Below are 112224 nucleotides of genomic sequence, written 5' to 3'. Positions count from 1 at the left end.
CGCCGGTGTGGCTGCTGGGCTCGTCCGGGTTCAGCGCGCAGCTGGCCGGGCGGCTCGGGCTGCCGTTCGCGTTCGCGCACCACTTCAGCGCGGCGAACACCGTGCCCGCCCTCGACCTGTACCGGGAGTCCTTCCGTCCCTCCGCCGCGCTTGCGGAGCCGTACGCGCTGATCGGGGTCGGGGTGGTCGCCGCGGACGAGGAGCGGCAGGCTCGGCGGCTGGCCGGTTCGGGCGCGCTGGCGATGCTGCGCTTGCGCAGCGGCCGCCCGGGGCTGGTGCCGACGCCGGAGGAGGCCGAGGCGCACCCCTACAGCCCGATGGAGCGCGAGTTCGTCGACTCCTGGCTGGCCAATGTCGTCGTCGGCACGCCGGATCAGGTGCGTGAGGGCCTGGCGGAGCTGCGCAAGCGCACGGGCGCGGACGAGCTGATGGTCACCAGCAACATCCACGGCCACGAGGCGCGCCGCCGCTCGTACGAGCTGATCGCGCGGGCGTGGGGACTGACAGGGCACGCCGGGTGAGCTCGCCGCTCCAGCTCCTGGAGGACGAGCGGGCCGAACGCGCCGGCGTGCGGGTGCTGTTGAAGCGGGACGATCTGCTGCACCCGCCGGTCTCCGGTACCAAGTGGCGGAAGCTGCGCCCGAATCTGGAGCGCGCCCGCGCTCTCGGCCACGACACGTTGCTGACGTTCGGCGGCGCCTACTCCAACCACCTGCGCGCGGCGGCGGCCGCCGGACGGGAGGCAGGGCTGCGCACGGTCGGTGTCGTGCGCGGGGACGAGCTGCGCGGGCGGGAGTTGAATCCGGTTTTGCGCCAAGCGGCCTCCGCTGGCATGGAGTTGGACTTCATCAGCCGGAGCGCGTGGCGAACGCGCATGGAGCCGGAGTCGCTGGACGCCTTGCAGGGCCGCCACGGCTCAGCGTGGGTGGTGCCCGAGGGTGGCAGCAATGCCGAGGGGGTGCGCGGCTGCGTGTCCCTCGGTGAGGAGTTGGCCGGTTCCGGCGCCGATGTCGTCTGCTGCTCGGTGGGGACCGGCGGGATGCTGGCCGGGCTGGCGGCCGGGCTGACCGCCGGAGCAGCGGCGATGCAGGTCGTGGGCTACGCGGCGCCCGTCCACGCCGATCTGGAGGCGGAGACGCTGGCGCTGCAGCACGACGCGTTCGGCGGCCGCCGCGGCACCTGGCGCATCGACGCCACCAGCGCGTTCGGCGGCTACGGCCGACGGACACCCGAACTCGACGTGTTCCGTGCCGACTTCGAGCAGCGTCACGGCCTCGCGCTCGACCCCGCCTACGAGGCGAAGGCTCTGTTCGCGGTGTTCGCGGGGCTGGGTGGGCCGGAGTTCCCCGCGGGGACGACCGTGGCCGTGGTCGTCGCCGGCTGACTCAGCATGGCCGATATTGGTCTAGCCCTAGGTCTAGTCCAATCTCTTGACGCGCCATCAACACGTCGACCACTCTGGAGCGGAGCACACCCCCACACCGTGCTCGGTCACGTCCTCGCCCTCCTCCCCACAAGGAGCGTCCAGGTGTTCCGCTTCACCCCCAACCGCGTCGTCGCGACGGTCGGCGCAGCCGCCCTCGCGGCCGGCGGGCTGCTCGCGTCCATGGGCGGCAGCGCCCAGGCCAGTACCACGCCCGCACTCGGCAGCAACTGGTATGCCGCCGCGCCGTATCTGATGCCGCTCGACAACAACCCGCCGAACCCGACGGACGTTATGGCGGCCACCGGCCTCAAGGCCTTCCAGCTCGCCTTCATCCTCGCCCCCAACGGCGGCGGCTGCAGCCCCACTTGGGGCGGCACCGCAGCCGTGTCGAGTGACACCGCCGTCGCCGCCACCATCGCGTCGATCCGGGCGGCGGGCGGCGACGTCTCGGTCTCCATCGGCGGCTACGGCGGCACGAAGCTCGGCCAGACCTGCTCCACGCCGGCCGCGACCGCCGCCGCGTACCAGCAGGTCATCGACAAGTACGGTCTGCACGCGATGGACTTCGACCTCGAGGAGCCGGAGTACGAGAACACCACGGCCGTCACGAACGAGATCGGCGCGGCGCACATCCTGCAGCAGAACAACCCGGGACTCTACATCTCGGTGACCACGCCGGGAACCACCTCCGGCACCGGCTGGTTCGGCCAGCAGATGCTCAACCAGGCGAAGGCGGACGGCTTCACGCCGGACAACTTCTCCATCATGCCGTTCGACGGCGGCTTCAACGGCGCGGCCAGCCAGATCTCGGCGCTGCAGTCGTTCAACACCCTCCTGATGAACACCTTCGGCTGGAGCAGCGCGACGGCGTACGCGCACGAGGGCATCTCGATGATGAACGGCCGCAGTGACAGCGGCGAGTACTTCTACCAGTCCGACTTCCAGACGGTGCTGAACTTCGCCGAGTCCAACCACATGGCCCGGTACACCTTCTGGTCGGTCAACCGCGACGTCCAGTGCACGCCGGCCGACAACGGCGGTCGGACGTCCGGCACGTGCAGCAGCGTGCCGCAGAACTCGTGGGACTTCACCAAGTACGACGTCCAGTTCGCGGGTGCGACGCCGCCCACCAGCACGCCGAGTGCGTCGGCGAGCGCTTCGCCGTCGCAGTCGGCGTCGGCCTCCGCGTCGCCCTCGTCGTCGCCGAGCAGCGGCGGCAGCTGCACCGCGGCCGCATGGAGTGCCACGACTGCCTACAACGGCAACGCGGTGGTGAGCTACAACGGCCACAAGTGGACCGCCAAGTGGTGGACCTACGGTGACATCCCGGGCGGCGCGGCAGGCGTCTGGGTGGACAACGGGGCCTGCTAGTCCCCGCTGGTCGGAGAACCCCTCACCGGACAGGTGGGGGCGGCCCGTCGGCCGCCCCCACCTGTCGCGCGTCGTCAGAAGTGCGTGCCGCCGTCGATGCGGATCTCGGTGCCGGTGATGAACGAGCCGTCCACCGAAGCGAGCATCGCCACGACGCCCGCGACGGCCTCGGGGCCTGCGAAGCCCCGGCCGAGCGCCGGGGCCAGCTTCATGAAGAGCGAGAAGTCGGCGTCCTCGGGCAGGCCGGGGCCGACGTTCTCCTTGCTGGAGCCACTGCCGTCCGTCATGCCGCTGGAGATCGAGCCGGGTGCGACAGCGACGAAGCGCAGGCCCTGCTTGCTGTATTCGGACGCGAGCGCGTGCGTCATCGACTGGATGCCGCCCTTGCTGGCCGCGTAGGCCGACATGTAGGGGTGCGCGAAGCTCGCGGAGGTGGAGCTGAAGTTCACCACGACCGGCCCGTCGCCCTGGAGCAGCGCCGGGATGGTCTCGCGGATCATCAGGAAGGTGCCGGTCAGGTTGACCGCTATGACCTTGTTGAAGAGCTCCAGGCTGGTCTCGTGGGTGTGCGAGGAGCGCAGGATGCCGGCGGCGTTGACCAGCACGTCCAACCCGCCGAGGGCGGCGAGCGCGGTGGCGACGGCGTCGCGGACCGAGGTCTCGTCGGCGATGTTCACCAGGACGGTGTGCAGGCGGGCGTCCGCGCCGGTGCCCGCGGCGGCGGCGAGGTCACGCGTGGCGGCAAGGCCGGCCTCGTTGACGTCGGCGGCGACGACGTGGCCGACCTCCGCCAGCACGCGCAGGACCGTGGCCTGACCGATGCCGGAGCCACCGCCGGTGATCAGGACTCGACGACCTTCATAGCGGTTCATGTGCCGCTCCGTTTCATGCTCAATGTCTTGACGTCGAACTTCTCGCCATCAATAGACACCGTACGCCCGAGTGGCACATTTTGCCACTAATGCAGTACGTGCAGATGCGGCACTTGTCGCATCCGGCGGATTAGGCTGTTCCCGTGAGCAGCAATCTCCAGCCGTCCCTGACCGAGCGCCGCAAGGCCGCGACCCAGCTCGACATCGCCCGCGCGGCGGCCGAGCTCTTCGCCGACCGTGGTCCCGACGGCACCACCGCGGAGGAGATCGCCCAGCGGGCCGGCATCGCGCTGCGCACCTTCTACCGGTACTTCCGGAACAAGGAGGACGCCGTCTCGCCCCTGCTGAGCGCCGGCGGCGCGTACTGGCGAGCGCTGTTGGCGGCGGAGCCGCCGGGCACGGACCTGCGCGAGGCGCTGGCCCACGCGGCGCGGATGTCGCTGACGCCGACGGACGCGGCGGGCGCGGAGGCACTGGAGGGCACGCGCGGCCTGCTGCGGGCGGCAGCGCGGGACGCGGCGCTGCGCGCGGTCTGGTACCGCGTGAACCAGGAGTCCGAGGAACAGCTCACCCCGGTGCTCGCGGGGCTCGCGGACCGGGGTGAGCTGGAACTGAAGATGATCGCGGCGTGCGCGACGGACGCGATCCGCTTGTCACTGGAGGCGTGGGCCACGACGTCCGCTCCCGCGGACGGGCCGGAGGGCCCGGCGGCTCTGGCGGATGCCTGCATGCGCCGACTGCTGCAGTGGCTTTAGCGATAACAGCCAGTTGCAGCTACCCCAGGGGCGCGAGGAACTGCGCGGCAAGCCACCAAAATGGTGTGTCCCCGAACGAGCAGGGCCATCCGCACAGGGTGGTTTCTCGCGCAGTTCCCCGCGCCCCTGATAGCGCAACTACCGCCAGCTGACCGGGTTGCGGTAGCTGCTGACGCGCTCGAGGCGGCGCCAGCGGGCCTGGGGGTGGCGGTTGCCGTGGGCGAAGCGGGGCTCCTCGGCGCTAGCCGCGGCCGCCGCGCGGGCCATCAGGACGGCGGTCAGCGCGGCGAGCTCGTCGTCGGCCAGCTCGCCCTTGACGATCTGGACCATCGGTGCGGTGGTGACGGAGGTCATCGGTGCCTTCCTCGGAAGCTTCGAGCGAACGGTGAGCAGTGATCGGTGAGCAGATCTCAGCGCCGAGACCTACTGCGGGGGGTTGCCGTGCTTGCGGGCGGGGAGGTCCGCGTGCTTGGTGCGGAGCATCTGCAGGGAGCGGATGAGCACCTCGCGGGTGGCGGCCGGGTCGATCACGTCGTCGACCAGACCGCGCTCGGCGGCGTAGTAGGGGTGCATCAGTTCGTCCTTGTACTGCTGCACCATCTCGACCCGCTTCGCCTCGGGGTCGTCAGCCGCGGCGATGTCGCGGCGGAAGATCACGTTGGCGGCGCCCTCGGCGCCCATCACCGCGATCTCGTTCGTCGGCCACGCGAACGCCAGGTCCGCGCCGACCGAGCGGGAGTCCATCACGATGTACGCGCCGCCGTACGCCTTGCGCAGCACCAGCGAGATCCGCGGCACCGTCGCGTTGCAGTACGCGTACAGCAGCTTGGCGCCGTGCCGGATGATGCCGCCGTGCTCCTGGTCGACGCCCGGCAGGAAGCCGGGCACGTCCAGCAGCGTCACCAGCGGGATGTTGAACGCGTCGCACAGCTGCACGAACCGCGCCGCCTTCTCGCTGGCGTGGATGTCCAGCACCCCGGCCAGCGACTGCGGCTGGTTCGCGACGATGCCGACGACCTGGCCGTCCAGGCGGGTCAGCGCGCAGATCACGTTGGTGGCCCAGCGCTCGTGGACCTCCATGAACTGGCCCTCGTCGGCGATCTCCGCGATCACCTTGCGCATGTCGTAGGGGCGGTTGCCGTCAGCCGGGACCAGGTCCAGCAGCGCCTCGCAGCGGCGGTCCATCGGGTCCTCGGTCGGCTCGACCGGCGGGGTCTCCCGGTTGTTCTGCGGCAGCAGCGAGAGCAGGAAGCGGACCTCCTCCAGGCAGGTGCGCTCGTCGTCGTAGGCGAAGTGCGAGACACCCGAGATCTCCGAGTGCACGTCCGCGCCGCCGAGACCGTTCTGGGAGATCTTCTCACCCGTCACCGCCTGGACCACGTCCGGGCCGGTGATGAACATCTGCGAGGTCTCCCGGACCATGAACACGAAGTCCGTCAGCGCCGGCGAGTACGCCGCGCCGCCCGCGCACGGGCCCAGCATCACGCTGATCTGCGGGATCACGCCCGACGCCCGGGTGTTGCGCTGGAAGATGCCGCCGTATCCGGCGAGCGCGGTGACGCCCTCCTGGATGCGGGCGCCCGCGCCGTCGTTCAGCGAGACCAGCGGCGCACCCGCCGCGATGGCCATGTCCATGATCTTGTGGATCTTCTGCGCGTGGGCCTCGCCCAGCGCGCCACCGAAGATCCGGAAGTCGTGCGCGTAGACGAAGACCGTCCGGCCGTGGACCGTGCCCCAACCGGTGATCACACCGTCGGTGTACGGCTTCTTCGCCTCCAGGCCGAACCCGACCGCCCGGTGCCGGCGCAGCGGCTCCACCTCACTGAACGAACCCTCGTCCAGCAGCAGCGCGATCCGCTCCCGCGCGGTCAGCTTGCCCTTGGCATGCTGCGCCTCGGTCGCCGCCACACTCGGACCCGCCAGCACCTGCTCACGAATCGCATGCAGCTCGGCGACGCGACCCTTCGAGTCACTCGCGGCTACGGGGGCTTCACGCAGGACGGTCATGCAGAACACTCCAAGGTCTGTGCGGAACGGCCCGCCGCTGCGAAGGCGAACCAGCTCACCTATACGACCCTACGAGGAGGAGCCAGCCATCCATGGGTGCGACTCTGTACAAGACCTGAGCCCCGTTCCTGGCGAGGGTGGACAGGAGTGGCCTCGGGTCACCTGCGGAGCAGCGGGCTCTCCGTTGGGCGGGAATCCCATGAAGGAGTCAAGAATTCATCCGTTCCTCACAAAGAAGCCCTAAGGTTCCGCGCATGACGACTCCCGGTCCCACCACCCCGAACAGTCCCAGTGGCCTGCCCGGCCTCGGCGGAGTTTCCGCCGTAGAGCCCGCGGACGCACCCACTGTGACGGCAAGCCCCGAGACGGTCACGCTCTCCGTGAACCAGAAGAAGGCCTGGTCACCCCGGCCGAACGAGGTCCTCAGCCCCGAGCAGAAGGAGCTGGACGAGCTCACCGACGAGGAGCTCGAGGCCCTCACCGAGGAGAGCGTCTCCACCGGGGTCCTCGGCGGCGCGGTCGCGATCGTTTCCGGCGCGCTCGGCCTGGTCTCGATCAGCGGCACCTTCCTTGGCACGGTCATCCAGCAGCGCCAGCAGGTGCTGGGTCAGATCTCCGGGGCGAAGACCACCGCGGACATCCTGAAGGCTTCCTACAACACGGCCTGGCACCGGATGGCCGAGTGGAACGGCCTCTTCGCGCTCGTCGCGCTGCTGCTCGGCGCGGTCACCGTGTTCGGCGGCACCTTCCTCTCCTCGAAGCAGCTGCCCACCTGGGTACGGGCGGTGGCCTGGGCGGGCATCGCGCTCGGTCTGATCGGTCTCTTCGTCTCCAGCGCGATCTACTTCGACTGGTTCATGGCCGGTCTGAAGGCGCCGGCGACTGCCAGCACCACGGGCTGATCCCCGGCCCGGCCCAGCGCTGCCGCGACTGCCCTGCTCTGCCCTGCCCTGCCCGATGGATGTCGGGCAGGGCAGCAGCATTTCGGGACGGGTCAGCTCGGCGCCGACGGCGAGCGCTCCAGCCGGAGAGCCCGGTCGACGCCGAGCTCGTCGAGGAAGCGCTGGTCGTGGCTGACCACGATCAGCGCGCCCCGGTAGCCCGCCAGCGCGGTGCCGAGCTGCCGGACCCCGGCCAGGTCCAGATTGTTCGTCGGCTCGTCCAGCAGCAGGAGCTGCGGAGCAGGCTCGGCGAGCAACAGCGCGGCGAGCGTCGCCCGGAAGCGTTCACCTCCCGAGAGCGTGCCCACCAGCTGGTCCGCGCGTCCGCCCCGGAAGAGGAAGCGGGCGAGCCGGGCGCGCAGCGCGTTCTCGGTCGCCTGGGGCGCAAAGCGGGCGGCGTTGGCGAAGACGCTCAGCTCCTCGTCCAGCAGGTCGAGCCGTTGCGGCAGGTAGCGCAGTGGGACCGGCGCGTGGACCTCCCCCGCGAGCGGTGAGAGCTCGCCCACGACGGTGCGCAGCAGGGTGGTCTTGCCGCTGCCGTTGGCGCCGAGCAGGGCGAGGCGCTCGGGGCCGCGCAGCTCCAGGTCGATGCGTGACGCGTCCGCTGCGCCGTCCTGCTGGCAGCGGAGGATCACGCCGGTCAGTGCGAGCACGGTGCGCCCGGCCGGGACCTCGGTCGCGGGCAGGTCGATGCGGATCTCGTCGTCGTCCCGCACGGCGAGCTCGGCGGCGGCCAGCCGCTCGCGCGCGGCCTCGACCTTGTCCTCGTGCTCGCTGTGCAGCCGGCCGGCCGAGACCTGGGCGGTGCGCTTGCGGTCGTTCATAACGATCTTCGGCTCCCGCTTGGTGTCGTACATCTTCTGGCCGAAGCGCTTGCGCCGGGCCAACTTGACCTGGGTGTCGATGAGTTCGCGACGCTGTCGGCGCAGGTCGCTCTCGGCGGCGCGGGCGCAGCGCTCGGCCGCCTGCTGGGTGACGGCGAGCGCGTGCTCGAAGGCGGTGAAGTTCCCGCCGAACCAGGTGACCTCGCCCTCCCGCAGCTCGGCGACCCGGTCGACCAGGTCCAGCAGCGTGCGGTCGTGGCTGACCACGACGAGCGTGCCGCGGAAGCCGGTGACGGCCTCGTAGAGCCGCTCGCGCGCGAGCGAGTCCAGGTTGTTGCTCGGCTCGTCGAGCAACAACACGTTCGGGCGGCGCAGTAGTTGTCCGGCCAGGCCGAGCAGGACGGCCTCGCCGCCCGAGAGCTCGCCGAGACGCCGGTCCAGGTCGAGGTGCCCGAGCCCGAGGCGGTCGAGCTCGGCGCGGGCGCGTTCCTCGACGTCCCAGTCCTCGCCGACTGCGTCGTAGTTCGCCTCCGTCGCCTCGCCGCGCTCGATGGCCCGCAGGGCGCTGCGCGCGGCGGCGATGCCGAGCGCGGCGTCCACGGGCAGCGCCGCGTCGAGCGGCAGGTGCTGCGGCAGGTAGCCGAGCGTCCCCTGCACCCGTACGCGTCCGGCCTCGGGCAACAGGTCGCCGGCGATCAGCCGGATCAGGGTGGACTTGCCGCTGCCGTTCCGGCCGACCAGACCGGTCCGGCCGGGGCCGACGGCGAGGTCGAGGTCGCGCAGGACGGGAACGCCGTCGGGCCAGGTGTAGTCGAGGCCGGTGCAGACGATCGAGGCAGCGGCGGAAGGGTCGTTGTGCGGATGCATGGGGCAGCTCCCGGTGTCGGTGGGTGGTCCAGCGGCACGGTGGGAGACACGGGGATCCGACGAGACGCGCGCGGCGCGGCGCGCGTCAAAGCGCGCGGGCGCGGGCATGCGAAAGCCGCCCAGGAATCAGGGGCGCGGCTGGCTGAGGTCGGGACGTGTCTCCGAGCTCAGCAAAGCAACGGCCTACTCCTGTCGGGCGGCGATGGGTACGCGCTCCACGGTAGGCGCGGCTCAGGAACGCCGCAACGGAATTACGCGCCGTCCGGCGCGGGCGGGGCGGGCGGGGCGGGCGGCGCTGAGGTGGGCGTACAGGCGAAGCACGCCGGAGCGTCCCGGGCGGCGGGGCGAGCCGCGCCGGTGGCCGTAGAGGCGAACCGTCCTTGCCGCGCCGCGCCAGCGGAGCCCGACGGCGAGAATCGCCGGGCGAAGCGCGCCGGAGCGTCCCGCGCGGGGCGGGCGACGCCAAGGTGGCCGTGCAGGCGAACCGCCCCCGCCGCACCGCGCCAGCGGAGCCCGACAGCGGGACCCACCTGGGGAAGCACGCCGGAGCGTCCCGGGCGGGGGCGATGGGGGGTGCAAACGGGAGACAGACGTGGCCCCGTTCGGGCGAAAGCGCGCGGGCGTCGTCGTGTCAGGAGGGTGCGGGCGCGGGCGGCTTGCCATCGTGCCAGCATGCGCGTACTCCTCCGGCTGGCCCTCGCTGCCGCCACCTGCTCCACGCTTCTCGCCGCGGCCCCCGCGCCCGGCGCGCCCGCCGCGGACGTCTCCGCGACGCCGACCGAGGGCACGCAGTACGTCCGGCTCGCACAGCCGGTCAAGACCTCGCCGCGCGAGGTCGTCGAGGTCTTCTGGTACGACTGCCCGCACTCCTACCAGCTTGAGCAGCCGCTCGACGACTGGGCGGCACGGCAGAACCCGCCCGTCGTCGTCCGCCGGATCCCGGCCGCGTGGCCGGACAAGCCGGTGATGATGGCGTATGCCCGGCTCTACTACACGCTCGACAAGCTGGGCGTCGCCCAGCGCGAGGCGCTGCCGGTGTTCCGCGCGGTCCGCGAGCAGGGGCTCGACCTGACCACCGAGACGGCCGTGCTGACCTGGGCCGCGGACGCCGGTCTCGACCCGACCGCCGTCAAGGACGCCTACGAGTCGCAGCAGGTCTGGGACGAGACCCAGGCCGCGCCGGCGCTGCGCGACACGTACCAGACCGACGAGATGCCCAGCGTCGTCGTCGGCGGGACGTACCGCACCTCACCCTTCATGACGCCCAACGGCGTGCCCGGCACCGTCCCGGTCGTGGACTACCTCTACCGCCACGCGCACGCCTGAAGGACCCTTCACCCTCAGCTGTACTCGCGCAGCCGGGGCCTGACCCCGGCCAGGACCAGCAGCAGGGCGGTGCCCAGCAGCGCGGCCGAGGCCGCCGGCCAGACGCCGAGGTCGTCGCGTGCCGCGGCCGCGTGCGCGGAGAAGGCCGCCGCGTGATCGGTGGCCAGTTGGTCCAGGTGCAGCGTGAAGTCGTAGTAGGCGAAGGCCACGTCGTCGCGGCCGACGCCGGTGAGCCGGAGGGCGGCCTGGTTGACGTCGCCGCTCCCGGCGACCTGGCGCAGGTTGCCGTCGGCGCTCAGGTACGCGTCGAAGCGCTGCCGGACGACGGCCGCCGCCGGGTCGGTGTCGGCTGCCAGCAGCCCCCGGACCTGGTCGGCGTCCGCGCGGAACTGGTCGCCGAGCACGATGCGGTAGCTGTCGTCCACGACCCAGCGGCTCTGCCGCGCCTCCGCGTCGGCCGCCGCGACCGACGCCTGCGCGAGCCGGGCGTAGGGGGTGTAGCCGCGCGCCACCGCGGCGTCGACCTGGTCGGCCGCGTCGAGCAGCGTGGAGGTCGCGCCGAGGAGCAGTGCGAGCACGGCGAGGGTAGCGCCCAGCAACGGCAGACTGAAGACCCGGTGGTGGCGCACCGTCAGGTCCCGCTGCCACCAGAGCAGCAGGAGCACGGCGCCCGCGCCGAGCACCGCAAGCAGCAGCGTGTAGCGCAGCGCGGCGGCGTGGGCGGCGTCGCGGTCGTGGGCGACCTGCTGGTCGGCGTCGGCGAGCAGGGCGTGGACCTGGGGCAGCAGCGCCGCCTGGAGCAGCGCGTCGGCCTGGGCGTAGTTGTCGACGGCGGCCGGCAGCGGGTGCCCGACGACGGGGTTGGCCTGGGTGCCGACGAAGTACTCCTCCGTGCCGGTCAGGGCGTCGTAGAGGGAGAGCGTGTCGAGCAGCCCGCGCACCTTCTCCGCGTCGGCGGAGGCGGCGAGCTGCGCGAAGGCCTGGTCGGCGGCCCGCTGGTCCGCCTGCGCGGTCAGCGAGGCGAGGACGCCGTCGTCGACGAGCACGGGCGTGGCGTTGGGGTCGCCGGGCGTGGCGGCGGAGTAGCCGACGACGAGGGACTTGGCGCGCTGCGCGTCCAGGTCGGACAGCGCCTGGTAGAGGCGCCCCGCCGCGGCGGCGCGCGGCTCGGAGACGGCGACGAGCTGGTGCACCCGCGCGGCGGTGTCGGCGAAGCCGAGCAGCGCGACGGCGAGCAGTGCCGCGACCAGGAGCAGTGCGGCGCCCGCCTGTGCGCGCAGGCGCAGCACCGGACCGGCGGCGCGACGCGACGCCTGCCCGGCGACGCCCGGCGCCGGTCCGGTCTGCGGCGGCTGCGGCGCCGTGGAGGGCGCCGCGGCGGGCTGAAGAGTGGCGGTCACAGTGACGAAGGTAGGAAGGGGGCAAGTCGCTGAGCTGACGGGAAGTCAGCCGCAGGATGAACGCGGCGTCACGAAGCGATAGCGGAGGGTCCGGGCTCTGGTTCCGCTTCCGAATTCACAGCGTTTACCCAGGTAAGAAGGGAGTGAGGTGAGTCACCGGGGGCGGCTGTGGGTGTGATCATGTGACCGGCTAGCGTTGGTCATCGATCAGCATCACCGTACCGGGGGGCGAGCCGAGCGGATCTGTAGTGGGACACGAGAGAACTTCGTAGAGGAGCTGGCAGCGTGAGTATGGTGCTTGGCTTCCTGGGATCATGGTGGTTCTTTCTGGCCGCGCTGCTGGCCGTCTTCTCCGACGCGTTCCTGCCCTTCGTACCGAGCGGCACGATCGTCGTCGCCGCCGTGCTGGAGTCCGGCGAGGCCCACACGCCCCTGCCGGCGCTCGTGGGCGGCGTGGCGTTGGCCTCCTTCGCCGCGGACCTGCTGCTGCTGCGCCTCGCCCGCGGGGGCGCCGACCGCGCGCGTCGCTGGCTCGCGCGGCGGGCGGGAACGGCGGACGCGGCAGCCTCCGTGCTGCGGGCGCTGGAGCGGAAGACCGGGCGGACGGTGATCGTGGCCCGCTTTGTGCCTGGCGGCCGCTCAGTGCTTGACCTGGCCGTCGGCACGGCGGCGAACCCGCCGCGGCGGTTCATCCGGTGGTCGGCGGCGTCGGCGGTCGTCTGGGCGACGTACATCGTCGGGATGGGGTGGCTGAACGAGAACGCGTTCAACACCTTCTGGCTGAGCTTCGCGGTCTCCTGCGCGGCGACGACGACCATCAGCGCGCTGGTCGCTCGCAGGGTTGCTCGCGCACGCGCCCGCACCCGCACAGAGCTCGCCGAGGCGGCGTAGGTCTTGCACGGCGGGGCAGCTGCACTATCTGGGGGCGCGGGGAACTGCGCGAACAACCACCCTGAGCGGATGGCCCTGCACGTTCGGATCAGTAGCTTCATGGGTGGCTTGTCGCGCAGTTCCCCGCGCCCCTGGATGTTGCAACTGGCCCTCCGTCGTAACCTGTCGCGCCCACGCCGCGGAGCGGCAGAGCCCCGCGCCCCTGGAGGTGGAACAATCTCAGGTGCCTCAGCTGAGCAGCGCGTCAGCGATACGCGCGGCCGGGCCTCGGGCCGTCAGGATCGTGTAGTGGTTGGTGGCGGGGATCACCGTGAACGGCACGCGGTCGGTGTCCAGGCCGGCGGCCGCCAGGCGCGGGGCGTCGAGCAGGGCTTGGGGTTCGTCGAAGAGGCCGCGTTCGGCGAGGAGGAGGCGCGTCGGGATCGAGACGCGGTGGACGGCCGTGAGGGCCTCGTCCGCGAAGAGGCCCGCGCCGTCCGCGCGGATCGCCTCGACGACGCAGGAGGAGCGGAGCGCCGGCTCAACCCCCACCAGGTCGCGTTGGATGTACGCGTCGACCAGCTCCGACCACGCGCCGCCCACGGCGGGATGCGCCTGCCAGAAGGACCGGTAGACCGCCCTGGACTCGAAGGTCATCGACAGCCGCGTCATCGCCGGCCCGATCACCGCGGTCAGCAGCTCGTCACCGGAGAGCCCCGCCGGAGGCGTGAAGCCGACGCCGCCGTCGAGCAGCAGCACCGAGCTGAACAACCTCGGGTAGCGCGCAGCCGCCAACGCCGCGACGAACGCGCCCATCGAGTGGCCCGCCAACACCACCGGCCCGCCGCCGCCCAGCGCGGCGACGACCGCCGCCACGTCCTCCGCGTGCGCGGCTATGCCCCAGGGGCCGCGTACGCTCGCACTCCCGGCGCGCCCCCGCAGGTCGGGCGCGAGCAGCGTCGCACGGCCCGCCAGGGCCTCGGCGACGGCGCCCCAGGCGAGGCCGTTGGCCGTGATGCCGTGCAGGGCCAGCACCACCGGCGCGTCCGGCACGGACGCACCCCAGCGCAGGACCGCCAGCTCGCCGCCCTCCACCGGGACGGACAGCTCCTCATACCTCGTACCGGTCATGCCTGAGCCCTCCTCAGCCGCGCGGGGAGCCCCGCCACCCCACCCGGCAACGCGTACACGACAATCACGAACAACACTCCCAGCAGGAACAGCGGCTGCGACAGCGGCACCCGCAGTGCCGTCGGCAGGCCGGCGATCGTCCCCGAGCCGGCGAGCCCTGCGAGCCGATGCTGAGCCCAGGTGTACAGCACGCCACCGACAAGCGGGCCCCAGCGCGTGCCGGAGCCGCCGAGGACGACCATTACCAGCAGCGACAACGTGAAGTCCGAGCTCGTCGCCTGCGGCGTCGCGCCACCCGTGAGCAGCAGATAGACGATGCCGCCGAGCGCGGCCAGGGTCCCCGCCAGGACGAAGGCGACCAGCTTGAAGCCGTAGGGGCGCAGCCCCAGTACCTCCACCCGGCGTTCGTTCTCCTTGATGCCCTCCCAGACCCGCCCGATCGGCGAGCGCACCGCCCACTGCACGGCGGCCAGGGTCAGCACCAGGTAGGCGAGCGCGATCCAGTAGAGGTTCGCGGTGTGCTGGATGCCGACCGCCCAGCTCGGCAGTCCGGTCGCGGCCAGGCCCTCCTCGCCGCCGGTGACGCCGCCGGGGTCACGCTGGACCAGGATCGATCCTGCCTGCGCGAAGGCGAGCGTCACCATCGCGAAGCCGATCCCGCTCACCCGCAGGCTGACCGAGCCGAGCAGCGCGGACAGGACCACCCCGGCCAGCAGTCCGACGCCCGCCGCCGCCCAGAAGCCGAGGCCCGCGTGCGTCAGCAGCAGATCCGTGGCGTACGTTCCGGCGGCGAAGTAGAGCGCGTGCCCGAAGGAGAGCAGTCCGGTCCGGCCGAGCAGCAGGTCGTAGCCGGTGGCAAGGGCGCCGAAAACCAGGCAGAGCGCCAGCAGTTGCAGACTGCCGGGGCTGCCGATCGGACCGTCCAACAAGCCGGGCAGCGGCACCGCGCTGTAGGGGACCATCGCCAGCACGACCAGCGCGAGAGCGGGCCACCAGCGGCGACGCAGAGCGAACGCGGTCATGCGAGCCTCCCGGTCAGGCCACTCGGCCGCACCAGCAGCAGCGCGGCGAGCATGACGACCACGGCCAGGTCACCCAGGCCGGAGGTCGTGTAGTAGTTGGCGAACTGCTGGACCAGTCCGACCACGACGCAGGCAAGTGCCGCGCCGCTGACCGAGCCGAGGCCGCCCATCACCACCACGACGAAGCCGAAGATCAGCAGCGAGCTGCCCTGGGTCGGGTCGACGGAGCCGAAGTAGAGCCCGGCCAGCGACCCCGCGAGGGCCGCCGCCGCTCCGCCGATGGCGAAGACGAGGGTGAACGCCTTGCGCACGTCGATGCCGAGCGCCGTCACCATCGCCCGGTCCTCGACGCCCGCCCGGACGACGAGCCCGTGCCTCGTGCGGCCCAGGAAGAGCTTCAGCGCGAGCAGCACCAGCAGCGCCGCGCCGATCAGCACCAGCCGGTTGACCGGCACGGCCGCGCCGAGCACCGTGAAGGTGCCCGCCAGCACACCCGGCACCGGGAACGTGCGGGCGTCGGCGCCCCAGATCGCGGAGAGCAGCGCGGGCACGGCGAGCCCGACCCCGACCGTGGCCAGCACCTGCTCGCGCGGGCGCTGGTAGAGCGGCCGGATCAACCCGAGCTCCAGCGCGACGGCGGCCACGGTGCCGACGCCGGTGCCGAAGAGCAGCGCGAGCGGGTAGCCGAAGCCGTTGCTCGCGCCCCACCAGGCGGCGTAGGCGCCGACGGAGAGCAGCGCGCCGTGGGCGAAGTTGAGCACGTCCATCAGGCCGAAGATGAGCGAGAGCCCGGACGCGACCAGGAAGTAGAGCGCGCCGAGGCCGAGGCCGGTCATGGTGAGCAGGACGACGGTGGACATCAGTGGTCTCCTCCCTTTGGTCCCAGCGGTGTTGTGGCGCGGCGGCCGACGCCGAGCAGGCTCCGGGACGCCTCCGCGTCGGCGAGCAGGTCGGCGGCAGGCCCGGCATGGGCGGTGCGGCCGTCGGCGAGGACGACGCAGTGTTCGGCCAGGCGCCGTACCAGCGCCAGGTTCTGCTCGACCAACAGCACCGGCACGGCCTGCGCGGCGCGCTCCAGCGCGAAGGCGACCTCGGTGACGATGCGCGGGGCCAGGCCCTTGGTGGGCTCGTCGGCGATGATCAGGCGGTTGCTGCGGTTGAGCAGGGCACGGCCGATGGCGACCATCTGCTGCTGACCGCCGGAGAGCGTGCCGGCGGCCTGCCGGGCGCGCTGCTTGAGCTCGGGGAAGAGCTCGTGGACGAGGTCGTAGGCCGGATCGGGATCGCGTTCCGCCAGGCGCAGGTTCTCGGCGACGGTCAGCCCGGCGAAGATGCCGCGGTCCTCGGGGACGTAGCCGATGCCGCGCCGCACGAGTTGATGTGTCGTCATACCAGCGGTTTCGTCACCGTCGTAGCGCACCGAGCCGGTACGCGGCAGTAGGCCGAGCACGCCGCGCACGGTTGTGGTCTTGCCCGCGCCGTTGCGGCCGAGCAGCGCGGTGACGCCGCTCGGGGCGACGTCGAGGTCGACGCCGTGCAGGATGTGGCGGCCGCCGATCACGACCTTGAGGCCACGGACGGCGAGCAGCGGAGCCGAGGTGGTCACAGGCCCTCCCCCAGGTAGGCGAGTTGCACCGTCTCGTCCGCCATCACCGTGTCGGGCACGTCCAGCGCCAGCAGCGTGCCGTGGTGCATCACGGCGAGACGGTCGGCGAGGCCGAGCAGGACCTCCATGTGGTGCTCCACCATCAGCACGGTGCGGCCCTCGTCACGGTGGAGCGAGCGGATCAGCTCGGTCAGCGCGGGGACCTCCTCGGCGCTGACGCCGGCCATCGGTTCGTCGAGCAGCATCAGCCGCGGGTTGCCGACGAGCAGCACGGCCAGCTCCAACTTCCGCTTCTCGCCGTGCGAGAGGGAACCGGCGAATGCGTCGGCGCGGTCGGCGAGGCCGGTCCGCTCCAGCGTCGCGGCGACCTCGGCGTCGAAGCCGCGCGCGGGGCGCCAGAGGGCGAAGGAGCCGCCCTGGGCGGCCTGCGCGGCGAGGCGGACGTGGTCGGCGGCGGTCATGCCGGGCCAGAGGCTGGAGGTCTGGAAGGTGCGGCCGAGCCCGCGCCGGGCGCGGGCGTACGGGGCGAGCCGGGTGATGTCCGCGCCGTCCAGAGCGATGCTGCCGCGCGAGACCGGGTTGAGGCCGCTGATCAGGTTGAACAGCGAGGTCTTGCCCGCCCCGTTGGGGCCGATGAAGGCGAGGAACTCGCCCTCGCGGACCTCCAGCGAGACGTCGTCGAGGATCACCGCACCGCCGACGCTCCACCCCACCTGGGCGAGGGAGAGCACCGGCGACGCCTGGCGTGCCGTCGTCACCTGTCTCAGCCCGCCATCGTCTTGGCCGGGGGCGCGACCTGATCGGCCGTCAGTGTCGCCAGCAGCTTCGGCGCGGCGGCGGCGCCCGAGCCCGTCAGCGTGGCCTGGAACATCGGCTGAAGCAGCGCGTGGTCGGCGGCGCGGACCTGCTCCTGGCCCTGCGGTCCGGCGAAACTCCAGCCCTCCAGGGCCTTGGCCATGGCGTCGGTGTTGCTGTCGCTCGCCTCGATCGCGTGGACCACCATCAGCGCTGCGGTGAAGCCGTCGGGCGAGAAGAGGTCGGGGGTGCCGCCGGCCTGCTTGATTCCGTTGATCATCGCGGTCTCGACGGCGTTGCCGCCGCCCGCGCCGGGGAAGTAGTGGGCCAGGAAGGAGACCTTGGTCCCCGCGTCGCCGAAGATCGGGTACGAGGCGGTGCCGGCCAGGCCGGTGACGACCTTGGTGGAGCCGAGCACACCCTGCTGGTTGAGCGCGGTCCACAGCGCGGGGGCAGTGGCACCGGCCCAGGCGACGTAGACGAGGTCGGCCCCGGCTGCCTTGACCTGCTGCGCGAAGGGAGTCAGGTCGGTCGCACTGGGCGGTGCTAGCACGGAGGAGACATGGGCGCCCTTGGCGCCCAGCACGGCGGTGACGGCCTTGACGTTGGCCTGGCCGAAGGCGCTGTCCTGGGCCAGCACGACGATCTTCTTGCCGCTGGGGTCACCGACGAAGGAACCGGCGGCGGCGATGTCCTGGTAGCTCTCCCGGCCGGAGCGGAAGGTGTACTTGTTGACGCCGGTCAGTGCGTCGGTGGCGGCGGGTCCGGCGATGTAGAGGACCTGGTTCTGCGCGGCCAGCGGGGCGAGTTGGAGGCCGATGCCGGAGTCGACGGTGCCGACCAGGATCTTGGTGCCCTTGCCGATCAGGTCCTTCGCGTCGGCGACGGCGGTGGCCGGGTCGCCGGTGTCGTCCTGCTCGGTCAGCTGGATCTGATGGCCGTTCACTTTGCCAGTGCCGTGGGTGGCGTAGGCGAGTCCGGCCTGGAAGCCCTGCTCGTACTGCTTGCCGTAGGCGGCGAGCAGACCGGTCTTGGAGTAGAGCAGACCGACCTTGACCGGCGCGGAGGACGAACTGCCGCCGCCGGACCGGGCGGTGCCGGCGGAGGCGCAGCCGGCCAGCAGCGCAGTGGCGGCTGCCGCCGCGGCGAGGGCGACGGCGCTTCTGCGGCGGACCGGCGAGTCGGCGACATGAGGACGGTTCGAGATGGTCATGGCTGCGGCTCCCGGGCCCTGCGGTCGGTCACTGGGTGGATGCCGGAACGGTAGGAGCCGCGCAGGGCAGGGGACATGTGACCGGACACCGCATCCCATGGCCGAAGCATGTGGCCGACCGACATGGCCGCCCGCCGCACACGCTGGCGAAGGTGAAGGCTCCCCCGAGAACCCCCCTGGTGGGCAACTGCCGCAGGAGCTGGAGCAAGCATGGACAAAGTGATCGGATCAGCCGCCGAGGCCGTCGCGGACATCCCGGAAGGAGCCGCGCTCGCGGTCGGCGGCTTCGGCCTGTGCGGCATCCCCTCGACGCTGATCGCCGCGCTGGTCGAGGCCGGCACCGGCGGTCTGCGTGTCGCCTCCAACAACTGCGGCGTCGACGACTGGGGGCTCGGGCTGCTGCTGCGGGCCGGTCGGATCGCGCGGATGACCTCGTCGTACGTCGGCGAGAACAAGGAGTTCGCGCGGCAGTACCTGAGCGGCGAGCTGGAGGTGGAGCTGGTCCCGCAGGGCACGCTGGCCGAGCGGCTGCGCGCGGGCGGCTGCGGGATCCCGGCGTTCTACACGCCGGCCGGCGTCGGTACGCAGGTGGCCGAGGGCGGGCTGCCCTGGCGGTACGACGACGAGGGTGCGGTGCTGGTGGCCTCGCCGGCCAAGGAGGCGCGCGAGTTCGGCGGCCGGGCCTGCCTGTTGGAGGAGGCCATCACCGCCGACTTCGCGCTGGTCCGGGCGGAGACGGCCGACCGGCACGGCAATCTGCGCTTCCACGCCGCCGCGCGCAACTTCAACCCGCTGGCGGCGATGGCCGGACGGATCACCGTCGTCGAGGCCGAGCGGATCGTCGAGCCGGGCGAGCTGCCACCGGACGCGGTGCACCTGCCCGGCATCTACGTGGACCGCATCGTCCAGGCCGACCCGGACGACAAGCGCGTCGAACGCCGCACCACCCGCGCCGCCAGTGCTGCCTCCGAGGAGAAGTGACCCGCATGCCGACGACCCTCACCCCGCTCACGCGCGACCAGCTCGCCGCGCGCGCCGCCGCCGAGCTTCGCGACGGGCAGTACGTCAACCTGGGCATCGGGCTGCCCACCCTGGTGCCGAACCACCTCCCGCCCGGCGTCGCGGTGGTGCTGCATTCGGAGAACGGCATTCTGGGCACCGGCCCGTACCCGGTCGCCGGAAGCGAGCACCCGGATCTGATCAACGCCGGCAAGGAGACCGTCACCGTGCTGGACGGCGCGGCGTACTTCGACTCGGCGGCCTCCTTCGGCATGGTCCGCTCGGGCCGCGTCGACGTGACGATCCTGGGCGCGATGCAGGTCTCGACGCAGGGGGATCTCGCGAACTGGATGATCCCGGGAAAGATGGTCAAGGGCATGGGTGGCGCGATGGACCTGGTCCACGGGGCACGCCGGGTCGTCGTCGTGATGGAGCACACCGCCAAGGACGGCAGTCCGAAGCTGCTGGAGCGCTGCACGCTGCCGCTGACCGGCCGTCGGGTGGTGCACCGGATCATCACCGACCTGGCCGTCTTCGACGTGGAGCCGGACGGCGCGGGGCTGCGGCTGGTCGAGACCGCGCCGGGCGTCACGGAGCACCAGGTGCGGGCCGTGACGGAGGCCCGATTCGAATCCTGATTCGGCCATTCCCTCGTTCGCGTTAATCCGACGCGTTCGAGCACGAGCCCGTTGCCACCCGAAGCAGGCTGTGCGTAGTCGTCGGTTCAGGGGAGAGCCGACGCCGCTTCGCATCGCTTTCGGGGGTAGGCCGCACAGCTGCGAGGCAGCGGTGCGGCCTCAGGGGGGTACTGGTCATGACTCAGTTGTCCGCGGCTCCACGTCCGGCCGAGGAGGACGCCCGCGCGCGGCCGTCCGCCGACGTGCCCGATTACGACTACGAGCGGTTCAGCCAACTCGCCGGGCCGGTCGTGGACGCGCCGCCAGGTCCGTACCGAGTGCGGTACCGCAGCCTGCACGCCGACGCGCCGAACCGGCGCAAGGTCCGCACGCTGATGGTCCTCGCGCCGCTGATGGAGCTCGCGCTGCTCGTCTGGATGGCTCTGCCACGCAATTGGACGACCAGGCCGTACGATCCGCGCACCTGGCTGATCGCGCTCGACCGGGTCGTCCTCGGCTGCATCATCGTGATCGAACTGTTCCGCCTGCTGCAGGTCCTGTCGAATGCGCACGGATCCCTCTTCGCCCGCGATCCGATTCCGGTCCGGGCGCAGAGCGGCACCAGGGTCGCCTTCCTCACCACGGCCGTGCCCGGCTCCGAACCGGTCGAGATGCTCCGGCACACGCTGGCGGCGGCCAGGCGGATCCGCCACGTCGGAACGCTCCACGTGTGGCTGCTCGACGAGGGCGACGCCGACGAGATGAAGGCCCTCTGCGCCGAGCTCGGCGTGCAGCACTTCTCCCGGCGCGGCATCGCCGAGTGGAACACCCGCAAGGGTGCGTTCCGGGCCCGCACCAAACACGGCAACTACAACGCCTGGCTCGACGCGCACGGGCCGGACTACGACTTCGTGGCCGCCGTCGATCCCGACCACGTCCCGCACCCCTCCTACCTGGAGCGGACGCTCGGCTGGTTCCGCGACCCTGACATCGCCTTCGTCGTCGGGCCGCAGGTCTACGGCAACTACGACACGCTGATCACCAAGGCTGCCGAGAGCCAGCAGTTCCTCTTCCACTCGGTGGTCCAGCGGGCCGGCAACAGATACCGCGCGCCCATGCTCGTCGGCACCAACAACGTGGTGCGGGTCAGCGCGCTGCGCCAGATCGGCGGATACCACGACTCGATCACCGAGGACATGGCCACCGGCCTGATGCTGCACACCCGCGACAACCCGGAGACGGGCCGACGCTGGAGCTCGGTCTACACCCCCGACGTGCTCGCCGTCGGCGAGGGCCCGTCCTCCTGGACCGACTTCTTCCGCCAGCAGTCACGCTGGAGCCGGGGCACCTACGAGACGCTGCTCAAGCAGTTCTGGTGGCGGGCCTGGCGCCTCTCCCCCGGGCGGATGGTCAACTACACGCTGATGCTGACCTTCTACCCGATGTCCGCGATCTCCTGCATCCTCGGCGGCGTCAGCAGCGTGCTCTACCTGGTGCTCGGCGCCTCCGGGGTCAACGTGCCCACGTCCACGTGGATGATGCTCTACAGCGACGCGGTGCTGCTCCAGATCGGCCTCTACGCGGTCAACCGCCGCCACAACATCAGCCCGCACGAGAAGCCGGGCTCCACCGGCGTCGGCGGCATGGTGATCGGCGCGCTGGCCACACCGATCTACGCCACGTCCTTCCTGGCCGCGCTGCTCCGGCTGCCCAGCGGCTTCCGGGTCACCCCCAAGGGCGACTCCGTCAGCGGCGACCGCCTGCTGACCTTCACCACGCACCTGCTCTGGGCGCTGCTCTTCGGCGGTGCGCTGGTCGCCTCCTTCTCCACCCACAACACCTATCTGGCGATGCGGATCTGGGCCGGCATAGCCATGGCCACCAGCCTGCTGCCGATCGTCATCTGGCGCATCGACGCGGCCCGCAGCGCCCGGAGGAATCCGTGAACACCACATTCTCCAAGCTGCGCACGCGGGGCCGCGCCGCCTCGGTGCGTACCAAGCGTCTCGCCCTCGGCAGCACCCTGATGCTCACCGTCCTCGGCATGAACGCCCCGGCCGCGATCTCCTTCGCCCATCAGCAGTACCACGCGTACGAGATCTCCCGGCCGGCCTACAAGGCCGCCTACGGCTCCTGGAGCACGCTCGTCCTGCCGCAGCAGTTCCGGGTCAACGCCGTCCACGCGAGCCTGCTGCACACCGGCAAGGTGCTCATCGTCGCGGGCTCCGGCAACGACACCGACAACTTCAAGGCCGGCAGCTTCAAGACCCTGCTCTGGGACCCGGTCAACGAGACGTACAAGCTCATCCCCACCCCCGACGACATGTTCTGCGGCGGCCACGCCCAACTGCCGGACGGCAAGCTGCTCGTCGCCGGAGGGACGCTCCGCTACGAGCTGCTCGGTCCGGCCGTCACGCGGGCCGGAGGCACCATGCAGGTCTTCAACGAGGATCCGAACAAGCCCCGGACGGTGCCCAAGGGCACGCTCTTCACCGCGCCCGACGGCCGCCGCTACCAGTCCGACGACGACCTGATCCTCGCCCCGGCGACGAAGGTCAACGTCCTCGACCCCAAGGCTCGCGGCGGCTACCGCACGGTCGTCCGCCATACCCAGCAGGCCGTCTTCGTGCTGGCGCTCAAGGCGGGCAAGGGCGAGAACGTCGCCGTCCGGACCAGGTTCGCCGTCTCCGGGCAGGTCGGCAACGACGCCAACACGCTCTACGGCATGAGCGCCAACATCAACTCCGGTGACCAGAACTTCCAGGGCATCAAGGCCGCCTACGAGTTCGACCCGGTAAGCGAGCAGTACGAGCTGGTCGCCCCGATGCAGTACGCCCGCTGGTATCCGACGCTGGCCCCGCTGCCGGACGGCAAGGTCGTCGCCGTCTCCGGCCTGGACGACACCGGCTCGGTCCTGGACGGCCAGAACGAGATCTTCGACCCGGCGACGAAGACGTGGACGCCCGGGCCCACCCGCTATTTCGCCACCTACCCCGCGCTCTTCCTCACCGCGCAGAACAAGCTCTTCTACTCCGGCTCCAACGCCGGCTACGGCGATGCCAAGAAGGGCCGCACGCCCGGCCTGTGGGATCTGCGGACCAACAGTTTCCAGGTCGTGCCCGGCCTCGGCCGACCGGACCTGACCGAGACCTCCTCCTCGGTGCTGCTGCCGCCCGCCCAGAGTCAGAAGGTGATGTTCCTCGGCGGCGGCGCCCCCGGCGAGTCCGCCGTCTCCACCGACCGGACGGCCGTCGTCGACCTGAACGCGGCAGTCCCGCGCTACGTCGAAGGACCGAAGCTCCCCGGCGGGGCGACCCGCTATCTCAACAGCGTGATCCTGCCCGACGACACCGTCCTCACCACCGGCGGCTCGAGCGACTACCGGGGCAAGCGCGGCAGCGACATCCTCAAGGCCGACATCTACCACCCGACCAGCAACCGCTTCACGCCCGCCGCCGACCCGACCATCGGCCGCGACTACCACAGCGAGGCCCTGCTGCTGCCCGACGGCCGGGTGGTCACCCTCGGCTCCAACCCGCTCTTCGGCAACAAACAGGACGCCGGGCCGCAGGTCTTCGAGCAACGCATCGAGATCTACACGCCTGCCTACCTCTACCAGCGCGGCGAACGCCCGAGCATCAACTCCGGCCCGCAGCAGCTGCGGCTCGGCGAGACGGCGAGCTTGGGCGTCTCCGCGCCGGCCGACATCGACGCGGTCCGGCTGATGCGTCCCTCCTCGGTCACGCATGCCACGGACGTCCAGCAGCGCAGCATCGCCCTGCCGTTCACACGGGCGGCGGACATGGCGGGAGTGCGCGTGACGATGCCCGCGAGCAGCGGCCTGGTGCCGCCCGGCTGGTACATGCTGTTCGTCGTGAACAAGGCCGGCGTACCGTCGATCGCCCGGTGGGTGCAGGTCCGGTGAGCCGCCGCGTGCTCGCCCTCGTCCTCGCGCTGGCCGCGATCGTGGCCGGTGTCGTCGGCTACACCCTCGTGCGGGGGTCACCACCCGCACCGGCGGCTGCTCCGTCGGGCGGCTGGTCCGCGGTCTGGCGCGACGACTTCAACGGTCCTGCCGGGGCCGCGCCGGATCCGGGAGCCTGGCTGGTCGACACCGGCACCGGCTACCCGGGCGGCGCCCCGCATTGGGGCACCGACGAGGTCCAGCGCTACACCGCCGACCCGGCCAACCTCCGGCAGGACGGCAAGGGCCACCTGTTGATCACGCCGCTGCGGGACGCCGACGGCGGCTGGACCTCCGCCAGGATCGAGACCCGCCGCAGGGACTTCCGCCCAGCGGCAGGCTCGGTGCTGCGCATGGAGTCGCGGCTCCAGCTACCGGATGTGACGGGCCGCCAGGCGCTCGGCTACTGGCCGTCCTTCTGGGCGCTGGGTGCGGGCGAGCGCACGGACCCGAACGCCTGGCCCGGCATCGGCGAGTTCGACGTGGTCGAGAACGTCAACGGAGACAACACCGTGCGCGGCACGATGCACTGCGGCGTGGGCCAGGGCGGCCCGTGCAACGAACGCGTCGGCCTCGGCGGCACGGCAGCCTGCCCGGGTGGCAGCTGCCACACCGCCTTCCACACCTACGCGGTGGAATGGGACCGCAGCCTCCCGGTGGAGGAGCTGCGCTGGTACGTGGACCACGTCCGCTACTGGACGGTCAAGGCGACCGACGTCTCTCCCGACGCCTGGGCGGCGGCCACCACAGCGGGCGACTTCCTGCTGCTGAACCTGGCGATCGGCGGCCAGTTCCCCGACGCCCTCGCGCCGGGCGTCACCACCCCGACGCCGGAGACGAAGCCGGGCGTCCCGATGATCGTCGACTACGTCGCCGTGCTCCAACGCGGCGGCGCCGGCTCCGCGTCCTCCCCCTCGGCGGCCACGGCAGCTCGCAGCTTCCCTGCCCTGACCGGCGACAAGGCGTCGGCGAAGCTGGCAGCCTTCGACTTCGGCTCGGAGATCACCGCCGCCACCGCGGTGACCGCGAGCTATCGGTCCGCCTCCGAACAGCTCAAGCTCGAGCTCCGCATCGACTCCCCCACCGGCCCCACCATCGGTGCCCTCGACCTACCGGCGGGCTCCACCACCGTGACGGGCAGGCTCCACATTCCGACCAAGGGGGTCCACGACCTCTATCTGACGCTGATCGCCACGTCCCCGACGGTCGGCCTGACCCTGACCGGCCTCACCGCCGGACGGTGAGGCGCACCCACCGCACCCACCGCACCAGCCTGCGGCCGTCGGTCCAGCCCCAGAGGAGCAGCAACGCCGCGCAGAGCGCCACCCCCGCGCTGCTCGCGAACCAGGCGGGTCCGCCGTCCGCAGGGTAGACAATCCGGCCCTCGGCGAGAGCCGGAACCGATCCACCGCCGACGAGGCAGCCGCCGCCATAGCGGTGGACGGGGACGTCCGACAGTCTCTCGGCGCCGTCGGCGGAGACGAACTCACCTTTGCAGACACAGGAGTGACGCCCGGCGCAGGGGTAGCCGGTCTGCGTCCAGGTGCCCTTGACGCCCTCGCCCAGATGCGCGGACCAGGACGGCCCCACGTTCCGAATCGACACCACGAGCACGACGCAGATCCATACCGGCGCCAGCCAGCGCCACATCTGCCGGAGCGGCCACCCGCGGCTGCCGTTGCCCCTCAACAGCGGGTCAATTCGATCCACTGCCCGGTGTCCGCCAGGGCCCGCCCCAGGTTTCCGCGCCCTCCGGAGCCGCCCGGCCGACAGCTGATCCGGGCGTCGACACCGGGAGCGAGCGTCACAAGGGCGGACTCGCTGGAGCACCAGTCGACTGTCAGCTTGACCGTGTGGGTGCCGGGCTCCACCGCCCACTCCAACTGGCGGCCGCGCCGGATTCGGCCGACCTCGCGGCCGTCGATGAACACGACGTAGGCGCGCAGGCAATCCTGCCAGCCGCCCCTCGCCCGCGAGAGGAGGATCCGCTGGCCGCCGCGCACCACCGCGTTCACTCCCCATCCGTCATGACGTCGACCGGAGGGATCATGCCAGCCGGATCACCGGCTGAACAGCTCTCTCGCCGACCGTTCGCCGCTCACTCCTCGCCGCTACTCGCTCAGCTGCCAGTTGATCGGGGCCTGGCCGACGTCCGCCAGCGCCTTGTCGATCTGCGAGAAGGGCTTCGTGCCCAGGAAGTAGCGCGCGGAGAGCGGCGAGGGGTGGCCGCTCTGGACGACCGTGTGGCGGGAGGTGTCGATCAGCGGGAGCTTCTTCTTCGCGTAGCCGCCCCAGAGGACGAAGACGACCGGCTCGGGGCGGGCGTTGACCGCCTTGATCACCGCGTCGGTGAACTTCTCCCAGCCACGCCCCGCGTGGGAGCCGGCTTCGTGCGCGCGCACCGTCAGCACCGCGTTGAGCAGCAGCACGCCCTGGTCGGCCCACTCCTGGAGGTTGCCGTGCTTGGGGGCCGTGACGCCGATGTCGGAGGCGAGCTCCTTGTAGATATTGCGCAGCGACGGCGGCACCTTGACGCCGCGACGGACCGAGAAGCACATGCCGTGCGCCTGGTTGTCGTCGTGGTACGGATCCTGACCGAGCAGCAGCACCTTGACCCCGCTCAGCGGCGTCGACTCCAGCGCGGCGAAGACCTCGCCCCGGGGCGGGAAGACCTGCCCGGACTCGCGCTCGGCGGCGACGAACTCCGCGAGCTCGCTGAAGTACGGCTGCTCGATCTCGCTCTGCAGAGCGCCGCGCCAGGACTCGGGCAGCACGAACTCGTCGGTGAGAGCGGGAGTGGACATACGGGAACCTCCGGGGCCGGCCAGGGGTGTTCCCTAGCTCGTCGTCGTCCCGGAAACGGTATCGCCCGCCACCGACAAGCCGTCGGGCGAGCCGTCCTCCGCACCGCCACCCCGCCGCGCCAGCGTCAGGGCGACGCCGTCCAGCACCTGGTCCAGGCCGCATTCGAAGGTGGCGTCGACGTCCGGGTGGTCGTCCGCCTCGTCGATGAAGCGGGCCAGCAGCGGGTGCCGACCCTCCGCCATGACCCGCATCAGGTAGGGGCCGACGGCTCTGCGGTAGTCGTCCTCGGTCACGCCGGTGCGGCGGATCGTCTCGGCCTCGGCGAGCTCGCTCATCACGAAGCCGCGCACGTAGGCCATCACGGTCCAGCCGAAGCGCGCCATCTCCTCGATGCTCAGGCCCAGTCCGTCCATCGCGCCGAGCATCCGCTCGGTGTTGTCGAGCACGTTCGGGCCGAACGGCGGGCGGGGCGAGGAGACGCCGAGCACCCACTGGTGCCGCAGCAGCAGCGCGCGGTAGCGCACGGCGATGCCGCGCAGTTCGGCGCGCCAGTCGGGCAGCCGGGCCCGACGCTCACCCGGGTCGCCGCCCATCACCTGATCAATCATCAGATCGATCAGGTCGTCCTTGGTCTCGACGTAGCGGTAGAGCGACATGGTGCCCACCCCGAGCTCGGCGGCGATGCGGCGCATCGACACCGACTCGACGCCCTCGGCGTCGGCGATCGCGATCGCGGCGGCGACGACCGCCTCGACGCTGAGGGACGGCTGGGGCCCCCGCCCGGCGCTGCGCGTCCGGGCCCACACGGGGGTACGGGCTTCCGCCAACGCTGCCTCCTCCACGACTGATGCGTACATTGTACGCACCAGCGTTCAGCGCACGGCGCCGAGGTGGGCGAAGAGGACGACGTTGCCGGTGTACTCGTGCTTCGCCTGGTCGAAGCCCCCGCCGCAGGTGATCACGCGCAGTTGCGCGCCGGGGCTCGGGCCGTAGACCTGGGCGGTGGGGAAGCCGGTCTTGGGGTAGGCCCGGACCTGGTCCACGGTGAAGACGGCGGTGTGGCCGTCGAGCCGGGTGACGTCCACCTCGGCCCCTGGGCGGACGGCGGCGAGGTTCCAGAAGACGGCGGGTCCGCTGGTCGTGTCGACGTGACCGACGATCACGGCGGTGCCGGCCTCTCCCGGCGAGGCGGAGTCACGCAGCCAGCCGGCCGTCCGCGGCAGCGAGAAGGGCGGCAGCTCGGCCGCGCCCTTGCCGTCCATGCCGAGGCCCAGCAGGGGTGCTGTCAGCTGCACGGAGGGGATGGCGAGCGCGAGCGGCGTCGACCGCGGCAGCGTCGCCGGCTGGCCGACCACCCTCACCGGGGCTGCCCCCGAGACGTTGCGCGCCGATTGAACGGCATCCGACCCCGGCCGCGCGGCCACCACGCCGCCTGCCCGCACCTGCTCACCGCCGATCCCACCCAGAGCCCCGCCGAGCGCCACAGCAAGCAGCCCCACCGACACCCCGGCCAGCCCGACCACCAGACGCCCCGTCACGCCCGAAGCACGGCCCTCGCCATCTGCTCCGGCCCCGGCCACTCGCCGCCGCCCCACCGCGGACCCCGCCCCAGCTGTCCCACTCGCCCTGCGCACAGCCCGCACTCCCGTGCCGCCGGCAGCAGCACTCAAGCGCGACCGGACGCCCGCCTCGCCACGAACGCCCGAACCGGCACCTGCCCCATTTCCGCCCGTGTCACGCATCCGCGTCGGCCGTAGCCGCTGCCGCAGCCCTCGCCGCCACCGCCGCCCTGTCCGTCGGACCGATCAGACCCGCCGTGCCGCCGGAACCGGCCGCGCCGGCCGCATGCGCCCGGCCGCGGCGGAGGACGAGGGCGCCGTAAGCGGCGATCGAGGCCAGGGTGAGGCCGACCGCCGCGTCGCGCAGCAGCGGGGACGCGGCCGAGGCCGTGCGTCCCGCCGCGCCCTGGGCGGTGCCCGGAGCCGCGTCCGCGTGCAGGGCCCGCCAGCCGCCGCCCGTCGCCGGGGCGCCCAGCTCTGCGATGGTGAGCTTGCCTGCGGCCACCGGGTGACCCGCGCAGAACTCGTGGACGAGGTAGGTTCCCGGCTTGGTGTTCGGCGCGATCCGCGCTGCCGCGTAGAGCCCGCCGTCCGCAGCCAGCGCCAGGCCGACCGGTGCCGCGAACGCGGCCGAGCGGACCTCGCCGGTGCTGGTCCCGCCGCAGTCGGCGAAGGTGCGCAGATCGACCGAGCCGCCCGCCCGGCTCTCGCCGGGATCGACGTTCAGCGTCTCCAGCACCACGGGCGGCTGGACCTTCGCGCCGCCGACCGCCCCCGGAGCGGGCACCTTCAGCGGGGTGTCCCCACCCACCGTGACCAGCGTCGTGCCCCCCGCGTCACTGCTCCCCGGCTGCTGCCCGGCCGAGGCGACGTCCGCCGAAGCCGCGGCGACCGCAACGCCCGCACAGCTCCCTACCAGGAGCGCGGCGGACGCGAGCGTACTCGCGATCGCCCCACGCAGCTTCGCCATCGGGGTCTTCCTTTCGATCCGTCAGATCCGGACTGACTGACCGTAAGAAATATGACGATCGCCCCACCCCCCAAACGAGAAACAGGGCCGAGCGGGTGAGCTGCGCACAGCAGCAGCACCCGTTCGGCCCAGCCAGATCCCGAAAGCGTTCGATCGATCGACCAGCCGCGATCGATCAGATCAGGTCGATCAGATCGGAAACCGACTTGACCACCTTGGACGGACGGTAGGGGAAGCGCTCGACCTCCGCCTGCGCGGTCAGGCCGGTCAGCACCAGGAAGGTCTTGAGGCCCGCCTCCATGCCCGACTTGATGTCCGTGTCCATCCGGTCACCGATCATCGCCGTCGACTCCGAGTGCGCGTTGAGCGTGTTCAGCGCCTCGCGCATCATCAGCGGGTTGGGCTTGCCGACGAAGTACGGCTCGACCCCCGTCGCCTTGGTGATCAGCGCCGCGACCGAGCCGGTCGCCGGCAGCACGCCCTCCGAGGAGGGGCCGGTCTCGTCCGGGTTGGTGCAGATGAACCGCGCGCCGGCGTTGATCAGGCGAATGGCCTTCGTCAGCGCCTCGAAGCTGTAGGTACGGGTCTCGCCGAGGACGACATAGTCCGGGTTGCTGTCCGTCAGGACGTAGCCGACCTGGTGCAGCGCGGTGGTCAGGCCGGCCTCGCCGATGACGTACGCGGTGCCGCCCGGACGCTGTCCGGCCAGGAACTTGGCGGTGGCCAGCGCGGAGGTCCAAATGCACTCCTCGGGGACGTCCAGGCCCATCCCGGCGAGGCGCGCGTGCAGGTCGCGCGGGGTGTAGATCGAGTTGTTGGTGAGTACCAGGAAGGGCTTGCCCGACTCCCGCAGGTGGCGGATGAAGTCGTCGGCGCCCGGGATGACCGTGCCCTCGTGGACCAGGACGCCGTCCATGTCCGTCAACCACGACTCGATCGGCTTGCCTGTCGGGGCGGGCTTCGCCTCGGCGTTGTTCGGTTCGGCGGCGGACTTGCTCTGGGCCACGACCGTGTCTCCACTCTGCTGAGTCATTGATTGCCCGGACCACGGCCAGCCTAATCCGATCAACGGCCCGTCCGCGCACCATCCCATCAGGCAGGACGGTACGCGGACGCAGCGCCTCGCTTCGACCCGCTTCCGCACCCTCCTACAGCACCAGCGCCGGCAGATCCGCCACGCTCGCCAGGACCTTGGTCGCACCGTCGGCCCGCAGCCGCTCCGCGCCGTGAGCACCGGTCAGCACGCCTGCCACCAGGCCCGCTCCGGACCGCACTCCGCACTGCATGTCGTAGCCGGTGTCACCGACGACGGCCATCTCGGCGACGTCGTCCGCCGCATGCGTGCGCAGGAACGCCGCGAGCGCGAGGTCCGGGTAGGGGCGACCGCGGCCGCCCGCGTCGGCCGGGGAGAGGGCGAGGTCGACCAGGTCCTGCCAGCCCAGCGTCTCGATGATGCGCTGCTGGGTCGGACCGGAGAAGCCGGTGGTGAGCACGACCGTCAGGCCCGCCCCGCGCAGCCGCTCGATCGCCTCGACCGCGCCCGGTATCGGCGCGCAGTGGCCCTCGCCGACCAGTCGGTCGTAGGCCGCCTCGAAACCGATGTTGGCGCGCTGCGCGAGCTCCTCGTCACCGAAGAGCCGACGGAAGACGGAGATCTTGCTCTCCCCCATCGTCGCCCGCACGTCGGCGAGCATCGCCTCGTGCCGCTCGCTGCCCGCCTCGACGCCCAGCTCGCGCGCGGCCGACTCGAAGGCCAGCTCGACCAGTCCGCCGTCCGCGACGGTCGTCCCCGCCATGTCGAGGACGACCAGCTTCACCTGCTTGGCAGGCACGGTCCCAGCAGCCATCACAGCCCCATCTCGTTCGCAGTGTCCTCGCCGATCGCCGGCGAGCAGGTCATGCCACGGCCGCCAGGACCCGTCACCAGCCAGACGCCCTCGCGCACCCGCTCGCGGTGCACGACCCGGGTGGTGTCCACGCACTGCGCGTAGACGCCGGCCCAGCGGCGGCGGATCGCGGGCATCGGCCGGCCCAGCAGCTCCTCGACCACGCCGCGCAGGTAGGCGTAGGGCTCCTCGACGACGTCGAAGCCGAAGGGCTGCTCGTATTCGTGGGTGTCGCCGATCGTCAGGGTGCCGTCACGGCGCTGGACCAGCAGCAGCTGCATCTTGTGTGCGGCGGCGACCGGGTCCTGGGCCTGGCCCTCGTTCAGCCGGTCCAGGGCGGGGCCCTGGTAGGCGGGGTAGTAGCGGAAGCTGTCGCCGTCGGCGACCGAGGTGGTCAGCGGGACGTCCAGCGGCTCGGTCTGCATCATCTGCAGCCGCACCTTGCGCACCGGGAGCTGCGGGGCCAGCTCGCGAACCAGGCCGCCGATCCAGGCGCCGGTGCAGAGCACGACGCGGTCGCCGCTGTGCAGCTCGCCGCGGTCGTCGCGGACGGAGTGCTCGCCGAGGACCTCGCGGACCTCGCGCCCGCCGAGGAAGGTGTAGCGGCCGGTGGTGCGCAGGTGGTCCTGCAGCGCACGCTGGGTGACCCGCGGCTCGACCTGGGCGTCGTGCGGGCTCCACAGCGCGCCGAGCAGCTTGCCGCCGAGGGCGGGGTTCGCGGCGCGGACGGCGTCCTCGTCCAGCAGCTGCCAGCCACGACGCGCGGCGTCCGGCCGGACGGCGACCTCCGCCGCGACCGCGTACTCGGCGTCGGTGCGCGCCACGGTGAGCGAACCGGAGGCGCGGAAGCCGACCCCCGGCACCTCGGCGGCGATGCCCTCCCACAGCTCCCGCGCCCGCAGCGCGGTGTCGAGCTCCGCGCCCTCGGACCGGCCGCCGACCCAGACCAGACCGAAGTTGCGGACGGACGCGCCGCGCGCCTGCTCCTCCCGCTCCAGATGGACGACCTCATGACCGCGCTGGACCGCATGCCAGGCATGCATCGTTCCCAGCGCTCCTGCTCCCACAACGATGACCTTCACGCCGACGACCCTCGGTCTTCTCGATTGCGCGACGGGACCCTCCCGGTGAATCCAGGATGAACAGCGGCGGCATGTTCGGACTAGACCCGTTATCAAGCCGTTATCCACATGCCCACGAGCTCGACCGGAATCCGTCAGTCGAACGCTTCTTCGGCGGCAGCCGTCAGCTCGGTCGAGAAGCTGAACCGGTCGCCCCGGTACAGCGTCCGCACGCGCTCGAAGGGGCGGCCGGTCACGTCCCAACTGCGTCGGTGCAGCAGCAACATGGGCAGGGCCGGCGGCGTGCCGATCAGCAGCGCCTCGCGCGGGGTGGCCAGCACCGTCTCGATCCGCTCCTTGCCGCCGCCGGAGACCAGGCCGCCGGCCGCGCGGGCGTAGGCGTAGAAGGAGCCGGCCGGGTCGAAGTCCTCATCCATCCGGGGCAGCAGCGCGGTCGGCGCATAGGTGCTCTCCAGGCCGACGCGCTCCTCGTCGACCAGCAGCACGCGCTCCAGGTGCCAGACGAAGTCCCCGCGCTCGACGCCGAGTTCGAGCGCCGCCGCAGCGTCGGCGGCGAAGCGCTCCAGCCCGATCAGCCGCCGCCCCGGCACGTGGCCGCGCCGCCGTACGCCCTCGGTGTAGCTGCCGAGCGAGAGCGGCTGCTCGATCTTGGGCCCGGCGACGACAGTGCCGCGCCCCTGACGGCGCACCCTGCCCTCCAGCAGCAGTTCGCGCAGTGCGAGCCGGAGGGTCTCGCGGGCCACCCCGTAGCGCTCGGCCAGCTCGCGCTCGGCGGGCAGCACCTCACCCTCACCCAACTCGTCGAGCAACTCGGCGAGTTGGGCCTTGGCCAGGTAGTACTTGGGCATCCGGCCGTGCTCGGGGATACCGGCGCGGACCGGCGCGCCTGGCGAGTGCGACGCATGCGGCGGGCGCGGCGCCTGGGGAATCGGTGGGCTCACGCTCCCACGGTAGCCGGACGCGGCTGCCGACCGACGAGACGACCCCAGGCCACCATCCGGTAGAGGGAGGTGAACTCCGGGGTGCAGGTGGTCAGCGTGATGTAGCTGCCGGGCGTGCGGTAGCCATACCTGGCCTCCGGATGGAACTCGCTGTACGGCTCGGGCAGGATCACGGCGCCGTCGGCGGGCTCGGTCTGCGGCAGGATCGAGTCGATCCGGTAGACGTAGTCCCAGCCGGAGACCTCGACGACGACGGCGTCCCCGACGCCGAGCCGATCGAGGTGGCGGAAGGGCTCGCCGTGCGTGTTCCGGTGGCCCGCGACGGCGAAGTTGCCGGGCCGGCCGGGCATGGCGGTACCGGGATAGTGGCCGATGTAGCCGTGGTTGAGCACGGCGTACTTGTCGACGCCCTCGGCGACCGGGAAGACCACGCCGAGGGTGGGGATCCTGATCACGGCGAAGGCGGTGAGGTCGCGGGCCATGCTGTCGACACCGGTCCCGCCGCCGGAATCACCGCCTGAGGCGCCACCGGCCCCGCCGCCGCTACCGCTCCCGGCCGGAGCCGACGTCCCGGCGGTCGGGGCGACGGAACCGCTGCCACCGGGGGACGCGCCGGGCGAGGGCGAGGCCGTCGAGGCGTCGGCGCGCGCCTGCGCGTCCCACTGCCGCTCCAGGGTGGCGACGGCCTGCGCGGCGTTGGCGTCGGCCGAGCGGTTGGTCCACCACAGCTCGTAGGTCGCCAGCAGCACCACGACCAGGCCCAGCGTCACCGCCAACTCGCCGAAGAGAATGAGACCGCGGCGCAGTCCCCACAACCACCGCGGTCCCATTCCTGCCCCCCACGCGCCTCGGCCTCAATCCCTGACGCGGCGTCAGATTACGCTCCGGCGCGCCACCCCGCCAGATGCACGTCGATCTCGCCGAGGAGACGGGTCTTGCCCGCCTCGTCCTGGAAGGAGGAGCGGACCGCCTGCCTCGCCAGCTCCGCGACGCCTGCCTCGTCCAGTCCGAGCAGCCCGGCGGCGACCTCATACTCGTGGTTCAGATCGGTGCCGAACATCGGCGGGTCGTCGCTGTTGATCGTGACGACCAGGCCCGCCTCGACCATCTGGCGGATCGGGTGCTCCTCCATCCGCTCGACCACCCGGGTGGCGATGTTGGAGGTCGGGCAGACCTCGAGCGGGATGCGGTGCTCACCGAGGTAGTCGACCAGCGCCGGGTCCTTGACGGACTGGGTGCCGTGGCCGATCCGCTCCGCGCCCAGGTGGCGCAGGGCGTCCCAGACGGTCTCCGGCCCCGTGCTCTCGCCCGCGTGCGGCACGCTGTGCAGGCCGGCCGCACGGGCCCGGTCGAAGTAGGGCTGGAACTGCGGACGCGGCACGCCGATCTCCGGCCCACCGAGGCCGAAACTGACCAGGCCGTCGGGCCGCAGGTCGAGCGCGAGGCGCTCGGTGACCTCGGCGGACTCGAGCCCGGCCTCGCCGGGGATGTCGAAGCACCAGCGCAGCGTGACGCCGAGCTCCTTCTCCGCGGCGTGGCGCGCGTCCTCGATGGCCTCCATGAAGGCCTCACCGGGGATACCGCGCTTGACCGAGCTGTACGGGGTGACCGTCAGCTCCGCGTAGCGGATGTTCTGCCGGGCCATGTCCTCGGCGACGCCGTAGGTCAGCGCGCGGACGTCCTCGGCGTCACGGATCAGATCGACGACGGAGAGGTAGACCTCGATGAAGTGGCCGAAGTCGGTGAACTCGAAGTACTTCGCCAGCGCGTCCGGGTCGGCGGGCACGGCCGTCCGCCCCTCGTAGCGCGCCGCCAGCCCGGCCACGACGTGCGGCGACGCCGAGCCCACGTGGTGCACGTGCAGCTCCGCCTTCGGCAGACCCGCGACGAACGCGCGGAGGCTCCCATCCGCAGCAACCATTCTCTTTCCTCCCACTTCGTCCCGTTGCCCCACAGCCTCTCACGAGGCCCTCAGGCCCAGTTGCAACCCCCTTAGGGGCGCGACAGGTCACGACGTAGGGCCAGTTGCACCATCAGGGGCGCGGGGAACTGCGCGACAAGCCACCCTGGGTGGTGGGTCCCCGAACGCGCAGGGCCATCCGCACGCGGGTGGTTTCTCGCGCAGTTCCCCGCGCCCCCAGATAGTGCAACTCAAACAAGTGTCGACACTGTGTGGATCAGCAGACCCGCGATCGCGCCGACCACCGTGCCGTTGATGCGGATGAACTGGAGGTCACGGCCCACGTTCGCCTCGATCTTGCGGGAGGCGTCGTCCGCGTCCCAGCCCGCCACCGTCTCGGAGATCAGCGAAGTGATCTCGCCGCGATAGGTGTCGACCACGTACTCCGCCGCGTCCTCCAGCCAGCCGTCGACCTTCGCCTGCATCTTCGTGTCCGTGGCCAGGCGCGACCCAAAGCTCCGGATGCCGTCGCGCATGCGAACCCGCAGCTGGCTGTCCTCGTCCTCCGCCGCCTCCAGCACCATGCCGCGCACCGCGCTCCACGCGGAGGCGATCAGATCCTGCACCTCGGAGCGGGCCAGCAGGTCCGCCTTCGCGCGTTCGATGCGGGCGATGGTCTCCGGGTCGTTGCGCAGTTCGTCCGCGAAGTCGGCGAGGAAGCTGTCCACCGCGCCGCGCGCCGCGTGGCCGGGGTCGTCGCGGACCTCGGTCGCGAAGCGCAGCAGTTCCTTGTAGACCCGCACGCCGATCTGGTTGTCGATGAACTTCGGGGTCCAGCCGGGCGCCTCCTCCGAGATCGTCTGGACGACCTGCTCCCGGTGCTCCACCAGCCAGTCGTGGGCGCGCACCACGCACAGGTCCACCACGCCGCGGTGTCCGCCCTCGTCGACGATGCGGGCCAGCATCCGGCCTATCGGCTGCGCGATCGGCTGGGCCGCCGCGCGGCGGGTGACCGCCTCGCCCACGACGGCCTGGACGTCCTCGTCGCGCAGCACAGCCAGCGCGCCGCGCAGCGCGGCGGACGCCTCGCGGGTGACCTTCTCCGCGCTGCCGGGCGCGGAGAGCCAGAGGCCGACGCGGCGACCGACGCCGAGCGCGGCGAGCCGCACGCGGACGACCTCGACCGAGAGGAAGTTCTCGCCGACGAAGGTGCCGAGGCTGACGCCGAAGGCGTCCTTCTTGGTGGGGATGATCGCGGTGTGCGGGATCGGGAGCCCGAGCGGACGCCGGAACAGCGCGGTCACGGCGAACCAGTCCGCCAGCGCGCCGACCATGCCCGCCTCCGCCCCGGCCTGGACGTAACCGGCCCAGGGACCCGCGCCGGCGCGCAGCGCCCAGCTGGTCAGGATGTAGATGATCGTCGCCGCGACCAGGAACCCCGTCGCGATCGTCTTCATTCTGCGAACGCCACGCCGTTTCACCTCGTCGGAGGCGGTGTAGCGCACCGCGCCCGCCCCGGCTGGCATACGGTTTTCCCGCGCGTCGGTCGCTTCTTTCGGCTTCATCGGGAGCGTTTCCACGGAGCAAGTGTTACCCGCCCGTCAGCAAAACGGTCGAACCGCCGGAGAGATCTCGGAGAGATCCATGTCCACGCCAGCTCACGCCGACCGGACCACCCACCACTCCGGCGGCTTGTCCGGCTACAGCGAGCGCTTCGTCGAGCCGGACGGCTATCTCGACTTCGCCCGCTTCGGCCCGCCCTCCACGGACGTGCTGGACACGACGCGGCGGCTGCAGGAGCAGAGCGCCCGCGCGGGGGCGGACACCGTGGACGAGCTGATGCGGCAGGAGCTGCGGGCGCGTCAGGCCGCCGCCCGGCTGCTGGGCGGCGTCCCCGTGGACGCGGTGGCGCTGCTGCCCAACGCGAGCACCGGGCTCTTCCATGCCGCGTTCGGCCTGCCGCACGGGACGGTGCTCGTGCCGGCGCGCGAGTTCCCCTCGAATGCCTACCCCTGGCTGCGCGCGGCACAGCTGGGCAGGGTGCGGCCCGTGCCGCTGGCGCCCGACGCGCTCGGCCGGGTGACCGCGGACCTGGTCGGGCAGGCGCTGACGACCGAGACGGTGGCCGTCGCGCTCTCGGCTGTCGACTTCCGCACCGGCTACCGGGCCGATCTGGCCGCGATCCGCGAGGTGATCGGTCCTGACCGGCTGCTGATCGTGGACGCGATCCAGGCCATGGGCGTGGCGGACCTGCCCTGGGCCGCCGCCGACCTGCTGGTGACCGGCGGTCAGAAGTGGCTCCGGGCGGGCTGGTCGACGGGCTTCCTCTATGCCTCGCCGCTGGCCCTGGAACGCCTGGAGCCGGCGCTGACCGGCTGGACCGGCGTCGTGGACGCAGGCGTCTTCGACAGCCAGGAACACGCTCCGGCCCCGGGCGCGGCGCGCTTCTCGCTCACCAATCTGAGCCCGGTGGCGGCGGGCGGCTTCGCCGCGGCGCTGGAGCTCGTGCTGCAGGCGGGCGTGGGCCGCGTGCAGGCGCACATCGCGATGCGTACGGCCCAGCTGATCGACACCGTCCGCAGCGCGGGCGGCCTGGTGCTCTCGCCGGAGGCGGAGCAGGAGCGGGCGGGCATCGTGGCGTTCACGATGCCGCGTACGGACCCGACGGTCGTCGCCGAGAACCTGGCGAAGCACGGCGTCACCGCGACGACCCGCCCCGACCAGCTGCGACTCTCGGCGCACGCCTCGACCACGCTCACCACCGTCGATCTCGTCCATCGGGCCCTGACCTCCCTTCCGAACTGACCTGCGCTGACCTGAACCGACCTGAACCGACGCACACCTTTCGCGACCCCAGGCGGCCGCCCTACGCTCAGAACCACACACGGTCCAACAGCTTTCAACAGCGAGGACATGCATGCCTGCCGCCATAGCCCACGACCCCGCCACCCGGACCTGGCTTCTGACGACGCGTCGCACCGGCTACGCGCTGCGCATCGACGAGCGCGGCGTCCCCCGCCACCTCCACTGGGGCGGACCGCTGACACTGGCTCAGGCCGTCTCCCTCCCGCTCGCCGGAACGAAGTGGCGCAGCAGCTTCGAGGGGCTCGCCGCCGCCGAGGAGGAGCTGACCGTCGACGGCGGCAACCGGTACGGCCCTCCCGCACTCCGCGTCCGCTTCGCCGACGGGACGCGCGCGCTGACCTGGCAGGCCGACGGCCACGAGCAGCCCGATCCGGCCACCCTGCTGCTGCACTTCACCGACCCGCACTACCCGCTGCGCACCACACTCGGCTACCGCGTCCACCCCGACACCGACGTCATCGAACGCTGGACCGCCCTCACCCACACGGGCAAGGCCGACGACATCCTCGTCCTGCGCGCCGACTCGGCGACGCTCTCCCTGCCCCCGCGCGACCACTACCGCCTCAGCCACGCCGTCGGGCTCTGGGCCGCCGAGACGCAGCTCAAACGTGAACCGCTGCCTTTCGGCGAGACCGTCCTCACCAGCCGCACCGGCACGACCAGCCACCAGGCCCAGCCCTGGGCGATCCTCGACGCGGGCGACGCGAACGAGGGCTGGGCCGACGAAACCCAGGGCCAGGTCTGGAGCGCGGCGCTCGCGTGGAGCGGCTCCTGGCAACTGACGCTACACCGCACCCCTGACAACCGGCTCTCACTCAGCGCGGGCGCGGGCCACGACGCCGTCACGGTCGCCCTGCGCCCCGGCGAGACCCACACCACTCCGCCGGTCCTCGCCCTGTACACACCGGCCGGCGGCTTCGGCGGCCTCAGCCGCGCCTGGCACGCGCACCTGCGCGCGAAGGTGCTGCCGCACGCCGACGAGACCCGCCCGGTGCTCTACAACTCCTGGGAGGCGACCGGATTCTCGGTCACCCTGGAGAACCAGTCGCGGCTGGCGGCGCACGCGGCTGCGCTGGGCGTCGAGCTCTTCGTCATGGACGACGGCTGGTTCGGCGCGCGCCGCGACGACCACGCGGGCCTCGGCGACTGGGCCCCTTACCCGGGCGCGTTCCCCGCCGGGCTCCGGCCGCTGGCGGACGAGGTGCACCGGCTCGGCATGGCCTTCGGCCTGTGGGTGGAGCCGGAGATGGTCAACCCGGACAGCGACCTGTACCGGGCCCGCCCGGACTGGGTGCTGCACTTCCCGCACCGCGCCCGCACGGAGCTGCGCAACCAGCTGGTGCTCAACTTCGCCCGACCTGACGTCGCCGAGTGGGCTCACAGCCGGCTGACCCGACTGGTCGCCGAGAACGACGTCGACTACCTCAAGTGGGACATGAACCGCCCGTTCTCGGAGGCCGGCTGGCCGGACGAGCCGAGCGGGCGCGGCGACCGGCTCTGGTTCGACTACGTCCGCAACTACCACTCCGTGCTGGACCGGCTCCGCGCCGACCACCCACGCCTGCGGATCGAGGCGTGCAGCGGCGGTGGCGGCCGTGTCGACCCGGCGGTGCTCGCCCGCACGGACCAGGTCTGGGTCTCCGACAACACCGACGCGGCCGACCGGCTGGTCATCCAGCAGGGCTACACGCAGGTGTATCCGGTGCGGACGATGGCGGCGTGGGTCACCGACGTCCCCAACCAGCAGACAGGACGGTCCATCCCGCTGCGTTTCCGCTTCCACAGCGCGATGAGCGGGGTGCTGGGCGTGGGCGGCGACCTGACGCGGTGGCAGCCCGCGGAGCTGAAGGAGGCGGAGCAGCTGATCGCCGAGTACAAGGCCGTCCGCCATGTCGTCCAGCACGGCGACCTGTTCCGACTGCGCCCGCCTGGCGATCTGCAGAGCGTCTCCGCGGTCCAGTACGTCACCCCGGAAGCGGCCGAGACGGTGGCCTTCGGCTGGCTCCCCCAGCCCCGCTTCGGCCTGCGGCCCGCGCCCCTACGTCTCGCGGGCCTTGACCGCGACGCCCGCTACCGCGACACGCGCACCGGCGAGCTCCACTACGGCGCGGCGCTCGCGGAGCGGGGCCTTGACCTCCAACTCCCTTCCGAGGACTGGGCGAGCACGATGGTGCACCTGATCCGAACCTAAAGTCGCAACCCGCTGGGGGCGCGGGGAACTGCGCGACAAGCCACCGAGGAGCTGGGTCGCCGAACGAGCAGGGCCATCCGCACAGGGTGGCTTGTCGCGCAGGCAGTTCATCGAGCAGAGCCCCGCGCCCCTTAGGTCCGCCATGGAACTCCATCAGCGTGGGTGTACGTCCAGCCCTGTGCCGTCCACATGGGGGCCTGGGCGGCCAGGCGCAGCCGAAAGTCCGGCCAGGACCGCGCTGACTGTGCTGTCCACGCGACCTCCGCGAGGGCGGGAAGCCTCGGGAGGGTCATCGTCTGCAGGTCCGCGTCCGAGGAGAGAGTCTCGGTCCAGAGCAGGGCCTCGACGCCGGTCACCGAACCGGCCGGAACGCCCGGCACGTACGTGTCGGGGTTCCAGTCGTACGACTGCTCCACGCTCACCGGGCCCGCCCAGCTCAGGCCGAGCCGCGTCGAGATGTCGTACTTCTGGTCCAGGTACGCGTGGTCCGCCGGTGACATCACCACCTTCACGCCTCGCGCCGCCGCCGCGGCGACGCCCGACTCGAGCACGGGCGTCATCTGGGACTGCGGGTGCCAGACCTGGACCACGTCCGGCCGCAGCGGGGCCGCTTCGTCCCAGGCGGTGACCTTCTTGCCGTGGGTGCGCCCGATCGCGACCGCCCGTGCGACGAACGCGCGGTAGTCGTCGGCGGAGAGTGTCTTCGCCTCGTCGCCGCCGATGTGGATGACCGGACCCGGCGTCAGCTTCGCCAGCGCGCCGATGACCTCGTCGACGAAGCGGTAGGTCGACTCCTTGCTCGGGCAGACCCGACTGAAGCCGACGCCGGTGTCCGTGTACGCCGACGGCGTGGGGTCGCCGGGGCAGGCGAGCTCGGGATAGGAGACGATCGCGGCGTTGCTGTGGCCGGGGAAGTCGATCTCCGGGACCACCGTGATGTGTCGGGCGGCGGCGTAGTCGACGATCGCGGTGTAGTCGGTTGCGCTGTAGAAGCCGCCCGGCCCGCCGCCGACCTCCGTTCGGCCGCCGACGGCCGTCAACTGCGGGCGGCCGCCTATCGCGAGGCGCCAGCCCTGGTCGTCCGTCAGGTGCAGATGCAGGTGGTTGAACTTGTACAGGGCGAGCTGGTCGACGTAGTGCTCGACCGAGGCCACCGAGAAGAAATGCCGGGCCACGTCCAGGCCGCCGCCTCGGTAGGCGTAGCGCGGCCGGTCCTTGACGGTCAGCGCGGGCACCGTCCCCACGCCGCCTCCTGCCGAGAGGAGTTGACGTAGCGTCTGGCCGCCGTAGAAGAGCCCCGCGCCGTCCGCCGCAGTGATCACCACGCCGGTCGGGCCGGAGGTCAGCGTGTAGCCCTCCGGCCCCGTCCCTGACGCGGGGTCCAGCTTCAGCGCGATCCCGGAGCCTGTCCCGCCGGCCGCCGACAATTTCAACTCCCCGGCCAGCAGCGCCGCAGTCTGCTCGGCCTCCGCACCGCCCTCGGCCCGAAGAGGCGTCGCCGCCGTGACCGCGAACCCGGCCCCGGAGCCGAGCGTCATCTCCAGCGGCTGCGGCACCACCTCCGGCCGGGCGGCGGCACCCTCACGGCTGCCCCCGCCGGACGAACACGCAGCCGCCAACACCAGCACTCCGGCCGCGACGCACGCGCGACCGGCCCCCCGCCCACGATTCCGTGTCATGGCGGACATGCTGGCATTGGTCTGGACCAACTTCAATCACCGCGCGGACACGCCTCCTTGGGATCAGCCGGCGTACGCCTTCAGGCAGAGGACGAAATCGTTGCCGATCTCCGTGTGCGTGAAACTCTGCGTCGTGTCCGAGGAACAGCCGGTGTCCGACGTCGTGTTGGCCAGCTTCTGCAGCACCTGGTACGTGCCGGTGGCGCAGGTGACGATCTGCAGGCTCGGCGCGCTGTCGGTGCCGAAGTTCTTGACGCAGTCACCGACGGACGCACTGTCCCCGGAGCTCGGGGTGGTCGGCGCGACGCTGTACCCGCCACCGCCGCCACTGGGGACGTACGCGTCGTTGTTGCTGCTCGACGTGGCCACCGCGACGACGATCAGCAGAATCGCGAGGATCGGCAGCAGGAAGCCGAGCGCGTGCGGACGCTGGAGCAGCGGCTTGCCCGGGTTCATCGGCGGGCCCGGCGGGTTGGGCGCGGGCTCCGGCAGTGACTTGATCTTGTTGTACGCGAAGAGGTTGATGAAGAGGGTGACCGGCGTGATGATCGACGACCCGTAGCCCCACCAGCCCTGCACCAGCGTCTGCGCGGACATGTCGCGGATCGCCGCCGTGCCACAGGTCTTGCAGAAGGGGCCGGGCAGGCGGCGGAAGTACATGATGAAGATCAGGCCCCGGTGTGCGCGCACGGTCGTACTGACCGCCGGGTAGCCGCCGCAGAAGCGGCAGGTGAGGCCGTTCGGAGCCGGTACCGACCAGTCCGCGGGCGCCATCGGCTGCTGCTGCGGATAGCCGTAACCCGCCTGCTGCGGCGGAACCTGCGGCTGCGGGTAGCCGTACCCGGGTTGCTGCGGCGGAGCGGTCGGCGCCGTCGGCTGCTGCGCGTACGGGTTGCCCTGCGCGGGGATCTGGTCTGCGTACGGGTTCGGGTTCGGCTGCCCGTACGGATTGGGCTGGTCGTACGGGCCCGGCTGTGTGGGTTGGTAAGGGTTCGGCTGCCCGTACGGGCTGCCAGGACCGGGCGGCTGCGGCGGTGTGGCCACGGAGTTGTCCCCCATCGAACGGACGATGCATGTCTGACGATCTCTCGAACATGCGGACCTTATCCGTTCCTTACCCCAGCCCGCAGGCCGCCCCCGCCCTTGCCCCGGGGAGGGACGGCCGACGACGTCGAACGAAGAGCTCAGCCGGCGTGAAGGATCCGAAAGCGATCGGGTTCGGCCGGATCTCGATCAACGACCTGGACCGGCGTCCACGCCCACTGCCACACGCTGATGCCTGGCGTGCGGGAGAACCGGATCTGCCCGCGGGTGCCTTCGACGTCGACGCGCGGCCAGGATTCCGCAATGCGCGCCCGGTCCACGCCGTGAGAGCGCAGCACATCGGCGAGGACGGCGACCGTGTCGTAGCCCTCGTAGGCGACGAAGGAAGGCGCTTCACCCAGCCGCTCGCGGAGCGCCGCCTCGACTCGTGCGCCGAGTGGGCCGAGGCGCTCGGGCAGGTAGCGCAGGAACGGGATCGCGGCGCCGTCATCGCCCAGCAACGTCGCCCATTCGGCGAACTCCGGCTGCCCGGCCGGAGCACCGATCAGGATCTCGGCGAGACGGGGGTCGCGGCGGACGGCCCTGACGATCGGCACGGCCGGTTCCGGGTGGCCGACCAGGAGGAGGAGGGCTGTCGCGCGATGGGCGACGAGTTCGTCGCCCACGGCCGCGGGGGCGAGCGCGGCCATGTCGAGTTCGAGGACGGTGCCGCCGCGTGGAGCGAGGCAGTCCCGCAGAATGCGGGTCCCCGATGCCCAGTAGACACTCGACTGAGCTGCTACGGCGATTCGGCTGTGACCCGCGCCGAGGAGGAAGTCCGCGTAGATCTGCCAGCCGTGGGACTGCGCGGGGGCGAGGCGCGCGACCCAATCCGTGGGCTGTTCGGTGAGCGCGTCGAGAACCGCTGACGAGCAGAGGAACGGCAGGCCGAGGGCATCGGCCCTGGCGGCAGCAGCGCGGGCGACGACGCTGTGATACTCCCCCGCCACGGCGGCCACGCCCAAGCCGGCCAATTCATCCACGGCCGCCGCAGCCCTCTGTGGATCAGCGGCGGTGTCGCGGACCACCAGCTCGAGCGGTCGTCCGGCGATCCCGCCGGCGTCGTTGACTTCGCGAACCGCGAGCTCGAACCCGGCGAGCAGGTGTCGGCCTGCCTCGACCCAGCCAGGCCGCGTCAGCGGAACGAGAGCGCCGATCTGGACGGATGAACCGTCAGTCCGGCCTGCTCCAGACGGCGATGGTGGTGGCGTATTCATGCGGTGACGTCTCCCGTGCGGCGATTCGGTTGCAGTGTGCCCGGATCGCAGCGTGGCGAGGCCCGGCAGTACGCGTTCATCTCCTGGGTGACCATGCCGACATTGCATCCACCACCATCGCCAACAGGCAAACCGATTACTTGCCTCCGACGTGTCAGGCGCCCGCCCTACGGATCGTCAGCCTCGGACAGCCGCGGCCCCCACCTCCGTTCCCGAAGTCGCCGAAGTCCCCGATGTCCCCGATGTCCCCGATGTCTCCGCGTACATCCGCGCGATGACGTCCTCGATCTCCGGCTCGCGCACCGACAGATCCCGCAGCTCGTACCGGCTCGCGACCGCCGCCACCAGCGGCGCCGCACTCGCCGCCGCCGGGAAGGCGAGCCATTGGCGGCTGCCCTCGACCCGCACCACCCGGGTGCCCGGCAGGTCGATCGGGGCGGCCTCGCGCTCCAGGTCGACGACGAGGGTGCGTTCGCTGCGGCCCTGGTCGTGCAGGCCGTCGAGACCGCCGTCGTAGACGACGCGGCCGTGGTCGATGACCATCACCCGTGAGCAGAGCTGTTCGATGTCGGTCAGGTCGTGCGTGGTCAGCAGCACCGTCGTGCCGTGTTCCGCGTTGACCTGGGCCAGGAACTCGCGTACCCGGCGCTTGCTGACCACGTCGAGGCCGATGGTCGGCTCGTCCAGGTAGAGCACGTCCGGCTCGTGCAGCAGCGCGGCGGCGATGTCCCCGCGCATCCGCTGGCCCAGCGAGAGCTGGCGCACCGGGACCTCCAGCAGCGGGGCCAGCTCCAGCAGTTCGACGCAGCGCTCCAGATTGCGCGCGTAGGTCTGGTCCGGGATCCGGTAGATACGCCGGGCCAGCTCGTAGGAGTCGCGCAGCGGCAGGTCCCACCAGAGCGTCGTCCGCTGCCCGAAGACGACGCCCATCCGGTGGGCCAGCCGAACGCGTTCGCGCACCGGGTCCGCCCCGGCGACGCGCAGCCGGCCGCCGCTGGGCAGCAGGATGCCGGTCAGCATCTTGATGGTCGTCGACTTCCCGGCCCCGTTGGGCCCGATGTAGCCGACCATCTCCCCGCGGTCGATCCGGAAGTCCAGGCCCGCGACGGCGTCCACCCGGACCCGCGTCCGCCGCAGCCGGCCGGAACGCCGACGCACCACGAAGCTCTTCGTGACGCCCTCGACCTCGATCAACGCCTCGCTCATGACGCCAAGCCCCTTCTGTCGCTCTCGTGTTCTCAACTGCCGGTGCTGCGGTAGGAGCGGATGCCGGCCCGCCAGAGGAGCCCGGCCACGGCCGCGCAGGCGAGCGCGGCGAGCGGCGAGGCGAAGCGGAACCAGCCGGGGAGCCCGAGCGGATCGCTCCGGCCGAGGACGTAGAGGGCGGGCAGCCAGTTGACGAAGGCCAGCGGCACGCCGTAGACGGTGCCGCGGACGATGTCCTTGGCGAAGACGGTCGGCGGGTACTGCAGCATCGTCGCGCCGCCGTAGGTGAAGGAGTTCTGCACCTCCGCCGCGTCCGCGACGAAGAACTGGAACGCCGAGCCCCCGACGAAGACCGCTCCGAAGATGACCGTCCCGCACAGCACCAGCGAGACCATGACCAGCAGCTTCAGCGGCGTCCAGGTCAGCTCCAGATGCGCCAGCGCCCAGCCGAGCACGGCGCCGGACTGGACGATCCGCCCGAGCCTGCGCAGCGCGAAGCGGTCCGCGGCGAGTTGCGCGAGCGCGGGGACGGGCCGGACCAGGACGGTGTCGATGGAGCCGTCGCGCACCCGCACCCCGAGCTGGTCCATGCTGCCGACCAGCAGGTCGGCGAGGCCGAGGGTGAGTCCGGAGGTGCCGTAGAGGAAGGCGACCTGCGGCAGTGTCCAGCCGCCGAGCGCCTGCGTGTGCAGGAAGATCACCGCGATGACGACGAAGTCCATCCCGGAGGCGGCCATGTTGCCGAGCGTGGTCATCCAGAACGAGGCCGGATAGGCGAGAGCCGCACGGATCCACATCCGCACGATCTGCCCGTACGCGCCCAACGACTGCCTCAGCTGCGCCGCCCCGGAGTCAGCCACCCTGGAGTCAGCCACCCTGGACCACCACCTTGAGCACCGCGCGCCCCTGCACGAGTCGGCCTGCGCCGAGCAGCACGACCGCCCAGGCGAGCTGGACGCCGAGCGCCGCGAGCATGCCCGCGGCGTCGTAGCGCTGCAGGAAGACGTCGGCCGGGACCTGGAAGACGGCGACGAAGGGCAGCACCCTCGCGAGCCCCTCGAGCAGCGGCGGGAAGAGCGTGATCGGCAGGAAGAAGCCGCCGAAGAAGGAGCAGGTCAGGTAGTAGATCATCTGCACGCCGCGAACGTCGAGCAGCCAGAAGGCGGTCAGCGCGACCAGGTAGCGCATCGCGAAGCTGACCACAGCGGCCAGCACGAGCGCGAGCGCGAACGCCGCCCAGGCCCCGGCCGCGGCCGCGACGCCGCCCTGCGGCAGCCGCAGGTGGAAGCAGAGCGCGCCGGTCAGCATCGGGACGATGCCGTTGGCGAGCAGCTGGTAGCCGGCCCGGCCGAGGTCGACCGAGAGCCACCAGGCCTGGAGGTCGACCGGCCGGAACAGGTCCACGGCGACGTCGCCGTTGGCGATCCGGGTCTGCAGGTCCTCCAGAGCGCCCTGGCCGCCGATGGCGATGAAGGCGAACATGGCCTGGCCGATCCAGACATAGGTGAGTGCGGCGGACAGGTCGTAGCCGCCCAGGTGCGGGCGGACCTGCCAGAGCGCCTGGTAGGTGTAGGCGATGATGAAGCCGAAGACGGTGTTGGTGACGACCCGGGCCCAGGTGGCGGCGCGGTAGGTCGCATAGCGCCGGAAACTGCTGGCGCAGACTGCGGCGTACATCACACTCCTCTCTGCACATTCTTTTGACATCCCTGTGCAGGACCTCCGAGTGTCGACTTGTCGACAGCTATCGCGACGGATGCCCGCACGCGCGCGGGAACGCCGAAAAGGCCCCGTTCGTCGGCACCCGGGGGGTGCCACGAAGGGGCTCTCGCCATCGATCTTCGGTTGTGGTCCTGCTCTCACAGGGTAGCCGAACGGCTGCTCCCAGTGTCACAGCCCCGCCACAAAAGGACCATCGGACCCCGAGTCTGTTCGCCCACGCCTGGCCCATCCGGCAAAGTAGACGGGAATGCCCCGTTTGGGGCGTTTAACGATCATGCAGTCGAGGCGGGACACGACCTCGGTCCAGCAGTTCAGCGGGTACAGAGGGCGGAGCAACACCGGCATGGGCAAGAGCAGCAACGGCGGCGGCATGGACGATCCGGACAGCCTCGCCAACCCCATGGACCGCGCCACGCTGGAAGCGGAGGACCGGGCCGAAGGAGGCGGAATGGGCGCCAGCGGGCGCGATCGGCGTCGGGCCACGAAGGCGGCGCGCAAGGCCAGGCGCAGGGCGCTGCCCTGGTATCGCCGCGCCATCCCCACCTGGCGGATGTCGCTCGGCGGGCTGCTGGCCGTCGTCGCGCTGGGCGTGGGCGCCTTCGTCGGCATCTACCTCACCGTCGAGCCGCCGAACGCGAACGCCGCCGCGACCGCCCAGACGAACATCTACTACTACGCCGACGGCAAGACCGTGATCGGTCAGACCGGCGCGATGAACCGGACCATCGTCCCGATCAGCCAGATCTCGCTGGAAATGCAGCACGCGGCGGTCTCCGCCGAGGACCGCACCTTCTATTCGAACCAGGGCATCAGCGTCACCGGCATGGTCCGCGCCGCCTGGGACACCCTGAACGGGAACGGCGTGCAGGGCGGGTCGACGATCACCCAGCAGTACGTGAAGAACTACTACCTGAGCCAGAACCAGACCATCAGCCGCAAGGCGAAAGAGTTCTTCATCGCGCTGAAGGTGGACCGGACCGAGACCAAGGAAGACATCCTCGCCGGTTACCTGAACACCTCCTACTTCGGCCGCGACGCCTACGGCATCCAGGCCGCCGCCCAGGCCTACTTCGGCATCAACGCCGCCCAGCTCAACGCCGACCAGAGCGCCTACCTGGCCGCGCTGCTCCAGGCCCCGAGCGCCTACGACGTCAGCACCGCGAGCGCGGCGGGCAAGCAGGCGGCGACGAACCGCTGGAACTACGTCCTGGACGGCATGGCCAAGCTCGGCTACCTGACGCCGGAGCAGCGGGCCGCGGCCAAGTTCCCGGCCGTGAAGGCGGCCGCGCCGGTCAAGGGTCTCGCCGGGCAGGCCGGCTACCTGGTGGAGATCGCCAACAACTACCTGTACAGCAACAACGTGGTCACCCGGGACGAGCTGGCCCAGGGCGGCTGGAAGATCGTGACGACCTTCGACAAGGCCGACCAGAACGCGATGGTCGACTCGGTCAAGACGCAGCTGCACGACAAGCTGTCCAGCGCCCCCAAGGCGAAAGACCTGCGTGCGGCCGCTGCCTCGGTGGACCCGAAGACCGGCAAGCTCGTCGCGGCATACGGCGGCGCCGACTACGCGACGCAGGGGTACAACGACGCGCTGCGCAAGGACATCCAGGTCGGGTCGACCTTCAAGGCCTTCGTACTCGCCGCCGCCCTGCAGAACCAGGCGACGACCCAGTCTGGGACCCAGATCACGCCGACCACGCTGTACAACGGCAACAACGACGTCCAGGTCCAGGGCCTGCCGAGCAACATCGCGTCCTACACCGCCACCAACGAGGACGGCGCCAGCTACGGCCAGGTGAGCGTGAGCTACGCCATGGCGAAGTCGATCAACTCCGTCTTCACGCAGATGGGCGCCGACGTCGGGCTCGACAAGGTGCGCCAGGCCGCGATCTCGGCGGGCCTGCCTGCGGACACCCCCGCGATGGCGGCCAACACGGCCACGCTCTCCCTCGGTGTCGCGGAACCGAACGCGATCGAGATGGCGGGCGCGTACGCGACGTTCGCCAACCACGGCATGCAGATCACGCCCTGGTCGGTGCAGTCGATCAGCCAGGACGGCGTGTCGAAGACGATGCCGAAGCACGACGCGGTGCAGGCCTTCAACCGCAACGTCGCCGACACCGTCACCGAGGTTCTGCAGGGCGTCATCCAGAACGGCTCCGGCGCGCGGGCCCAGGCCCTCGGCCGTGATGCCGCGGGCAAGACCGGTACGACGGACGGGAACCTCTCCGCCTGGTTCGACGGCTACACCCCGCAGCTGTCGACCGCAGTGGGGCTCTTCGCCCAGGAGGGCGCGAGCAAGCGCATCTCCCTGGCCGACGCGGCGAACTCCAGTCGCGTCAACGGTGGCGCGTTCCCGACGCAGATCTGGACCGACTACATGACCCAGGCGCTGGCGAGCCAGCCGGACGTCAGCTTCGACCTGCAGACCGGCAACTGGACCACGGCCGCGCCGACCCCGTCGAGCACGCCGAGCGCGTCCAACTCGCCGAACTCGACGTCGACCCCGTCCTCCACCCCGTCGACGCAGACGCAGCCGTCCACCCCGGCCTACACCCCGCCGGTGACGTCCCCGACGCCCACGCCGACGCCGACCGTCCCCACGCCGACCCCGACGCCGACTCCCACCCCGAGCTCGACGCCCACCGCGGCGCTGACCCCGGCGGCGCCGAAGAAGCCGTAGCCGGTAGCGACAATGCAGGAGGGCCCGGGGCTGTCGCCCCGGGCCCTCCTGCATGCCGTCGGTCAGAAGACCAGAGACTGATCAGAAGTTGATCATGTGTCCGGCCAGGCCGTGGATGGCCTCCTTGACCGCCTCGCCCAGCGTCGGGTGCGCATGCACGTTGCGGGCGACCTCGGTGACCGTCAGGTCCCACTGCTGGGCCAGGGTCAGCTCCGGCAGCAGCTCGGTCACGTCCGGGCCGATCAGGTGTGCGCCCAGCAGCTCGCCGTGCTTCGCATCGGCGATGACCTTGACGAAGCCGCCCGGTTCACCGATGCCGTGCGCCTTGCCGTTGGCGGTGAAGGGGAACTTGGCCACCTTCACGTCGAAGCCCTGCTCGCGCGCCTGCGCCTCGGTCCAGCCGAAGCTGGCGATCTGCGGCTGGCAGTACGTGGCCCGCGGGATCATCACGTACTCCAGCTCCATCGTCTCCTCGTCGGCGATGGTCTCCGCCGCGACGATGCCCATGGACTCGGCGGCGTGGGCCAGCATCAGCTTGGCCGTGACGTCACCGATCGCGTAGATGTGCGGGACGTTGGTGCGGCCGCGCGCGTCGATGTCGATCGCGTTGCGCTCGGTCAGCTTCACGCCGGTGTTCTCCAGGCCGTAGCCGGTCACGCGGGGCGCGAAGCCGATCGCCTGGAGCACCTTGTCGGCCTCCAGCACCTGCTGCGAGCCCTCCTTGCCGGTGACCGTGACGCGGACCTTCGGACCGCTGTCGTCGATCGAGTCGACACGGGTCGAGGTCAGCACCTCGACGCCCAGCTTGCGGTAGCGGCGCGCCAGCTCGGCCGAGACCTCGGCGTCCTCGAGCGGGACCATCCGGTCGAGGAACTCTACGATGGTGACCTTCACGCCGTAGTTGTGCAGCACGTACGCGAACTCGACGCCGATCGCGCCGGCGCCCGCGATGATGATGCTCTCCGGCAGCGAGTCGGTGAGGATCTGCTCCTCGTAGGTGACCACGCGGTCGCTCAGCTGGGTGCCCGGCAGCAGACGGGTGGTCGCGCCGGCGGCGATGATGCAGTGATCGAAGGAGACCGTCTCGGTGCCGCCGTCGGTCAGGGCGACCTGCAGCGTGTTCGCGTCGGTGAAGTGACCCCGACCCTGGAACTGCCTGATCTTGTTCTTCTTCATCAGGTAGTGGACGCCCTTGACCCGGCCGTCCGCGACCTGGCGGCTGCGCTCGAACGCCGCCTTGTAGTCGAAGGTCACCGTGCCGTCGACCCGGATGCCGAAGGTGTCCGCCTCCTGGGTGAACAGGTGCGCGAGCTCGGCGTTGCGCAGCAGCGCCTTGGAGGGGATGCAGCCCACGTTCAGGCAGACCCCGCCCCAGTACTTCTCCTCCACGATCGCCGTCGTCAGGCCCAGCTGCGCGGACCGGATCGCGGCCACGTAACCGCCGGGGCCTGCCCCCAGCACCACCACATCAAAGTGCTCACTCATGTCCCGGACTCTACGCCGAAGCGCGAGCCCCCACCCGGGCTGAGCGGTGTTGCCTGGACCACTCGGACCCGCCTCCTCCCGGCAGACGCGTGCGCCGGACCCGGCACACGATCAGCCTGCGACGCCGCGCACGCCGAACCGCATGCCTCTACCCAGCCAGAATGCACTGCGCAACCTGCTCTGAGCTGCCATAACGTGACCTCGGCGGCTATGGACCCCGGCGGCGCGCCGGGATAGGAATACGGAGATCAACTGTTCGATTCACGACGCGAGGTCCCGATGCCGCCCCCCGACGACGCCGCACACCCCGGCAAAGCGCCAAGCCGACGCCCGGTGGTGTACGCGAGCGCGGCCGCAGCCTTGCTCGCCCTGGGCGCCGGAGGCTGCTTCGCCCTGACGGACAACGGCCCCCGCCTCTCCGGCGGCTCGGTCATCAGCCTCGGTAGCCCTCCCTCCAACACGCGCGCACCGTTCGTCCGGGAGTTCATCTCCCTCTGCCTGGACCATCCCGGGGCCGTGAGCGTCACGGACGTCCGACCCGTCAAAAGCGAGGGTGGCATCGCCATTCAGGGCTTCGCGGTGCGCCCATGGGCCGGCGGCGGATCTGTCGGCGAACCCGGGACGCTGACAGCGGCCGGCTACCACCCCAACGGACGCCAGCAGGTCACGATCACCTGTTCCGCCGGCCGGGCCGAACTGGCCGTGCAACTCGAACGCACCGGCGACGGGTCGGCGACGCTGGACGAGATCGCCGTCGACTACCTGTCAGACGGCTACCGGCGCACCGTCGACCTCACTGCCCAGATCACCCTGTGCGCACTCCACGACCAGGTGAACCCGAACTGCCGGTGACCCTGACCATGCCGCGCACGTTCTGACCGACCGCCACCGCCCACGCGGATCTGCCCCGCACCAAGAACGGACCGCCGCTGGCCGGCTACGGCGCCGTGACCATGAAGGACGCGCTGGCGGCGACGATCGGCTCCCTGCCGGCACAACTCTGGCGGTCGCTGACGTGGGACCGCGGCAAGGAAGTGTCGGCACACGCCCAGTTCACGGCCGAGACCGGCCTCCCGGTCTACTTCGCCGACCCCCACAGCCCATGGCAGCGCGGCACCAACGAGAACACCAACGGCCTGCTGCGCCAGTACTTCCCGAGGGGCACCGACCTGTCCCGGTGGACGGCCGAAGAGATCGAAGCGGTCGCTGCCACACTCAACAACCGGCCCCGCAAGAGCCTCGGCTGGAAGACACCCGCCGAAGCCCTCAACGATCACCTACGATCGCTCCAACAAGCTGGTGTTGCGTCCACTGGTTGAACCTGGTCAGTACACCTCAATTGCCTTCACCGAGAGGCTGGCCCAGGCCGGGCTGATCAATCGTCACGGCCCGTGGAAGACCTTTACACACGTGGAGTTCGGCACCGCCGAATGGACCGACTGGTACAACCACCAGCGACTCCACGGCGCCCTCGGCCACACCACCCCAACCGAGCACGAGACCGCCTACTCTCACCACGAACCCGCGCCAACGAACCCGTCAGCGCGTGACAACAAGCTCGATACCGAACCGGAACGGTTCACTTCGCCGGCCTCGTTCGGGTATACCAAGCGCCTGACGGCGCCACCGGTCCGTGGCTACTGCTGCTCCCATTGCTCCTTGGTGATCTCGAACTGCACTCCCCCGAGCTCGGCGCCCTCCACCATCTGCATGTCGGGGGGAGTGGGAAGAGTGTGCGCGAAGGTCATTCCGGCCTTCTCCATGACGTGGCGCGAACCGCTGTTGAGGGCCATCGTCGCAGCCCAGACCTTCCGCACACCGAGCTCGGTGAACCCCTTGGCGAGCAGGGCCCGTGAGCCTTCGGTGGCGTATCCCTTGCCCCAAGCAGCCTGCCGCAGCCGGTAGCCAAGTTCGGCCTCGTCCCGTGGGCCGTCCGGCTCGGGCCGCAGACAGAACCAGCCGATGAAGGCGTCGCCGACGGTCTCGTACGCGGCGAACAGTCCGAGCTCGCCCTGCCACCTCTCGTAGCCGGCGAGGATGAATGGCAGGTGGCTCTCGCGGACGACATCAGGCGCGGTCGCAGCGCCCCCGGACAGGTAGCGCATCACCGCCGGGTCGCTGTCCAACTCAATCAGCAAATCCGCATCGTCGGCCGTGAAGCGGCGAAGAGCGAGGCGCTCAGTTTTCAGGTACGTGTCCACGTGTGGATCATGCCTGAAGCGGCTCAGGATGCCTAAGGAATTTGGGAGCCGCTCGGGCTGGGCGCTTGAGAGCGGTCCAGTGGGCGGCAAGATCCGGACCAGTCACGGACCAGGGCCGGGCCTGAGAGGTTTCCAGAGCAGTTCCGGTACAGGTCACGACGGGTGCTCGACCCGATCGTCGAACGGCCTGTAAAGCCGCTGGCAGTCGCGAAGAGAGCCATGGCCTAGCGAGATCGTCCGATCGCTGCCATTCGACCTATGCCCGCTTGTCCAGGATGAAGTAGGTCCGGGCGTAAGACGCTCCCGACTCCGGTCGGGGCCAGTCGGCGGCGAGCAGCGCGGCGACAGCCGGCGCTTGGTCCTGACTGTTGATTCTAACTTCGGCAACGTCCTTGCCGTTGCAGCTTCCCCAGAAGAACTTGATGCCGATCGGTTCCGGGTCGGCGAGCTGCTCCTCGGACACAGTCGGGGAGATTAGCGGCAGCAGTGCCTGCTTGCCTGCCCAGGTCATCACCGCCTGTCGCTCGGGACCGGCACCCAGGCCGACGACGCCGCCTTGGACGGCGTGCCATCCGGCGAAGCCCCTGGGGTCATCGGGCGCGAACCGTTCTCCGTGCCACCCCCGCCGTTCCAGCAGTTCCAACACCGCCGTGGCCGTGGTCGCTCCCCAGGCCCGAACGGCGCTTTCAAGCCTCTCTTCGCGGGTCTCGCCGGTTCCTGAGGCGCAGTCGCAGAGGGTGGCGCTGTCCGGGCGATCGGTGTCGAGCACGAAGGCCAGATCGACGTGGCCGTCAGAGACCGCGTAGTCGTGTCCCGGTCCGAGCACGACGGCGACCTTCCCCGGCCCGCAGACCCGATCACCCTTCACCTGCCACCGGGCGCTGCTTGTGTCGTTGAGCCGCCGCGCCACGAGTGGGAGCACGTCCAGCCCTATACGGTCATCGCTGGCGGTGGCGTCAGCGCGCTCGTTGCGCCGTGATCTCCGCTTCATGGCCGTAGACCATAACGGGCCGCAACCACAACAGCGGCGGGATACCGCAACCGCAGCGCCCAGGGTGTGCAGCAACGACGCGCCGCACCGCTCCCGAGACGCAGTTGGGGGCGGTTCGTTTCGAGTGAAGCGGCTGATCAGGCGGTGAGGGCGTAGTTCGGCTGGCCGGGGTGGGGTGGAGGCGCTCGACCAGGGCCGCCCGGGAATTGCCCGACCCCGCATGTGCCCGAGAACGCCGGGATCTGTCAGGGTGGTTGCTGAGGAGTCGACCGCTCTCAACGGGGGGAACCATGACCGGTCGTACATCCCTGTCGCGCGCCACTGGTGCGGTCACGTCCAGCCTCGCCTGCGGCTTGCTGGCCTGCTGCACCGGGGCTCCGCCCGCGGTCCCCCCGGCACCGACCGCCGCCCACGCCACTCCCGCTCAGGCCGCTCCGGAGGGCGCCACCCTGAACAGCGAACTTCAGCAGGCCGACGACATGGCGCGGAGCGTCGGCGGCCCGCCGCCGACGGAGGGATCCTGGGTCGCCTACCGCGACGCGACCGGCATGGACTGGATACTTTGGTCGGCGGCCGACGGCAGGCTCTGCCACTGGCGGTCGTTCGCATCGATGATGGGTTGCCCGACCGACCGTCCGGAGGGCGGCCGACCCGCCTTCAGCTGGTTCGCGGGCTCCTGGGAGGGCCCTGACTGGGTCTACTTCCTCGCCGCCGACCAGCAGCAGCAGGTCCAGGAGCTCACCTGCGGGACCGTCGGGCTTTCCGTGAGGAAGCTCGCCGACTTTCCACTTGGGCACGGCAGCCGCGTCATCTACGCGATCCATGCCCCCTGGGGCCTCGCCGGGCGGCTGCACGCGCAGGTGCTCCGGTCGGCCGGCCCGATGGAAGAGGTACTCCCCTTCGCCTCGGACCTCAAGACGTCGAACTTCATGTTCCACGTCTGCCCTTAAGCCGAGGGCTCAACGGGCGAGCCTCAAGGCGTCACCCGATCAGTGGCTCCCGAGCTCGCCGGAGTGGCTCCTATCTCGCTGGAGATCACCGCCCGGAAGCGAGTACGACCCTGCCACGCACGGCCCAACCCCGGCGTCAACCGTGGTGGCCGCCCCCGTCCCCGCCGAAGCCCGAGGTGTGCGAGGACCAGGACGAGCCGTTGTCGTGGCCGTGATGGTGATGACCGCCGCCGAAATGATCGTGCCCGTGGTGGCCTTCATGGCGGCGGGGCGTGACCGGGTTCGGGAGCCGCTCCCCGGAGATCGAGCCAGGTTCCGGCAGGTAGGACGGTCCGTCATGCCCGTGGCGCGGGGGCCGTTGCGCGCCGCGGCGCCGCCGGGCGTAGGTCCGCAGTGCCGTCATCACAACCGCGATCGGCACACCGCAGATCACCAGCACGACCAGTGCCACCTTCACTGCTGCCATGACCATCCCCCTGCTCACGCTGCGGTGGGTCCTTCTTCGCCACGGTGCCCAGCCCAGAGCCGCACGACACCGCAGTTGATGCAGATCTGAGCTTCGCCGCGCCCGCACCCGCCAGGCGCCGTCGCTGCCCGCAGGCGGGCACTCGACTCTCTGGGCCGTGCAAGGTGAGGCAACGCCGCTCGAGCATGACAATCACCGACTACTCCCTCGCAGATCAGGAGGCGGTCGGCGATCGCGCCCCAGGTCACCAAACCGACACTTCACTTCTTCGGCTTCTGACGCCCCTGCCTCTCGCCATCAGGGTGGTCTCGCAAGCTCAGGCGGGTCGCACTGGCGGACCTTTGCGCACGGGTCAAGCCGCGCTGCCAGGATCGGCCACCACCTCCAGCAGCCGTGCCAGCTCCACAGCTGGCACCGTGTCGAGGCAGACATGCACCAGGCCGCTCCCGTCCGCCCCCCAGTCGGGCCTGAGCCCGCATCCTTGGGGGTTCTTTCCGGGCCAGCCGGGAACGCGTTCATCGACGTCAACAACCTGGAGCGGTCGGCTGCCCTGTTCGACGTTGGCAGGGTCGCCGCAGAGGAAGCCGAGGACCTGTCCCTCTTGGCATGGCTCCTCAGCATGCAGAGCATCGGCCCGTTCTTCTCCAAGCGCCCTGGCGAGGCGGTCGAACTCTTGGCCCAGGCGCAAGCCCTCTCCGCAGCCGCTCCTGCTCGCCGCCGGGCGTGGATCAGCGCCTATCTCGCCCGCGCTTGCGCGGCCACCGGCAGCCGGCAAGCCGCCCCAAGGGCGCTCGACACGGCTACTGCCGATCCCGTCAACGCCGAATCAGAAGGCGGCATCGACTTCTTCAACGCTGCCCGACTCGACAGGATCCAAGGGGCAAGCATGCTGCTGCTCGGCGACTACGAGGCAGCGGGGAGCCTGCTTCTCGCGGCCATGAGCCAACGTGATCCCACGGACACGAAGGGACGAGCGCTCACGACTCTCGACCTCGCAGACTGCCGCGTCGGCCAAGGCGAGGTCGAGGAAGCGTGCCGGCTGGCCCACACAGCACTCGACATGGCCAATGGCAGCAGCATGGTTCAGCCGATCATCAGCCGCGCACGGGGGCTCCGCTCCACACCGGCACCATGGCAGGAGAGTGCTCCAGTGATCGCACTCGCCGAACGGGTGCAGGAGTCGGCAGCGTAGACGACAGGCTGAGGAGATGCGGCAGGTGCGATGGCAGAGTCACGGGCGACGTCTGGTGTACGGCAGCGACTGGGTCAACGTCTGGCTTGACGACGTGGAAATCCCCGGAGTGGGCAGAGTCGAGCACCACGTGCTCACCATGCCTCGGGCATCCACGACCGCCGTCGTGACAGACGACAGGGACCGCATCCTGCTCATCTGGCGGCACCGCTTCATCACGGACACCTCGGGCTGGGAAGTGCCGGCCGGATGGGCCGACACCGGCGAGGAGCCAGCCGACGCCATCCGACGCGAGATCGAGGAAGAGACCGGCTGGAGGCCCGGCCGAATCGACCCGATGATCGCCTACGACGCGCTCAGCGGCATCTCCACCATGCGCTTCCACTCGTTCCACGCGACCGATTGCCGCTACATCGGGCCACCAATCGATCGAAGCGAAGCCACCCGCATCGAGTGGGTCCCTATTGAAGAAGTCAGCAAACTGGCGGTCCAAGGGGAGATCGCCGACGGGCCATCGTTGACGGCGATCTCGTACTACCTGGGACCGCACCGATTGGCCAAGCACTGAGGACAGCACACAGAAGAGGCGAAGCCGAAGCACCAGCCAGCGCATCAGGCGCCGCCTGAGGCCGGGCACAGGAGGGTGGCAGGCATCCAGCCCCTTGCCGCCCTCTGCCGCGTACCGGACGGAGCCAGGCCAGCCGCCTACAGGTACAGGCCGGTGCTGGTGCCGTCCGCTTCGCTCACCCGTTCGGATGCCACGGCGTGGATGTCGCGCTCGCGCAGCAGCACGTAGACCATGCCGCGCACCTCGACCTCGGCGCGGTCCTCCGGGTCGTAGAGGACGCGGTCGCCGGGCTCGATGCTGCGCACGTTCTGGCCCACCGCGACGGCCTCGGCCCAGGCGCAGCGCTTGGACAGCTCGGCGGTCGCCGGGATCAGGATTCCGCCGGTCGAGCGGCGGTCCCCCTCCGGCCCCTCGGTGCGCACGAGCACCCGGTCGTGCAGCATCCGGATCGGCAGCTTCTCGCCGAAGGAGTCGTGCTTCTTGGTCTGGTCCGCGTTCACGCAGAAACCTTAGAACGTCCCTGCCTTCAGATCATCACTGCTTCCGGCGGCGCAGCAGGACCAGGCCGACCACCACGGCGCCCGCGACCGCCGCCACCGGCACAATCCGCCCCGCGCGCGGGCGGCCCTTCTCGTCCACGAACTGCGCCTTGGCCTGCTCGACACCACGGTTCAGGGCGACGAAGGCCTTGCCGACCGTCCGGTCCACCCCCGCCTTGGCCTGCGCCTTCGCCTGCCCGACCAGCGTCGAGGGATGCACCGCGACGGCCAGCTCGTCGAGCGTCGCCGCCAGCTGGGCGCGGGTGCGGACGATGTCCGCCTCGATCTGCGCCGCGCTGCGCCTGTCCCGGCTCTCGTCCCTGGTGCTGACCTCGCCCACGAGGACACCCTCTCTCGCTCGCCTGCCGACTGTTACTGCTACCGGACAGTCTGTCAGGTCGCCCCCGGCTCCGCGCAGCGGCACCCCGCGTTCCGCTCTGCTCACGTCACAGCGGAGCGGTACCGTCGCAGCATGAGTGCCCGACTTGAGCCCGGCGACGCCGCCCCCGCCTTCACCCTGTCCGACGCCGACGGCAAGGCCGTCTCCCTGGCCGACCACCTCGGCCGCAAGGTCATCGTCTACTTCTACCCCGCCGCACTGACACCCGGCTGCACCAAGCAGGCCTGCGACTTCACCGACAACCTCGACCTGCTGGCCGAGGCGGGCTACGACGTCATCGGGGTCTCCCCCGACAAGCCCGAGAAGCTCGGCAAGTTCCGCGAGAAGGAGCACCTCAAGGTCACCCTGGTGGCCGACCCCGAGAAGGAGGTGCTCCAGGCATACGGGGCCTTCGGCGAGAAGACCATGTACGGCAAGACGGTGACCGGCGTGATCCGCTCCACCTTCGTCGTGGACGAGCAGGGCAAGATCGAGCAGGCCTTTTACAACGTCCGGGCGACCGGCCACGTGGCCAAGCTGATCAAGGACCTGAAGATCTGAGTCTCCAGGCAACGGAAGACCCCGCCGCGCTGTGCACGGCGGGGTCTTCTGCTGGGCTACTACGGCATCGAGCTGTTCATGGTGTTGATCAGCGTGCCGGAGGAGTCGTCACCCTCGAAGGAGAAGGCGAAGATGCCGCCGAGGCCGTTCGTGGAGGCGTACTGGCCGCGCGCGGTGATCGCCTGCGGGGTGTCGCCGGTGAAGAAGTTGGAGCCGTCGTAGATCCAGGAGCTCTGCGTGGTCGCGTCCCAGTGGACCGTCGAGCCGCTGGTCAGGCCCTTGGCCGCCAGCTCCTTCCAGTCGGCGATGCCCGCCTGCTGGGTGTAGGTCTGGGCCGCGCTGGCGCCGGTCGCCGTCTGGTAGAGGCCGTAGTTGCTGCCCGCCGGGACGCCCGTCCAGCCGCGGAAGTAGAACGGCACGCCCAGCACCAGCTTGGAGGCCGGGAAGCCGCCGGTGATGCCGTAGGACGAGTCACCGGTGGTGTAGTCCTTGATGGTCTCGTCGATGTTGTACTTCGCGGTGCCCGGCGCGATCGCCTTGCTCGGGTCGGCGGCGGAGTTGTGCAGCGGGTCCTGGAGGTTGGTCGGACCCGTCGCGTCCCAGGCGCCGTGCATGTCGTAGGTCATCAGGTCGCCGTAGTCCAGGTACTTCGAGATCGCCGCGGGCTGGATCAGCGAGATCTTGTCCTGGCCGGACGGCAGGGCCGCGGTCAGCATGTAGTGCTTGCCGACGGTCGAGCCGTACGCGTCCAGCTCGCTGCGGAACTCGCCCAGCAGCGCGGTGTAGTTGGCGGTGTCGGCGGCCGAGGTGTGGTTGCCGGTGTGGCCGCCCGTCGAGCCCGGGTACTCCCAGTCGATGTCGATGCCGTCGAAGAGCCCGGCCGCGGAGCCGGCGCCGCCCGAGGCGTCACCCGCGATGTTCGTCGGCAGGTTGCCCTTGATGAACATGTCGAGGCACGAGGAGACGAACTTCTTGCGGGACGCGTCGCTGGCGGCGACGTCGGAGAAGAACTTGGAGTAGGTCCAACCGCCGATGGAGAGGTTGATCCGCAGGTTCGGGTACTTCGCCTTCAGCTGACGCAGCTGGTTGAAGTTGCCCTTGATCGGCTGCGACCAGCTGTCCGCCGAGCCGTCGACGCTGACGTCGCCGGTGTACGACTTCTGGTAGTCCGCGAACGCGTCGCCCGCGCCGTCACCCGCGTTCGGGTCGGACTCGTTGGTGGAGTCCGAGGCCTTGACGGTCTCGAAGCAGGTGAGGTTGGTGGGGTCGATGTTCTCGAAGGCGTAGGTGATGACCTTCATGTTCGCAGCCGCGCCCGAGGTGCCCACGTTCTTCGGGTAGTAGGCGTTGCCGTAGATCGACCACTGGTCGAAGTAGGCCGACTTCATCGCGCCCGTCGGCAACGCACCCGTGGTCGCGGCGACCGCGGCGGACTGCGCCGAGGAGTGGCCGTCCTTGTCGTAGCCCTGGACCGTGAAATGGTAGGCGGTGTTCGGCAGCAGCGAGCTGACGGTGACGCTGGTGCCCATCGAGGTCGCGACCAGGTTGGCGCCGTTGTAGACGTAGTAGCCGGGGACGTCGCCGGTCTGCGAACCGTCGGTGGAGGCGGTCCAGGAGAGCGTGACCGCGTTGCCGGTGACCTTGGCGGTGACGCCGGTCGGGGTGGAGACCAGACCGTCGCCGGTCGGCGCGGTACCGCCGCCGCTGGTCGCGCTCGCCGAGGGGCTGGCGGACGCGGAGGCGGACGCGCTCTGGCTCGGGCTGGCGCTCGCGCTCTGGCTGGGGCTCGCCGAGGCCGAGGCCGACGGGCTGCTGCTCGCCGAGGCCGAGGCGCTCGGGCTGGCGCTGGCGCTCGTCGAGGACGCGCTCGCGGACGGGCTGGAGCTGGAACCGGCCGGGCCGGTCAGCGTGATGTCGTCCGCGTAGTAGGTGCCCTGGCCGTACCAGCCGTGCGTGAAGACCTGCACGGAGGTCGTCGACGCGCCGGTGGTGAAGGTCGTCGACAGCTGGGTGTAGCTGCTCGCGCCCGGGGTCCAGTTGCTGGCGTTGACGCCGGTGCCGGTGGCGCCGATGTAGACGTAGTTGCCCTGGACGTAACCGGCCAGCGTGTAGGTGGTGTTCGGCAGGACCGAGACGGTCTGCGTGCACTGCGCGTTGTCGCTGGAGTTGGCCGCGCCCTGGAGGGCGTGGCTGCCGCCGTGGACGGGGGTCGACACGACCGAGTCGAGGGCGGAGCAGGACCAGCCGCTCAGCGTCCCGGTCTCGAAGTCGCCGTTCGTCAGAATGTTGGTGGAGGCCGCGTGGGCCCCAGTGATACCGGCGGCGAGCGCGATCGAGCCGGCCACGAGCGCCGTGGCGGCGGCCATGGCGGTGCTGCGCTTCATCCTCCGCTCCGGCGTCGTCGGGACGGGCAGGGCACGCTGGTGCATGGTGCTACTCCGTGGGTTGTGGGGGTTACCTTGCGGGGTCTTGCCTGGTGGTGCGGGGTGACCACCCGCGCCGGGGTGTGGGGCCTCCCGGCGCGGGTGGGTCTGAACGGCTGATGTGGGGTCAGCCGTTGAACTGGGTGAGGATCTTCGTGAAGTCGTAGGGGTTCTGCGTCACGCTGGAGCAGGCGCCGTCGGCCCAGTTGTGGGCGACGTTCGGGTCGCAGGCGCGGTCGCGGTTGACGTCCCAGTAGGAGAAGGCCGCGGCGTGGTTCGCCTGGACGTAGCCGAGCAGATCGGTGAAGGTCTGCTGGGTGTACAGCTCACTGCCCTGGTCGGTGTGACCGTTCATCAGCTGCACGGACAGGTGCGACCAGGCGGTGGCGGCGCTCCAGCCGTAGAGCGACTCCAGCTGCGCGGCGGTGTCGGCGGCGATGGCCTCGGCCATGGACGTCTGCGTGCCGCTGGTCAGGCCGAAGTCGAAGTCCATCAGGTTGACCCGGTCGATCCGGGCGCCGTTGCTGATGGCCTGCTTGATCTCGTCCTTGCCGGTGTCCGGCAGACCGACGGTGGTGGCCGGGATGGTCAGCGTGACGAGGAGGTTCGGGTTGGCGGCCTCCAACTGCTTGATCGCGCCCCAGCGGACGGCCATGTTGGAGTCGAGAGCGGTGTTCTCCCAGTCGAGGTCGATCCGCTTGAGGCTGTACTTGTTGATGACCTGCTGGTAAGCGGCGGCGAGCGCGGAGCTGCTCCCGCAGGACGAGCCGAGCTCGGTCCCGTTGTAGCCACCGAAGGAGACCGCGACATCGCCGCCGGCGGCGCGGGCCGCGTTGACGTCGGCGAGCACGGCGGTGTCCGACGCCACCGGCGTGGACGTGCTGCCGCCCCAGGCGGGCGTGCAGCCACCGGAGTCGAGGACGAAGGCGAGGTTGAACTGGTTCTCACCGGAGCCCGCGATGATGTCCGATATGGACTGCGGGGAGTTCTCCAGCGGCATGAAGTAGACGGGGTGGTGGAAGCCCGTGTCCGCGGGCGGCGTCACCGTGCTGCTCGGGCTCGGGCTGGCGCTCGGGCTGGAACTGGCACTCGGGCTGCTGCTCGCACTTGCACTTGCACTCGCGCTCGCACTGGGCGACGGCGTCCCGCCACCACTGGGCGCCGGACCGGTCAGTGTCAGCGAGTCTGCGCCGAACGTCCCCTGGCCGTACCAGCCGTGGACCCAGACGGTCACCGAGGTGGTGTTCGCGCCGGTCGTGAAGCTGGTCGACAGCGTCTGCCACGTGCTCGCGCCGGGCGTCCAGTTGGAGGTGTCGGTGGTGCCGGTGCCGGTGTCGCCGAGGTAGACGTAGTTGCCCTCGACCTGGCCGGAGAGCGTGTAGCTGGAGTTGGGCAGCACTGCGACGGTCTGCGAACACTCCGCGAAGTCCTGCCCGGCGGGGGTCCCGGACAGGGCGTACGAGCCGGCCGCGACCGGACTGGTCACGACCTTGTCATTGGCGGAACAGGACCAGCCGCTCAGCGTCCCTGTCTCAAAGCCGCCGTTCACCAACAACTGCGCGCTCGCCGCCTGCGCCGCGCCACCGGAGAGCGCCAGCCCTCCGACTCCCAGCAGCCCGGCGGTACACGCCGCGAGCACTGCCTTCACCCGTGTGGGGTTCCTGTCGTCCATACCTGCTGCCTCCGCGAGGGACGTCGTCTTCGTACGCCGGCCAAACCCGTGCAGATCCACACCCCCGCCTCCCCAGGCCCCCACACGAACTCCCGGGTAACAGTTGCGCATGGCATAAATTGGCCTGGACCAACCCCCACCGTCAAGACCCCATTTGGCAACGTGTCACTTAAGGACGCTTAAGGTTTGCCAAATGGGCAGCTCACGGCCACCAGGGCGAAAACTGGCCTAGTCCTATTGGTCTCAACCACATGCCCAACTCAAGTCGCTTGAGCGGTGTCCGACACGCATCTACGATGTATGACATGGCCGAGGGAGCACTTCAGCGGGCCGCCGATGCGGGCACCCTCCACCTGGACGCACTCGATCACGCACCCACCGCCGCTCGGCTCAGCCCTCACCGAGCTGCGCGACGCAGAGGATGAGCGTTCGGAGTCCCTGAGCCTCGACTTCGCGCTTGGGAGTCAGCCGAGTCCGATCCGTGACTCACATCACAGATCCCCATAGCGACCCACCCGTTCGCCTCTCGTTGTTCCGTACGAGAACGGATCGGATGCGGCGAGCGAGAGGGCATCGGATCTTCCCCTCGCTTCGAAGGGGGTGGACCATGGCGAACCGTGTGCCCTACACGCGAGAGCGTCTGACGGCGGCCGTTGCTGAAGGCGGCGAGATCGATGACATGCTGCGCCGCCTGGGCAAGGAGCCGAATCGGGACACGCGGCGATACCTGCGCAAGCGACTGTTGGCCTTCGGACTCCTGGCACCGCAGCGTCGTCTGGCCTCCGTCTACACCCCGGAAATGCTCGCCGAAGCGGCGGCAGCCTCGGTCAGCTTTGCGGGGGTCGTGCGCTTCCTGCAGCTACGACAGGCAGGCGGCACCCAGGCCCACATCGCCAGGCGCATTCGCGCCTGCGGGATCGACATCGGCCACTTCACCGGCCAAGCGCACAACAAGGGTCAGCGGCGACCCAAGCTGACCCCCGCGCAGATCTTGACCCAGCGACCGTCGAACGCGAAGCGTGTCCCCGGCTGTCGCCTACGTCAGGCATTGCGCGAGCTTGGGCGCCTGGACGTGTGCGCTGAATGCGGCACCGGTCCCATCTGGCGCGGGAAGCCGCTGTCCCTCGAAGTCGATCACATCAACGGCGACTGGTCCGACAACCGCATCGAGAACCTGCGCATCCTCTGCCCCAACTGCCATGCGATCACGGATACGGACTGCGGTCGCAACAAGCGGCGGACCATGGAGACGACCAGCCACACACTTGAGTAACATGGCCCTTTAGGCGGCTGTGGCGAAGCAGGCAGACGCGCCAGACTTAGGATCTGGTGGTGGAGACACCGTGAGGGTTCGAATCCCTTCAGCCGCACAAGGGCTTTTGCCTTGGAAATGAAGGTCCGCTCCGGATTAATCGGAGCGGACCTTCATCGTTCACGACAGCCGGCGTCAGCCCAGCAGCTCGCGGAGCGCGGGCGCCAAGGCGCGGAACGCCTCGCCGCGGTGGCTGATGGCGTTCTTCTGGTCCGGGGTCAGTTCCGCGCAGGTGACGGAGTAGCCGTCCGGCTGGAGGATCGGGTCGTAGCCGAAGCCGCCCGAGCCGGTGGGCTCGAAGCGGAGGGTGCCGCGCAGTTGGCCCTCGGCCACGCGTTCCGTGCCGTCCGGCAACGCCAGCGCCGCCGCGCAGGCGAAGTGCGCGGCACGGTGGGGGTCGGCGATGTCCGCGAGCTGGGCGAGCAGCAGCTCCAGGTTCGCGCGGTCGTCGCCGTGGCGGCCGGCCCAGCGGGCGGAGAAGATGCCCGGGGCTCCGCCGAGCACGTCCACGCAGAGGCCGGAGTCGTCCGCGACCGCGGGGAGCCCCGTCGCGCGCGCCAGCGCGTGCGCCTTGAGGAGGGCGTTCTCCGCGAACGTCACGCCCGTCTCGGCCACGTCGGGGATCTCGGGGAACGCGTCCGCGCCGACCAGGTCGACCTCCACGCCCGCCGCACCGAGGATCGCCCGCAGCTCGCCCACCTTGTGGGCGTTGCGGGTGGCCAGGATCAGCTTCTGCATCGCGATCGCCGCCTCAGCCCTCGAGGACCTTGCGCTGGATCGCGTCCAGCTCGGCGCAGCCGAGCTGGCCGAGGTCCAGCAGCTGGTTCAGCAGGTCGCGGTCGAAGGGCGCGCCCTCCGCCGTGCCCTGGACCTCGACGAAACGGCCGTCGCCGGTGCAGACAATGTTCATGTCGGTCTCGGCGCGGACGTCCTCCTCGTAGCAGAGGTCCGTCATCGGCACGCCGCCCACGATGCCGACGCTGACCGCCGCCACGGAGCCAACGATCGGCTCGGCCTTCGCGCGCGTGATCTTCTTCTCCTGCGCCCAGCGCACCGCGTCGACCAGCGCGACGTACGCGCCGGTGATCGCTGCCGTACGGGTGCCGCCGTCCGCCTGGAGCACGTCGCAGTCGAGCGCGATCGTGTTCTCCGACAGCGCGCGCAGGTCGATGACGCCGCGCAGCGAGCGCCCGATCAGGCGGCTGATCTCGTGCGTCCGCCCGCCGATCTTGCCGCGCACGGACTCGCGGTCGCTGCGGGTGTTCGTGGAGCGCGGCAGCATCGCGTACTCCGCGGTCACCCACCCCTCGCCGCTGCCGCGCCGCCAGCGCGGCACGCCTTCGGTGACGCTGGCGGTGCAGAGCACCTTGGTGTCGCCGAAGGAGACGAGGACAGAACCCTCGGCGTGCTTGCTCCATCCGCGTTCGATGGTGATGGGGCGGAGCTGTTCGGAGCTGCGGCCGTCGATACGAGTCATGCCCTCGACCCTACCGAAAGCACCGATACGTCACGGACGGCCCGCGCGGCATGGCGCGGGCCGTCCGTGGTGCCCCTCGCGAGGGCGGTCAGCCGATGGAGCCGGACGGAGAATCCGTCACTCCATCATGTCTTCGATGTCGGCGGCGATCGGGTCCGCGTCCGTGCCGATGACGACCTGGATCGCGGTGCCCATCTTGACGACGCCGTGTGCCCCCGCGGCCTTCAGCGCGGCCTCATCGACGAGGGAGGAGTCCTTCACCTCGGTGCGCAGGCGGGTGATGCAGCCCTCGACCTCTTCGATGTTGTCGATGCCGCCGAGTCCCGCGACGATCTTCTCAGCCTTGCTGGCCATCTGGTTCTCCTGTTCTAACCGGGACACCCAGTCTTATGGCAGTTATCCCGAGATGTCACGTTAACGCACAAATGGCCCAACTTCGCGAGCGAAGATCTAAAAGCGGCCTAAGGATGTGCACTACGGGGCACACCTCACACCTAACTGGTCTACACCAATCACCCGGGCAGGCCAAAAACAGGAGGGGAAGAGGGGGACCCGACTCCGCCCACGAGAAACAGGGAGAAGTCGAGATGAGTACGGCGCAAGCCACCGCGGGCCCATCCGCCTGGCAGACGTTCTACAGCGGCATGCAGAAGATGGGCCGAAGTCTTCAGCTCCCGGTAGCAGCCCTCCCGGCGGCCGGCCTGTTGAACGCGCTCGGCCAGGACGACGTGTTCGGCAAAACCGGTCTCGGCTGGGACAACGTCGCCAAGGTCTTCAATGCAGCCGGCGGCGCGCTGCTCAACGCCTACATCGGCCTGCCGCTTCTGTTCTGCATCGGCGTGGCCATCGGCATGGCGAAGAAGGCGGACGGCTCCACCGCGCTCGCGGCGGTAGCCGGATTCCTCGTCTACCGCGCCGTCCTGGACGCCTTCCCGACCAAGGAGAGCCTGGCCGCGCACCTCCCCTACCCCGGCCAGAATCCCGGTGTGCTGGGCGGCATCCTGCTGGGCCTGATCACCGGCTTCCTGTGGCAGCGCTTCCACCGCACCAAGCTGCCCGACTGGCTCGGCTTCTTCAACGGCCGCCGCCTCGTCCCCATCATCATGGCCGGCGTCGGGCTCGCCCTCGCGGTCATCTTCGTCAACCTGTGGCCGCCGATCGGCTCCGGACTCAACAGCTTCAGCAACTGGCTTACCAGCCTGGGTTGGTTCGGCTCCGGCATCTTCGGCGTGGCCAACCGCCTGCTTCTGGTGATCGGCATGCACCAGCTGCTCAACACCTACGTGTGGTTCCAGTACGGCACCTGGCACTACCAGGGGCAGACCTACCAGGGAGACATCCCGCGCTTCCTGCACCACGATCCGAGCGCGGGCATCTTCACCACCGGCTTCTTCCCGATCATGATGTTCGCCCTCCCCGCCGCCGCCCTGGCGATGGCGCACTGCGCCCGCCCGGAGCGCCGCAAGGAAGTGACCGGGATGATGATCTCCCTCGGTCTGACCTCCCTCATCACCGGCGTCACCGAGCCGATCGAGTTCTCCTTCGCCTACCTCGCCCCGGCGCTCTACGGTCTTCACGCACTGCTGACCGGTTGTTCCATGGCGATCACCTGGGCACTCGGCGTCCATGACGGCTTCAGCTTCTCGGCCGGCCTGATCGACTACGGGCTCAACTGGAGCCTCGCTACCAAACCCTGGATCATCCTCCCGGTCGGCGTGGTGTTCGCCGTCGTCTACTACGCGCTTTTCCGCTTCGTCATCACCAGGTTCGACCTGAAGACGCCCGGCCGCGAGCCCGAGGACGAAGACACCGAGGTCGGCATCACGAAGGACTGACCGAGCACGTCGCGCAGTCCCGCGCAAGGGTCCCTGGGAATCACTTCCCCGGGACCCTTGTCACGTTCCGCGCGGACCGCCGCCCCGAAGTTGATAACGATGGGCGGATCTACCCCGGAATCCCCTACTCGCCGCTTATTCACCTTGATAGGACAGGTCTAGACCACGCCGCCGTGGCCCGACCGATCCGCACCCAAGGGGAACCATGAGCGCGACCACCGCACCTCCCGAACTGAGCGCCAAGCCCGAGCCCGGGCCCAAGCCCGGCGCCGGTCTGCTCCAGGGCATGCAGAAGATCGGCCGCAGCCTCCAGCTGCCGGTCGCCGTGCTGCCCGCCGCAGGCATCCTGATGCGGTTGGGCCAGGAGGACGTCTTCGGCGCGAAGGGTCTGCACTGGGGCAGGGTCGCCGACGTGTTCAGTGCCGCCGGTGGCGCGCTCTTCGACAACCTGCCGCTGCTCTTCTGCGTCGGCGTCGCGATCGGCTTCGCCAAGAAGGCGGACGGCTCCACCGCGCTCGCCGCGCTCGTCGGCTACCTGGTCTTCAAGAACGTGCTGACGGTCTTCCCCATGGCCGGTACGGTCACCGCGGCGCTGCCGGCCGGCAAGCCGCAGGACCCGGGGGTCCTCGGCGGCATCGTGGTCGGTCTGCTCTCGGCCATCCTGTGGCAGAAGTACCACCGCACCAAGCTGGTCGACTGGCTCGGCTTCTTCAACGGCCGCCGCCTCGTCCCGATCATCATGGCCTTCGTCGGCACGATCCTCGGCGTGGTGTTCGGTCTGGCCTGGGGCCCGATCGGCAGCGGCCTGGAGCACTTCGGCAGCTGGCTGACCGGTCTCGGCGCGCTCGGGGCGGGCATCTTCGGCGTCACGAACCGCCTGCTCATCCCGGTCGGCATGCACCAGTTCCTGAACACCTTCTTCCAGCAGACGGTCGGCTCCTACACCGATGCCCACGGCAAGGTCTGGCACGGCGAGATCCCGCGCTTCATGCACGGCGACCCGACGGCGGGTCAGTTCCTCACCGGGTTCTTCCCGATCATGATGTTCGCCCTCCCCGCGGCCGCCCTCGCGATCGCGCACTGCGCCCGCCCGGAGCGCCGCAAGGCGGTGACGGGCATGATGGTCTCCGTCGGTCTGACCGCGTTCGTCACCGGCGTGACGGAGCCGATCGAGTTCTCCTTCATGTTCATCGCCCCGGTCCTCTACGGCATCCACGCGCTGCTGACCGGCGTCTCGATGGCGGTCACCTGGGCCATGGGCGTCCACGACGGGTTCACCTTCTCCGCCGGTCTGATCGATTACGGGCTCAACTGGAGCCTGGCCACCAAGCCCTGGATGATCATCCCGATCGGGCTGGTCTTCGCGGTGATCTACTACGCGCTCTTCCGCTTCGCGATCACGAAGTTCAACCTGCAGACCCCCGGCCGCGAGCCCGAGGGCGAGATCGAGGACGTCACCAAGGCGTAAACGGAGGCCAGCGCTCCGAAACATCACAACTCCGACACGGAGGGGCCTCGGTCCATAAAGCCGTGCTAAGAATGGTCTACACCACATGGTCTAAACCACTGTGGTGTAGACCATTCTTATCGTTAGGGAACACCATGAGCGCAACCACCGCCGGCACGGTGGCCCCCGCAAAGAAGCGGGGCGCGGGCCCCCTCCAAGGCCTCCAGAAGCTCGGCCGCAGCCTCCAGCTGCCGATCGCCGTCCTCCCGGCGGCGGGCATCCTGCTCCGTCTCGGCCAGGACGACGTCTTCGGCCCCAAGGGTCTGCACTGGGGCAAGGTCGCCGCCGTCTTCGCCGCCGCCGGACACGGCGTCTTCGACAACATGCCGCTGCTCTTCTGCATCGGCGTGGCCATCGGCTTCGCCAAGAAGGCGGACGGCTCCACCGCGCTCGCCGCGATGGTCGGCTACCTGGTGTTCAAGCAGGTTCTGACCGTCTTCCCGCAGGCCGGCACCGTCACCGCCGCTCTCCCTGACGGCAAGCCGCAGGATCCCGGCGTCCTGGGCGGCATCGTGATCGGCCTGCTGGCCGCCGTGCTGTGGCAGAAGTACCACCGGACCAAGCTGGTCGACTGGCTCGGCTTCTTCAACGGCCGCCGCCTCGTCCCGATCCAGATGGCCTTCGTCGGCACCCTGGTCGGCGTGGTCTTCGGTCTGATCTGGGGCCCGGTCGGTTCCCAGCTGGACCACTTCTCCAACTGGCTGATCGGCCTCGGCCCGCTGGGCGCCGGGATCTTCGGCTTCGTCAACCGCCTGCTGCTGCCGATCGGCATGCACCAGTTCGTGAACACCTTCTTCTGGCAGCAGGTCGGCACCTATCACGGTGTCCACGGCGACCTGAACCGCTTCTTCGCGGGCGACCCGAGCGCCGGTCAGTTCATGGGCGGCTTCTACCCGATCATGATGTTCGGCCTCCCGGCCGCCGCGCTGGCGATCGTGCACACCGCGCGCCCGGAGCGCCGCAAGGTCGTCGCGGGCATGATGCTGTCGGTCGCGCTGACCGCCTTCGTGACCGGCGTGACCGAGCCGATCGAGTTCGCGTTCATGTTCATCGCGCCGGTGCTCTTCGTGATCCACGCGCTGCTGACCGGTGTCTCCATGGCGGTCACCTGGGCGCTGGGCGTCCACCACGGCTTCACCTTCTCGGCGGGCCTGCTGGACTACGTGCTCAACTGGAACCTCGCCACCAAGCCGTGGCTGATCATCCCGATCGGCCTGGTCTTCGCGGCGGTCTACTACACCGTGTTCCGCTTCGCCATCGTGAAGTTCAACCTCACCACCCCGGGCCGTGAACCCGAGGAGCAGATCGAGGACGTGACGAAGGCCTGACGGCCTGAAGGACCGGGACGTAACACCCCGTCAGAGTTCGTACAGCGCGCCCGGTCGAGCCAGCTCGACCGGGCCGTCGTATGCCTCGGCCGCGTCCAGCGCGTTGCGCTGCGGGTCCGTCCACGGGGGGATGTGCGTCAGCACAAGACGGCCGACGCCGGCGCGCGCCGCCAGCTCGCCGGCCTGGCGGCCGTTGAGGTGCACGTCGACGTACTCCTCCTTGCCGTGCGTGTACGCGGCCTCGGAGAGCAGCAGGTCGGTGCCCTCGGCGAGGGTGACCAGTTGCTCGCAGGGGCCGGTGTCGCCGGTGTAGACGAACGAGCTCCCGCCGTGTGCGATCCGGAAGCCGTATGCCTCGACCGGGTGGGCGACGCGCACGGCCGTGATCGTCAGCGGGCCCAGCTCGAAGCTGCCCTCGCGCAGGGTGTGGAAGTCGAAGACCTCCTTCATCCCCGGGTGCTCGTCCATGTCGTACGCGCGCGCCAGCCGCTCGGCCGTGCCGGCCGGGCCGAAGACCGGCACCGGGTCCGGGCAGCCCTCGACGCGGTAGTTGCGGGCGACGTAGTACGCGCACATGTCCACGCAGTGGTCCGCGTGCAGATGGCTCAGCAGGACCGCGTCGACGTCGTAGAGCCCGGTGTACTTCTGCAGCGCACCGAGCGCGCCGTTGCCCAGGTCGACCACGAGCCGGAAGCCGTCCGCCTCGACCAGGTAGCAGGAGCAGGGCGAGTCAGCCGAGGGAAAGCTCCCGGAGCTCCCCACCACCGTCAGTTCCATGCCGCGCCCTCCGCGTGCTCACACACACGGCACCATTGCCGTGAGGTCGTGAGTTCGTGAGGTTCGAGAGTAAGGCGGCAGCGGGCTCGCGCTCCCGCCCACGGGGCCGGTTGTGGTCGGAATCACCAGGACGAGGGGGCCCGTCGGCGGCCTCACTCGCGGTTGTGCGGGCGGCGTCGCACCCATGCTCGGATCGTGTCGGCGTACCAGCGTGGTTGACCGAACGAGGTGACCACGTCGGGGGCGGGGAGAATGCCCTGGCGTCGGTAGGACTTGACGGTCTCCGGCTTGACGCCGATGTGCGCGGCGATCTCTCGGTAGGACCACAGGTCAGCGGAGCTCATGGGGGGCCTCCTCCGTCGGGCGCGGAAACTGCTGGAATCCAGCGTTTTCCGGCCCAACGAGGGGAAGCTCCCGCCATCGGTGCCTGTGGGCGTTCTGTGACGGTTTCGAGGCGGGAAACGGATAAAGAATCCCGGTTCGGCACTGTCTCTTCGAGAAGGGGGCGCTACGCCCAGAGCTGGCCCTGGAGTGCCTCGACGGCTTCTTCCGTCGTCTCTGCGGTGTAGATGCCGGTCGACAGGTACTTCCAGCCGCCGTCGGCGACGACGAAGACCACGTCCGCCCGCTCCCCCGCCTGCGCGGCCTTGCGCGCGACGCCGATCGCCGCGTGCAGGATCGCCCCGGTGGAGACGCCCGCGAAGATGCCCTCCAGCTGCAGCAGCTCGCGGGTGCGGCGCACGGCGTCGGCCGAGCCGACGGAGAAGCGCGTCGTCAGCACCTGGGCGTCGTAGAGCTCGGGGACGAAGCCCTCGTCGAGGTTGCGCAGGCCGTAGACCAGGTCGTCGTAGCGCGGCTCGGCGGCGACGATCTGCACGCCGGGGACCTTCTCGCGCAGGAATCGGCCGACGCCCATCAGCGTGCCGGTGGTGCCCAGCCCGGCGACGAAGTGGGTGACGGTCGGCAGGTCGGCCAGGATCTCCGGGCCGGTGCCGGCGTAGTGCGCGCCCGCGTTGTCGGGGTTGCCGTACTGGTAGAGCATCACCCAGTCCGGGTGCTCCGCCGCCAGCTCCTTCGCGACGCGGACGGCGGTGTTGGAGCCGCCCGCCGCCGGGGACGGGATGACCTCGGCGCCCCACATGCGCAGCAGCTCGCGCCGCTCCTCGCTGGTGTTCTCCGGCATCACGCAGACCATGCGGTAGCCCTTGAGCTTGGCCGCCATCGCCAGCGAGATCCCGGTGTTGCCGCTGGTGGGCTCCAGGATCGTGCAGCCGGGGGTGAGCCGGCCGTCCGCCTCGGCGCGCTCGATCATGTGCAGCGCGGGACGGTCCTTGATCGAACCGGTCGGGTTGCGGTCTTCCAGCTTCGCCCACAGGCGTACGACACCCGCCTCGTTGCCCGGCACGCCCGCGCTGATGCGCGGCAGGCCGACGAGGGGGGTGTTGCCGACGGCTTCGAGGGGGGTGTCGTACTTCATCTCAGCGCGCGCCGCCCGCGACGGCGGGCAGGATCGTCACGTTGTCGCCCGCGGCGAGGGCGGTGTTGATGCCGGCCAGGAAGCGGACGTCCTCGTCGTTCAGGTAGACGTTGACGAAGCGGCGCAGCTCGCCGGCGTCGACGAGGCGCTCGCGCAGGCCGGGGTGGCGGGCGTCGAGGTCGCTGAAGAGGGCGTCCAGGGTGTCGCCGCTGCCCTCGACGGCCTTGGCGCCGTCGGTGTAGGTGCGGAGGATGGTCGGGATGCGGACCTCGATGGCCATGGCTGCACTCCAGGGTGGGCTCGTGGGAGAAGACGAAAGCAGGCAGGAGGCGTCGCGCGGCGCGGGGCGCGCGGCGGGATTGTGTTGCGGCGCGTTACGGAGGGTGGCGGCTGCGGCAGGCTCAGACGGCGCGACAGATGGCGCTGGCAAGGCGGCACAGGTCGACGTGCAGCCGCGCCACGAGGCGGATGCCGGGCGCGTGAGTGCTCATGTCGACGGAACGCATGGGGTCATCGTATAGATTCCCGCCCCCGAAAGGGGATCCCTGTCCCACTGGACGGACGTTTTCGTCTCGCATACCGAAAACGCGAGGGGCCCGACGCGCCGCGCCGGGCCCCTCCGTCGGCCTCACGCGGCGGCGTCGACGACCTCGACGTCTTCCTCTGTGATCACGCCGTCCACAATGCGGAACGAACGGAACTGGAACGGACCCTCGTCGTTGCCGCAGTCGGCGGTGGAGACGAGTACGTAGTGGGCGTTCGGCTCGGACGCGTAGGAGACGTCGGTCCGCGAGGGGTACGCCTCGGTGGCCGTGTGCGAGTGGTAGATCACGACGGGCTCCTCGTCGCGATCGTCCATCTCCCGGTAGAGCTTGAGCAGGTCACCCGAGTCGAACTCGTAGAAGGTGGGCGAGCGCGCGGCGTTGAGCATGGGGATGAATCGCTCCGGCCGCCCGCTGCCTGCCGGCCCGGCGATCACGCCACAGGCCTCATCGGGGTGATCGGCCCGGGCGTGGGCGACGATCGCGTCATGCAGTTCGCGGGTGATGGTCAGCATGGCCTTAAGAATAGGCAGCCGAGAAGTTGCACTCTCCAGGGGCGCGGGGAACTGCGCGAGCAACCACCCGGTGCGGATGGACCTGCGCGTTCGGATCAGCAGCTACGTGGGTGGCTTGTCGCGCAGTTCCTCGCGCCCCCAGATAGTGCAACGAACCCCAGTCAGCTCATCAAAACGTCGAGCAGCGATTCCTGGAGCCCTCCGAGCCACAGGTACGCCATCACCAAGGGCTTGCGCTCGTCCTCGTCCGGCAAGGAGTAGAGCGAGTCGTCGTCCTCGTCCACCTCCAGCCGGCTGCCCAGCGTGAGGCGCAAGTCGTTCAGCGCGCCCAGCGCGCGCCCGCAGCCCGCCGCGTCGAGCTTGATCACCGGCCGCCCGCGCCGGTCAAGCTCCGCGCCGTCCAGCGCGCGGACCAGGGCGAGCGCGTCGTCGCGCTTGCGCGCGCGCAGGTCGTTCTCGGTGAAGCGGCGGAACTCCGCCGACTGCTCGTCCGCGTCCGGGCCCGAGGCGTACGCGTCGGGGAAGAGGCGCGCGAGAGCCGGGTCGGTGGGGGCCTCGCTCGGGCCCTCCGCGAACAGCGCAGCCAGCGGATCGTAGTCCGCGGCGGACTCGTCGCCGGCCGGTCCCGGGCCGATCAGTTCCAGCATCTGCACGACCAGACTGCGCAGAATGGAGGCCTCGACCGGGTCGAGGGTGAGCTGCGCGCCGCCACCGTGGGCGCGCTTGAACAGACCGGTCATCGATCGCCCGTCACTTGTCGTGCTGCAACGTGGCCCACAGCCCGTAACCGTGCATCGCCTGGACGTCCCGCTCCATCTCCTCGCGGGTACCGCTGGAGACCGTGGCACGCCCCTTGTGGTGCACGTCGAGCATCAGCTGACGGGCCTTCTCCTTGGGGTAGCCGAAGTACGCCTGGAAGACGTAGACGACGTAGGACATCAAGTTAACAGGGTCGTTGTGGACGATCGTCACCCACGGCACGTCGGGGTCGGGCACCTCGAAGGGCGCCGATTCCGACTCCGTGCGCTCGATCTCCACCGGCGCGACGCTCACGGCTGGCACTCCTCTTCGATCCGCTGATGCACCCACCATGCTGCCATCCGGGCGATCGTGAAGCGATCCGGGGGCCGTCCGGGTGATCATCGTCGGGAGAAATCGTCAAAGTGACGAGTATTCGCGGTACGATGATGTGCATGGATGCTGCACCGGCGTCGACCGCCCTGCTGACCGACCGCTACGAGCTCACCATGCTCCAGGCCGCACTGCGCAGCGGCGCGGCGCATCGGCACTCGGTTTTCGAGGTGTTCACCCGTCGGCTGCCCGAGGGTCGCCGCTACGGCGTGACCGCCGGGACCGGCCGGGTACTGGACGCGGTCGAGAACTTCCGCTTCACCACGCCCCAGCTGGACTGGCTGGCCGACCAGCGCGTCGTCGACGAGGACACGCTGCGCTGGCTCGCGGACTACCGCTTCACGGGCAACATCCGCGGCTACGGCGAGGGCGAGTGCTACTTCCCCGGCTCGCCGCTGCTCGTGGTCGAGGGCAGCTTCGCCGAGGCGGTGATCCTGGAGACGACGATCCTGTCGATCCTCAACCACGACTCGGCCATCGCCGCGGCCGCCTCCCGGATGTCCGCGTCCGCCGGGGACCGGCCGATGATCGAGATGGGCGCCCGGCGCACCCATGAGGCCGCCGCCGTCTCCGCCGCGCGCGCCGCGTACGTCGCGGGCTTCGGCAGCACCTCCGACCTGCAGGCCGGCTTCCAGTACGGGATCCCGACCAGCGGCACCGCCGCCCACGCGTTCACCCTGCTGCACGACACCGAGCGGGACGCCTTCACCGCGCAGATCGAGTCGATGGGCCGTGGCACCACCCTCCTGATCGACACCTACGACGTGGGCGAGGCCGTCCGCACCGCGCTCGAGGTGGCCGGCCCCGACCTGGGCGCGGTCCGGATCGACTCCGGCGACCTGCTGATGCTGGCCCACCGGGTCCGACGCCAGCTGGACGAGCTGGGCGCGGTCAAGACCCGGATCGTGGTCACCAGCGACCTGGACGAATACGCCATCGCCGCGCTCGCCTCGGCCCCCGTGGACGCCTACGGCGTCGGCACCTCGCTGGTCACGGGCAGCGGGCAGCCGACCTGCTCGATGGTCTACAAGCTGGTCGCGCGCGGCACGTCCACCGACCCGGACTCGCCGCTGGTGCCGGTCGCCAAGCGCTCGGCCGGCGCGAAGGCGAGCCGGGGCGGCCGCAAGTGGGCCGCGCGGCGGCTGGACGCGGAGGCAGTGGCGGAGGCCGAGGTCGTCGGCACCGGTGAGGTGCCCGGCACCCTGCGGGAGAGCCTGCTCCATCGGGAGCTGGTCAGGGAGGGCGAGATCGTCGGTCGCGAGCCGCTGGCCGAGGCACGCGTCAGGCATCTCCGCTCACGCGGCCAACTTCCACTGTCGGCAACACAGTTGTCGAAGGGCGACCCGGTCATCCCGACCGAGTACCTGGAGGGCTGAGCGGGGGGCGGTCGCGGCGCGTGTCAAGCGGTACTCGCTACCTCTCGCGCAACACCCCGCCCCTCCCTACGCTGCTTGCAACAGACTGCGACACCGTGAAGACATCGCGTCGAGGAGAGTCACCGCCATGCACCGCGCACTGATCATCGTGGACGTGCAGAACGACTTCTGCGAGGGCGGCAGCCTGCCCGTCGCCGGGGGCGCGGAGGTGGCTGCCGCGATCACCGATCTCGTGGCCGAGAGCACGTCCGGCTACGACCACGTGATCGCCACCCGCGACCACCACATCGACCCCGGTCCGCACTTCTCCGCCCATCCGGACTTCCGCGACAGCTGGCCGGTGCACTGCGTCGCCGGCACCGAGGGCGTCGGCTTCCATCCGAACTTCGCTCCGTCCGTCACCTCGGGCGCGGTCGAGGCCGTCTTCGACAAGGGCGCGCGAGCGGCGGCGTACAGCGGCTTCGAGGGCGTCAACGAGAACGGCGTCGGGCTGGGCGACTGGCTGCGGGCCCACGCCGTGTCCGAGGTCGACGTCGTGGGCATCGCGACCGACCACTGCGTGAAGGCGACCGCGCTGGACGCGGCGCGCGAGGGGTTCACCACCCGCGTGCTGCTGGATCTGACGGCAGGTGTGGCGAAGACCACGACGGAGACCGCGTTGATCCAACTGCGGGAGGCCGGGGTGGCCTTGACCGGGACTCCAGTGGTTCTGGCGGGCTGATCGGAGAGGATTTCGACGCGGGTCCGAACGAGGTCTCGTGATCCCGTGCGCCCCCCTGTGCTCCGGGTGCTGAGGTTAGCCTGGGCTGACCGGCACATGCACGGGGTATCTGCCGTACGAACAGCTTTGTCCCCGCTCGACCCTCCCCCGGCGGGCCCCGATTGTTCCGTGGCGTGGCCCGCAGTCCCGAAGCGAAGGACGGAACAGCCATGCCACGACTGACCCCCTCTCAGCTGGGCCTCGGCACGCTCGCCGTGGTCGGCCCGACGGTCGCCCTGCTGGCCCTCTCCGGCGCGCAGGGCGTGCTCACGATCACCCTGCTCGTCCTGGTCGGCCTCACCCTCGGCACCTTCGCCGCGACGCGGCGCGGAAGGACGCGGGTCCCGGCCGGCTCCCGCGTCGTCGCGCAGGGCAGCCCGCCTGCGGTCGAGTCCATCCCGGAACGCGAGCGGGTCAATCACTGACCCGAGCGAACTCGAACAGACGGCGCGGCGCCCCCTGCCCGGGGCGCCGCGCCGTGTCCGTGGGGTACCGATGGTCTGGCGTCGGCTCAGATCGCGTCGACGACGACAGTCTTGGCGGCCTTGTCGTGCAGGCACTGCCGGTACGGCTGGTCCCAGGTGCACCAGAGGGCGTCCACGATCTGCCAGCCACAGCAGAGGATGGCGGGCAGGTCCCACACCGCCGCCCGCGTCCACCCGCTCTTCTCGGTCGGCGCGGAGCCGTCGGCGAGGTTCGCGACACGGATCTTCATGACCTTCTTGCCGACGGTCTGTCCACCGGCACGCGTCAGCATCAGGCCCTCGTAGAGGAAGGCCGCGAACAGCGACACCACCTGGGCCATCACGCTCAGGCCCTGGCGGTCGTGGCTGTTGGCCACGGCCGCGATGATCGACAGCGGGACGGCGACGATCAGCAGGATCAGGTAGTCGATGATCCGCGCGAGGAGCCGCTTGCCCAAGGCGGCGAGCGGCGGCATGCCGAGGGCCGTGTCCGTCGGGCCGGGAGCGCTGTAGTAGGGCTGGCCGCCTCCCCCGCCCTGCGCGGCATACGGGTTGGCGTAGGGGTCCGCCGGCGGACTGTCGTACGGGGAGCCTCCGTACGGTGAACCGCCCGAGCTCGGCCGGTCCTTGTCGAAGGAGGGCGGCGTCGGCTCGCCCGCGGGCTCAGGTGTCGTCATAGACAGGAGTCAAGCATTCCGATTGCACGGTTTGTCGGATCTTGGGGCGTTTCCTGATGATTGACTGGCCGCCCGCTCGCGTCAGCGCTTGGCCACGAAGGTGCGGGACAGCTTGTCGTGCCAGCTCTGACGCAGACGCCGGTCGGCGGCGCAGGGGACCAGCTCCAGAACGCCGACGAGGAGGAAGACGAAGGTCTGGCACAGAGCGGTGCGGAGGAGGGCGCTGCCGAGGGACGGGCGGGCCTTCGTCCGGGCGTCGAGCACGGTGAGCCCGAAGCTCGCCTTGCCCAGCGTCCGGCCCCAGACGGCGGTGGGGATCGCCTCGTAGAGCACGCCGACGGCGAGCAGCGCGCCGAGCAGGATGCCGGCGTCCGCGAGCACGGTTCCGTCGACGAGCCAGACCGTCTGCGGGACGCCGCTGGCGCGGGCCAGGTCGATCCGCGCCTGCAGATGGGCGACGACCCGCTGTACGAGCACGACGCCGAGCACGCCGACGAGCGCGTACGCCACCAGCGTGTCGATGAGCCTCGCCCCGATCCGCGGCCCGAGCAGCGCGGGCCTCACGGCCCGCTGCCGCCGCGGCCCCGCGCCGCCGCGGGCGCCGACCCCTGCGGACGATCGCGACGAGCCGCCGGGCTCCCTCTCGCTCTGCGTCGCGGCGCCGCCCGCCGGAGGCGCGCCGTTCAGCGACGGAGCCCTGTCCTCTGCCCAACCCGGGCGGGGAGCGGAGGTGCCAGGGGCGACACCGACCCCAGGCGCCGACCGGGCTTCACCGTCCGCCCACCCAGCGGCCGTCCGCCGCTCGCTGGGCGCAGCAGCACCGCCCGCGCCGGAGGCGTGCAGGCCCTCGGCAACTCCAGGACCCGCGCGATGCCCGGCGGCACCAGGGCCAGCCAGACCGGCTCCCGGTGCCCCCTGCGCAGCACCGTCCGCCCACCCGACAGCCGCCCGCCCCGCGCCGGCCGCGGACGCGGGGGCACGATACGAGGCACCGGGCCCCGCCGCGCCAACTTCACTGCCCGACCCGGCGGCGCCGAAGGCCGGCACGCCTGGGGCAACCCCCGAGCCCGTGCGATGCCAGGCCGGGTCGGCTTCCGCCACCAGCGGGGCCTGGCCGTCCACCCATCCGTCAGCCACCCGCCCCGCGCCGGGCGCGACACCCGCCCCGGCGGGGCCGGACCCGTGCTCCGCCCACCCCGCGGCCGACCGCTGCCCGCCGGGCGCGGCACCGCCCGTCAGGGCGCCGGAGGCATGCAGGCCCTCGGCAACTCCAGGAGCCGCGCGATGCCCGGCGGCACCGGGGCCCGCCAGACCGGCTCCCGATGACGGCTGAACCTCACCGTCAGCCCATCCCTCAGCCGCCAGCGGGGTGTCCGCCGTCCAGGCGAGGTCGGGGTGGCGGGGGGTGCCGGGGGTCGGGGTGGTGGGGAGGCCGGACGCGGGTGGCGTGGGGGCGGGAGGGAGCGGCGATTCGTAGTGGGAGGCGGGTGGGAGCTGGGCGCGGCGGGTCTGGGTGAGGGCGAGCCGGAGGGCGGAGGCCAGCTCCTCGTCGGCGTCGGCCTCCGGCGTGCCCGGGGTGACCGACGCGCGCGCGGCGGGCTCGGGCACTCCCCAGGAGACCCAGCGCGGGACGGCGTCCGTCTCCAGCAGGCCGCGCTGCGACTCGGGCGAGGCGCCCCAGACGGACGGCGGGCCCTGCGGCTGGTCGCCGATGGACGCCACCGGCTCCGGAAGGACCAGCGCCGCCGCGCCCGTCTCGTCGAGGAAGACCGGCCCCGTTTCCTCCACCCCGTGCCGGGAAGGAGGCGGCGGCGGAGCCACCTGCACGCCGCCGCCCCGCGAGCCCGACCTCGGCGGCGGCGGCATCGGCGCGCCGTCCACCGGCGCGGGCCGCGCGCTGCCGGGCGTCCACACCTGGCCGTCCCAGTAGCGGACGAAGCCGGGGATCGAAGGGTCTGGGTAGTAGCCGGGCGCGGGGCGCTCCGCGGGGGGCTGAACGGTCATTGGGTGCGTTCCCGCTTCGTCGCTGCTCGTGTCTGGGGTCGGCGGCGGGCAAGGCCCGGGCGCCGTCCGAACACGACGCGTCCTCACCGCGTCACAAAGCGTAGTACCGCACCCCCGGAACTCACGCGAAAAACCTCGCAAACCACTGTAAGAGGCGGGACCGACCGCGCTCTCTCCCTGTGAAACGCCCGCACCGCGAGCAGAGAACGAGAAGGGGAGTGCCGACCATGGCCGCCGCAGACCACCGCAACGAGCACCACGACGAGCCGACCGCCCACGCGTGCGTTCAGCAGGAGCTGACGGTGCAGCTGGTGCTCTCGCCCGAGCGAGGCGTGCCGGTACCGGCCCTGCTGATGTACTGCGCGGACGACCCCTACGCCGTCCACGTCACCTTCCACCTGGGGCAGGACTCCCCGGTGACCTGGGTCTTCTCCCGCGAGCTGCTGGTCGAGGGCGTCTTCCGCGCCTGCGGCAACGGGGACGTCCGGATCTGGCCGACCCGCGTCGGCGGACGCGCCCTGCTCTGCCTCGCGCTGAGCTCGCCCGCGGGGGACGCGCTGCTGGAGGCCCCGGCCGCGCCGGTCGCCTCCTGGCTGGAGCGGACGCTGCGACTGGTCCCGCCCGGCACGGAGGCCTCCGTGCTCGACGTGGACGCGGCCCTGGCCGACCTGCTGGGCAGTTCCTGACCGAAGCGCTTCGTCCCCCGCCTGGCCTCTTCTCAGCCCCGCGCGCCCGCGCGGGGCCGCTCGCGCGCAGCGGTCCCGCCCCACACGGTCCCCGGCGCACCGGGCCCGGCGCCCAGCCGACGCCGCACCCGCAGGGCGACGAACGCCAGGAAGGCCAGTCCGTACAGCGCGTACACCGACGCCATCGGCTGCAGATACGCAGGAACGTTCACCTTCGTCCAGCTCCGGTGCGGGACCGCCCACATCGCGAAGGAGCAGAACGCGAAGCCCGTGCCCAGCCTCAGCAGCCACCACCGCCGGCCCGGCCACCCGGGGACGCCCCGGCGCCGCTCCGCCGACACCTCCGCCGCGAGCAGGACCATCAGCGGCACGCACCACACCCAGTGATGCGTCCAGCTGATCGGCGAGATGAGCACCATCGTCACGCCCACCGTCACCACCGACCAGGCCCGCGCGCGCGGCATCCCGCCGCAGCGGCGGTCGATCAGCACGGCGGTCCCGAGGCCGACGACGACGGTCAGCGCCACGAGCGCCATCGTCGAGAGCCCCGTGTGCGTGCTGCTCAGCAGACGGTCCACCAGGCCGCGCAGCGACTGGTTGTCGACGATGAACTCCTTGCCGACGCGCGTGGTGTCGTAGAGCTCCTTCGTCCAGAAGTCCCAGGTCGCGTGAGGCAGCACCAGCAGCCCGAACAGCACGGTGGACGCCCCGGCCGCCGCCGCCGTCGCGGCCGCCCGGTAGCGGCGCGTGAGCAGCAGATAGAGCACGAAGAAGCCCGGCGTCACCTTGAGCCCGGCGGCCAGGCCTATGGCGATGCCCTTGCGGCGGCAGCTGTCGGGCAGCGTCAGGTCGTAGAGGACCAGGGCGAGGATGAGCAGGTTGATCTGCCCGTAGCGCAGCGTCGTCCAGACCGGTTCCAGCCAGACGCCGAGGCCGGTCACCAGCATCACCGCGGCCGGGCGCAGCGGACGCCTGGGCCAGTCGGCGAGCTTGCAGGACAGGTACGCGACGACCGCGAGCTGCACCAGGTTGACGCTGGTGACCACGACCCGCAGCGCGCTCACCGAGAGCAGCGCCACCGGCGTGAAGAGCATCGCCGCGAACGGCGGGTAGGTGGCGGGCAGCGACGCGTCGCCGTCTATCACGCGCAGCTGGTAGAGGTCCTGGCCGTGCAGCACGGCCCTGCCCTCGGCCTGGTAGACCAGCGCGTCGATCATCGACACGTGGGCGAAGTGCCGCAGCACCGCGTAGGCGAGCAGGGAGCCGAGCCCCACCAGGCCCGCGATGATCGTGGTGCGACGTGGAGCCTCGCGCAGGGTGTCCCTGACGTCCCGGACGACCCGCGCAGGGCTGATTCCTCTACTGACCCTGGCCACGCAATGCTCCTTCTCCGCCAACCCTGCGTGACACTAATCGAAGACCACGCTCCCACACATGACGAAGGCGGAGCCAGCTCGGGTTCCCCCGATCCGCGCTCCGCCTCCGACCTGCGGGTTTGGGTCAGCCGGTGTAGGCGCCGAACGCCTTGGTGAAGGCCAGCGGCGACTGAACGATGCTGCTGCAGGTCGCGTCGGCGTAGGTCTTGGCCCCGCCCGAGCACTCTGCGTCACGCGTCGCGGACCACATCGACAGCCAATCGAGGTGCTTGCCCGAGGCGAACTGCGCCAGCTGCGCGGCGTCGGCGACGCCGAAGACCTCGTCGCTGGTGTCGTTGACGCCGATCATCGGGGTGACCGCCACGTGCTTCCACGCGGTGGCGTCGTCCCAGCCGAAGATGCTCTTGACCTGCGCCTGGGTCGCGGTCGCGGAGTCGATGGCGTACTGGCCCATCTTGCCGCTCGGGCTCGGCGCGGCCCAGTCGCCGAAGTCCATGGCCATCACGTTGACGGCGGAGACGGAGACGCCGGCGGTCTTGGCGCCCTGGAGCAGGTCCGTCCCGGACTGGACCAGGCCCGAGGGCAGCACCGGGAGCGTGAACGAGACGTCCAGGGTCTTGCCCTGGGCCCGGGCCGTCGCCTGGAGCTGCGCGATGGCCTGGTTGCGGCGCGCGATTCCGGCGGTGTCGCTGGCGGCGGCGCCCTCGACGTCGAAGTCGATCTTCGTCAGACCGTAGGCGTCGATCGCCTTCTGGTACGCGGCGGTGAGCGCGCTCACGCTGGTGCAGGAGTCGGCGAGCTCGGTGCCGTTCGCCCCGCCGAAGGAGACCCTGACGTCCCCGCCGAGCGCGCGCAGCGCGCCTATCTGGCCGGGCACGCCGTCGTTGGTCAGCGCGGTGACGCCGCCCCACTTGGGCGTGCAGCTGCCGCCGTCGACGATGAAGGCGAGGTTGAAATTCTTCACGCCCGTCGCCTTGGCGGTGGCGACCATGTCGTAGGCGGGGTAGAGGGAGGTGTCGATGTACGGCGAGAAGCCGGCGCCGGAGGCGCTGCCGGTGCTGGTTGCCGTAGGCGTGGGAGTGGGGGTGGGCGTCTTTGTCGGGGTGGCCGTCGGGGTCGCCGTCTTGCTCGGGGTGGGCACGACGGTCGGCGTGGGGGTGCTGGTCGTCGGCTGGCCGGACGGGGTCGGCGCGGTGCCGGTGGAGCAGTCGGCGCCATTGATGGTGCAGTTCACCGGCGCGCCAGAGCCCTGGACGACGAAGCCCACGACGGCGTGCTGGCTGGACGCGAGGGTGCTGTCCCAGTTGGCGGGGGTGACCGTGACGTGCTGGCCGCTGGCGGTGTAGCTGGCGTTCCAGAGCGAGCTGATGCTGGCGCCGGCCGGCAGGTCGAAGCTCAGCTTCCAGTTGCTGATCGTCCCAGAGGTGGGGTTGCTGACGTCGTACTGACCGCTGTAGCCGTTCCCCCAGTCGCTGGTGGTCGAGTAGACGGCGCCCACGCTCGCCGCGTTCGCTCCTGCGGCGAGCGCGACGGCGCCGCCGCCGGCGAGTACGACGGCGACGGCGGTCGCCCCCAGCAGGGCGCGACGGCGCGGACGGCGGCGGGATCGGCGGGCGTGGTTGGTCATGCGGGAGTACCTCCACGGTGCGGTCGGGGAAGCGAGGTCCGCGCGGCGGCACCCCTGTGGGGAAAGAGGGGAAGCCCACCGGCTGACGCCGGGTCACCACCGCCGCGCGATCCGTCGTCCGCGACGCTAGCCCCTCACCGGGGACGGATTGAGCCTGCTCAGACGGAGGTAGTACGCACTTAGGACCCCGTTAAGGAAGAACTCGCTCCGCATCTGACCGCGGACAGCCAGTTGCAACCCCACAGACGCGACAGGTCACGACGGAGGGCCCGTTGCACCATCAGGGGCGCGAGGAACTGCGCGACAAGCCACCGGCATGCGGATGGTCCTCAACGCGCAGGGCCATCCGCACAGGGTGGTTGCTCGCGCAGTTCCCCGCGCCCCCGGAGGGTGCAACTGGACGCGCGCGTCAGCGAGCGGCGCGGGCGCGGCGGGGGCGGCGTTGGGGCGTGGTGAGCGGCTGCAACAGGAGACGGACGCGGATTTCCGTGCCGCCCAGCACGGATCCGCCGATCGCCACGTCGCCGCCCGTGCCCTCGGCGACCCTGCGGACGATGTCGAGGCCCAGGCCGGTCGAGCCCTCGCGTTCCGCGCCGACGCCACGCCGCAGCGCCGACTCCGGGTCGGCGATGCCCGGGCCCGCGTCCGAGACCAGGACGATGACGCCGTCACCCGTCTCGTGCACGTCGATCGCGAACGCAGTGCCCTGCGCCGTGTGCCGGAACACATTGCCGAGCATCGCGTCCAGCGCCGCCCCCAACTCTGCCGCAGCGACCGGCACCCGCACCGGGCGCTCCGCACCCGCCAGTTGCCAGGGCCGGTCCTCGTCCTCCGCCAGCGCGGACCAGAACTCGGCGCGGTCGCGGATGACCTCCGCCGCGTCGCAGGCCACCGGGTCCGCGCCGGTCGCCGTCTGTTCGACGCCACGCCCGCGCACCGCACGGATGATCTGGTCGACCTCGCGTTCCAGCTGCGCCACCGCGTGCCGGGTCTGGTCCGCGGCGACGCCCTGGCCGAGCGACGCCGCGTTGAGCCGCAGCACCGTCAGGGGCGTGCGGAGCCGGTGCGAGAGGTCGGCGGCCAGCTCACGTTCCGCCGCGACCAGGCGGACCACCCGGTCCGCCATCGCGTTGAACGCCTCGGCGGCTTCGCGCAGCTCCGGCGGGCTGCCGTCCGCCTGTGGGACGCGGACCGCGAGGTCGCCGCCGCCGAGCGCGCGGGCCGCGTTCGCGAGCCGGCGCGCGGAGCCGACGATGCGCGTGCCGAGCCGGTCGGCGACCGCGACCGAGATGAGCACCAACACGATCGCGACGCCGCTCAGCACCAGCCACGCCGAGGTGACGCCCCTGGTCAGCGCGGAGTCGGGGATGTAGACCTCGATCACGGCCACCCGGCCGTCGCTCACCGCGACCGGCTCCAGGTAGGCGAACCCGCCGTTCACGCCGATGGTTCCGCTGCGTCCGTTCGCCGCCGCCGCGACGACCGCGCTCTCGCTCGCCCGCTCTGTTCCGACGACCGCGAAACCGCCGCCACTGCTACCGCTACCGCCCGCCGCCTGCGGCAGGTGAATGGCGATCAGTCCGGCCGCGCCGTCCTGCGAGCTGGCGAGCGCGCGGCGCAGCGCGTTCTGGTCGGTGGTGATCGCGAGCGCCGGGCCGACCGTCGCCGCCTGCCGTTCCGCTGCGGTGAAGGCGCGCTCGCGTGCGCTGTCGCGGACCATCAGGCCCAGGGGGATCAGGAAGGCCAGCGCCACCATCGTGGTGACCGCGACGCAGACCTTGAAGAGGGCCCACCTCACAGCGCGTCCACCGGGACATCGAGCCGGACGCCGACCCCGCGCACAGTGTGCAGGTAGCGCGGGCGGGACGCCGTCTCGCCGAGCTTGCGGCGCAGCCAGGACAGGTGCACGTCGATCGTCTGGTCGGTCCCGTACGGCTGCCGCCAGACCTCCGCGAGCAGTTCGCGCCGCGAGACGACCACGCCGGGGCGGCCCGCCAGGTACGAGAGCAGGTCGAACTCGCGGCGGGTCAGATCGAGTTCGTTCCCGTCCAGAACCGCCTCGCGCCGCTGCAGGTCGATCCGCAGCCCGCCGGCCTGAAGCAGCTGTCCGCCCGCGCCGCCCGCACCGGCCCGGCGCAGCACCGCCGCCATCCGGGCCGCGAGGTGCTCGGCGGAGAACGGCTTGACCAGGTAGTCGTCCGCGCCGTCGTTGAGCAGGCGGATGATCTCCGCCTCCTCGTCGCGGGCCGTGGAGATGATGACCGGGGTGTCGGTCAGCCCGCGGATCATCTTCAGTGCCTCGCCGCCGTCGAGGTCGGGCAGGCCGAGATCGAGGATGACCAGATCGCAGCCGACCTGCGCGACCTCGCGCAGCGCCTCCAGCGCCGTGCCCACGCTGCGGACCGAGTGACCGGCGTCGGTGAGGTGACGAATCAGGGCAGAACGAACAAACGGATCGTCCTCGACCACAAGCACTGTTGCCATGGCGGTGACGCTACGCCATAAGGGGTAATCGCCAGTACTACTGGGGCGGCATACTGGCTCCGTGCGAAGAGAGCTGGTACAGGCAGCCGCGTGGGCAGCCGCGACCGGGGCGGCCGTCGGGGTGTCCTGGTACGGCGTCCACCGCGTGCTGGGCGACGACGGCTACCACCAGCCGACCGCCCTCGCCCTCTCCGTCGCCGGCTCCGGCTCGGGCACTCCGTCCCCGCTGCCGCCGGCCATCGGCAGCGCGACTCAGATCCCGGCCCCATCCGCCGCGCACCACAGCGCGACCGCGACGCCCGGACACCCGCACTCGACCACCCCCTCCCCGACCCCGGCCTCGCCATCTGGGTCGGCCTCCGCTTCGGCCTCCCCCTCCGGCGACGTCAAGAGCTACACGCCCCAGGGCGGCCGGGTCGCCGTCTCGATGAGAGCGAGCTCGGCGAACCTGGTCTCCGCGACGCCGGACAGCGGCTGGTCGATGCACGTCTACACGGGCGACCAGTGGCTCCGTGTCGACTTCACCTCCGGCTCCACCGACTCCGCGTTCTACGTCACCTGGAACGGCCACCCTCCGCTGGTGTCGACCTGGGTGTCGCCGCAGTAGCCAGGGTTCAGAACAGCTTGCCCGGGTTCATGATGCCCAGCGGGTCGAACACCGCCTTGACCTGCCGCTGGAGCTCCAGCCCGACCGGGCCGAGCTCGCGGGCCAGCCACTCCTTCTTGAGCAGGCCGACCCCGTGCTCGCCGGTGATCGTGCCGCCCAGCTCCAGGCCGAGCGCCATGATCGCGTCGAAGGAGGCCCGCGCCCGCGCGGACTCCGCCTCGTCCTTGGCGTCGAAGACGACGACCGGGTGGGTGTTGCCGTCACCGGCGTGCGCGCAGACGCCGATCGTCAGCTCGTAGTCGCGGCCGATCCGCGCGACGCCGGCCAGCATCTCGGCCAGCCGGGTGCGCGGCACCGCCACGTCGTCGATCATCGTCGTGCCCAGCCGGTCCAGCGCCGGCAGGGCCAGCCGCCGCGCCTGGAGCAGCAGTTCGGACTCGCCGCTGTCCGAGGCCGGGACCACCTCCGTGGCGCCCGCCTCGCGGCAGAGCTCGCCGACGGCGGCCAGGTCGGAGGCCGGGTCCAGGCTGTCGAAGCCGACCAGCAGCAGCGCCGCCGTCGAATCCGGCAGGCCCATCTGCGCCATCGCGTTGACCGCGCGGACGGTGGTGGTGTCCATCAGCTCCATCAGCGAGGGCACGTGCCCGGCCGCCATCACCGCGCAGACCGCCGTGCAGGCCTCGTCCGTGGACGCGAACTCCGCCGCCAGCACCAGCTGCGGCGGCGGGGCCGGGCGCAGGGCGAGGACCGCGCCGACGACCACACCCAGCGTGCCCTCCGCGCCGACGAAGAGCCGGGTCAGGTCGTAGCCGGCCACGCCCTTGGCGGTGCGGCGGCCGGTCCGCAGCAGCCGGCCGTCCGGCAGCACGACGTCGAGCCCGAGCACGTACTCGGCGGTGACGCCGTACTTCACGCAGCAGAGCCCGCCCGCGCCGGTGCCGATATTGCCGCCGACCGTGCACGACTCCCAGCTGGACGGGTCCGGCGGATAGCTGAGCCCGTGCCGGGCCGCGGCGCGCGAGAGATCGGCGTTGATCACGCCGGGCTCGACCACGGCGATCCGGTCGACCGGGTCGAGCTCCAGGATCCGGTTCATCTTCACCAGCGAGAGCGCGATGCAGCCCGCGACGGCGTTGGCCGCCCCCGACAGCCCCGTCCGTGCCCCCTGCGGCACGACGGGGACGCGCAGCTCGGTCGCGGTTCGCATGACGTGCTGGACCTGCTCGACCGTCTCGGGGAAGACCACGGCCGCGGGCACGGCGGACTCGCAGAAGCCCGCCATGTCCTGCTGGTAGGCGGCGGCGACATCCGGATCCTGCACGACGGCGGCCTCGGGCAGCCCCTCGCGCAACCGGTCGACGAGATCGCTCATTCGCCTGTGCTCATTCGGCTCTGCCCCCTCGGCGTGGGGTTCGTCCCCACCTCTACATCTTCGCCGGTTTGCCCGGTCCGTACAGCCAGGTCGCGAAGAGAGCGTCGAGGTTCTTGTTCGAAACGTTCGCGCTGAGCGCCTCGAAGTCGGCCGTGGTGGCGTGGCCGTGCCGGTGCTCGGCGGTCCAGCGCTTCAGGATGGTGAAGAAGGCGCTGTCACCGACGGCCTCGCGCAGCTCCTGCAGCGTCATCGCGCCGCGTGCGTAGCTCGGCTCGCCGAAGAGGTGGGCGAGGCCGCCCGGGTCGCCGGCCGGGTTGGCCCAGAGCGGATCGGTGGCGGGCAGCGCGTAGAGCGCGGCGAGCCGCTGGTGCGTGCTCTGGCCGCCGTGGGCGGCGCCCCAGAGCCACTCGGCGTAGGTGGCGAAGCCCTCGTTCAGCCAGATGTCCTTCCACTGCGTCACCGTGACCGAGTCGCCGAACCACTGGTGGGCGGTCTCGTGCACCAGCGTGTCGACGTCCGGCGCCTCGTCGTAGACCGGGCGGGTCTGCGCCTCCAGCGAGTAACCGATGCTCTTGGCGTGGGCGACGATCGCCCCGGCCGCGTCGAAGGGGTAGGGACCGAAGGTGGCCGAGGCCCAAGCGATCACGTCGGGCAGCTGGTCGAGGACGGGCCCGGCGTCGGCGACCTCGGCGGGATCGACGGCGGTGTAGACGGGCAGCCCGCCGGGCGTCCAGTACTGCCGCACGTCGAAGCGCCCGACGCTGGCGGTCGCGAGGTACGCGGCCATCGGCGCGGACTCGTGCCAGCCGAAGGTGCTCCGGCCGTCGACCGTGCGCTGGCTGCGCAGCACGCCGTTGGAGACGGCGGTGTAGCCGGCCGGAACGGTGACAGTGATGTCGTAGCTGGACTTGTCGGACGGGTGGCCGTTGCAGGGGAACCAGGTCATCGCCCCCTGCGGCTCCCCGGCGACGAAGGCGCCCTGTTCACCCGGCAGGGCGATCCACCCGTCGGGCGACCCGTCGGCGTCGGTCACCGGCTGCGGCTTGCCGCCGTAGTCGACGGCGATCTCGAAGGTGGCGCCCTTGGCGACGGTGCGGCCGAGGGTGATCTGGAGCTCTTGGCCGTTCCGGCTCCAGCTCACCGGCTGCGCGTCCACGGTGACGCGGTGGACGTCGAGCCCGAGCAGGTCGAGGTCGAATCCGGCGAGGTCCTGGATGGCGACGGCGGAGAGGACGGCGGAGCCGTCGAGGTGCGCGGTCTTGGGCTGGTACGAGAGCGTGAGCGCGTAATGGCGCACGTGCAGCCCGCCGTTGCCGGCGAGCGGCAGATAGGGATCCCCCACCCCTGCCGAGCCCATCGCGCCGGGCGCGGTCGACGAGACGGGGGTGGCTGCCCCGAGCAGCCCGCCGCAGGCGAGGATCGCGGCGGCGGCGAGAATCAGACGGTTCGTCACCTGACCAACGGTAATTTCGACACACCGTCAGTCGCCTGTGGAAGTAGCCCAAAAGGTGACCGGGATCACATGGGACACCTTTTGGGCGGCGAGGAAGTTGCACTATCCAGGGGCGCGAGGAACTGACCCCCGCCTCTACAGGTTGCCGCGGCGGTCCTGCTCGCGCTCGATCGCCTCAAAGAGCGCCTTGAAATTGCCCTTGCCGAAGCCCATCGACCCGTGCCGCTCGATCATCTCGAAGAAGACCGTCGGCCGGTCCTGCACCGGCTTCGTGAAGATCTGCAGCAGGTAGCCGTCCTCGTCCCGGTCCGCCAGGATCTTCAGCTCGCGCAGCTCGTCCAGCGGGACGCGGGTCTCGCCGACCCACTCCCCCAGCGTGTCGTAGTACGTCTCCGGCGTGTCCAGGAATTCCACGCCGGCCTCGCGCATCGCGCGCACCGTCGCGACGATGTCGTTGGTCGCCAGCGCGATGTGCTGGACGCCGGGGCCGCCGTAGAACTCCAGGTACTCGTCGATCTGCGACTTCTTCTTCGCGATCGCCGGCTCGTTCAGCGGGAACTTCACCTTGCGGGTGCCGTCGGCCACCACCTTGGACATCAGCGCCGAGTACTCGGTGGCGATGTCGTCGCCCACGAACTCCTTCATGTTCGTGAAGCCCATGACCCGGTTGTAGAACGCGACCCACTCGTTCATCTTGCCGAGCTCGACGTTGCCCACGCAGTGGTCCACCGCCTGGAAGAGCCGCTTGCCGGAGGCGACCATCGGCTCGCGTGCGACGAAGCCCGGCAGGTAAGGGCCGTCGTAGCCGCTTCGGTCGACCAGGGTGTGGCTGGTCTCGCCGTAGGTCGCGATCGTCGCTAGCACCACCGTGCCGTGCTCGTCCTTGAGCTCGTGCGGCTCGACCAGGGCCTTCGCGCCGTGGGCGACCGCGTGCTCGTAGGCGTGCCGGACGTCGGGGACCTCGATCGCCAGGTCGATCACACCGTCGCCGTGCGCGGCGACGTGCGCGGAGAGGAAGCTGCCCCGCTCCGTCGTCGCCTTGATCACCGAGGTGAAGACGAAGCGCGCGCCGCCGGAGGTCAGCACGTAGGTCGCGGTCTCGCGCTCGCCCGTCTCGGGGCCGGCGTAGGCGACCAGGCGCATACCGAAGGCCGTGGAGTAATAGTGGGCCGCCTGCTTCGCGTTGCCGACTGCGAAGACGATGGCGTCCATGCCCTTGACCGGGAAGACGTCGGTCTGACTGCTCATGGTGGTGCACCTCCGTGGGTGGAGCCCGTTGCGCGTACCGTCTCCCCGATCCACGAGCTGCGCAACCATGCCCCACATCGCTGCGCAAGCTGTACAGCTCACCCCCTACGGGCGGGCCTCAGCTGCGCAGACTGCTCACTTCCCTCCATTCTCTCCTTCGGATGGACCGGATGGCGGTGTCAGCAGTGCGGGACAGCGCCGGCCCCGGTCTGCATGGCCTCCAGCGCCTTCACCGCCTGGTCCAGGGTGTCCACCGGCACCAGGCGCAGGCCCTTCGGGGTGTCCACCTGGGCGTCCGAGCACTCGCCGCGCGGGACCAGGAACACGGTCGCACCGTCGGCTGCCGCGGCCTTCGTCTTGAGTGCGACGCCGCCGACCGCGCCGACGTCCCCGTTGCCGCTGATCTCACCGGTTCCGGCGACGACCTGGCCGTTGGTCAGGTCCCCGGCGGCACCGGCCCGGCCGGTGCCGTTGCCGCTGAGCTCGTCGATGATCCCGAGGGTGAACATCAGCCCGGCGCTGGGCCCGCCGACGTCGGCGAGCTTCAGCTGCACCCTGACCTGCGAGGCGGGGATCCCGAGGTAGCTCAGCGCGGCCGTGGTCGCGGCCTGCTGGGAGTCGTTCATCGCCTGCTGGTTGGTCGCGTTGACCTGCGACAGGGACTGGCCGGCCGGGTAGATCGAACCACGCGGGACGACCGCCCGGTTCGGGTCCCACCAGGCCTGGGCCACCTCGGCGATGCGCGGGCTGTAGTTCGGCAGGGTCGCCGCGATGGTGGTCATCCGGAGCTGGCCGTCCGTCTGCCGGGTGGGGTGTCCGGTGATGCTGATCACCTCGGCGCCCTGGTAGCTCCCCAGGGTGTTCACCGAGATCCCCGGCGTGAGCACCGTGTAGGGCAGCGGCACGACCGCGGCCACGACGATCGGAGCGGCGACCGCGGCGGCGCAGAGCGCCAGCCGGGCACGACGCGGGGCGAGCCACGACAGATAGGAGGACACGCCCGAATTCTAGGCAGACTCCCGAGCGGTCTAACGCAACGCCTCCGAGACTTCGGTCGCCGCCTCGGCGACCCGCGGGCCGACCCGCTCCGGAGCCAGGCCGGACAGCATCAGCACACCGACGCAGCCCTCGATCCCGCTCAGCCCCAGCAGCGGCGCAGCAGCGCCGCTCGCGCCGGAGCGCTCCTCCACCTCGGTCACCCACCCCGGCTCGGGCTGCTGCCCGTAGCGGAGCTCCCGGGCTTCGAGGATCGCGCGGCCGGCCGCACTCTCGGCGAGGGGGTGACGCACACCGGTGCGGTAGGCGACGTGGAAGTCGGTCCAGCTCGGCTCGACCACCGCCACGACCAGCGCCTCGCTGCCGTCCACGAGGGTCAGGTGCGCGGTCGCGCCCAGGTCCTCGGCCAGCCCGCGCAGGGCGGGGAGCGCGGCCTCGCGCAGCAGCGGGTGGACCCGGTGCGAGAGCCTGAGCACGCCGAGGCCGACGCGGGCGCGCCCGCCGACGTCGCGGCGGACCAGGCCGTGCTGCTCGAGGGTGGCCAGGAGCCGGTAGACGACGGTCCGGTTGACGGCCAGGCGCATGGCCAGTTCGGTCACGGTCAGGCCGCGCTCCGAGTCGGCGAGCAGCTTCAGGACGCGCACGCCGCGGTCGAGCGTCTGCGATGTCTCAGCGGTCACGACGCGTGCCTCCTTCCGCCTGCCTGAAAATCCGAGGTGAGTGCGAGGACCGTATTGACGTTGCACCGCTCTGCGGAAGTACCTGTCCAGATTTCGGTCACCATTCGTTATGAGCGGAGAGCCGGCGGAGAGCAGGCGGAGAGCGAGCGGACGGCGGGGAGGCGACCGAAACTCGGCGGGAAATGGGCGAATCAGAGCGTTCCGGGCATCCTTCGACCCCCTTCGTGGAACGGCAGTCGTACGATCCTTCGCCGAGCCGGGAGTCCGAGTGCCGATGCACCCCAGCAAGCCTCGTCCTGGCCGGTCCGCCCGCGCCCCGCTCTCGCTCGCGCTCGTTGCCCTGGTGCTCGGCGGCGGTTACGCCCTGCTCGGCGCGCCGGGCGCGCTCCAGGGCGGCGCGAAGGCCTCCGCAGCACCGGCGAACCCGAGCCCGCCTCCGAGCCCGCCTCCGAGCGCCTCGCCCTCGCCGCACGCGACACCGATCGTGCAGCGCGGCGACGGAACCTTCAGCTACGCCTCGGGCTGGACGGGCGTGGTCGGACACGGCAGGCTCTACCGCTACAGGATCGCGGCGGAGAACGGGATCGGGGTCCGCCCCGCCGACTTCGCGGCCCAGGTGGACGCGATCCTCGACAACACCGAGCGGGGCTGGAGCGCGGGCGGGCAGTTCGCTTTCCAGCGGGTCGCCTCGGGCAGCGCGGCCTTCACCGTCTACCTGGTCTCGCCGCGGACCGCGATCACCACGTGCTGGAACCTGATCCACCTGCACGTCAACGAGTACGGCGGAGTCAACTGCAGCAACAACGGCGACGCCGTCGTGATGAACATGAACCGCTGGATCAATCTGACCGGCTACTACTCAGGAAAGCCCGACCTCTACCACGCGCTGGCGATCGACCACGAGGTCGGCCACTCGCTGGGCCACGGCCACGTCGGCTGCCCCGGTCCCGGCCGGCCCGCGCCGGTGATGATGCAGCAGATCAAGGGGCTCTACGGCTGCGTGATCAACGGCTGGCCGTTCAGCTCCGACGGCCGCTACCTCACCGGCCCGCCCACGCGCTGATCGTGGCTCATCGCCGAGCGCCCGCCTGAGGGCCTGTCAGCTGGCAGCTGTTAGCTGTCAGCCCAGCCGCAGTAGGCCCTCGCGGACGGCGGTGGCGACCGCCGCACCCCGCGTGTCGACGCCCAGTTTGGCGTAGATGCTGGCCAGATGGCCCTTCGCGGTCGCCTCGCTGATGTAGAGGCGCGCGGCGATCTTACGGTTCGGCAGCCCCTCGCCAAGCAGTTGCAGCACCTCGACCTCGCGGGAGGAGAGTGCAGGCGCACTGCTGCGGACGCGGCGCAGCACCCGGCGTACCGCCGTCGCGCCGAGGACGGTCTCGCCGCGCGCGGCGGCGCGGATGCCGGCCAGCAGGGCCTCCGGGTCGGTCTCCTTGCCCAGGAAGCCGACCGCTCCCGCGTCGATCGCGGCGAAGATGTCCTGGTCGCTGTTGTGGCCGCTGAAGACCAGCACGGCGGGCGGCTCGTCCATCGCGTCCAGCCGTCTGACCAGGTCGAGACCGCCGGCCGTGCCCTGGCCGAGATCGAGGTCGAGCAGGACGACGTCGGGGCGTTCGTGCGGTTCGGCGCGCTCGAGGAGCTGAAGTGCCTGGCCGACACTGCCGGTTTCAGCCACGAGCCGGAGATCGTACTGATCCTCGATCAATACCCGCAGGCCAAGGCGGATCGCGGGGTGGTCGTCGACGACCAGAACGCGCACGGCGGCGTCGGCTTCCGGTCCTCGCGCTGCCACTGCCGCATCAACTCCTCGCCGCTGTTTCCGGCTCAAGTGTAGGGGGCAGCCCTCTGGGACGGGGTACGAATGGTTGGTTTGAGCCACTTACCAGGTGAGATCGATGATTGTCCAGGTTCGATCGGCTGGTTTTTCTGCACCCTTTCAGTCCGATTTGATCCCTCCGGAGGGGGGATGAACCCACCGTGACCGATCAGAAATGATCAGGATCATGACCGGTCGTCTTCTCGACCGGAGCGCTCCGCGCACATCAACGGGCTGCACGACGGGGGGAATCCGTCCGGCACCCCTCCCCGGCCTTCGGGCCGGGGACAGTTCTGGAAAGGTACGGACAGACGTAATGAACAGCACGCTGCGTGGCCAGATCATGATGGAGCTGGCCACCCACGCCGGAGTCAGCTTCCAGGTTCCGGTCCGGCTCACCTTCAACCGGGTCACACCCTGGGCGATCCAGCTGACGTTCTTCCTGCCGGGCGACGAACCGGTGCAGTGGACCGTCTCCCGCGAGCTGCTGCTGGACGGACTGAGCGATGTCGCCGGGGAGGGCGACATCCAGGTCCGCCCGCTGGAGTGGCAGGACGGCGAGCTCGTGGCCATCACGCTGCGCTCGCCGGAGGGCGAGGCCGAACTGATCGCCCCGCTCGTCGCGCTGCACGCCTTCCTGCTGCGGACGGACATGCTGACGCCGTTCGGCGAGGAGTTCACCGACGAGTGGCTCGACCGGGGGATCACCCGCCTGCTGACCGCCGAGTCGCGCCGCTAGGCGCTGCCCGGGGCGCCGCCCGACCGCAGGCCTGGCAACTCGTCAGAGGAGCGCGCGACCACCCGAGGAGGGGTTACGCGCTCAGCCGCGCGAGACCGGCAAGCGGCAGATCGACCGAGACGATGGTGCCTCGGCCCACCCAGGAGGAGAGCGCGAGCTCTCCTCCTACGCGTTCCACCCGGTCGCGCATCGCGCCCAGGCCCAGGCCCTCCGGCGCGGGCGCGCGCTCCGCGCCGGCGACGACGCCGGGCGGGAGGCCTACGCCGTTGTCGCGGACCTCGACGGTGAGCCGGTCCGCGAGGTAGCTGAGGATCACCTCGACCCTGGTCGCCCAGCCGTGGCGCAGCGCGTTGTTGACGGCTTCCTGGATCACCCGCAGCAGCGCGCTCTCGGTGGCCAGCGGCAGCCGGAAGGGAGCGCCCTTCAGGGTGAAGACGAGCCGCTGCTCGCCGCCGCGCACCTGCTCGCGGGCGATCAGGGTGCGCTGCACCAGGGCGACGTAGCGCCGCACGGCCGGCGGCAGGCCACCGTCGCCGAGCTCGGAGAAGGCGATGCCGTGGACGATGTCCCGCGCCTGCCCGAGGGCCACCGAGTTGATCTCGGCCGCGGCACGCAGCCGGGTCCTGGCCTTGTCGAGGTGGGCGACGCTCGTCAGCGACTCGTCGGCCGCCTGGAGCAGCATCGCCATGGCGGAGAGTCCCTGGGCGACGGTGTCGTGCACGTCCTGCGCCAGTCGGCCGCGCTCCTCGACCCGGCCCACCTCGCGCTCCTCCTCCATGGTCGACTCGCTGACCCGGCGCAACTCCTCGACCAGAGCCTTGTCACGGCAGCGGAGCCCGCCGATCAGCACCAGGCAACGGGCCAGCCCCAGCGCCAGGCCCGCGCCGACCAGGAGGCCGAGGAAGGGCAGCGAGCCCTGGGTGCCGTGGACGAGCATGCGCAGCAGCAGCGCTGCCCCGGTCAGCCCGCCGATCACGTGGCCGGGACGGACCGGCAGCACCAGCAGGTAGACGAAGTAGAGCGGGGCGAGGATGAGTTCGAACTCCAGCACCAGCACGGTGAGCGAGAGCCAGAGCGCGGTCAGCGCGACCAGCCAGAGCACGGCCTCCGGCACGACCTCCCGCGCCGTCGACCAGCGCGCCGCGTTCGCACCGACCCGGCGGCAGACCTGCGGCGCGAGCAGGTAGACGCCGCCGAAGGCGGCGAGCAGGCTGAGTACGAGGGGCGCCTTGTGGGGGTGACCCTCGAGGACGATCACATGGAACCCGACCAGCAGCAGCAGCGCGAGCATGATCAGGTGCACGGGTGCGCCGAGTCCCCGCCCGGTCCTTCGTGCCAGGTGCCCGATCCTGCGGACCTCACGGACCGTGCTGACCACTTCTCCCCCTCCGAACCTCGCGCGGGCTCGCTCCGTGTGCCTGTTCGGCATACCCCCACACGGCACGACAGCTTACTTCGCGGTCAATCGATCTTGGTGGCCCATTCGCGGATCTTGCCGATTCTGGCCTGAAGTTGGTTCGCGGTCGCCTGCGCGGTGAGCGGGCCGCCGCAGATCCGGCGCAGCTCGTTGTGGATGGTGCCGTGCGGCTGCCCGGTGCGGTGGTGCCAGGCGCCGACCAGGCCGTTGAGCTCCTTGCGCAGCTCCTGCAACTGCTGGTGGGTGACGACGGGTCGCTTCTCGGCTTCCAGCTCCAGCAGGTCGGCCTCCTCGGCCGGCTTGGTCTTGCTCCGCTGGATCTGCCGGTGCTGGCGACGCTGGAGCAGCATCTGCACCTGGTCGGGCTCGAGCAGGCCGGGGATGCCGAGGTAGTCCGACTCCTCCTCGGAGCCGGCATGCGCCTGCATGCCGAACTCCTTGCCGTCGTAGAGCACCCGGTCGAAGACGGCGTCGGACTCCAGCGCCTCCCACGGCAGGTCGTCCATGCCGCCGTCGGCCTCGTCCTTGGTCTTCTCGGCCTCAGCCAGCAGCGCGTCCTCCTCGGAGAAGAGGTCGTCCTCGTTGTTCTTCTTCGTCTTGTCGAGGATGTGGTCGCGCTGCACCTCCATCTCGTTGGCGAAGGAGAGCAGGGTCGGGATGGTGGGCAGGAAGACGGACGCGGTCTCACCGCGCTTGCGGGCGCGGACGAAGCGGCCGACGGCCTGGGCGAAGAAGAGCGGCGTCGAGATCGAGGTGGCGTAGACGCCGACGGCGAGGCGGGGGACGTCGACGCCCTCGGAGACCATGCGGACCGCGACCATCCAGCGCGAGGCGCCGGCGGAGAAGTCGGTGATGCGCTGTGAGGACTCGGCCTCGTCGGAGAGGACGAGCGTGGCGCCCTCGCCGGTGATCTCACGGATGATCTTCGCGTAGGCGCGGGCCGACTCCTGGTCGGAGGCGATGACGAGGCCGCCCGCGTCGGGGATCGACTTGCGCACCTCAGTGAGCCGGACGTCGGCGGCGCGCAGCACGTTGGGCATCCAGTCGCCCTGCGGCGCGAGCGCGGTGCGCCAGGCCTGGGCGATGACGTCCTTGGTCATCGGCTCGCCGAGCCGGGCGGCGAGCTCGTCGCCCGCCTTGGTGCGCCAGCGCATGTTGCCGCTGTAGGAGAGGAAGATCACCGGCCGGACGACGTGGTCCTGAAGCGCGTTGCCGTAGCCGTAGGTGTAATCGGCGACGCTGCGCCGGATGCCGTCGCCACCGGCGGCGTAGCCGACGAAGGGGATCGGGTTGGTGTCCGAGCGGAACGGCGTCCCGGTGAGCGCGAGGCGTCGGGTGGCCGGCTCGAACGCCTCCAGGCAGGCCTCACCCCAGGACTTGGAGTCGCCGGCGTGGTGGATCTCATCGAGGATCACCAGCGTCTTGCGGTTCTCGGCCCGGTTCCTGTGCAGCATCGGATTGACCCCGACGCCCGCGTAGGTGACGACGACGCCGTGGTAGTCCCGCGAGAGCGGACCGCTGCTGTACGCCGGGTCGAGCCTGATCCCTATCCGGGCGGCGGCCTCGGCCCACTGCTTCTTCAGGTGCTCGGTCGGCGCGACGACGGTGACCTGCTGCACGACATGGCTGTGCAGCAGGTACGACGCCAGCGTCAGCGCGAACGTGGTCTTCCCTGCGCCGGGCGTGGCCACCGCGAGGAAGTCGCGCGGCTGCTGCTCGACGTACTTCTCCATAGCGGCTTGCTGCCAAGCACGCAGCTTGCCGGCCGTACCCCAGGGCGCGCGGCCGGGGAAGGCGGGTGAAAGGTGGTGCGACGCGTGGGAAGAGGTGGCGGTACTCACGGTCTCCGGCGGGGTCGACGTCAGGAAAGCTGCCCACCGGACCCACCCGGGCCCTCGATCGGACAACCCGGCAAGCTTACCGGCGCGGGCGTCGGGCCGAGGGGAGCTCGGCCTCGCGTCACTTCCCGAGTCTGCTCAGCAGCAGGGCATGCGCTGCGGCGCAGCGCGCACCGATCCGCCGGACCTCCTCCCGATCCGCCTCGGTGGCGTTCATCCCAGCCGTTCCAGGAGTTCGCGCCAGCGGGCGGCTTCCTCGCGGGCGGTGGTGGCGACGCCGAGGGGGTGGCCGTGGGCTCCGAGGTAGTCGCGCAGGACGCGGGAGGCCAGGGCCTGCGGGGTGAGGCCCTCGGCCTCCGACTGGACCAGCAGCGCGACCGAGAGAGGTTCGTCAAGGCTCACGTTCAGTGCCATGACTCCACGCTAGCGCCGACACGGGACCGATCAGGGTCGGGCGCGGCCGCAGACCGCGACGCCGATGGCCATGAACGCCGTCATCGCGACGAAGACCGCCATGAAGCCCGAGGTCGTGCCGGTGCCGAGGGTGGTGAACAGCACACCGGCGAGGCCGGTGCAGACGATGTTGCCCAGCGCGTCGCTGACCTGGAGGGACGCCGAGTTCGCGCCGGTCTCCTCGGGAGCGGAGAGGGCGAACAGCAGCACGCCGATGCTCGCGATCGCCAGCCCCATACCGCAGCCGCCCAGCGTCCACGCGGCCGCGACCAGCGGCGCCGGCGCGGACGGCTGTGCCGCGAGGGCGACCAGGCCCACCGCGACCGTCGCCACGGCGAGGCCCGCCTGGACCAGGCGCAGCCGGTAGGGCTCCGCCCACGGGCGTCCCTGGAGCCAGGAGCCGCCGGCCCAGGCGATGCCGCCGCCGGCGAGCGAGAGCCCGGCGAAGGTCGGCGAGTAGCCGTGCTGGGTGATCAGCATCAGCGGGATGAACGCCTCGGCCGAGATGAACGCGCCCGCGGCGATGCCGCGCAGCAGGATCACCGTCGGCAGCCCGCGGCGCGCGCGGAAGGTTCCGCGGGGCAGCAACTGCAGCGCGGCGGGGACCAGCAGCGCCGCGCCCAGCGCGGCGGGCGGCAGCGACCACAGGTCCAGCCGCTGCCCCGCGTACTGCAGCAGACCGGCGCCGACGGAGAGCGCGAGCGCCAGCCGCAGCCGTCGCCGGTCCAGCGGCTGACCGTCGGCGTCACCGCCGTGCAGGCCACGCAGCTGCGGCAGCATCAGCACCAGCGGGGCGACGATGAGCACCGGTATCGACAGGAAGACCCAGCGCCAGCCGATGTGCTGGGTGACCGTCCCGGCGACCAGCGGACCGATCACCGACGGCAGCACCCAGGACGCGGCGAAGGCCGCGAAGACCTTGGGCCGCAGCCGCTCCGGATAGCGCAGTCCCACCACGACGTAGAGCGCGACGATCACCAGCCCGGCGCCGAACCCCTGGGTGACCCGCCCGCCGACGAAGGTCCACATCGAGGTCGCGGTCCCGGCCAGCACCAGCCCGACCCCGAACACGGCGATCCCGACGCCCAGCGGGAGCATCGGCCCGCGCTTGTCGCACCACTCCCCCGAGACCACCATCGCGAGCAGGCTGGAGGTGAAGAAGCCGGTGAAGGCGAAGGCGTAGAGCCCCACCCCGTGCAGCGCCTTCGCGGCGACGGGCAGGGCCGTGTTGACCGCCATCGCCTCGAACGCGATCAGCAGCACGCAGGCCACGATGCCGATCGTGAGCATGCGGAACGGACGGTCGAGAATCCCGGCGGACGCGTCGTCGACGCCCGTGGGATGGGTGAGGGTGGTCACTGACCGAGTGTAAGGGGTGGATCGGGAGATTGCCCCTGTCGTTTGTTGCGCCCGATGACGGGCCCGTTGCCCCGGATCAAGCCTCGGCCGGAAGCGTTGACCCAACCCGGGCACCCTCCCGTAACGTCATTCCCACGAGAGAACAACTCGCCCGTGTGCCCGAGTGGTTGAGGGAACCGCCTGCAAAGCGGTTTACGCCGGTTCGATTCCGGTCATGGGCTCCACCGACTGACGCACGTCCCGGCCGCGTGTGCCTCGAACTCGCCGGGGAAGTCGGCCAGCGCACCGACCAGCAGCCGGGCGGCTTCGTCCGCGTGGCGGCAGCGCCCGCGGACGCGGGACTGGGTGGCCCAGCGGACGACGGTGTCGAATGCCCCCGGTCGGCTCAGATCCGCGAGCGCGGCGGCGATGCGGGGCAGATCGCCCCGGCAGTCGCACGCCTGCGCGCGGAGCAGCAGCAGTGTCTCGGCGACCCCGCAGAATTTCGCGGGCGCGACGGTGGTGGTCATCCGGGGGCTACTTCTTCGTGTTCGTCACGCGGGCGACGACGACCGTCCCGCTCTTCGGGTTGAGCCGACGGAGCGGGGCCTCGCCGGGGCGCTTGGAGGCTGCGTTGAGAATCATGGTGTTGCTCCCGTCGTCGTGTTCGTTTTCCGACTACGAGGGCAACCTTGCGCACCGCCCGTGAGAAGCCGATGAGCGTTCTGTCCCATTCGGGATGAGAGTCGGAATTGAGGCTCACCGACCGGCAGGCTCGAACCCGGCAAGCATCTGCTCCAGCGCCGCCTGGTCCGGCCCCACGAACGGCGCAGAGCCGGCCGCCGAGCCGAGGGTGTCGACCATCCGCCCGGTGATTCCCTGGGCCGGCGGCAGATGCGTCGACAGGACGAGGTCCGGCTCCCGCTCCCGCAGCGGCCCGAAGGTCCCGAGGAACTTCTGCTCGTCGACGTTCTGCACCCACGGACTGTCCACGCTCGCCCACAGCAGTTGGGCCGCCCGCAGCTCCTCGACGCCGACCGCGCCGACGTCGGGACATTCGGCCAGCTCCGCGCTGGGCAGTGGTCCGCCGAAGCAGTCCGAGCTGAAGCAGACGCCGGACAGCTCGTCGAAGAAGCCGACGGTAGCCGGGTTGTCGAACAGCGGCGGCCGGAACCCCGTCAGAGTGCGGTCGCCGACGTCCAGCGACTGCCCGGGATTGAGCAGGTACAGCCGGTCCATCGGCAGCGGCCGCTCGCAGGACATGATCCCGGCCGCCACGAAGGTGGTCACGACACGCGCCTTGGGCGCCGCCTCCAGCAGTTCGAAGATCCCGCCCGTGTGGTCCCGGTCCGGGTGGGTCAGCCAGATCCATCGCACGTCGGGAGGGTCCAGCACGGTGGTGAGCGTGGCCAGGAAGTCCCGGTCGGGCAGGCCGAGCCCGGTGTCGACGACGACCGGCTCCGCGGCGTGCAGGACGAAGGCGTTGACGGGGACGTGCCCCATCCCGGGCACCTCCAGGCTGTCGCTCAGGACGCTGATGTCAGGTCTGATCCGGTGGACAGGCATGGCGAGCCCTCCACCCCCCGGGGTGGCGACCATTCGCGGCGGCACGGTCCATCCTCGTCCGCTACGGGCCGCGCCGCCACCAGGGCCAGGCCGGGACCTCGGCGGATCAGCCGACCGCGGCGTCCTCCGGGCGGATCGGGAGCCGGGTCACGACCATGCCCGTCGCCGCCCGCACCGCGGAGGCGATGGCGGAGGGCGCCACGACCGCGCTCGCCGCGCCGACCGCCTTCGCGCCGAAGGGGGCCACCACGTCGCGGTCCTCGATCAGCGCCGCGACGCGGATGTCCGGGGCGTCGAGCGCGGTCGGCAGGCGGTAGCCGACGAAGTTCGGGGCCAGGACGCGGCCGTCGCCGACGGCCAGCTCCTCCATCAGCGCCAGGCCGAGGCCCTGCGTCACACCGGCCTCCACCCGCGCCGCGATCTGCCGCGGGTTGAGCGCCCGACCGACGTCCTGCGCCGCCGTGACCTCGACGACGCGGACCGTGCCGAGCTCGATGTCCACGTCCACGACCGCCCGCATCGCGCAGAAGCCGATGCTGACGAAGGCGTCGCCCTGGCCCGTCTCCGGGTCCAGCGGCTCGGTCGGGTGGGGGCGGCACTGCGCCGTCGCCCAGAGGTCCTTGCCCTCCAGCGCCTCCAGGACCGGCATGCCGAGCACGCCGTCGTAGGAGGTGATCCGGCCGTCCTTGATGCTGAGCAGCTCCGGCGACATCGCGAAGCGCGCCGCCAGCGGCTGCAGCAGCTGCTGGCGGACCATCAGCGCCGCGCGCTCCACCGCGCCGCCCGCGACCCAGGTCTGCCGACCGCGCGCGGACGGGCCGGCCGCCGGCTGGTCGGTGTCGACCGGGGCGATGTAGACCTCGTCGACGCCCAGGATCTCCTGCACGATCTGCTTGGCCAGCGTCGCGAAGCCCGTCCCCGGGTCGACCGCCGCGCAGATCACGGACGCCTGCGAGCCGGTGACCCGGACCGACGCCGTGGCGACCTCGTCGGCGCCCTCGATGCCGAGCATGTGCACCATGCCGACCGCGTAGCCGATCCCGCGCCGCACCGCCGCCGGGTCGCCCGCGCCGCCGGGGCCCTCGGGGAGCAGCCACTCCGCGTCCGGCTGGTCGACCGGCAGCGGCGGCAGCGGCTCGTCCGCGACGGCGTCCAGCAGCTCGCGGACGGGGGCCGGGCAGGTGACGGCCTGTCCGGTGGGCAGCAGGTCGCCCGTCGCCATGACGTTGCGGCGGCGGATCTCCAGCGGGCTCAGGTCGAGCGTGGTGGCGAGCCGGTCCAGCTGCGACTCGTAGGCGAAGCAGACCTGCAGCGCGCCCTCGCCGCGCATCCGCCCGGCGGGCGGGTTGTTGGTGCGCACCGCCCAGGCGTCGACGAAGACGTGCGGGACGACGTAGGGGCCGGCGGCCATCGCGGCGGCGGAGGCCAGCGCCTCGCTCGACACGTCCGCGTAGGCGCCGCCGTCCAACAGGATCTGCGCCTCGACCTTGACCAGGCGGCCCTCGGCGTCGGCGTGGTGGCGGTACCTGAGCAGGGTGGGGTGGCGGTGCGCGTGGGTGAGGAAGGACTCCTCGCGGGTCAGCGCCATCTTGACCGGGTGGCCGGTGCGGATCGCCAGCAGCGCGAGGGTGGCCTGGAAGCCGATGTCGTCGCGGTCCGCGGTGGCGCCGGGGACGCCGGAGACCACGAGACGGACCCGGTCGGGCTCGATGCCGAGGCAGGAGGCCGCGCGGTCACGGTCGCCGTGCGGGTCGGTGGAGGCGACGTGCAGCTCGACGCCGCCGTCCGGGCGCGGCACGGCCAGCCCGGCCTCGGCGCCGATCGGCGCCGGGTCCTGACGGCCCACCTGGTACATGCCCTCGACGACGATCTCGCCGACGACCTCGGGGTCGCCGAAGCGGATCGGCAGCTGCCGGAAGACGTTGCCGTCGGGGTGCAGCGGAGGGGCCTGGAAGGCCTGCTCGGGATCGGTCAGCGGCGGCAGCGGCTCCCACTCGACCAGGATCGCGGCGGCGGCCAGCCTGGCCGTGTCGGGGTGGTCGGCGGCGACGGCCGCGAAGGGCTCGCCGTGGTGGCGGACCACCTCGGCGGCGAGCACCGGACGGTCGGCGACGACGGGCCCGGTGGGCGCGCCGTTCGGCGCGCCGTCGGGGCCGGTCGGCAGGTCCTCGGCGGTGAGCACGGCGTAGACGCCGGGGACGGCGAGTGCCGGGCGGGTGTCGAGGCTGACGATGCGTGCGTGCGCGTAGGGCGAGCGCGCGAGCGCGCCCCAGAGGAGGCCTTCGGCCCAGAGGTCGGCGGCGTAGGGGTAGACGCCCATCGCCTTCGCGGCGGCGTCCTCCCGCAGCGGGGAGGCGCCGATAGCTCCGCTGGTCAGCGCCTGCTCGGCCGCCTGCGCGGGAGTGGGCGCGGCGGCGTCGGGAGCGGGCGCCGTCCCGGACGGGGTCGTCGTCGCTGTCGCCGTGAGCAGGCTCCCGCCCAGCGCGGCGCCCGTGGCACTGCCGGGCGCGCCCTCGCGCACGGTGGTCAGATTGGTGAGCGTGTCCTCGCCGGACGACCCGGATGGGGCGGAGGGGGTGGTCACGAACCGGCCTCCTGGCCGTGCTGGTGGGGCAGGACATAGACGCCGGTCGTGGGGTCGAGCGACATCGCAGGCTCGCCGTACCCACCACCGGGCGGCGCTCCGTAGTGGTAACCACCGGCCTCCGCGTGGCCTTCGGCGATCGCCTCGACCTGGAACGAGCCGGTCACATCCGCGTAGCCTTCGCCCCGCAGCGCACCGACCTCGAACGAACCGGTCACGTCCGCGCCGAAGGCGCCGCCGTGGGCGAAGTGGTCCTCGCGCAGCGCGCCGACCTGGAACGAACCGGTCGCGTCCGCGCCGGGACCGGCCGCGTGGCCCTCGGCCCACAGCCCGCCGACATGGAACGAACCCGTGGTGTCCGCGCCGAAGGCATCCGCATCCGAACCCACACCGGAATCCGGGGGCAGCACGGCGACCCGGAACGAACCGGTGGTCTCCGCGCCCAGGCCCGCGAACGCGGTGGGGCCGGTCGTGGGCGGTTGGGGGTCGGCGGGTGGGGTGTCCGCGCGGAGGCGGGCCGCCGCCGCCGCGGACTGGGCGCGGAAGCCCGCGCCGAGCGCGGGGCCGAGACGGACCTCGCCCGTGCGTTCCGCATCAGGGACCTGGGGACCGGCCTGATCCTGCATCGGCGGGGCGCCGACCAGGAGGGAGCCGGTCGCCTCCGCCCCGGCCGGGGCCGGGTCGGGGAGCTGGACCGAGCCGGCCGCGCTGCGCGTACCCGGACCGTCGGCCTGGCCGGGGAAGCGGCCGCCGAACGGGCCGCCAGGGTAGGGCCCCTGGCCGTAGCCGGAGCCGTCCTGCCCGTGCCCGTCGTGACCGCCGTACCCCTGGTCGCCGTACCCGGACGACCCGTCCGGGTAGCCGGGGTCGTGGGGGGTGGCGTAGCCGTAGCCGCCGCCGTGCTGCGGGGGGACGTCGACGTAGACCGGCAGTTCCGTCTCGCCGTCGTCGTCGAGCAGTTCGTCCGTCGTCTCGTCCAGCACCGGGATGGGCAGCGGGACCAGTTCCTCCACCGGGGAGGTCGCCTCGATCAGTCCGTCGACCGGGCCCTCGCCGAAGTAGCCGACCCCTGCCGGGGACGAGTCCGCGCTCTCGCCGTCCTCCTCCGCCGCGTCCGTGCGCGTGCCGGCGACCGCGCGGACCGCGGCCAACGCGCCCTGGTAGCCGGTGCAGCGGCACAGGTTGCCGCACAGCGCCTGCCGGGCTTCGAGCTCGCTCGGGTGGTGGTTCCGCTCCAGCAGGTCGTGCACCGCCATGGCCAGGCCCGGCGCGCAGTAGCCGCACTGCACCGCGCCGCTGTCGGCCAGCGCCTGCTGCACGTCGGAGGGGACGCCGTCCTCGGCCAGGCCCTCGACCGTGCGGATCTCGACCCCGGCCGCGAGCGCTGCAGGCACCAGGCAGGCGGCCGTCAACTGGCCGTCGACCTGCACCGAGCAGGCGCCGCACTCGCCCTGTTCGCAGCCGCCCTTGGCGCCCGCGAGGCCGAGCCGCTCACGCAGCACGTAGAGCAGGCTCTCGCCGATCCACGCGTCGTTGACCGGCCGCTCCAGACCGTTGACTCGGAGCGTGTAGGAGGCGCGCGGCGAGTCCTCCGCGCCGAATCCCAGCGAGGCAGTCAGATAATCCGTCACTTCAGCGCCCTCCCGAGTGCGCGGCGGGCCAGTACGGACACGGTACGCCGCAGCCGCTGGGCTGCGGGCGCGGGGTTCTCGAACGTCGCAGCCCCCAAGGTCCCGGCCTCCTCGCCGACGTCGGGCACGCACGCCGAGGCGACGTACTCGCCGAACGCCTGCGCCACCGCGGGGTCCACGGACCGTTCGGCGTCCCAGTCGATGCAGCCGGCCACCCACTGCTCGGCCTCCAGCGGCCGCAGCGGTACGGGCGCGACCGCGCCGACCGCGCAACGCACCGCGCGCCGCGCCGGGTCGAGGACCAGCGCGACCGAGGCCACGGCACGCGCCGGACCGGTCCGGCCGCCGGACTTGAGGAAAACCTGGGGGGCGTGCAGCAGCGGAACCCGGACAAAGGCCAGCAACTCGCCCGCGCGCAAGGGGTCCAAACCGGTCAGAAGGTGACTGACCGCCACTTCTCGCCCACCGTCGGGCCCGACCAGGGTGACCGTCGCCTCCAGCGCGGACAAAACCGGCAAAGTATCCCCTGCCGGATGCGCGCTGACGATGTTGCCGCCCAGCGTGCCGACGTTGCGCACCTGCGGCGGGCCGACGGTTCCGGCAGCCTCGGCCAGCGCGGGGATCAGCGCGGCGAAGTCGGGACGGGCCATGCGCGCGTGAGTCAGGCCGGCGCCGAGCAGCGCCGCGCCGTCCTGGTACTGCCAGCCTCTGAGCTCGGTGACCCGCCCCAGCCCGAGCAGCGCCATCGGGCGCAGCAGCCCGGCGTTGACCGCACCCATCAGGTCGGTCCCGCCCGCGACCGGCACCGCGCCCGGCGACGCCGCCAATGCGCTGACGGCCTCGTCCAGCGAGGCCGGGAGCATGATCGTCTGGTTCACTCGTGTCCCACCGTGCTCGGGCCGCTCACGCCGCCACCCTCCTGGCCGTACGGTACGTGGAAACGCACCTGCTGCGCACCCTCCTGTGGTGGCGTGGAAGCACCACTGTGGCACACCGACCGAAGGGTGCGGGCGGGGGTCGGGACTACGACGCCCGCTACAGCGGTCGGCCGAGTACGCCCGGACGGCGCTGCCACGGACGCGGACCCTCCGGCCGCCGGTAGTCGACGCCGAGGGCGTCGAGGCGGGCGTAGTGGGTCCGCATCCGCGCGGCGAAACCGGGGAAGTCGCGTGCCTCCGGCTCGCGCGGCAGCTCGGACCAGGCGACCTCGGCGAACGCGGCCAGGCGCGGGAACGCGTGGTAGTCGACCTCGCGTCCGTCGTCCATGAACTCGGTCCAGAGATTCGCCTGAGTGCCGATCACGTGCCCGGCCGCCTCGGCGTCCTGACGCAGCTGCGGCGGCAGCGGCTCATAGCGGTAGACGTCCTCGAGCGTGCGGACGTAACCCACCGGGATCGGCTCATCCGCGCCGTCGGACTCGCGATGGTCCAGGTAGACGTACTGCTCCGGACACATCACGACGTCATGTCCCGCCTGCGCGGCGGCGATCCCGCCCTCGTAGCCCCGCCAGGACGACACCGCCGCGCCGGGAGCCAGGCCGCCTTCAAGAATCTCGTCCCACCCGATCAGGCGTCGCCCGCGCTCCGCGAGCCAGCGGTCGAAGTGGCGGATGAACCAGCTCTGCAGCTCGTCCTCGTCGGCCAGCCCTTCCTGCTTGATCCGCGCCTGCGCCGCGGCGCTGGCGCGCCACTGCTCCTTGGGGCACTCGTCGCCGCCGAGGTGCACGAAGCTGGAGGGGAAGATTTCCAGGATTTCGGTGAGAACGTTCTCGTAGAAGCGCAGCGTCGCGTCCTCGACGTTGAGCACATTGGGGTTGATGCCCCAGTCCGTCCAGGTCTGCAACGCGGTCGTGTCCACGACGTCGCGGTTGCCGAGCTCGGGGTAGGCGGCGATCGCGGCCTGCGAGTGGCCGGGAATGTCGATCTCCGGGACGACGGTGATCTGCCGGGCGGCGGCGTACGCCACGATCTCGCGCAGGTCGTCCCGGGTGTAGTAGCCGCCGTGCGGACGGTCGTCGCGGCGGTTGCCGTCGCGGAAGCCGACCATCGAGCGCTCGCGGGACGCGCCGACCTCGGTCAGCCGCGGGTACTGCTCGATCTCGACGCGCCAGCCCTGGTCGTCGGTCAGGTGCAGGTGCAGCACGTTGAGCTTGTGGGCGGCCAGCAGGTCCAGGTAGCGCAGCACGTCCGCTTTGGGCAGGAAGTGCCGGGCGACGTCCAGCAGCACCCCGCGCCAGCCGAAGCGCGGCGCGTCCTGCACGGTGACGAAGGGCAGCGCCCAGCCGTCCTCCGGCCGCACCGCCGCCCGCCGGTACGCCTGCGGCCCGAGCAGCTGACGCAGCGTCTGCGCACCCCAGAAGAGCCCGGCGGCGCTGCCACCGCTGAGCGCGACGCCCTCCGCGTCCACGACGAGGCGGTAGCCCTCGGCGGCCAGGTCACCCTCGTCGAGCGTGAGCCGGATGCCGCCCGGACCGGAGGCGGGCAGCAGCGGCAGGCCGGTCGCCGCGCCGAGCTCGGTGCGCAGCCAGGCGGCGACGCCCTCGGTGCCCGGACCACCACCGAGCGCGGTCGCGTCGGTGAGAGCGAACGAGCCCGCCCCGGCGGGCTGGGCGAGGGACAGCGGCGCGGGTATGAGGTGCATGGCCTCATCCTGCCGCGCCACCACCGCGAGGACCAGCTACGAAAGGCCCTTGTCGTCAAGGACCCTTACTTGCCCTTGTCGCCCTTGTCCTTGCCCTTGTCGCCACCCGGGGTCATGCCCTCCCAGATCTCCTTGCAGAGGGGACAGACGGGGTACTTCTTCGGATCGCGGCTCGGCACCCAGACCTTGCCGCAGAGCGCGACCACAGGCGTGCCGGAGAGCGCGCTCTCCATGATCTTGTTCTTGTCGGCGTAGTGGGCGAAGCGCTCGTGGTCGCCGTCGCCGTGGGAGGTCTGCGGGACCTCCTCGACCAACGTGCCGGTACCGGTGCCGGTGACGCGCTCGGGCTCAAGGGTGCTCATGACGCGCAAGTCTAATTGGGACCGCCCCGTCCGGGTCGGCTCGGGCCGCCACTCGGTTCGATCCGCGAGTCAGTTCAGGCTGGGATCGTCGGGATAGGTCGCCACCAGCGCCAGCTCGCCCCGCTGGCGGCGCAGCACCGCGCGCCACAGCCGCTCGGGGTCCGGCGCGGAGACGTCGCCCGGCTCGGAGTCCACGACGTACCAGGCGCCCTCCAGCAGCTCGTCCTCCAGCTGACCGGGCGCCCAGCCCGCGTAGCCCGCGAAGACGCGCAGCGCGCCGAGCTCGGCGGCGAGCAGCTCCGGCGGGGCCTCCAGATCCACCAGACCGATCGCCCCGTGCACCCGGCGCCAGCCGAGCACCTCCTCCTCGCCCTGCTCCCCCGGTACGACGGCCAGCGCCAGCGCGGAGTCGAGACCGACAGGTCCGCCCTGGAAAACGACGGCCGGCGCCCCGGCCAGCTCCGCCCAGGACTCCAGCACCGCGCCCACCTCCACCGGCGTCGGCCGGTTCAGTACGACGCCGAGGGTGCCCTCGGTGTCGTGGTCGAGCAGCAGCACGACCGCCCGGTCGAAGTTCGGATCGGTCAGTGCGGGCGTGGCCACCAGCAGGCGGCCCGTGAGCGAGACGGGCTCCGTCATGCCAGACATGATCCCGCAACCGGCCGCCGCGCGGCGTCAGAACGCGCAGCGGGCTCTGCCCCGGTACGCGGAGTGAGAGCTTCCCCACAGCCGTAAAGGGCCCATTTGCACTCCGGCCAGGGAAGCAGCCATTTCCCGCCCGTAAGGAACCACGGTTCGGGCCACTACCATCTCTCAGGGTGCGCACACCCCTGTGCACTCTCTTGAACTGTCTTGACCGTCCGCCTCCCCGACCACCCCAGGATCGCGAGAACATGACCGACGATGTCCTGATCGTCCACGGCGGTACGCCGCTGGAAGGCGAGATCCGTGTCCGCGGCGCGAAGAATCTCGTGCCGAAGGCCATGGTGGCCGCGCTGCTGGGCCACGAGCCGAGCCGGCTCCGCAACGTGCCGGACATCCGCGACGTGAAGGTGGTGCGCGGCCTCCTGCAGCTGCACGGCGTGACCGTGCGCAGCGGCGAGGAGGAGGGCGAGCTCGTCCTCGACCCCACCTACGTCGAGAGCGCCAACGTCACCGACATCGACGCGCACGCGGGCAGCTCGCGCATCCCGATCCTCTTCTGCGGCCCGCTGCTGCACCGGCTCGGCCACGCGTTCATCCCCGGTCTCGGCGGCTGCGACATCGGCGGACGCCCGGTGGACTTCCACTTCGACGTGCTGCGGCAGTTCGGCGCGGTCATCGAGAAGCACCCGCAGGGCACGGTGCTGACCGCACCGCAGCGGCTGCGCGGCTGCAAGATCGAGCTGCCGTACCCGTCGGTGGGCGCGACGGAGCAGGTGCTGCTGACGGCGGTGCTGGCCGAGGGCGTCACCGAGCTGACGAACGCGGCGATCGAGCCGGAGATCGTGGACCTCATCTGCGTGCTGCAGAAGATGGGCGCGATCATTTCGATGGGCACCGACCGGACCATCCTCATCACGGGTGTGGACCGCCTCGGCGGCTACAACCACCGCGCCCTGCCGGACCGCCTGGAGGCGGCCTCCTGGGCGTGCGCGGCGCTGGCCACGCAGGGCGACATCTACGTCCGTGGCGCGCGCCAGCTGGAGATGATGACCTTCCTGAACACCTTCAGGAAGGTCGGCGGCGCCTTCGCGGTGGACGACGAGGGCATTCGCTTCTGGCACCCGGGGGGCGAGCTCAAGGCCATCGCGCTGGAGACGGACGTCCACCCCGGCTTCCAGACGGACTGGCAGCAGCCGCTGGTCGTGGCCCTGACGCAGGCCTCCGGCCTCTCCATCGTCCACGAGACGGTCTACGAGTCCCGTCTGGGCTTCACCTCGGCGCTGAACCTGATGGGCGCACACATCCAGCTCTACCGGGAGTGCCTGGGCGGCACGCCGTGCCGCTTCGGACGGCGCAACTTCCTGCACTCGGCGGTCGTCTCGGGCCCGTCCAAGCTCCAGGGCGCGGAACTGGTCATCCCGGACCTCCGCGGCGGCTTCTCCTACCTGATCGCGGCCCTCGCCGCCCAGGGCACCTCGCGGGTCCACGGCATCGCGCTGATCAACCGCGGCTACGAGAACTTCATGGACAAACTGCGGGCGCTGGGCGCGGACATCGAGCTCCCGAGCGAGGCGAAGTAGCTTCTGCAACAACACAGCGAGCCGGTCACTCCGCTGACGCGGAGTGACCGGCTCGCTGTGTCAGACGCCTAGGGCTTACTTGCCCTTGGCGGCCTCCTTGAGCTTGGAGCCCGCCGAGACCTTGACGCTGAAACCGGCGGGGATGTTGATCGGGTCGCCGGTCTGCGGGTTCCGGGCGGTACGAGCGGCACGGTGGGTGCGCTCGAAAGTCAGGAAGCCGGGGATGGTGACCTTCTCGTCGCCCTTGGCGACGACGTCGCCGACGACCTCGGCGAAAGCCGCGAGGACGGCGTCCGCGTCCTTGCGGGTCACCTCGGCGCGCTCGGAGAGCGCGGCCACCAGCTCACTGCGGTTCATGTGTACTCCATTGTGGTCTGTCGCGTTGCGATCCTCGGCTGCCCCGGAGGACCGCCGCCTCGGCTGCCGGGACGACCCACCGTTCAGCTTGGCTGTGGTGGCGTCCCAACAGGCGATGGGGTGTGCCTGAGCACGAATCCTGCCCCCACTGCCGCCGGTAAAGCGAATCCGGCACCCGCGAGAGTCACACGAACAGCGCCAAGCGGCTCCGCCCGGACTCTCGCCGGTCACTTTAGGCGGACGTTTCCGCATCTGTCGGAAACGACGCGCCGAAGCAACCGTATCGGTTGCTGTGCGTAGTCCCCAAAACCGAACCGCCGAG

General features: G+C 71.1%; 105 protein-coding genes, 2 tRNA genes and 3 pseudogenes (1 of these 110 cut by a window edge). 36 read left to right on the top strand and 74 right to left on the bottom strand.

What is annotated here, in order from left to right:
* From ABIA32_RS22510 to ABIA32_RS22500, 3 genes are all read left to right on the top strand, one after another.
* Positions 1–521, top strand: the end of a protein-coding gene (locus ABIA32_RS22510; RefSeq protein WP_370098319.1) for an LLM class flavin-dependent oxidoreductase. The gene continues 529 nt to the left of window position 1, outside the view; 521 of the gene's 1050 nt are visible here — the last part of the coding sequence; its start codon lies beyond the left edge, outside the window; it ends in the stop codon at positions 519–521.
* Complete coding sequence (locus ABIA32_RS22505; protein WP_370098318.1) at positions 518–1384, top strand: 1-aminocyclopropane-1-carboxylate deaminase/D-cysteine desulfhydrase; 867 nt, start codon at positions 518–520, stop codon at positions 1382–1384. The genes ABIA32_RS22510 and ABIA32_RS22505 overlap by 4 nt, the downstream gene beginning before the upstream one ends.
* Positions 1385–1606: 222 nt before the next feature.
* Entirely contained in the window at positions 1607–2797 is a 1191-nt protein-coding gene (locus ABIA32_RS22500; protein WP_370098364.1) for a chitinase, read from the top strand.
* Positions 2798–2871: 74 nt separating this feature from the next.
* Here the strand turns inward: ABIA32_RS22500 and ABIA32_RS22495 are convergent, their stop codons facing one another.
* On the bottom strand, positions 2872–3669 hold the full coding sequence (locus ABIA32_RS22495; protein ID WP_370098315.1) for an SDR family NAD(P)-dependent oxidoreductase: 798 nt from the start codon (positions 3667–3669) through the stop codon (positions 2872–2874).
* 143 nt (positions 3670–3812) lie between these two features.
* Here ABIA32_RS22495 and ABIA32_RS22490 point away from each other — a divergent pair, with 143 nt between their 5' ends.
* Positions 3813–4424, top strand: coding sequence for a TetR family transcriptional regulator (locus tag ABIA32_RS22490; protein WP_370098313.1), 612 nt, complete (start codon positions 3813–3815; stop codon positions 4422–4424).
* Positions 4425–4562: 138 nt separating this feature from the next.
* On the opposite strand, the gene ABIA32_RS22485 is transcribed toward ABIA32_RS22490, so the two are convergent.
* Together ABIA32_RS22485 and ABIA32_RS22480 are read right to left on the bottom strand one after the other, a co-directional pair.
* On the bottom strand, positions 4563–4778 hold the full coding sequence (locus ABIA32_RS22485) for an acyl-CoA carboxylase epsilon subunit (RefSeq protein WP_370098311.1): 216 nt from the start codon (positions 4776–4778) through the stop codon (positions 4563–4565).
* Positions 4779–4847: 69 nt separating this feature from the next.
* On the bottom strand, positions 4848–6431 hold the full coding sequence (locus ABIA32_RS22480) for an acyl-CoA carboxylase subunit beta (protein ID WP_370098308.1): 1584 nt from the start codon (positions 6429–6431) through the stop codon (positions 4848–4850).
* A gap of 254 nt (positions 6432–6685) precedes the next feature.
* Between ABIA32_RS22480 and ABIA32_RS22475 the strand changes: the two genes are divergently transcribed.
* A complete protein-coding gene (locus tag ABIA32_RS22475) occupies positions 6686–7333 on the top strand; it encodes a hypothetical protein (protein ID WP_370098305.1) in 648 nt (215 codons plus the stop codon).
* A gap of 92 nt (positions 7334–7425) precedes the next feature.
* On the opposite strand, the gene ABIA32_RS22470 is transcribed toward ABIA32_RS22475, so the two are convergent.
* Entirely contained in the window at positions 7426–9063 is a 1638-nt protein-coding gene (locus tag ABIA32_RS22470) for an ABC-F family ATP-binding cassette domain-containing protein (RefSeq protein WP_370098302.1), read from the bottom strand.
* Between the two features lie 672 nt (positions 9064–9735).
* Between ABIA32_RS22470 and ABIA32_RS22465 the strand changes: the two genes are divergently transcribed.
* Positions 9736–10389 carry a thiol:disulfide interchange protein DsbA/DsbL gene (locus ABIA32_RS22465; protein ID WP_370098300.1) on the top strand — a complete coding sequence of 218 codons (654 nt, stop codon included), beginning with the start codon at positions 9736–9738 and terminating at the stop codon, positions 10387–10389.
* A 14-nt stretch (positions 10390–10403) separates the two neighbouring features.
* On the opposite strand, the gene ABIA32_RS22460 is transcribed toward ABIA32_RS22465, so the two are convergent.
* Complete coding sequence (locus tag ABIA32_RS22460) at positions 10404–11789, bottom strand: hypothetical protein (RefSeq protein ID WP_370098297.1); 1386 nt, start codon at positions 11787–11789, stop codon at positions 10404–10406.
* 291 nt (positions 11790–12080) lie between these two features.
* Between ABIA32_RS22460 and ABIA32_RS22455 the strand changes: the two genes are divergently transcribed.
* Positions 12081–12680: a DedA family protein gene (locus ABIA32_RS22455; protein ID WP_370098361.1), complete on the top strand. Its 600-nt coding sequence runs from the start codon at positions 12081–12083 to the stop codon at positions 12678–12680.
* Between the two features lie 228 nt (positions 12681–12908).
* Here the strand turns inward: ABIA32_RS22455 and ABIA32_RS22450 are convergent, their stop codons facing one another.
* The 6 genes from ABIA32_RS22450 to ABIA32_RS22425 are packed head-to-tail and all read right to left on the bottom strand — an operon-like array spanning position 12909 to position 18426.
* Positions 12909–13790 (bottom strand): alpha/beta fold hydrolase, encoded by an 882-nt coding sequence (locus ABIA32_RS22450; RefSeq protein WP_370098294.1) that lies wholly within the window; start codon positions 13788–13790, stop codon positions 12909–12911.
* Entirely contained in the window at positions 13787–14812 is a 1026-nt protein-coding gene (locus ABIA32_RS22445) for a branched-chain amino acid ABC transporter permease (RefSeq protein ID WP_370098291.1), read from the bottom strand. Before ABIA32_RS22445 ends, ABIA32_RS22450 begins: the two co-directional genes overlap by 4 nt.
* Positions 14809–15672: a branched-chain amino acid ABC transporter permease gene (locus ABIA32_RS22440; protein WP_370098289.1), complete on the bottom strand. Its 864-nt coding sequence runs from the start codon at positions 15670–15672 to the stop codon at positions 14809–14811. The genes ABIA32_RS22445 and ABIA32_RS22440 overlap by 4 nt, the downstream gene beginning before the upstream one ends.
* Positions 15672–16418 carry an ABC transporter ATP-binding protein gene (locus ABIA32_RS22435; protein ID WP_370098287.1) on the bottom strand — a complete coding sequence of 249 codons (747 nt, stop codon included), beginning with the start codon at positions 16416–16418 and terminating at the stop codon, positions 15672–15674. Before ABIA32_RS22435 ends, ABIA32_RS22440 begins: the two co-directional genes overlap by 1 nt.
* The gene (locus ABIA32_RS22430) at positions 16415–17176 is read right to left on the bottom strand and encodes an ABC transporter ATP-binding protein (protein WP_370098284.1); all 762 of its coding nucleotides are present in this window, start codon (positions 17174–17176) and stop codon (positions 16415–16417) included. Before ABIA32_RS22430 ends, ABIA32_RS22435 begins: the two co-directional genes overlap by 4 nt.
* A gap of 5 nt (positions 17177–17181) precedes the next feature.
* Entirely contained in the window at positions 17182–18426 is a 1245-nt protein-coding gene (locus ABIA32_RS22425) for a substrate-binding domain-containing protein (protein WP_370098281.1), read from the bottom strand.
* Between the two features lie 210 nt (positions 18427–18636).
* Here ABIA32_RS22425 and ABIA32_RS22420 point away from each other — a divergent pair, with 210 nt between their 5' ends.
* The 5 genes from ABIA32_RS22420 to ABIA32_RS22400 all read left to right on the top strand — a co-directional run bounded on the left by ABIA32_RS22420 (position 18637) and on the right by ABIA32_RS22400 (position 25250).
* Positions 18637–19407 carry a CoA transferase subunit A gene (locus ABIA32_RS22420; protein WP_370098278.1) on the top strand — a complete coding sequence of 257 codons (771 nt, stop codon included), beginning with the start codon at positions 18637–18639 and terminating at the stop codon, positions 19405–19407.
* 5 nt (positions 19408–19412) lie between these two features.
* A complete protein-coding gene (locus ABIA32_RS22415) occupies positions 19413–20063 on the top strand; it encodes a 3-oxoacid CoA-transferase subunit B (RefSeq protein WP_370098275.1) in 651 nt (216 codons plus the stop codon).
* A gap of 176 nt (positions 20064–20239) precedes the next feature.
* Positions 20240–21988 (top strand): glycosyltransferase family 2 protein, encoded by a 1749-nt coding sequence (locus tag ABIA32_RS22410; RefSeq protein ID WP_370098272.1) that lies wholly within the window; start codon positions 20240–20242, stop codon positions 21986–21988.
* Positions 21989–22068: 80 nt separating this feature from the next.
* Positions 22069–23967: a galactose oxidase-like domain-containing protein gene (locus ABIA32_RS22405; RefSeq protein WP_370098358.1), complete on the top strand. Its 1899-nt coding sequence runs from the start codon at positions 22069–22071 to the stop codon at positions 23965–23967.
* On the top strand, positions 23964–25250 hold the full coding sequence (locus ABIA32_RS22400) for a family 16 glycosylhydrolase (RefSeq protein ID WP_370098269.1): 1287 nt from the start codon (positions 23964–23966) through the stop codon (positions 25248–25250). The genes ABIA32_RS22405 and ABIA32_RS22400 overlap by 4 nt, the downstream gene beginning before the upstream one ends.
* On the opposite strand, the gene ABIA32_RS22395 is transcribed toward ABIA32_RS22400, so the two are convergent.
* The 13 genes from ABIA32_RS22395 to ABIA32_RS22335 form a co-directional block, all read right to left on the bottom strand.
* The gene (locus ABIA32_RS22395; RefSeq protein ID WP_370098267.1) at positions 25234–25656 is read right to left on the bottom strand and encodes a hypothetical protein; all 423 of its coding nucleotides are present in this window, start codon (positions 25654–25656) and stop codon (positions 25234–25236) included. The genes ABIA32_RS22400 and ABIA32_RS22395 overlap by 17 nt on opposite strands.
* A 35-nt stretch (positions 25657–25691) precedes the next feature.
* Positions 25692–26021 (bottom strand): hypothetical protein, encoded by a 330-nt coding sequence (locus ABIA32_RS22390; RefSeq protein WP_370098264.1) that lies wholly within the window; start codon positions 26019–26021, stop codon positions 25692–25694.
* Positions 26022–26117: 96 nt separating this feature from the next.
* Positions 26118–26810, bottom strand: coding sequence for a uracil-DNA glycosylase (gene ung, locus ABIA32_RS22385; protein ID WP_370098261.1), 693 nt, complete (start codon positions 26808–26810; stop codon positions 26118–26120).
* Positions 26811–26843: 33 nt separating this feature from the next.
* On the bottom strand, positions 26844–27638 hold the full coding sequence (locus tag ABIA32_RS22380; RefSeq protein ID WP_370098258.1) for a TetR/AcrR family transcriptional regulator: 795 nt from the start codon (positions 27636–27638) through the stop codon (positions 26844–26846).
* Between the two features lie 45 nt (positions 27639–27683).
* Positions 27684–28349: a class F sortase gene (locus tag ABIA32_RS22375; RefSeq protein WP_370098256.1), complete on the bottom strand. Its 666-nt coding sequence runs from the start codon at positions 28347–28349 to the stop codon at positions 27684–27686.
* Positions 28350–28545: 196 nt separating this feature from the next.
* On the bottom strand, positions 28546–29340 hold the full coding sequence (locus ABIA32_RS22370; protein ID WP_370098253.1) for a hypothetical protein: 795 nt from the start codon (positions 29338–29340) through the stop codon (positions 28546–28548).
* 175 nt (positions 29341–29515) lie between these two features.
* On the bottom strand, positions 29516–30256 hold the full coding sequence (locus tag ABIA32_RS22365) for an HAD-IIA family hydrolase (protein ID WP_370098355.1): 741 nt from the start codon (positions 30254–30256) through the stop codon (positions 29516–29518).
* A 232-nt stretch (positions 30257–30488) separates the two neighbouring features.
* Positions 30489–31187: an HAD family hydrolase gene (locus ABIA32_RS22360; RefSeq protein ID WP_370098250.1), complete on the bottom strand. Its 699-nt coding sequence runs from the start codon at positions 31185–31187 to the stop codon at positions 30489–30491.
* Entirely contained in the window at positions 31187–32308 is a 1122-nt protein-coding gene (locus ABIA32_RS22355) for a TIGR03364 family FAD-dependent oxidoreductase (protein ID WP_370098247.1), read from the bottom strand. The genes ABIA32_RS22360 and ABIA32_RS22355 overlap by 1 nt, the downstream gene beginning before the upstream one ends.
* 134 nt (positions 32309–32442) lie before the next feature.
* The gene (locus ABIA32_RS22350; RefSeq protein ID WP_370098244.1) at positions 32443–33249 is read right to left on the bottom strand and encodes a GntR family transcriptional regulator; all 807 of its coding nucleotides are present in this window, start codon (positions 33247–33249) and stop codon (positions 32443–32445) included.
* Entirely contained in the window at positions 33246–34079 is an 834-nt protein-coding gene (locus ABIA32_RS22345) for a class E sortase (RefSeq protein ID WP_370098241.1), read from the bottom strand. The genes ABIA32_RS22350 and ABIA32_RS22345 overlap by 4 nt, the downstream gene beginning before the upstream one ends.
* A gap of 47 nt (positions 34080–34126) precedes the next feature.
* A complete protein-coding gene (locus tag ABIA32_RS22340) occupies positions 34127–35170 on the bottom strand; it encodes an adenosine deaminase (protein ID WP_370098238.1) in 1044 nt (347 codons plus the stop codon).
* A 230-nt stretch (positions 35171–35400) separates the two neighbouring features.
* Complete coding sequence (locus tag ABIA32_RS22335) at positions 35401–36714, bottom strand: DUF445 domain-containing protein (protein ID WP_370098235.1); 1314 nt, start codon at positions 36712–36714, stop codon at positions 35401–35403.
* Positions 36715–36793: 79 nt separating this feature from the next.
* Between ABIA32_RS22335 and ABIA32_RS22330 the strand changes: the two genes are divergently transcribed.
* Entirely contained in the window at positions 36794–37954 is a 1161-nt protein-coding gene (locus ABIA32_RS22330) for an aminotransferase class V-fold PLP-dependent enzyme (RefSeq protein WP_370098232.1), read from the top strand.
* Between the two features lie 112 nt (positions 37955–38066).
* On the top strand, positions 38067–40205 hold the full coding sequence (locus ABIA32_RS22325) for an alpha-galactosidase (RefSeq protein WP_370098229.1): 2139 nt from the start codon (positions 38067–38069) through the stop codon (positions 40203–40205).
* Positions 40206–40336: 131 nt separating this feature from the next.
* On the opposite strand, the gene ABIA32_RS22320 is transcribed toward ABIA32_RS22325, so the two are convergent.
* The 6 genes from ABIA32_RS22320 to ABIA32_RS22295 all read right to left on the bottom strand — a co-directional run bounded on the left by ABIA32_RS22320 (position 40337) and on the right by ABIA32_RS22295 (position 47067).
* Positions 40337–41884 (bottom strand): beta-N-acetylhexosaminidase, encoded by a 1548-nt coding sequence (locus ABIA32_RS22320; RefSeq protein ID WP_370098226.1) that lies wholly within the window; start codon positions 41882–41884, stop codon positions 40337–40339.
* Between the two features lie 63 nt (positions 41885–41947).
* Positions 41948–42943 (bottom strand): hypothetical protein, encoded by a 996-nt coding sequence (locus ABIA32_RS22315; RefSeq protein WP_370098223.1) that lies wholly within the window; start codon positions 42941–42943, stop codon positions 41948–41950.
* A 125-nt stretch (positions 42944–43068) separates the two neighbouring features.
* On the bottom strand, positions 43069–44184 hold the full coding sequence (locus tag ABIA32_RS22310; RefSeq protein ID WP_370098220.1) for an ABC transporter substrate-binding protein: 1116 nt from the start codon (positions 44182–44184) through the stop codon (positions 43069–43071).
* A 177-nt stretch (positions 44185–44361) separates the two neighbouring features.
* Complete coding sequence (locus tag ABIA32_RS22305; RefSeq protein ID WP_370098217.1) at positions 44362–45390, bottom strand: ATP-binding cassette domain-containing protein; 1029 nt, start codon at positions 45388–45390, stop codon at positions 44362–44364.
* A gap of 32 nt (positions 45391–45422) precedes the next feature.
* Complete coding sequence (locus tag ABIA32_RS22300) at positions 45423–46265, bottom strand: ABC transporter permease (protein ID WP_370098214.1); 843 nt, start codon at positions 46263–46265, stop codon at positions 45423–45425.
* On the bottom strand, positions 46258–47067 hold the full coding sequence (locus tag ABIA32_RS22295; RefSeq protein ID WP_370098211.1) for an ABC transporter permease: 810 nt from the start codon (positions 47065–47067) through the stop codon (positions 46258–46260). The genes ABIA32_RS22300 and ABIA32_RS22295 overlap by 8 nt, the downstream gene beginning before the upstream one ends.
* Positions 47068–47455: 388 nt before the next feature.
* Here ABIA32_RS22295 and ABIA32_RS22290 point away from each other — a divergent pair, with 388 nt between their 5' ends.
* Entirely contained in the window at positions 47456–49798 is a 2343-nt protein-coding gene (locus ABIA32_RS22290; protein ID WP_370098208.1) for a transglycosylase domain-containing protein, read from the top strand.
* Between the two features lie 81 nt (positions 49799–49879).
* Here ABIA32_RS22290 and lpdA read toward each other — a convergent pair whose 3' ends face one another.
* Positions 49880–51283, bottom strand: coding sequence for a dihydrolipoyl dehydrogenase (gene lpdA, locus ABIA32_RS22285; protein ID WP_370098205.1), 1404 nt, complete (start codon positions 51281–51283; stop codon positions 49880–49882).
* 333 nt (positions 51284–51616) lie between these two features.
* Between lpdA and ABIA32_RS22280 the strand changes: the two genes are divergently transcribed.
* From ABIA32_RS22280 to ABIA32_RS22270, 3 genes and pseudogenes are all read left to right on the top strand, one after another.
* Entirely contained in the window at positions 51617–52135 is a 519-nt protein-coding gene (locus tag ABIA32_RS22280; RefSeq protein WP_370098202.1) for a hypothetical protein, read from the top strand.
* 50 nt (positions 52136–52185) lie between these two features.
* Positions 52186–52602 (top strand): annotated as a pseudogene (locus tag ABIA32_RS22275) (IS30 family transposase); the annotation flags it as partial.
* Positions 52583–52759, top strand: a pseudogene (locus ABIA32_RS22270) (integrase core domain-containing protein); the annotation flags it as partial. The pseudogenes ABIA32_RS22275 and ABIA32_RS22270, both read left to right, overlap by 20 nt.
* A 161-nt stretch (positions 52760–52920) precedes the next feature.
* Here the strand turns inward: ABIA32_RS22270 and ABIA32_RS22265 are convergent.
* Both ABIA32_RS22265 and ABIA32_RS22260 read right to left on the bottom strand, forming a co-directional pair.
* Complete coding sequence (locus ABIA32_RS22265; RefSeq protein WP_370098199.1) at positions 52921–53484, bottom strand: GNAT family N-acetyltransferase; 564 nt, start codon at positions 53482–53484, stop codon at positions 52921–52923.
* A gap of 256 nt (positions 53485–53740) precedes the next feature.
* The gene (locus ABIA32_RS22260; RefSeq protein ID WP_370098196.1) at positions 53741–54475 is read right to left on the bottom strand and encodes a DUF6348 family protein; all 735 of its coding nucleotides are present in this window, start codon (positions 54473–54475) and stop codon (positions 53741–53743) included.
* A 290-nt stretch (positions 54476–54765) separates the two neighbouring features.
* Between ABIA32_RS22260 and ABIA32_RS22255 the strand changes: the two genes are divergently transcribed.
* Positions 54766–55425, top strand: a complete 660-nt coding sequence (locus ABIA32_RS22255; RefSeq protein WP_370098194.1) for a hypothetical protein — start codon at positions 54766–54768, stop codon at positions 55423–55425.
* Between the two features lie 136 nt (positions 55426–55561).
* On the opposite strand, the gene ABIA32_RS22250 is transcribed toward ABIA32_RS22255, so the two are convergent.
* Positions 55562–55891, bottom strand: coding sequence for a hypothetical protein (locus ABIA32_RS22250; RefSeq protein WP_370098192.1), 330 nt, complete (start codon positions 55889–55891; stop codon positions 55562–55564).
* Positions 55892–56372: 481 nt separating this feature from the next.
* Here ABIA32_RS22250 and ABIA32_RS22245 point away from each other — a divergent pair, with 481 nt between their 5' ends.
* Together ABIA32_RS22245 and ABIA32_RS22240 are read left to right on the top strand one after the other, a co-directional pair.
* Positions 56373–57083: a hypothetical protein gene (locus ABIA32_RS22245; protein ID WP_370098189.1), complete on the top strand. Its 711-nt coding sequence runs from the start codon at positions 56373–56375 to the stop codon at positions 57081–57083.
* A 16-nt stretch (positions 57084–57099) separates the two neighbouring features.
* Complete coding sequence (locus ABIA32_RS22240; protein WP_370098186.1) at positions 57100–57651, top strand: NUDIX hydrolase; 552 nt, start codon at positions 57100–57102, stop codon at positions 57649–57651.
* Between the two features lie 137 nt (positions 57652–57788).
* Here ABIA32_RS22240 and ABIA32_RS22235 read toward each other — a convergent pair whose 3' ends face one another.
* On the bottom strand, positions 57789–58094 hold the full coding sequence (locus tag ABIA32_RS22235; protein ID WP_370098352.1) for a co-chaperone GroES: 306 nt from the start codon (positions 58092–58094) through the stop codon (positions 57789–57791).
* A 91-nt stretch (positions 58095–58185) separates the two neighbouring features.
* Complete coding sequence (locus tag ABIA32_RS22230) at positions 58186–58530, bottom strand: DUF3618 domain-containing protein (protein ID WP_370098183.1); 345 nt, start codon at positions 58528–58530, stop codon at positions 58186–58188.
* A 132-nt stretch (positions 58531–58662) separates the two neighbouring features.
* Here ABIA32_RS22230 and bcp point away from each other — a divergent pair, with 132 nt between their 5' ends.
* Entirely contained in the window at positions 58663–59130 is a 468-nt protein-coding gene (gene bcp / locus ABIA32_RS22225; RefSeq protein WP_370098181.1) for a thioredoxin-dependent thiol peroxidase, read from the top strand.
* A 59-nt stretch (positions 59131–59189) separates the two neighbouring features.
* Here the strand turns inward: bcp and ABIA32_RS22220 are convergent, their stop codons facing one another.
* Complete coding sequence (locus tag ABIA32_RS22220) at positions 59190–61559, bottom strand: glycosyl hydrolase family 18 protein (RefSeq protein ID WP_370098179.1); 2370 nt, start codon at positions 61557–61559, stop codon at positions 59190–59192.
* Positions 61560–61680: 121 nt separating this feature from the next.
* Positions 61681–63225 carry a carbohydrate binding domain-containing protein gene (locus ABIA32_RS22215; protein ID WP_370098176.1) on the bottom strand — a complete coding sequence of 515 codons (1545 nt, stop codon included), beginning with the start codon at positions 63223–63225 and terminating at the stop codon, positions 61681–61683.
* Between the two features lie 607 nt (positions 63226–63832).
* Here ABIA32_RS22215 and ABIA32_RS22210 point away from each other — a divergent pair.
* Together ABIA32_RS22210 and ABIA32_RS22205 are read left to right on the top strand one after the other, a co-directional pair.
* The gene (locus tag ABIA32_RS22210) at positions 63833–64498 is read left to right on the top strand and encodes an HNH endonuclease signature motif containing protein (RefSeq protein ID WP_370098173.1); all 666 of its coding nucleotides are present in this window, start codon (positions 63833–63835) and stop codon (positions 64496–64498) included.
* Positions 64499–64511: 13 nt separating this feature from the next.
* Positions 64512–64595 (top strand) — tRNA-Leu (locus ABIA32_RS22205).
* A 77-nt stretch (positions 64596–64672) separates the two neighbouring features.
* On the opposite strand, the gene rdgB is transcribed toward ABIA32_RS22205, so the two are convergent.
* From rdgB to ABIA32_RS22190, 3 genes are all read right to left on the bottom strand, one after another.
* On the bottom strand, positions 64673–65275 hold the full coding sequence (gene rdgB / locus ABIA32_RS22200) for an RdgB/HAM1 family non-canonical purine NTP pyrophosphatase (protein WP_370098170.1): 603 nt from the start codon (positions 65273–65275) through the stop codon (positions 64673–64675).
* A gap of 13 nt (positions 65276–65288) precedes the next feature.
* Positions 65289–66014, bottom strand: coding sequence for a ribonuclease PH (gene rph, locus ABIA32_RS22195; RefSeq protein WP_370098167.1), 726 nt, complete (start codon positions 66012–66014; stop codon positions 65289–65291).
* A 117-nt stretch (positions 66015–66131) separates the two neighbouring features.
* Positions 66132–66368 (bottom strand): glucose PTS transporter subunit EIIB, encoded by a 237-nt coding sequence (locus tag ABIA32_RS22190; protein ID WP_037605368.1) that lies wholly within the window; start codon positions 66366–66368, stop codon positions 66132–66134.
* A 233-nt stretch (positions 66369–66601) separates the two neighbouring features.
* Here ABIA32_RS22190 and ABIA32_RS22185 point away from each other — a divergent pair, with 233 nt between their 5' ends.
* The 3 genes from ABIA32_RS22185 (at position 66602) to ABIA32_RS22175 (ending at position 70684) form a co-directional block, all read left to right on the top strand.
* The gene (locus ABIA32_RS22185) at positions 66602–67849 is read left to right on the top strand and encodes a PTS transporter subunit EIIC (RefSeq protein ID WP_370098164.1); all 1248 of its coding nucleotides are present in this window, start codon (positions 66602–66604) and stop codon (positions 67847–67849) included.
* Between the two features lie 205 nt (positions 67850–68054).
* Positions 68055–69317 carry a PTS transporter subunit EIIC gene (locus ABIA32_RS22180; protein ID WP_370098161.1) on the top strand — a complete coding sequence of 421 codons (1263 nt, stop codon included), beginning with the start codon at positions 68055–68057 and terminating at the stop codon, positions 69315–69317.
* A gap of 134 nt (positions 69318–69451) precedes the next feature.
* Positions 69452–70684 carry a PTS transporter subunit EIIC gene (locus tag ABIA32_RS22175; RefSeq protein WP_370098158.1) on the top strand — a complete coding sequence of 411 codons (1233 nt, stop codon included), beginning with the start codon at positions 69452–69454 and terminating at the stop codon, positions 70682–70684.
* A 30-nt stretch (positions 70685–70714) separates the two neighbouring features.
* Here the strand turns inward: ABIA32_RS22175 and ABIA32_RS22170 are convergent, their stop codons facing one another.
* The 8 genes from ABIA32_RS22170 to clpS all read right to left on the bottom strand — a co-directional run bounded on the left by ABIA32_RS22170 (position 70715) and on the right by clpS (position 75087).
* Positions 70715–71461 carry an MBL fold metallo-hydrolase gene (locus tag ABIA32_RS22170; RefSeq protein WP_370098155.1) on the bottom strand — a complete coding sequence of 249 codons (747 nt, stop codon included), beginning with the start codon at positions 71459–71461 and terminating at the stop codon, positions 70715–70717.
* 152 nt (positions 71462–71613) lie between these two features.
* Positions 71614–71805 (bottom strand): helix-turn-helix transcriptional regulator, encoded by a 192-nt coding sequence (locus ABIA32_RS22165; protein WP_370098152.1) that lies wholly within the window; start codon positions 71803–71805, stop codon positions 71614–71616.
* 164 nt (positions 71806–71969) lie between these two features.
* Complete coding sequence (locus ABIA32_RS22160; protein WP_370098150.1) at positions 71970–72938, bottom strand: PLP-dependent cysteine synthase family protein; 969 nt, start codon at positions 72936–72938, stop codon at positions 71970–71972.
* A gap of 1 nt (position 72939) precedes the next feature.
* On the bottom strand, positions 72940–73218 hold the full coding sequence (locus ABIA32_RS22155) for a MoaD/ThiS family protein (RefSeq protein ID WP_037605375.1): 279 nt from the start codon (positions 73216–73218) through the stop codon (positions 72940–72942).
* Positions 73219–73339: 121 nt separating this feature from the next.
* A complete protein-coding gene (locus tag ABIA32_RS22150; protein ID WP_370098146.1) occupies positions 73340–73444 on the bottom strand; it encodes a putative leader peptide in 105 nt (34 codons plus the stop codon).
* A 122-nt stretch (positions 73445–73566) separates the two neighbouring features.
* The gene (locus ABIA32_RS22145; RefSeq protein ID WP_370098143.1) at positions 73567–73995 is read right to left on the bottom strand and encodes a Mov34/MPN/PAD-1 family protein; all 429 of its coding nucleotides are present in this window, start codon (positions 73993–73995) and stop codon (positions 73567–73569) included.
* Positions 73996–74156: 161 nt separating this feature from the next.
* Positions 74157–74735, bottom strand: a complete 579-nt coding sequence (locus tag ABIA32_RS22140) for a DUF2017 domain-containing protein (RefSeq protein ID WP_370098140.1) — start codon at positions 74733–74735, stop codon at positions 74157–74159.
* A gap of 10 nt (positions 74736–74745) precedes the next feature.
* The gene (gene clpS, locus ABIA32_RS22135) at positions 74746–75087 is read right to left on the bottom strand and encodes an ATP-dependent Clp protease adapter ClpS (protein ID WP_370098137.1); all 342 of its coding nucleotides are present in this window, start codon (positions 75085–75087) and stop codon (positions 74746–74748) included.
* A 101-nt stretch (positions 75088–75188) separates the two neighbouring features.
* Here clpS and ABIA32_RS22130 point away from each other — a divergent pair, with 101 nt between their 5' ends.
* The 3 genes from ABIA32_RS22130 (at position 75189) to ABIA32_RS22120 (ending at position 77687) form a co-directional block, all read left to right on the top strand.
* Positions 75189–76502 (top strand): nicotinate phosphoribosyltransferase, encoded by a 1314-nt coding sequence (locus ABIA32_RS22130; RefSeq protein WP_370098135.1) that lies wholly within the window; start codon positions 75189–75191, stop codon positions 76500–76502.
* A gap of 127 nt (positions 76503–76629) precedes the next feature.
* Positions 76630–77223 (top strand): isochorismatase family protein, encoded by a 594-nt coding sequence (locus tag ABIA32_RS22125; protein WP_370098132.1) that lies wholly within the window; start codon positions 76630–76632, stop codon positions 77221–77223.
* 209 nt (positions 77224–77432) lie between these two features.
* Complete coding sequence (locus ABIA32_RS22120) at positions 77433–77687, top strand: hypothetical protein (RefSeq protein ID WP_370098129.1); 255 nt, start codon at positions 77433–77435, stop codon at positions 77685–77687.
* 86 nt (positions 77688–77773) lie between these two features.
* Here ABIA32_RS22120 and ABIA32_RS22115 read toward each other — a convergent pair whose 3' ends face one another.
* Together ABIA32_RS22115 and ABIA32_RS22110 are read right to left on the bottom strand one after the other, a co-directional pair.
* Positions 77774–78403 (bottom strand): RDD family protein, encoded by a 630-nt coding sequence (locus ABIA32_RS22115; protein ID WP_370098127.1) that lies wholly within the window; start codon positions 78401–78403, stop codon positions 77774–77776.
* 81 nt (positions 78404–78484) lie between these two features.
* Positions 78485–80407, bottom strand: coding sequence for an RDD family protein (locus ABIA32_RS22110; protein ID WP_370098124.1), 1923 nt, complete (start codon positions 80405–80407; stop codon positions 78485–78487).
* A gap of 227 nt (positions 80408–80634) precedes the next feature.
* Between ABIA32_RS22110 and ABIA32_RS22105 the strand changes: the two genes are divergently transcribed.
* Positions 80635–81093 carry an SsgA family sporulation/cell division regulator gene (locus tag ABIA32_RS22105; protein ID WP_370098121.1) on the top strand — a complete coding sequence of 153 codons (459 nt, stop codon included), beginning with the start codon at positions 80635–80637 and terminating at the stop codon, positions 81091–81093.
* 32 nt (positions 81094–81125) lie between these two features.
* Here ABIA32_RS22105 and ABIA32_RS22100 read toward each other — a convergent pair whose 3' ends face one another.
* The 4 genes from ABIA32_RS22100 to ABIA32_RS22085 all read right to left on the bottom strand — a co-directional run bounded on the left by ABIA32_RS22100 (position 81126) and on the right by ABIA32_RS22085 (position 86580).
* Entirely contained in the window at positions 81126–82469 is a 1344-nt protein-coding gene (locus tag ABIA32_RS22100) for a glycosyltransferase 87 family protein (protein ID WP_370098118.1), read from the bottom strand.
* Positions 82470–82593: 124 nt separating this feature from the next.
* Entirely contained in the window at positions 82594–84096 is a 1503-nt protein-coding gene (locus ABIA32_RS22095) for a cellulose binding domain-containing protein (protein ID WP_370098115.1), read from the bottom strand.
* A gap of 409 nt (positions 84097–84505) precedes the next feature.
* Positions 84506–85894, bottom strand: a complete 1389-nt coding sequence (locus tag ABIA32_RS22090; protein ID WP_370098113.1) for a sensor histidine kinase — start codon at positions 85892–85894, stop codon at positions 84506–84508.
* The gene (locus ABIA32_RS22085; RefSeq protein ID WP_370098110.1) at positions 85891–86580 is read right to left on the bottom strand and encodes a response regulator transcription factor; all 690 of its coding nucleotides are present in this window, start codon (positions 86578–86580) and stop codon (positions 85891–85893) included. Before ABIA32_RS22085 ends, ABIA32_RS22090 begins: the two co-directional genes overlap by 4 nt.
* A 61-nt stretch (positions 86581–86641) precedes the next feature.
* On the opposite strand from ABIA32_RS22085, the gene ABIA32_RS22080 reads away from it, so the two are divergent.
* Positions 86642–87187, top strand: coding sequence for a hypothetical protein (locus ABIA32_RS22080; RefSeq protein ID WP_370098108.1), 546 nt, complete (start codon positions 86642–86644; stop codon positions 87185–87187).
* A gap of 7 nt (positions 87188–87194) precedes the next feature.
* On the opposite strand, the gene ABIA32_RS22075 is transcribed toward ABIA32_RS22080, so the two are convergent.
* From ABIA32_RS22075 to ABIA32_RS22055, 5 genes are all read right to left on the bottom strand, one after another.
* On the bottom strand, positions 87195–88559 hold the full coding sequence (locus ABIA32_RS22075; protein ID WP_370098105.1) for an FAD-binding oxidoreductase: 1365 nt from the start codon (positions 88557–88559) through the stop codon (positions 87195–87197).
* 52 nt (positions 88560–88611) lie between these two features.
* Positions 88612–90012: a M1 family metallopeptidase gene (locus ABIA32_RS22070; protein ID WP_370098102.1), complete on the bottom strand. Its 1401-nt coding sequence runs from the start codon at positions 90010–90012 to the stop codon at positions 88612–88614.
* A 135-nt stretch (positions 90013–90147) separates the two neighbouring features.
* Positions 90148–91260 (bottom strand): 4-hydroxyphenylpyruvate dioxygenase, encoded by a 1113-nt coding sequence (hppD, locus tag ABIA32_RS22065; protein ID WP_370098099.1) that lies wholly within the window; start codon positions 91258–91260, stop codon positions 90148–90150.
* A gap of 179 nt (positions 91261–91439) precedes the next feature.
* A complete protein-coding gene (locus tag ABIA32_RS22060; protein ID WP_370098097.1) occupies positions 91440–92258 on the bottom strand; it encodes a S16 family serine protease in 819 nt (272 codons plus the stop codon).
* Positions 92259–92288: 30 nt separating this feature from the next.
* Positions 92289–92936: an IclR family transcriptional regulator gene (locus ABIA32_RS22055; RefSeq protein ID WP_370098095.1), complete on the bottom strand. Its 648-nt coding sequence runs from the start codon at positions 92934–92936 to the stop codon at positions 92289–92291.
* A gap of 274 nt (positions 92937–93210) precedes the next feature.
* On the opposite strand from ABIA32_RS22055, the gene ABIA32_RS22050 reads away from it, so the two are divergent.
* Entirely contained in the window at positions 93211–93999 is a 789-nt protein-coding gene (locus ABIA32_RS22050; protein ID WP_370098092.1) for a DUF3152 domain-containing protein, read from the top strand.
* 57 nt (positions 94000–94056) lie between these two features.
* On the opposite strand, the gene ABIA32_RS22045 is transcribed toward ABIA32_RS22050, so the two are convergent.
* Positions 94057–94695, bottom strand: a complete 639-nt coding sequence (locus ABIA32_RS22045; RefSeq protein WP_370098349.1) for a response regulator — start codon at positions 94693–94695, stop codon at positions 94057–94059.
* Between the two features lie 373 nt (positions 94696–95068).
* Here ABIA32_RS22045 and ABIA32_RS22040 point away from each other — a divergent pair, with 373 nt between their 5' ends.
* On the top strand, positions 95069–95491 hold the full coding sequence (locus ABIA32_RS22040) for an SsgA family sporulation/cell division regulator (RefSeq protein WP_370098089.1): 423 nt from the start codon (positions 95069–95071) through the stop codon (positions 95489–95491).
* Positions 95492–95564: 73 nt separating this feature from the next.
* On the opposite strand, the gene ABIA32_RS22035 is transcribed toward ABIA32_RS22040, so the two are convergent.
* The 4 genes from ABIA32_RS22035 to ABIA32_RS22020 form a co-directional block, all read right to left on the bottom strand.
* Positions 95565–96869 carry a sensor histidine kinase gene (locus ABIA32_RS22035; RefSeq protein WP_370098086.1) on the bottom strand — a complete coding sequence of 435 codons (1305 nt, stop codon included), beginning with the start codon at positions 96867–96869 and terminating at the stop codon, positions 95565–95567.
* An 83-nt stretch (positions 96870–96952) separates the two neighbouring features.
* Positions 96953–98749 carry a DEAD/DEAH box helicase gene (locus ABIA32_RS22030; protein ID WP_370098083.1) on the bottom strand — a complete coding sequence of 599 codons (1797 nt, stop codon included), beginning with the start codon at positions 98747–98749 and terminating at the stop codon, positions 96953–96955.
* 210 nt (positions 98750–98959) lie between these two features.
* Positions 98960–99160, bottom strand: a complete 201-nt coding sequence (locus ABIA32_RS22025) for a CopG family transcriptional regulator (RefSeq protein WP_370098081.1) — start codon at positions 99158–99160, stop codon at positions 98960–98962.
* Between the two features lie 30 nt (positions 99161–99190).
* Positions 99191–100558 (bottom strand): MFS transporter, encoded by a 1368-nt coding sequence (locus ABIA32_RS22020; protein WP_370098078.1) that lies wholly within the window; start codon positions 100556–100558, stop codon positions 99191–99193.
* A 149-nt stretch (positions 100559–100707) separates the two neighbouring features.
* Here ABIA32_RS22020 and ABIA32_RS22015 point away from each other — a divergent pair.
* Positions 100708–100782, top strand: a tRNA-Cys gene (locus ABIA32_RS22015).
* Here the strand turns inward: ABIA32_RS22015 and ABIA32_RS22010 are convergent.
* The 8 genes and pseudogenes from ABIA32_RS22010 to ABIA32_RS21975 all read right to left on the bottom strand — a co-directional run bounded on the left by ABIA32_RS22010 (position 100771) and on the right by ABIA32_RS21975 (position 109968).
* Positions 100771–101067, bottom strand: a complete 297-nt coding sequence (locus tag ABIA32_RS22010) for a hypothetical protein (protein WP_370098075.1) — start codon at positions 101065–101067, stop codon at positions 100771–100773. The two genes, ABIA32_RS22015 and ABIA32_RS22010, sit on opposite strands and share 12 nt — an antisense overlap.
* Positions 101068–101296: 229 nt before the next feature.
* On the bottom strand, positions 101297–102103 hold the full coding sequence (locus ABIA32_RS22005; RefSeq protein WP_370098073.1) for an MBL fold metallo-hydrolase: 807 nt from the start codon (positions 102101–102103) through the stop codon (positions 101297–101299).
* A gap of 106 nt (positions 102104–102209) precedes the next feature.
* Positions 102210–104585 carry a xanthine dehydrogenase family protein molybdopterin-binding subunit gene (locus ABIA32_RS22000; RefSeq protein ID WP_370098346.1) on the bottom strand — a complete coding sequence of 792 codons (2376 nt, stop codon included), beginning with the start codon at positions 104583–104585 and terminating at the stop codon, positions 102210–102212.
* Between the two features lie 1213 nt (positions 104586–105798).
* Positions 105799–106270 (bottom strand): annotated as a pseudogene (locus ABIA32_RS21995) ((2Fe-2S)-binding protein); the annotation flags it as partial.
* Between the two features lie 44 nt (positions 106271–106314).
* Positions 106315–107181 (bottom strand): xanthine dehydrogenase family protein subunit M, encoded by an 867-nt coding sequence (locus tag ABIA32_RS21990; RefSeq protein WP_370098343.1) that lies wholly within the window; start codon positions 107179–107181, stop codon positions 106315–106317.
* Positions 107182–107353: 172 nt separating this feature from the next.
* The gene (locus ABIA32_RS21985; protein ID WP_370098070.1) at positions 107354–108958 is read right to left on the bottom strand and encodes a beta-N-acetylhexosaminidase; all 1605 of its coding nucleotides are present in this window, start codon (positions 108956–108958) and stop codon (positions 107354–107356) included.
* Between the two features lie 65 nt (positions 108959–109023).
* Positions 109024–109320, bottom strand: a complete 297-nt coding sequence (locus ABIA32_RS21980) for a DUF3039 domain-containing protein (RefSeq protein WP_370098067.1) — start codon at positions 109318–109320, stop codon at positions 109024–109026.
* A gap of 69 nt (positions 109321–109389) precedes the next feature.
* Positions 109390–109968, bottom strand: coding sequence for a YqgE/AlgH family protein (locus ABIA32_RS21975; RefSeq protein ID WP_370098064.1), 579 nt, complete (start codon positions 109966–109968; stop codon positions 109390–109392).
* A gap of 245 nt (positions 109969–110213) precedes the next feature.
* Between ABIA32_RS21975 and murA the strand changes: the two genes are divergently transcribed.
* Positions 110214–111545, top strand: coding sequence for a UDP-N-acetylglucosamine 1-carboxyvinyltransferase (gene murA, locus ABIA32_RS21970; protein WP_370098061.1), 1332 nt, complete (start codon positions 110214–110216; stop codon positions 111543–111545).
* A 75-nt stretch (positions 111546–111620) separates the two neighbouring features.
* Here the strand turns inward: murA and ABIA32_RS21965 are convergent, their stop codons facing one another.
* Positions 111621–111902, bottom strand: a complete 282-nt coding sequence (locus ABIA32_RS21965) for an HU family DNA-binding protein (protein ID WP_037605405.1) — start codon at positions 111900–111902, stop codon at positions 111621–111623.
* Positions 111903–112224 lie beyond the last annotated feature (322 nt).

It is taken from the genome of Streptacidiphilus sp. MAP12-20 (genome assembly GCF_041262525.1).
Taxonomy (GTDB): domain Bacteria; phylum Actinomycetota; class Actinomycetes; order Streptomycetales; family Streptomycetaceae; genus Streptacidiphilus.
The sequence above is the reverse complement of the archived record's forward strand: the minus strand, read 5'-3'. Positions and strand labels throughout refer to the sequence as shown.

Excerpts from the sequence above, each read along its gene's own strand:
- ABIA32_RS22500 (WP_370098364.1), top strand. The coding sequence starts at position 1,607 with ATGGGCGGCAGCGCCCAGGCCAGTACCACGCCCGCACTCGGCAGCAAC.
- ABIA32_RS22495 (WP_370098315.1), bottom strand. The coding sequence starts at position 3,669 with ATGAACCGCTATGAAGGTCGTCGAGTCCTGATCACCGGCGGTGGCTCC.
- ABIA32_RS22485 (WP_370098311.1), bottom strand. The coding sequence starts at position 4,778 with ATGACCTCCGTCACCACCGCACCGATGGTCCAGATCGTCAAGGGCGAG.
- ABIA32_RS22480 (WP_370098308.1), bottom strand. The coding sequence starts at position 6,431 with ATGACCGTCCTGCGTGAAGCCCCCGTAGCCGCGAGTGACTCGAAGGGT.
- ABIA32_RS22475 (WP_370098305.1), top strand. The coding sequence starts at position 6,686 with ATGACGACTCCCGGTCCCACCACCCCGAACAGTCCCAGTGGCCTGCCC.
- ABIA32_RS22470 (WP_370098302.1), bottom strand. The coding sequence starts at position 9,063 with ATGCATCCGCACAACGACCCTTCCGCCGCTGCCTCGATCGTCTGCACC.
- ABIA32_RS22465 (WP_370098300.1), top strand. The coding sequence starts at position 9,736 with ATGCGCGTACTCCTCCGGCTGGCCCTCGCTGCCGCCACCTGCTCCACG.
- ABIA32_RS22455 (WP_370098361.1), top strand. The coding sequence starts at position 12,081 with ATGGTGCTTGGCTTCCTGGGATCATGGTGGTTCTTTCTGGCCGCGCTG.
- ABIA32_RS22450 (WP_370098294.1), bottom strand. The coding sequence starts at position 13,790 with ATGACCGGTACGAGGTATGAGGAGCTGTCCGTCCCGGTGGAGGGCGGC.
- ABIA32_RS22445 (WP_370098291.1), bottom strand. The coding sequence starts at position 14,812 with ATGACCGCGTTCGCTCTGCGTCGCCGCTGGTGGCCCGCTCTCGCGCTG.
- ABIA32_RS22440 (WP_370098289.1), bottom strand. The coding sequence starts at position 15,672 with ATGTCCACCGTCGTCCTGCTCACCATGACCGGCCTCGGCCTCGGCGCG.
- ABIA32_RS22425 (WP_370098281.1), bottom strand. The coding sequence starts at position 18,426 with ATGACCATCTCGAACCGTCCTCATGTCGCCGACTCGCCGGTCCGCCGC.
- ABIA32_RS22420 (WP_370098278.1), top strand. The coding sequence starts at position 18,637 with ATGGACAAAGTGATCGGATCAGCCGCCGAGGCCGTCGCGGACATCCCG.
- ABIA32_RS22415 (WP_370098275.1), top strand. The coding sequence starts at position 19,413 with ATGCCGACGACCCTCACCCCGCTCACGCGCGACCAGCTCGCCGCGCGC.
- ABIA32_RS22410 (WP_370098272.1), top strand. The coding sequence starts at position 20,240 with ATGACTCAGTTGTCCGCGGCTCCACGTCCGGCCGAGGAGGACGCCCGC.
- ABIA32_RS22405 (WP_370098358.1), top strand. The coding sequence starts at position 22,069 with ATGCTCACCGTCCTCGGCATGAACGCCCCGGCCGCGATCTCCTTCGCC.
- ABIA32_RS22395 (WP_370098267.1), bottom strand. The coding sequence starts at position 25,656 with ATGTGGCGCTGGCTGGCGCCGGTATGGATCTGCGTCGTGCTCGTGGTG.
- ung (WP_370098261.1), bottom strand. The coding sequence starts at position 26,810 with ATGTCCACTCCCGCTCTCACCGACGAGTTCGTGCTGCCCGAGTCCTGG.
- ABIA32_RS22370 (WP_370098253.1), bottom strand. The coding sequence starts at position 29,340 with ATGGCGAAGCTGCGTGGGGCGATCGCGAGTACGCTCGCGTCCGCCGCG.
- ABIA32_RS22365 (WP_370098355.1), bottom strand. The coding sequence starts at position 30,256 with ATGGACGGCGTCCTGGTCCACGAGGGCACGGTCATCCCGGGCGCCGAC.
- ABIA32_RS22360 (WP_370098250.1), bottom strand. The coding sequence starts at position 31,187 with ATGGCTGCTGGGACCGTGCCTGCCAAGCAGGTGAAGCTGGTCGTCCTC.
- ABIA32_RS22345 (WP_370098241.1), bottom strand. The coding sequence starts at position 34,079 with ATGGGACCGCGGTGGTTGTGGGGACTGCGCCGCGGTCTCATTCTCTTC.
- ABIA32_RS22340 (WP_370098238.1), bottom strand. The coding sequence starts at position 35,170 with ATGGTTGCTGCGGATGGGAGCCTCCGCGCGTTCGTCGCGGGTCTGCCG.
- ABIA32_RS22335 (WP_370098235.1), bottom strand. The coding sequence starts at position 36,714 with ATGAAGCCGAAAGAAGCGACCGACGCGCGGGAAAACCGTATGCCAGCC.
- ABIA32_RS22330 (WP_370098232.1), top strand. The coding sequence starts at position 36,794 with ATGTCCACGCCAGCTCACGCCGACCGGACCACCCACCACTCCGGCGGC.
- ABIA32_RS22325 (WP_370098229.1), top strand. The coding sequence starts at position 38,067 with ATGCCTGCCGCCATAGCCCACGACCCCGCCACCCGGACCTGGCTTCTG.
- ABIA32_RS22320 (WP_370098226.1), bottom strand. The coding sequence starts at position 41,884 with ATGACACGGAATCGTGGGCGGGGGGCCGGTCGCGCGTGCGTCGCGGCC.
- ABIA32_RS22315 (WP_370098223.1), bottom strand. The coding sequence starts at position 42,943 with ATGGGGGACAACTCCGTGGCCACACCGCCGCAGCCGCCCGGTCCTGGC.
- ABIA32_RS22310 (WP_370098220.1), bottom strand. The coding sequence starts at position 44,184 with ATGAATACGCCACCACCATCGCCGTCTGGAGCAGGCCGGACTGACGGT.
- ABIA32_RS22305 (WP_370098217.1), bottom strand. The coding sequence starts at position 45,390 with ATGAGCGAGGCGTTGATCGAGGTCGAGGGCGTCACGAAGAGCTTCGTG.
- ABIA32_RS22295 (WP_370098211.1), bottom strand. The coding sequence starts at position 47,067 with ATGTACGCCGCAGTCTGCGCCAGCAGTTTCCGGCGCTATGCGACCTAC.
- ABIA32_RS22290 (WP_370098208.1), top strand. The coding sequence starts at position 47,456 with ATGGGCAAGAGCAGCAACGGCGGCGGCATGGACGATCCGGACAGCCTC.
- lpdA (WP_370098205.1), bottom strand. The coding sequence starts at position 51,283 with ATGAGTGAGCACTTTGATGTGGTGGTGCTGGGGGCAGGCCCCGGCGGT.
- ABIA32_RS22260 (WP_370098196.1), bottom strand. The coding sequence starts at position 54,475 with ATGAAGCGGAGATCACGGCGCAACGAGCGCGCTGACGCCACCGCCAGC.
- ABIA32_RS22255 (WP_370098194.1), top strand. The coding sequence starts at position 54,766 with ATGACCGGTCGTACATCCCTGTCGCGCGCCACTGGTGCGGTCACGTCC.
- ABIA32_RS22250 (WP_370098192.1), bottom strand. The coding sequence starts at position 55,891 with ATGGCAGCAGTGAAGGTGGCACTGGTCGTGCTGGTGATCTGCGGTGTG.
- ABIA32_RS22240 (WP_370098186.1), top strand. The coding sequence starts at position 57,100 with ATGCGGCAGGTGCGATGGCAGAGTCACGGGCGACGTCTGGTGTACGGC.
- ABIA32_RS22235 (WP_370098352.1), bottom strand. The coding sequence starts at position 58,094 with ATGCTGCACGACCGGGTGCTCGTGCGCACCGAGGGGCCGGAGGGGGAC.
- bcp (WP_370098181.1), top strand. The coding sequence starts at position 58,663 with ATGAGTGCCCGACTTGAGCCCGGCGACGCCGCCCCCGCCTTCACCCTG.
- ABIA32_RS22220 (WP_370098179.1), bottom strand. The coding sequence starts at position 61,559 with ATGCACCAGCGTGCCCTGCCCGTCCCGACGACGCCGGAGCGGAGGATG.
- ABIA32_RS22215 (WP_370098176.1), bottom strand. The coding sequence starts at position 63,225 with ATGGACGACAGGAACCCCACACGGGTGAAGGCAGTGCTCGCGGCGTGT.
- ABIA32_RS22210 (WP_370098173.1), top strand. The coding sequence starts at position 63,833 with ATGGCGAACCGTGTGCCCTACACGCGAGAGCGTCTGACGGCGGCCGTT.
- rdgB (WP_370098170.1), bottom strand. The coding sequence starts at position 65,275 with ATGCAGAAGCTGATCCTGGCCACCCGCAACGCCCACAAGGTGGGCGAG.
- rph (WP_370098167.1), bottom strand. The coding sequence starts at position 66,014 with ATGACTCGTATCGACGGCCGCAGCTCCGAACAGCTCCGCCCCATCACC.
- ABIA32_RS22190 (WP_037605368.1), bottom strand. The coding sequence starts at position 66,368 with ATGGCCAGCAAGGCTGAGAAGATCGTCGCGGGACTCGGCGGCATCGAC.
- ABIA32_RS22185 (WP_370098164.1), top strand. The coding sequence starts at position 66,602 with ATGAGTACGGCGCAAGCCACCGCGGGCCCATCCGCCTGGCAGACGTTC.
- ABIA32_RS22180 (WP_370098161.1), top strand. The coding sequence starts at position 68,055 with ATGAGCGCGACCACCGCACCTCCCGAACTGAGCGCCAAGCCCGAGCCC.
- ABIA32_RS22175 (WP_370098158.1), top strand. The coding sequence starts at position 69,452 with ATGAGCGCAACCACCGCCGGCACGGTGGCCCCCGCAAAGAAGCGGGGC.
- ABIA32_RS22170 (WP_370098155.1), bottom strand. The coding sequence starts at position 71,461 with ATGGAACTGACGGTGGTGGGGAGCTCCGGGAGCTTTCCCTCGGCTGAC.
- ABIA32_RS22165 (WP_370098152.1), bottom strand. The coding sequence starts at position 71,805 with ATGAGCTCCGCTGACCTGTGGTCCTACCGAGAGATCGCCGCGCACATC.
- ABIA32_RS22160 (WP_370098150.1), bottom strand. The coding sequence starts at position 72,938 with ATGAAGTACGACACCCCCCTCGAAGCCGTCGGCAACACCCCCCTCGTC.
- ABIA32_RS22155 (WP_037605375.1), bottom strand. The coding sequence starts at position 73,218 with ATGGCCATCGAGGTCCGCATCCCGACCATCCTCCGCACCTACACCGAC.
- ABIA32_RS22150 (WP_370098146.1), bottom strand. The coding sequence starts at position 73,444 with ATGCGTTCCGTCGACATGAGCACTCACGCGCCCGGCATCCGCCTCGTG.
- ABIA32_RS22145 (WP_370098143.1), bottom strand. The coding sequence starts at position 73,995 with ATGCTGACCATCACCCGCGAACTGCATGACGCGATCGTCGCCCACGCC.
- ABIA32_RS22140 (WP_370098140.1), bottom strand. The coding sequence starts at position 74,735 with ATGACCGGTCTGTTCAAGCGCGCCCACGGTGGCGGCGCGCAGCTCACC.
- clpS (WP_370098137.1), bottom strand. The coding sequence starts at position 75,087 with ATGGTGGGTGCATCAGCGGATCGAAGAGGAGTGCCAGCCGTGAGCGTC.
- ABIA32_RS22130 (WP_370098135.1), top strand. The coding sequence starts at position 75,189 with ATGGATGCTGCACCGGCGTCGACCGCCCTGCTGACCGACCGCTACGAG.
- ABIA32_RS22125 (WP_370098132.1), top strand. The coding sequence starts at position 76,630 with ATGCACCGCGCACTGATCATCGTGGACGTGCAGAACGACTTCTGCGAG.
- ABIA32_RS22120 (WP_370098129.1), top strand. The coding sequence starts at position 77,433 with ATGCCACGACTGACCCCCTCTCAGCTGGGCCTCGGCACGCTCGCCGTG.
- ABIA32_RS22115 (WP_370098127.1), bottom strand. The coding sequence starts at position 78,403 with ATGACGACACCTGAGCCCGCGGGCGAGCCGACGCCGCCCTCCTTCGAC.
- ABIA32_RS22110 (WP_370098124.1), bottom strand. The coding sequence starts at position 80,407 with ATGACCGTTCAGCCCCCCGCGGAGCGCCCCGCGCCCGGCTACTACCCA.
- ABIA32_RS22105 (WP_370098121.1), top strand. The coding sequence starts at position 80,635 with ATGGCCGCCGCAGACCACCGCAACGAGCACCACGACGAGCCGACCGCC.
- ABIA32_RS22095 (WP_370098115.1), bottom strand. The coding sequence starts at position 84,096 with ATGACCAACCACGCCCGCCGATCCCGCCGCCGTCCGCGCCGTCGCGCC.
- ABIA32_RS22085 (WP_370098110.1), bottom strand. The coding sequence starts at position 86,580 with ATGGCAACAGTGCTTGTGGTCGAGGACGATCCGTTTGTTCGTTCTGCC.
- ABIA32_RS22075 (WP_370098105.1), bottom strand. The coding sequence starts at position 88,559 with ATGAGCGATCTCGTCGACCGGTTGCGCGAGGGGCTGCCCGAGGCCGCC.
- hppD (WP_370098099.1), bottom strand. The coding sequence starts at position 91,260 with ATGAGCAGTCAGACCGACGTCTTCCCGGTCAAGGGCATGGACGCCATC.
- ABIA32_RS22050 (WP_370098092.1), top strand. The coding sequence starts at position 93,211 with ATGCACCCCAGCAAGCCTCGTCCTGGCCGGTCCGCCCGCGCCCCGCTC.
- ABIA32_RS22040 (WP_370098089.1), top strand. The coding sequence starts at position 95,069 with ATGAACAGCACGCTGCGTGGCCAGATCATGATGGAGCTGGCCACCCAC.
- ABIA32_RS22025 (WP_370098081.1), bottom strand. The coding sequence starts at position 99,160 with ATGGCACTGAACGTGAGCCTTGACGAACCTCTCTCGGTCGCGCTGCTG.
- ABIA32_RS22010 (WP_370098075.1), bottom strand. The coding sequence starts at position 101,067 with ATGACCACCACCGTCGCGCCCGCGAAATTCTGCGGGGTCGCCGAGACA.
- ABIA32_RS22005 (WP_370098073.1), bottom strand. The coding sequence starts at position 102,103 with ATGCCTGTCCACCGGATCAGACCTGACATCAGCGTCCTGAGCGACAGC.
- ABIA32_RS21990 (WP_370098343.1), bottom strand. The coding sequence starts at position 107,181 with ATGCTCCCGGCCTCGCTGGACGAGGCCGTCAGCGCATTGGCGGCGTCG.
- ABIA32_RS21985 (WP_370098070.1), bottom strand. The coding sequence starts at position 108,958 with ATGCACCTCATACCCGCGCCGCTGTCCCTCGCCCAGCCCGCCGGGGCG.
- ABIA32_RS21980 (WP_370098067.1), bottom strand. The coding sequence starts at position 109,320 with ATGAGCACCCTTGAGCCCGAGCGCGTCACCGGCACCGGTACCGGCACG.
- ABIA32_RS21975 (WP_370098064.1), bottom strand. The coding sequence starts at position 109,968 with ATGTCTGGCATGACGGAGCCCGTCTCGCTCACGGGCCGCCTGCTGGTG.
- murA (WP_370098061.1), top strand. The coding sequence starts at position 110,214 with ATGACCGACGATGTCCTGATCGTCCACGGCGGTACGCCGCTGGAAGGC.
- ABIA32_RS21965 (WP_037605405.1), bottom strand. The coding sequence starts at position 111,902 with ATGAACCGCAGTGAGCTGGTGGCCGCGCTCTCCGAGCGCGCCGAGGTG.